The following is a 114338-nucleotide window of genomic DNA, read 5'->3' on the forward strand; positions in this document are numbered from 1 at the left end:
CGGACCGGTCCGGCACGACGTGGGCCTGCTCGGGTCGCCGCCGTTCGAGATCCCGCGCACGGTCCTGCGCGACGCCGCGCCCAAGGAGCAGACGACCCGCGCCGACTTCCGCCGCGACCTCGCGGCCAAGAACCGGCACAACCTGCGTTCGATGGCCCTCTTGATGCTGACCCGCTGGCTCGTCGCCTCGCTGGCGGTGCTGGTCTCGTTTGCCGGCCTCGAGCTGTCCGACCAGTTCGGGTTCCTGGCCCTCAGCGCAGCCTTCGTCGTGATGCTCTTCGTCGGCATCCTGGCCCCCATCGGTATCCAATTCCTCATGCTGGGCTCGGTGCGGCTGAAGCCCCAGCTCTGCTCCATCTACCACCCCTACTTCTGGTGGCACGAGCGGTACTGGAAGCTGCAGGCCCAGAGCCGCTACATGGGGCTGCTGAACGGAACCCCGTTCAAGCCGCTGCTGTGGCGTCTGCTGGGCGTGCGGATGGGATCCCGGGTCTTCGACGACGGCTGCTTCATCCCCGAACGGACCCTGGTCACGATCGGCTCCCGCTGCACACTCAACAGCGGCTCCCTGGTCCAGTCCCACTCCCAGGAGGACGGGATGTTCAAATCCGACTACGACGTCATCGGCGACGACGTCACGCTCGGCGTCGGCGCACTGGTGCACTACGGGGTGACGATCGAAGACGGCGTCGTCGTCGCCGCCGACTCCTTCGTGATGAAGGGCGAAACCCTCACCCAAGGAGCCCTCTGGGGCGGCAACCCGGCCGTCGAAGCCCGCACCGCCACCACACCCACCACCGCTCTGGAAGGGGCCCGCTCATGACCATCACCTCAGCGCTCACCTGCCGAACCGCCGGCCCTCCCACCAATCAGGCTAAGGGTGGATATCCAGCTGCTGGATTTGTTTGGCGGGCTCCTGAGGAGCAGGACGGTGGCGATGCCCGCCAGCGCCCCCAGGAATGTCTCAAGTCCCCGGTTCACAATCAGGGATGCCGTATCGGCGGGAGCAGCCAACTGAGTCATGATCAGGATCAGGGGAGTGAAAAAGACCAAAGCCAGGCCATAATGGCGGGCCATGTAGAGCTCGGTGGGGAACTGGAAGGCGATGACGAGAAGTGCCAGGACAGTCGGGTTCAGGTCCGCGAAGAGGACAAGTGCAGTCACGCCGAGCCCGGCGAAGGTGCCTAGGATCCGGTGGATACCGCGGTAGACCCGGCGCCTGGTCCCTTCGACGGCCAGCGGCACCGCGGCCGCGGCCATCGCCCAGTGCGGGTGACCGATGCCGGCCAGCAGGCCGATACCGCCGGCGGCCGCGACCGCTATCAGGTAGCGGCCGGCTTGGGTTGCAGCCCCCGCCAGGTAGGGGCCGCGCAGGGGTGGAACCTGCCTGACCGCTCCCGGTACCCAGCTACGTGTCCGGGTCCATCCGGCAAATCCGACCAGGACCGAAAATGCTGCCGAGCCGGCAGTGATCAGCAGGGCGGCCCAGGGGGCGATGCTCAGCGGGACCGAGGCGCAGGCGCCGAGGGCGAAAATGCTGAAGAACGGTCCTACCGGTCTGAGTCCCGCGCGGTCCGCCTGCAGCGAGGCCAGTGCGGCGAAGGCGGCCTCCGTTGCCACTAGGGCCCAGGTGTCCACGTGGTGTGCAGACAGCAGGATGCCCGTACCGACCCCGGCCACGAGGAGGCAGGACGCCTGCAGTTGGTGCCTCAGGCGCAGCTGGTGGGATTCGGCCCTGCCGTACATCGCAGTGAACGCACCGAAGACCGCGTAAATGATGAGGTCAGGACGGCCGAGGGCAAGCAGCACGAGTGAGGGCGCGGCCACGCTGAGCGCCACACGCAACGCGGGCAGATGGTCGTTTTGCGCGGGGGCGACGGTAAACACTGCCCGGGCGTGGGCCCTTAAGGTCCGCAAGATATCGCCACCGCCCTCCGGTCTTCCGCGCCGTCCGCGGGGCGGCTGTCCGGGCATCTATCTTACCGGCGGTCCGCTGCCCTGCTGTGGTCCTGTCCTGTCGGCAACGTCACGCCGCGCCGGTGCCTAGCGGGCGCTCAGCCGCGTGGGGCTCCCACCGGTTAGCAGGGCTTTTACCGGTTAAGCATCAGGGCCCCCGCTCAATCGAGCGGGGGCCCTGATGCTTCGGTCCGGCGGACCTTGGAAAAACCGGGATCCTAGAGGGCGTTGACCTTCTTGGAGATTGCCGACTTGCGGTTGGCGGCGTTGTTCTTGTGGATGACACCCTTGCTGACAGCCTTGTCCAGCTTGCGGCTGGCGGAGGTCAGGGCTGCCGAGGCGGCGTCCTTGTCAGCGGAATCGACGGCCGTGTTGACGGCGCGGATTGCGGTCCTCAGCTCGGACCGGACAGCGGCGTTGCGCTGGCGTGCCTTCTCGTTGGTGAGGATGCGCTTCTTCTGGGACTTAATATTGGCCACTTATAAACTCTCTTTGTATTGCGGACTGGTCGGTGAGGGCAGTCAGACCCGGCCATTGACTGAGCGGCGTGGGGATACCGTAATGGCAGCCGGAGCTGAGGTGCCCGTCGACCTGCGCGGACACACAGCTGACAATGTTAGCAGATCAGCGGCTGGCGTGCGCGCTGCAGGACGGTGCGGCGCGGCGATTCCTAGGACCACCCATAGCGGCGCCGCAGTTCCGCCGCCACCTGTTCGAAAGGGGCCCGGTCCAGCACCGCGCCCTCGCGGCGGATGTCTGCGGGATCTACCTGCAGGATGCGGTCGAGCTTGACCTCGCTCGGGCGCCGCTGACGATCCCAGCGTCCCGTCCCTACATCCACATAATCGGAATCGCTGTGTTGGCCGTTGTTGCGGTCCTTGGTGGTCATCATCAGGGCCAGCAGCCTGCCGCCGCTGTGTCCCACCAGCAGTACCGGACGGTCTTTGCCCTGGGTGTGGTCCTCTTCGTAGGGCACCCAAGTCCAGACGATTTCCCCGGGATCCGGCTGCCCGTCGGGCTTCGGCGCGTACATGACGCTGGCGGCGCCGCGGAAGTCGCCGGGGTAAGAGGAGCTGAGATTGGGGGTTTCGGGCCGGGCCCCCTGCCCCTGCCGGCCGCGCCCGCGCGTTGGGGGAGGCGCAGCTGTGCCGCGCTGCAGGTTGCGCAGGACCGTTGCGGCACCGCGCAGAAGACGTCCGAAAGTGTTTGCATCAATGGGCATGGTCCAACGCTAACGTCCGCTTGCCCGGCGCGGAGCCATGCACATCGTGGCGATTCTCGTGGGAGACTATTAACTTGGCGTCTGTTGCAGCCAACCCCCGCACCCCGCTTGACAGTTAGGAACCCGCTGTGTCCCCCAAGGCCCGCACCGCACCGGTGCCCGCCGCCACAGATCCGGCGCTCATCAGGAACTTCTGCATCATCGCGCATATCGACCACGGTAAGTCGACGCTGGCCGACCGCATGCTGCAGCTGACCGGGATCGTCGAGCAGCGTGACATGCGGGCCCAGTATCTCGATCGGATGGACATCGAGCGGGAACGCGGAATCACGATCAAGTCCCAAGCCGTCCGCATGCCGTGGGCCCTGGACGACGTCGATTACGCACTGAACATGATCGACACCCCGGGCCACGTGGACTTCACCTATGAAGTGTCCCGCTCACTGGCGGCTTGCGAAGGCGCAATCCTGCTCGTGGACGCCGCCCAGGGCATCGAGGCCCAGACGCTGGCCAACCTGTATCTGGCCATGGAAAACGACCTGACGATCATTCCGGTGCTGAACAAGATCGACCTCCCGGCGGCGCAGCCGGAGAAGTACGCTGCGGAGCTGGCGACCCTGATCGGCGGGGACCCCAAGGACGTCCTGAAGGTTTCGGGCAAGACCGGCGAAGGCGTCGAGGCCCTGCTCGACAAGATCGTCCGGGATCTGCCGGCACCCGTCGGCGATGCGGACGCCCCGGCCCGCGCGATGATTTTCGACTCCGTGTACGACTCCTACCGGGGCGTGGTGACCTACGTGCGCGTGGTTGACGGGAAGCTCAATCCGCGCGAGCGGATCCAGATGATGTCGACCAAGGCCAGCCACGAGCTGCTGGAGATCGGCGTTAGTTCCCCCGAGCCGACGCCCACCAAGGGCCTCGGGGTGGGCGAGGTCGGCTACCTGATCACCGGCGTGAAGGATGTGCGCCAGTCAAAGGTCGGCGACACGGTGACCAACCTGGCCAAACCCGCCGCTGAGTCGCTCGGCGGCTACGCGGACCCCAAGCCGATGGTCTTCTCCGGGCTGTACCCCATCGACGGCAGCGACTACCCGGTGCTGCGCGACGCCCTGGACAAGCTCAAGCTCAACGATGCCGCGCTGATCTACGAGCCGGAGACCTCGGCGGCGCTCGGCTTCGGCTTCCGCGTAGGTTTCCTGGGCCTGCTGCACCTGGAGATCGTCCGGGAACGGCTGGAGCGTGAATTCAACCTTGACCTGATTTCCACCGCCCCGAACGTGGTGTACGAAGTCACGCTCGAGGACAAGAAGGTCATCACGGTCACCAACCCGAGCGAATATCCGGACGGCAAGGTTTCCGAAGTCCGCGAGCCCATGGTTTCCGCGACCATCCTCGCGCCCAACGAATTCGTCGGCGCCATCATGGAGCTCTGCCAGTCGCGCCGCGGCGACATGAAGGGGATGGACTACCTCTCTGAGGACCGGGTGGAGCTGCGCTACCGCCTGCCGCTGGCGGAGATCGTCTTCGACTTCTTCGACATGCTCAAGTCCAAGACCCGCGGCTACGCGTCGCTGGACTGGAAGGCGGACGGGGACCAGGTCTCGGACCTGGTCAAGGTGGACATCCTGCTGCAGGGCGAACAGGTGGACGCTTTCAGCGCCATCACGCACCGGGACAAGGCCTACGGCTACGGCGTCATGATGACGTCGAAGCTGCGCGAGCTGATTCCGCGCCAGCAGTTCGAGGTCCCCATCCAGGCGGCGATCGGCTCCCGGATCATCGCCCGCGAAAACATCCGCGCCATCCGCAAGGACGTGCTCGCGAAGTGCTACGGCGGCGACATCAGCCGTAAGCGCAAGCTGCTGGAAAAGCAGAAGGAAGGCAAGAAGCGCATGAAGATGGTCGGGCGGGTCGAGGTGCCCCAGGAGGCCTTCATCGCGGCGCTGTCTTCGGACGATTCGAAAGACAAGGCCAAGAAGTAGCCGCATGAGCATTACGACGACGGCGGTCCGCCGCCGTGCCTAGTACCCTTCCGCTGGGCGATCCCGCGCCGGCAGACGGCTTGCTGCCGGCGCAGGCTGCCGAGGGAGCGGCAGGACGCGACTTCTGCCTCTATGTCCACATTCCCTTCTGCGCCGTGCGCTGCGGCTACTGCGACTTCAATACCTACACCGCCAAGGAACTGGGCGGCGGAGCGTCGCAGGACGAGTACGCCGGTACGGCCAGCGCCGAGCTGGACTTCGCCGCCCGCGCGATGTCGGCCTCCGGCCTGCCGGAACGGAAGCTCTCGACCGTCTTCTTCGGCGGGGGCACACCGACTCTCCTGCCGGCGGAAGATTTGGCGTCGATCCTGCGGCGGGCCGACAAGTTGTGGGGCCTCGAAGCCGGTGCCGAAGTCACCACGGAAGCCAACCCGGATTCGGTGACGCCTGAATCGCTGGCACTGCTGGCGGAGGCCGGTTTTACCCGGGTGTCCTTCGGCATGCAGTCGGCCGTCCCGCATGTGCTCAAAGTGCTGGACCGCACCCACGATCCGGAGCGCGTGCCGCTGGCCGTGCAGTGGGCACGGGAGGCAGGCCTAAAGGTAAGCCTCGACCTGATCTACGGAACGCCGGGGGAGTCCATGGCGGACTGGGAGGCCAGCTTACAGTCGGCCATCGCCTGCGAGCCCGACCACATTTCCGCCTACTCGCTCATCGTCGAGGACGGCACGAAGCTCGCCGCCCGGATCCGGCGCGGAGAAATGCCCGGCATCGACGACGACGACCATGCCGCGAAATACCTCCGGGCCGAGGAACTGCTCGGCTCCGCCGGCTACTCCTGGTACGAAGTCAGTAACTGGGCCCGTTCCGAGGCTGACCGGTGCCGCCACAACCTGGCGTACTGGCGCGGGGCGGACTGGTGGGGTGCCGGCCCCGGCGCGCATTCGCATATGGGCGGAGTCCGCTGGTGGAACGTCAAGCACCCGGCGGCCTATGCGCAGCGGCTCGCGACCTCGGTTTCTCCGGCTGCCGGACGGGAGACCCTCGACGCCGAGACCCGCCGGATGGAGCACATCATGCTGCAAACACGGATCATCGACGGGCTTGCCACCGCGGAACTTGATGCCGAGGGGCGCAAGGCCGTTGCCGGGCTGATCGCCGAGGGGCTCCTGGACGGTGCCGCCGCTATCGCCGGAACCGTCAGGCTGACCCTGCAGGGCAGGCTGCTGGCGGACGCCGTCGTGCGCCGGCTGCTCGGTTACTAGACCGGGCAGCCCGACGGTTCTAACAGCCTGAGCGCCGCGCCTAGCGGATGAGGCGCAGGTTCAGCGGGTACCGGTAGGGCCGCCCGCGGTTGACCTCAATGCCCGCCTTGACGGAGAAGACCGTCAGGAAGACCCAAATCGCGGCCGCCACTACGGCGAAGAATCCGCTCACCGCCGGGATCAGGATCAGCAGGTTGGCGACGATGGCCACGACGGTCGGCGGCAGGGTGAAGTTCAGCGCCTCCTTCGATTCCTGCGCCGTGAAGGGCCCGCGGTCCTTGAAGATCAGGTAGATCACCAGTGAGGGGACGCAGCCCAGGATGCCGCCGAAATGCGCCATGGTGGCCCACTGCCGGTCCTCGGACGGCGTCAGCGGCAGGGCCGATGATGCGGCACTTTGGTACTGCGTCCGGCGCGCCGGAGGACGCCCCGAAGGATCGTTGCGCGCGGTGTTGTCTGACACAGGACCTGCCTCGTAATAAGTGCTGTTGCTCGATTTCACTATCTAAGAGGGTAAGTTGAGCGCGCAGTGGCCGCAAATGGCGGATTGGCCGCCGCGAGGTCCTGCCGGCCCTCAGGCGGTGAGGAAATCGATGACTTCCTCGACCCGACCCAGCAGCGACGGTTCGAGGTCCGCATAGGTCCGGACGCTGCCCAGCAGCCGCTTCCAGCCGTCCGCGATGTCCGCCTGCGTGCTGTGCGGCCACCCGAGTCCGGTCAGGATTCCGGTCTTCCAGTCGGTGCCACGAGGCACGGTCGGCCACTTGTCGAGCCCGATGACCGAGGGCTTGATGGCCTGCCACACGTCGACGTAGGGGTGCCCGACGATCAGCACGTTTCCGCGGGCGGCCGGCACGGCCATCGCGGCCTCGGCGATCCGCCACTCCTTGGTGTTGGGAAGCAGGTGGTCCACGAGGATGCCCAGCTTCCGGTCCGGCCCGGGACCGAAACTTTCGACGGCGGCAGCCAGGTCATCGACGCCGTGCAGGGGTTCGACGACGATGCCTTCCACCCGCAGGTCATGCCCCCAGACTTTCTCGACCAGTTCCGCATCGTGCTTGCCTTCGACCCAGATCCGGCTCGCCTTGGCGACCTGGGCGCGCAGCCCCTCCACCCGCACGGAGCCGGAGGCGGTCCGCTGCGGACCCGCGGGGCGCGCCTTCGGCGCCGCGGCGACGACCTTGACCGGCTCGCCCTCGAGCAGGAAACCGAAACCCAGGGGGAAGGACTTGGTCTTGCCGCGGCGGTCCTCGAGCGAGACAAGGTGGATGCCGCCGGACTTCTCCACGCGGACGACGGCGCCGACCCAGCCGGATTGGACGTCCTCCAGGACCAGCCCGGGTTCGGCGGGAACCTCGCGCAGCTGCCTGGCCTTGGGGGCGGCGAGATCCTGCGGGCCCCAACCGTAACTGCTCATAGCGACTTCCTTTGTTCGTGCCGTAGTGAGTGAAGACGGGAGCGGCAGCGCCATGCCAAGGCCACAGCCGGGCTGCCGGCGCCACCGCGGGACGGCCTCGGGCCGCCCGACAATGCTAACAACGGCCGTAACGTATTAGACTTAGCACTTAGGCGTGTTGAGTGCTAATGCTGTGCGCGTGCCGGCCAAGCAGAATCAGGAGGTGTACCGTGAGCGAAGTCCGACGGCTGGAAGTGCTTCGTGCGATCGTTGAAGACTACGTTCATTCGCGCGAGCCTGTCGGTTCGAAGGCCCTCGTGGAGAGGCACCACCTCGGTGTTTCATCGGCCACGATCCGCAACGATATGGCGGCGCTGGAGGAAGAGGGGCTCATCGTGGCCCCGCACACCAGTGCCGGGCGCATCCCGACGGACAAGGGCTACCGCCTGTTCGTGGACCGCATCTCCGACGTCAAACCGCTCTCGCCGGCCGAACGCCGGGCCATCCAGACCCTCCTCGAGGGCGCGGACGACCTGGACGATGTGATGGACCGGACGGTGCGGCTGCTCTCGCAGCTGACGCACCAGGTCGCGGTCATCCAGTACCCGCAGCTGGGCCGCGCCAGGCTGCGGCACATCGAGTTCGTCCTGCTGGCGCCGGCCCGGGCACTGGTCGTGGTGATCGCGGATAACGGCAAGGTGGAGCAGCAGGTCATCGGCCTCCCGGCGGAGGTGACGGACCAGCAGCTGTCCGACCTGCGGACCGCCTTCCTGGCCGAGTTGTCCGGCCACCCGCTGGAAGCGCTGCGGGGACTGGTGGACGGCACGGTGCAGCAAGTCCGGCCCGAGTCGGCCGCGGTGGCGCGGGAGCTCGGAGCGGCGCTGGTGAAACTTGCCGAGGCCACCCACGAGGAGCGGATCCTGCTGGCCGGTACGGCCAACCTCGCCCGTTCCACCATGGACTTCCCGCTGACCATCGGGCCCATCCTCGAGGCCCTCGAAGAGCAAGTGGTCATGCTCCGCCTGCTCTCGGAGATGCAGCAGGATGCGCGAGGCGTCTCCGTACGGATCGGCAGCGAGAACCCGTACGGTTCGCTGGCCGAGACCTCCGTGATTGCCACGGGCTATGGACCGGATGCCTTGGCGAAGGTCGGCATCCTCGGACCGACCCGGATGGACTACCCGACGACGATGGCGGCAGTACGTGCGGTCGCACGCTACCTTTCGAGGATCCTCGCCGGCTAGGCGCCGGCAGCAAGCAGCAGTTGGACAGTCACTGTCCGCCAACCGATTCCAGGAAAGAAGTTAACCAGGTGAGCAACCACTACGACGTTCTCGGTGTCAGCCAGGATGCCACGGCTGAGGAAATCAAGAAGGCCTACCGCAAGCTGGCACGGAAGCTGCATCCGGATGTCAACGACGGACCCCAGGCGGCCGAAGAATTCAAGCGCGTCAGCCACGCCTACGAAGTGCTCTCCGATCCGCAGAAGCGCCGGGTCTACGACACGACGGGCAATGAGAACGGAACGGACAGCGGCTTCGGCAGCGGCTACTCCGGCGCCGGCTTCGCGTTCCAGGACATCTTCGAGACGTTCTTCGGCGGCCCCGGAGGCGGCGGCGGACCGGCCTCGCGCCGCCAGCGCGGACAGGACGCCCTGATCAACGTCAAGATCGACCTCAAGGACGCCGTTTTCGGTGTCAACAAGAAGATCGAGGTGGACACCGCCGTCGTCTGCCCGACCTGCGACGGCAGCTGCTGCCGCCCGGGCACCAGCCCGCGCACCTGCGACATCTGCGGTGGGTCCGGCCAGGTTCAGCGCGCGGTGCGTTCCATCCTGGGCCAGGTCATGACCGCCGCCCCGTGCGGCAGCTGCCAGGGCTACGGCACCGTCATCCCCGATCCGTGCAACGAGTGCAACGGCGAGGGCCGCATCCGCAGCCGCCGTTCGCTGACCATCAAGATTCCGGCTGGCGTGGGCACCGGCACCCGTATCCAGCTGGCGGGGCAGGGGGAGACCGGGCCCGGCGGCGGCCCTCAGGGCGATCTGTACGTGGAAATCCGCGTAGCCCAGGACAAGAACTTCCTGCGGGAAGGCGACGACCTGCACGTCACGATGTCCGTGCCGATGACGGCGGCGGCCCTGGGCACCGAGCTCGAGCTGGACACCTTCGACGGCCCCCAGCAGCTGGACATCAAGCCCGGCACGCAGGCCGGCGAGGTCATCAACCTGCGCGGCCTGGGCGTCACGCACCTGCGCGGCTACGGCCGCGGCGACCTCAAGGTCCATATCCACGTCGAGACGCCGACCAAGCTCGATTCCGAGCAGGAGAACCTGCTGCGGCAGCTGTCCCAGGCCCGCGGCGAGCAGTACACCGAAGGCAAGCTCGCCGGCAGCGGCACCGGCGTCTTCGCCCGTCTCCGCGACAAGCTCGGGCACCTCTAACCCATGACCAACCCGGTCTTTTTCGCTGAGCCCTCAGAGTTCGACGGCGTCGCCCCCGGCGCGCTGTTCGTCCTCACCGGCGCGGAGGCGCGGCATGCCGTCGCGGTCAAACGCCTGGCCGCCGGAGAAGCGGTGGACATCGTGGATGGGACCGGGAAACGCCTCTCCGGCACGGTTACGGCCGTCGCGCCCCAGGAGCTGACCGTCCGGGCCGAGTCCGTCGCCGTCGATCCCGCGCCTCCCTACAGCCTGACGCTGGTCCAGGCGCTGGCGAAGGGCGACCGGGACGAGATGGCCATCGAGGCCGCCACGGAGCTCGGTGTCGACCGCGTGGTGCCGTGGCAGTCCGAGCGAAGCATCGTCCGCTGGCGCGACGCGAAGGCGGCCAAGGGCCAGGCGAAGTGGGAGGCGACGGTCAGGGCAGCGGCGAAGCAGTCGCGCCGCGCGGTCATCCCGGAGGTCGGCACGCTCGTTGGCCTGAAGGACCTGTGCCGGCTGATTGCCTCCAGCCGCCTTGCCTTGATCCTCCATGAAGACGCTGCGCAATCGCTGGCAGACGCCGTGGCGGCGGCCGGACTGCCGGGTGATGGGGACGGCAGCGTCCTCATGATCGTCGGGCCGGAGGGCGGAATGAGCCCGCAGGAGGTGGAGCAGATGCTCGCCGCCGGCGCGGTCGCCGTCCGGCTGGGGCCGCACGTGCTGCGCTCGTCGACCGCGGGACCCGCGGCCGTCACGCTGCTGAGCGTCCAGCTGCGGCGCTGGTAGCCGCGCCGGCCTGCCCGCTACCGCTCGATGAGCGGCTACTTGACGCTGAAGACCTTGCTGTCCGGGTTCAGCTCGGCCGCGGCCGACCCGTCCTGGGCGGCATCGAAGACGCTGAGCCGATACGTCCCCGCGGGGAGATCGAGGCCGAAGCGGAACTCTCCGGACTCGCCGTCGGGGGCGTTGATCGCGACTGTGCCGGACTTGACCTTGCTGCCGCCGGTGTCCTCGGCATCTTCCAGCCGGGAAACCTGCCACGACAGCTGCGCGTCAATGGCTACGGCGCGGCCGTAGACTTCCAGCCGGCCGTCCAAGGCGGCGTCCTGCTGCGGGTCGATGACCCAGATCGGCGCGGTCAGTTCCGGATTTCGGGTCATCAGGGCACCCAGCTCCACGTAGCCGAAGGCCTTGTACCCGCGGTGGCCGTCCACCAGGATTTCCACTTCGAGGGGATTGCCCGGGGTGCTGAGGCCGGCGTTGGCGGCAGCGGCGGTGGCCGTATAGACCAGCTGCTGGATGGCCCGCTCGGCGATGCCCTCGTCGACGTTGGCCTTGAAAGCATCCGAGGAGATGTCCAGCGTGATGACCGAGCCTTTGGTGATCGACGTGCCGACCTTGGAGGCCGGCCGCCACGGATTGAAGTAGTCGGAATCGAGCGGCTGCAGCGACAGAGCGGCGTTGACCGCCGTCGTTATGGGATCTCCGAGGTCCTCCGCCTCACGGAACTCGCGATAGAGGAAGACGCTGTCCGCGTTCTCGCCGAGCCAGTACACGGGCGAAAGCGACGTGCTCTCCGGTGTCTCCAGCGGGGCGCTGGTCACCAGCGGGCTGCTCATGATGGTAGGGCCCCCCGTGCTGGGCGGCATCGACGTCCGCGGCTCGCTGCCGGGACCCGCAGGGGAACAGCCGATCAGCACGACGCTGCCAAGCGTCAGGACGGCCAGCCAGGCGCGGAACTTGCGCGTCGGGGCCGGGTGCCGGGTCTGGTCGGGGGAAATAGCTGCGTTCCTTTATCTTGCGGCTGCGTTCGTCGTCCAAGTCCTCGAAGGACCTGCGGAACCGGCCGGTGCCGGTGTCCGAGAGACTAGCTTGGCACATCCCCGGTCCTTGCCGTGGATGTTTCGTGCCCTCTCAACCGGACTGATGCAGGATCGAAACAGGATCGATACCGAACGGCCGGTGTCCGGACCATGGGTCGACGACGCTTGTGTGCCGTAGCATTGATGTATTGACCGCTCGCCCGTCCGGGCGGGCGGAACCGAGAAGTTGGCCAGCAGCCGAACACTACTGAAGGGGCGATGGAAGGCCGGGTCAGGCCGCACTATGTCGGAAACACAATTGGATGTTGATCCGCTGGGATCCGGTAGTCTCTCTGTGCACTTCGAATCGCCCGAGCATATGGTCAGGGCGCTGGGTGCCCAGGACGAGGTGCTGCGGCTGATCGAATCCGAATTCACCGACGTGGACCTGCATGTGCGCGGCAACGAGCTGTCGATAACGGGCCCGCCCCAGGCCGTGGAGCGCACCGGGCGGCTGCTGGCAGAGATCAGGACTTTGGCCGCCAACGACACACGCGTGACGCCCCAGGTCGTCGAGCAGCTGCTGCGCATGCTGAGCGAACAATCGGTCGCGAGGCCTTCCGAGGTCCTGACGCTGAACATCCTGTCGTCGCGCGGGCGGACCATCCGGCCCAAGACGCTGAACCAGAAGACCTATGTCGAGGCCATCGACAACAACACCATCGTTTTCGGGATCGGCCCCGCGGGCACCGGCAAAACCTACCTGGCCATGGCCAAGGCGGTCCAGGCCCTGCAGCACAAAGAGGTCAACCGGATCATCCTGACCCGTCCCGCGGTCGAGGCGGGGGAGCGGCTCGGCTTCCTGCCGGGGACGCTCAGCGACAAGATCGACCCGTACCTGCGGCCGCTCTACGACGCCCTGCACGACATGATGGACCCGGACTCCATCCCGCGCCTGATGGCCGCGGGCACTATTGAAGTGGCGCCGCTGGCCTACATGCGCGGCCGGACGCTCAATGACGCGTTCATCATCCTCGACGAGGCCCAGAACACGACGCCGGAGCAGATGAAGATGTTCCTGACACGGCTGGGGTTCGGCTCGAAGATGGTGGTCACCGGCGACGTGACGCAAATCGACCTGCCGGGCAGTTCCAGCTCGGGGCTCAAAGTGGTCAGCGAGATCCTGCAGGGTGTCGAGGACGTGAGCTTCTCCATCCTGGATGCCTCCGACGTGGTGCGGCACCGTCTGGTCAGCGACATCGTGAATGCCTACAGCCGCTGGGACGACAACCGGCGGCAGCGGGTACCTGCCAGGAACAGGCCCACGAGGGAAGGACAGCATTGAGCATCGAGGTCAATAACGAGTCAGCCATGGCCGCGGACGAGGCCGAGCTGGCGCGGCTGGGCCGCTTCGTGCTCGACAGCATGTATGTCCATCCCGAGGCCGAGCTCTCCATCATCCTGGTGGATAAGGAGGCCATGGAGCGCCTCCACATTGAGTGGATGGACGAGCCCGGGCCCACCGACGTCCTTTCCTTTCCGATGGACGAGCTCCGCCCGGGTACGCCTTCCCAGAAGACTCCGGCAGGCGTGCTCGGAGACGTCGTGCTTTGCCCCCAGGTCGCGGAGGAGCAGGCCCGGAAGGCCGGGCACAGCATTGGCGAGGAGCTGCTCCTGCTGACGACGCACGGGATGCTGCATCTGCTCGGCTACGACCATGCCGAGCCCGAAGAGGAAAAGGAAATGTTCGGGCTGCAGCGGCGGCTGCTGGCCGACTTCCTCGGCAAGGAAGCGCCCACGGAGACCACCCTTTGATCATTTGGATGCTGACCGGCCTCGCGCTGGTCTTTATTCTGCTGGCCGCCGTCCTTACCGCCGCGGAATCGGCCTTCACCTACCTGCCCCGGCAGGAGGCGGAGCAGCTGCTCTCCAGCGGGCGGGGGCGCCGGCTGGCTACCATCCTGCAGGAGCCGGTGGCGCATATGCACGCCCTGCGCTTCTGGCGGATCTGGTTCGAGACCGCCGGCGCGGTCGCCGTCGCACTCCTGTTCTATGACCTGCTGCGCAACGTGTGGCTGGCCGGGCTGCTGGCTACCGCCGCCATGGCGGCGGTCGGTTTCGTGCTGGTCGGCGTTTCGCCCCGGCAGTTCGGCCGGATGCACGCCACGGGCGTGGTCCTGGCGACCGCCCCCGCGATCAGGCTGCTGTGCGGGATCCTGGGCCCGATCCCGGGCTGGCTCGTCCGGCTGGGCAGCGCCGTCGCCCCTAACGCGCCGAGGGCGGACGCCGCCTTCTTCTCCGAGGAGGAATTCCGCGACTTCGTCGACCGGGCCACCGAGGCGGACATGATCGAAGACGCTGAGGCGGAACTGATCCAGTCCGTGTTCGACCTCGGCGACACGAAGGTACGGGCCGTGATGGTTCCGCGCACGGACATCGTCACCATCGATTCCGGCGCCTCGCTGAAGCAGGCGATGTCGCTCTTCCTGCGCTCGGGCTATTCCCGGATCCCGGTCATCGGAGAGAACACGGACCAGATCAAGGGCATCCTCTACTTGAAGGACGTTGCCGCCCGCCTCCACGCCAGGCCCGAGGCGGCCGCCCGGACCTCGGTGGACGAAGCGTGCCGCGACGTCCGCTATGTCCCCGAGTCGAAGGCCGTCGGCGAGCTGCTCAAGGAACTGCAGCGCGAGTCGACCCACGTGGCGATCGTCATTGACGAATACGGCGGCACCGCGGGCCTGGTGACGCTGGAGGACCTCATCGAGGAGATCGTCGGCGAGATCGTTGACGAGTATGACTCCGAACGGCCGGAGATCGAAGTCCTCGAGGAAGGCCGCTACCGGATCAGCGCGAGGACTTCGATCGACGACGTCGGCGAGCTCTTCGGCATGGACCTCGACGACGAGGAAGTGGATACCGTCGGCGGCCTGCTGGCCAAGTCCCTCGGCCGGGTGCCGATCGTCGGCAGCGAGGTAACGATCGACGGGCTGCACATCCACGCCGAGCGGCTGGAAGGCCGGCGGAACCGGGTGTCGCACGTGCTGGCATGGCGGGACCTCCCCGCGACCGAGGCCGCCGCCGGCGGCCATGAACCAAGACATACCCCTGCCAGAGCAGAACCGGAGCCGGAAAATGACAGCACACGATGACAAAGCCATGGCTATGGCCACCAGCGGATGGCCCGAGGACTACCGTGCCGGTTTCGTCTCCCTGGTGGGGCGGCCCAACGCCGGGAAATCGACCCTGACCAATGCCCTGGTCGGCCAGAAGGTGGCCATCACCTCGGCGAAGCCGCAGACCACCCGGCACACGATCCGCGGCATCGTCCACCGCGCCGATGCCCAGCTGGTGCTCGTGGATACCCCGGGGCTGCACCGGCCCCGGACCCTGCTGGGCCAGCGGCTGAACGATCTGGTGGCTGACACCCTCTCGGAAGTCGACGCCATCGGCTTCTGCCTTCCGGCCAACGAAAAGATCGGGCCCGGGGACCGCTTCATTGCGAACCAGCTGGCGGCGTTGTCACGCAAGCCGGTCGTGGCGCTGGTCACGAAGACGGACCTAGTGGACCGCAGCGCGCTGGCCGAACAGCTGCTGGCCGTTGCCGCGCTGGGCACGGAGGTTTTCGGCGCTGACGGATTTGCCGACGTCGTTCCCGTATCCGCGGCAGATGGCTACCAAGTGGACACGGTCGCCGACGTGCTCGTCTCCAGGATGCCGATGTCGCCTCCCCTCTATCCGGACGGAGAGCTGACGGACGAGCCGGAGGCGGTCATGGTGGCGGAGCTGATCCGTGAAGCCGCACTGGAGGGCGTCCGCGATGAATTGCCGCATTCGCTGGCCGTCGTGGTGGAGGAGATCGTGCCGCGCGAGGGTCGCAGCGAGGACAATCCGCTGCTCGACGTGCGGGTCAACCTCTTTGTGGAGCGGCCCAGCCAGAAGGCCATCATCATTGGCAAGGGCGGGGCGCGGCTGCGCGACGTTGGCACCAAGGCCCGGCGCGGCATCGAAGCCCTGCTGGGCACCCGCGTGTATCTCGACCTGCATGTGAAAATTGCCAAGGACTGGCAGCGGGATCCAAAACAGCTGGTCAGGCTCGGTTTCTGACCTGACAGGGAAGCCGGGAACTTTCGGCGTTACGTGTCCGTGTGCATGAATAGCACTCTCCACGTTTATCCTTTTATCTGGTTCGTTCTGGTATCACCCCCGAAAGGCAGGCATCTGTGGGTCGTCGCGGCAGTTCGAGTGATGATCCGCTGGATCACGAAGGCGGTGTTCATCCTCAGCCGGCAACTCCAAGGCACCCGGCTGTGCACGGGAGCGCCCGGCACATGCGTTCAGGGAAGCGGTTCACCTGGCTGAAGATCGTTTCTGCCGTGCTCGCCTGCGCACTGGTCGCCGGGCTTGGGGTCATCGTCATCAAGGTGGCCGGCCTGCGCGCCAGCCTGACGACGGAGCCGCTGAACCTCGGCACGGAGGCCCAGGGCCTGCCGGTGGACTTGAGCACGGATCCGGTGCAGATCCTGATCCTGGGCACTGACTCCCGGGCCAAGACGGGCGGCTCGTACGGCCATGACCCGTCGTCGGATGGCAAAGGCAATTCCGACGTCATGATGCTGATGAACCTCTCCGCGGACCGGCAGCGGGTCACGGTGGTGAGCCTGCCCCGGGACCTCCTCACCGACATCCCCGCCTGCGAGGATCCGCAGACTGGCGAGATCTACCCGGAGCAGCAGTCCGCCCAGCTCAACATGGCGCTGAGCTACGGCGGTCCCGGCTGCACCGTCGCCGCGATCAACCACTTGACCGGGATGGAGATCGACCACTTCATGATGGCCGACTTCAACGCGGTCAAGGAACTGTCGACCGTCATCGGCGGCGTGCAGGTCTGCGTCAATGAGCCGATCAACGACACCTACTCCAAGCTCACCCTGCCCGCCGGCATCAGCGAGGTGCAGGGCGAGCAGGCGCTGGCGTTCCTCCGGACCCGGCATGCCTTCGGCGACGGCGGCGACCGCGGCCGGATCCGCGCCCAGCAAAGCTTTCTGGCGTCCATGGCACGCAAGATCACCTCGGAGGGGACGCTGACCAATGTTCCGCGCCTCTACAACATCGCCGATGCCATTGCCCGCAACCTGACCGTTGACGAGGGGCTCACCGACGTGTCGAAGCTCCTGGCCCTGGCCGACCGGCTGAAGAACGTGGACCTGGGCAAGGTCGCCTTCGTCTCCCTGCCGACGACGCTTTACGAACCGAACCCCAACCGCCTGGTCATGGATGAGGTCGAGGGGGAGAAGCTGTTCAGCATCCTCCGGGCCGACGGTGATGTCACCGCAACGGCCGAAGAGAAGCCCTCCGCATCGCCGTCACCCGAGGCAGGCGATGGCTCCTCCACTCCGGCGACCCCCGAGCCGGAGGAGCTGCCCTTCGATCCCGCCGCACAGCCGGTCGAGGTCGTCAATTCCTCGGGTGCCAAGGACCGCGGCGCTGAACTCGCCGAGCAGCTCCAGGCACTCGGGTACGTGCTGGCCTCGGGTACCGAGGCGGAGGACACCAATCCGGCGACCCAGATCTTCTACTCAGCCGGGTTCGAAGACGTGGCCAACCAGCTGGCCAAGGAACTCAACGTCCCCAAGGCCAGCGTCCTCTCCTCCGAGAAGAGCTACGGTGTCCGCGTGGCGGTCGGCGCCGACTTCACCACCGGCAAGAAGCTCAAGGCAACCGGGGGAGTCGGGGGCAACCTCCGCGGCCAGACGGCCGACCAGGTCACCTGCCAGGGCTCCGGCGGCTTCTGACCGCAAGCAGGTTCCCCGGCAAAACCAGAGGCCGTGCCTCCCGCGCACCAGGGCGATCGGGAGGCACGGCCTTCCTGCAGGTTGCTACCAGATCCGGACGCGCTCGGCCGGATCGAGCCACAGGCCGTCGCCGGACTCCACCTCGAAGGCGGCGTGGAACTCGTCCATGTTCCTGACCACCTGGTTGCAGCGGAACTCGTTGGGCGAATGCGGATCAATGGATAGCCGCCGCTGGGACTCCTCGCTCCTGATCTTCTGGCGCCAGCATTCGGCCCAGGAGTAGAAGAAGCGCTGCGTCCCCGTAAGTCCGTCGATGACGGGCGGCTCCTGTCCGTCAAGGCTGAGCTGGTAGGCCTTGTAGGCGATGATCAGGCCGCCGAGGTCGCCGATGTTCTCGCCCAGCGTGAGCTCGCCGTTGACCGTCTTGCCGGCCGCTTCCTCGGGGCTGAGCTTCGCGTACTGGTCGACCAGCCGCGCCGTCAGTGCCTCGAAGGCCTTTCGGTCTTCGTCGGTCCACCAGTTGCGCAGTGCGCCGGTCCCGTCATACTGCGAGCCCATGTCGTCGAAGCCATGCCCGATTTCGTGGCCGATGACCGCCCCGATGGCCCCGTAGTTGGCGGCAGGGTCGGCCTCGGCGTCGAAGAAGGGCGGCTGCAGGATCGCGGCCGGAAAGACGATTTCGTTCATGGTCGGCATGTAATAGGCGTTCACCGTCTGGGGTGTCATGTGCCACTCTTCGGTGTCGATCGGCCCGCCCAGCTTGTCCAGGTTGCGGCGGACCTCGAATTCGTTGGCGCCCAGGACGTTCTGCCAGACGTCGCCACTTGGCAGGTACGAGGAGTAGTCGATCCACTTGGTCGGGTAGCCGATCTTTGTCCGGAACGCCTGGAGCTTCTCCAGGGCACGGCCGATGGTCTCGGCGCTTAGCCACTCGAGCGAACCGATGCTTTCGCGGTAGGCGCCGATCAGGTTGGCTACCAGTTCCTCCATCCGCTCCTTGTGGGACGGCGGGAAGTGCCGCGCGACGTATTCCTGGCCGATGGCTTCGCCCAGGGCGCCTTCGACGAGCGCAACGCCGCGTCGCCAGCGTTCCTTGATTTCGGGCGTTCCGCTGAGGATCTTCCCGTAGAAATCGAAGTGCGTCTGGACCGCCTCGGCATGCAGGTACGGTGCCGCCGACGTCAGCAACTGGAGGCGGAGCCAGGACTTCCAGTCCTCGAGCGGCTCCTCTTCGATCAGCTTGGCCAGGAGGGCGACAAAGTCCGGCTGGGACACGACCACCTCGGTGATCTCCGCCCCTTGGCTGCCCAGGCCTCCGAGCCACTGCCGGATGCGGGGAAAGCTGCCGGCCAGCTCGCCGACGGCGCGAAGGTTGTAGGTCTTCTGCGGGTCCCGGCAGGAAACCTTGTCCAGGTGCCCGGCCGCCAGCTTGTGCTCCAGCCCGATCGCTACCGCAGCCTCGGCGGGGTCGAGTCCGGCCTGCTCCATGATGGCCGCGGCGTACTCGGCGTAGCGCGCCCGGATGTCCTTGAACTCGTCTTCGCGGTAGTAGGACTCGTCCGGTAGGCCCAGCCCCGCCTGGTAAAGGTAGACGAGGTACCGGGCGGGGTCGCCGGCGTCGTTGTTGACGTAGAACGCCAGCGGGTAGGCAGCACCCTGGCGGGTGAACTTCGCCAGCAGGTCCAGCAGCGTGTCCCGGTCCGCCACCGCGTCGATCTCCGCCAGTTGTTCGGCAATCGGGGAGAACCTGCGCCCTTCGGCTGCGGCCTCGTCCATGAAGCTGGAATATACGACGCCGACCTTGCCGGCCGGGGTGCGCGGGTCCGGATCCGCCGCGGATTCCTCGATGATCTGCCGGACCGCGGCCTCGGCCTCGTCCCGCAGCGCGGTGAACGATCCCTCCAGAGGGCGGTCAGGGCGGATGGTGGTTTCGGCCAGCCACCTGCCGTTGACGTGGCGGAACAGGTCGTCCTGGGGGCGGACGGCGGAATCAACGTGGTCAAGGACGATGCCGGAACGGGTCATGGCAGCACCTTTCTGAAGTAGCAGCGGTTGACATGTTCTTCCTCATCCTACGCACCGTGCTAGGGTGAAATTGTGCGTGCTGGAATGCTTCTTCTTAGCTGCCGCGGCGAGGCCTAAAGAACTCTTGTTTGACGGCCGAATCCTCGCCGCGGAGTTTGTGTTGCCCGGCCGAAGCCGCCACAGGAATTAGCAGAAAAGGCCAAAGACCATGCGAAACGCGCAGAAACCCTCCGGAATGCCCATCCATAAGTACATTCCGTTCCAGGACCAGATCACCGTCGAGCTGCCGGACCGCACCTGGCCGGACAAGGTCATCACGAAGGCGCCGCGCTGGTGCGCCGTCGATCTGCGGGATGGCAACCAGGCCCTGATCGACCCGATGAGCCCGGAGCGCAAGCACAAGATGTTCGACCTGCTGGTCAGGATGGGCTTCAAGGAAATCGAAGTCGGTTTCCCGTCCGCCTCGCAGACGGACTTCGACTTCGTCCGCCAGCTGATCGAGGGCGATCGCATTCCGGACGACGTGACGATCCAGGTGCTGACCCAGTCACGCGAGCACCTCATCGAGCGCACCTATGACGCGATCGAGGGCGCGGACCGCGCGATCGTCCACCTCTATAACTCGACGTCGGTGCTGCAGCGCCGGGTGGTGTTCAACCAGGACATGGACGGCATCGTCGACATTGCCCTGCAGGGGGCGCGGCTCTGCCGGAAGTACGAGGAGGGCCTGAAGGGAACCGAGGTCACCTACGAGTACTCGCCCGAGTCCTTCACGGGTACCGAGCTGGAGTTCGCCGCGCGCATCTGCAATGCGGTGACCGACGTCTTCGAAATCTCGCCGGACCGCAACGTCATCCTCAACCTGCCGGCCACGGTCGAGATGGCCACCCCCAATGTCTATGCCGACTCCATCGAGTGGATGTCGCGGCACCTGGACAACCGGGAGAATGTCATCCTCTCGCTGCACCCGCACAATGACCGCGGCACCGGGGTGGCGGCCGCCGAGCTGGGCTACCTGGCCGGTGCGGACCGCATCGAGGGCTGCCTGTTCGGCAACGGCGAGCGGACGGGCAACGTCGACCTCGTCACTTTGGGGCTGAACCTGTTCGGCCAGGGCATCGACCCGATGATCGACTTCTCCAACATCGACGAAGTGCGCCGGACCGTTGAGTACTGCAACCAGTTGCCGGTGCCCGAGCGCTCTCCCTACGGAGGCGACCTGGTGTTCACCGCCTTCTCCGGGTCGCACCAGGACGCCATCAAGAAGGGTTTCGAGTCCATGGAGCGCGATGCCGCTGCCGCGGGCAAGACGGTCAACGAAATCCCCTGGGCTGTTCCCTACCTGCCCGTGGATCCCAAGGACCTCGGCCGCAGCTACGAGGCGGTCATCCGCGTCAACTCCCAGTCCGGCAAGGGCGGGGTGGCGTACCTGCTGAAGAACGAGCACAGCCTGGACCTGCCGCGGCGGGCCCAGATCGAGTTCTCCGGCGTCATCCAGCGCCGCACCGACACGGTGGGCGGCGAGGTCAGCGGTGCCCAGCTGTGGGAAATCTTCAACGACGAGTACCTGCCGATTCCCGAGCAGCCGTGGGGACGCTACACCCTCGGCTCGGTCAAGACGGACTCCGCCGAAGACGGGTCGTTCCAGCTGAACGCCTCCCTGATCGTGGACGGCGTGCAGCAGCGCAGGACCGCGGAAGGCAACGGTCCGATCGCCGCACTGCTGGACATCTTCCGCCAGGATGGCGTGGATGTCCGGGTCCTGGACTACAGCGAGCACGCGCTGTCCGAAGGCGGCAATGCGCGCGCCGCGGCCTACGTGGAATGCGCTGTGGCGGAGCGAGTGCTCTGGGGTGTTGGCATCGATACCAACACCACGATGGCGTCGCTCAAGGCGGTCGTGTCCGCGGTGAACCGGGCCATCCGGGACAACGTCGCGCAGTCCGCCGCGGCAAGCGAAGCCTCGGCCCAGTAGCCCACCCGGCCGCGCCCGGCCTGCCGATGTGCGGGCCGGGCGCAGTCAGTGGGACAATGGCCCTGTGTCCAACCGATCCTTCGCCTCCCGAACCTACCGGGATGAAGGCGTCATTCTGCGGACCCACAAGCTCGGCGAGGCGGACCGGATCATCGTCCTGCTGACCAAGCGCCACGGCCAGGTCCGCGCCGTCGCCAAGGGAGTCCGGCGCACCAGCAGCAAGTTCGGCGCGATGCTCGAACCGTTTATGGTGGCGGACCTGCAGCTCATTGCCGGACGCAACCTCGACATCGTCACGCAGGCGCAGACGCTTGGCCCCTACGGACGCGAGATCGTCGCCGACTACGCCAAGTACACCGCCGCCGCAGTCATCTGCGAGACTGCGGAGAAGCTGACCGACATCGACGGCGAATCCGCGGCGGTGCATTACGGCCTTGTCATCGGTGCATTGTCCGCCCTCAGCCGCAGCCGGCACGCACCTGAGCTCGTGCTCGACTCCTACCTGCTGCGGGCCCTGGCGACGGCCGGCTGGGCCCCGAGCTTCACCGACTGCGCGCGCTGCTCGGCACCGGGCCCGCATTCGGCGTTTTCGGCCGCGCTGGGCGGCGCCGTCTGCCACGACTGCCGCCCTCCGGGCTCCGCCTCCCCGGCCCCGGAGACCATGTTGCTTCTGGCCGCGCTGCTCAGCGGTGACTGGCCGGCGGCCGACGGATCGGCGCAGGCATCCCGGCGGGAAGCCGCCGGCCTGGTGGCCAGCTACCTGCAGTGGCACCTGGAACGATCCGTCAGATCCCTCAAACACGTGGAGCGAGTGTGACTACCTTGAACCCGAGCAAACCTGCTCCCCATCCTTCCGGCGCCCGGGCGCCCCGGCTGCCGAACGGCCTGGTCCCGCAGCACGTCGCCATCGTGATGGACGGCAACGGCCGCTGGGCCAACCAGCGCGGGCTGCCAAGGACTGAAGGGCACCGCGCGGGCGAAGCTGCGCTGCTCGACGTCATGGCGGGCGCGATCGAGATAGGCGTGCGCCACGTCAGCGTCTACGCCTTCTCCACCGAGAACTGGAAGCGGTCGCCGGAGGAAGTCCGCTTCCTGATGGGCTTCAGCAAGGACGTGCTGCGCCGACAGAGGGACCAGCTCGACCAGTGGGGTGTGCGCATCCGCTGGTCCGGCCGGCGTCCCCGCCTGTGGCAGTCGGTTATCAAGGAGCTCGAGGTGGCCGAGCGGCAGACCGCCGACAATAACGTCTGCACGCTCAACATGTGCGTCAACTACGGCGGCCGGGCGGAAATCGCCGATGCCGCTGCGGCCATCGCGGCCGACGTGGCCGCCGGCCGGCTCAAGCCTTCCGCCGTGTCCGAGAAGACGATCCAGCGCTATCTTGACGAGCCGGACCTGCCCGACGTCGACCTCTTCCTCCGCACCTCCGGGGAGCAGCGGTTCTCCAACTTCATGCTCTGGCAGTCCGCCTACGCGGAGATGGTCTTCATGGACATCCTGTGGCCGGACGTGGACCGCCGGACCCTCTGGGAAGCCGTGGATATCTACGCACGGCGGGACCGGCGCTACGGCGGCGCCGTGGATGCCGCCTCCGTTTCCGCGGGTTGAACCGGCTGTTCTAGCTGTCCAGGATGTACGCCTTGGCCCAGCGCTCCAGCCTGGCGTAGGCATCGGCGCGGACCCCGGGCGGGGACAGGAAGATGTCGTGCAGCGCCGCCTCGATCCGTTCGACCGTGACGCTGGATCCGAGTTTGACCGCGCTGGCGGCCATCGTCTCCACGTCGAGGACGGCGTCGGCCGCCTTCATGTCCTCGTGCCAGAGCGGCCCGTAGACACTGCGCGCCGAGGTCAGGACCAGGATCGGCACCGCAATGGCGAGCCCCTTGTCCACTTCGGCCTGGCCGTGCCAGATGGCGCTGAGCCACCCGGCGCGGACAGGGAACGCAAACGGCGGGCGGAGATCCGGGTCCAGGTCCCACTCGCCTTCCTCCGTGCTGCTGATGGTCCGCCAGTAGAACCCGCGGGCCGGCAGTTTGATCTCGGCCTCGGGCTTGAGCCGGGACAGCGGGTCGAGGACCTTGGCCGCCGCCCGCCGCACGAGCGAACTGCGGTGCATCTCCAGCCACGGGCTGTTCAGGACCAGCGCCTTGACCGCGCCGGGGTTGCGGTTGGCCCAGAGCGCTGCCACGAGCCCGCCGGTCGAGTGGCCCATCAGGGTGAGGTCGATGTCCGCCTCCGGCAGGCCGAGCCGTGCCGCGCTGTCCTGGCGGACGGCTGCCACCGCGGTGGCGATCTCGTCGTCGTAATCCCTTAGGTCCGAGGCGTAGCCGGCCAGGTCGCCGCCACCGACCGTCCTGGTTCCGGGATCCGCTCCCGAGGCGTCCTCCGCGGCCGCATCGCCGGGGTCCGGCTCGCCGATCCGCAGGTTCCGGCCGTGGTTGTGGACGTCGAGGGCGTAGAACGCCACCCCCAGCTGGTGCCAGAAAGCGGCAAGCTCCGTGTTGAAGAAGTAGTCGCTCCAGCCGTGCAGGTACAGCACCACGTTTCCGCGCTGGGCCGGGCCGCGGTTCGCGGGGAGGTGCCGCACCAGCGTGGCCCGCCGCGTCCTGCCCCCGGCTAGGGGTACCTCCAGCGCCGTCGATTCGAATCCGGCGCCGAGAATGTCCTCGATCCAGACCGTTGGCATTCCGACACTTCCCTTCTTCGCCTTCATGCTAAGCCCGTCCGGTTTGGCCGAAGGATGCCTTTGGCGGAAAACTAGGCTCATGCGTCTGTACCCACTCTTCTTCCGCGCCGCCTTCTCCTGGATGGACCCGGAACGTGCCCACACTATCGGTTTCCGGATGATCCGCCTGGCCCACTCGGCCGGTGCCGGCGCGCTGCTCCGGCGGGTCACGGCGCCCGCGCCTTCCCTGCGGACCGAGGCGCTGGGGCTGACGTTCCCTTCGCCGTTCGGGCTTGCGGCGGGCTTCGACAAGGAGGGCCACGGTATCGAGGCGCTGTTCGATCTGGGCTTCGGGGCCGTCGAGGTCGGAACCATCACCGGATCGGCCCAGCCCGGGAATCCGAAGCCGCGGTTGTTCCGGCTGGTCGAGGATCGTGCGGTCATCAACCGGATGGGATTCAATAACGACGGCGCGGCCTCCGTTGCGCCGAGGCTTTCGGCTGCGCGGCGGTCCCTCCAGCGGCGCTTCGGCGCGAGTCGTCCGGTGATCGGCGTCAACATCGGCAAGACCAAGGCCGTGGAGCTGGCGGACGCCGTCGACGATTACCTCAAGAGCACCCGCCTGCTGGCCCCGCACGCGGACTACCTGGTGGTCAACGTGAGCTCGCCGAACACTCCCGGGCTCCGCCTCCTGCAGAGCGTCGAGACCCTGCGGCCGCTGCTGGCCGCGGTGGGGGAGACGGCCGACTCGGTGGCGCGGCGGCACGTCCCGCTGCTGGTCAAGATTGCGCCGGACCTGAGCGACGAGGATATCGACGACGTGGCCAGGCTGGCATTGGAGCTGAACCTGGACGGCATCATCGCCACGAACACCACGATCGGCAGGGAAGGCCTGGAAACGGACGCGGCCAAGGTCGCTGCCTGCGGCGCCGGCGGCCTGTCGGGAGCGCCATTGAAGCAGCGTTCCCTCGAGGTGCTCCGCCGGCTGCGGGCGGCTGCGGGGGACAGGCTGGTGCTGGTCGCGGTCGGGGGAGTGGAGACGGCGGACGACGTGCGGGAGCGGCTGGACGCCGGCGCGACGCTGGTCCAGGGCTACACGGCGTTCCTCTACGAGGGACCGTTCTGGGCCGCGCGGATCAACCGCTCGTTGGCCCGCAGGCCCTAAGGGCTTAAGACCAGAACGGGCCGGTTCCCACAAGGGGAGCCGGCCCGTTCGCGATGTTGGTCGCTGCGGTGGAGCCCGTCAGGACGGGTACTGGCCGCGCTTGACCTGGGGCTTGGGCAGCCGCATCCGGCGGAGCTGCAGGCCGCGCATGACGCCGTACCAGATGGCGCCGCGCTCGACCTCGCCGAATTTCGCCACGAGCCGCGACTTGAGCTGCCGGCCAAGAATGAAGGCATCCACCGCCACCAGGCCCAGCAGCACCCAGAAACCGACGAGGATGAAGGCCTGGACGTTCAGGTCGCGGATAAAGCTGAGCAGGACGAAAATGAGGGCGAAGATGATGAGGAATTCGCCCAGGACCCAGCGGGCGTCGACAAAGTCGCGCACAAAGCGTTTCTGCGGGCCCTTGTCCCGCAGCGGGAGGTAGCGGTCATCCCCGGTATCCATCGCCTGCCGCATCCGGATCCGCTCTTCCTGGGCGGCCTGGCGGCTCGATTCCTTGGCGGCCTTGCGGTCGTTCGGCACCAGCGGCCGCTTGCGCGCGGCTTCCTGGTCCTTCCGGCGCGGAGTCGGAGTGCCCTTGCCCGGGCCGCGGTCGGCCTCCGGTGCAGGCTGGTCTGTGGTTTCCGGCGCGTTCGCAGCCTCTTTTTTACGTCCAAACACCCATCAAGAATACCCTGCAGGCGCTTGCCTGCCGCGCGTCCGCCGGGAGTAGGGTGGCCGGTATGACGACTCGTGAAGAAACCGGCCGACCTGCACCGCAATCCGACGGAGGGAACGTCGACGTCGCCGCTTTGGCGGCCGCCGTCGACGGCCGGATGGGCCAGACGATTTCGACGCTGGAGCAACTCGTTGCCATTCCCGGCATCGCCTGGGAGGCCTTCGACCCGGCGGACCTGCTGCACAGTGCAGAGACAGTGGCGGACCTGATTCGCGGCGTCGGAATCGAGGACGTGCAGGTGCTGAGTGTTCCCAACGGCGAAAAGCTTGGCGGGCCGGCCGTCGTGGCCCGTCGCCCGGCCGCGCCGGGCAAGCCGACCGTCCTGCTGTATGCGCACCATGACGTCCAGCCGCCGGGGGACCTCGCGCTCTGGCATACCGAGCCGTTCGCCGCCACTGAAATCGACGGCCGGCTCTTCGGCAGGGGTGCCGCGGACGACAAAGCGGGCATCATGGCCCACGTCGGCGCCGTCGAAGCACTGCTGGCTTCGCTGGGCGATGAGTTCGGCCTCGGCCTGACGTTCTTTATCGAGGGCGAGGAAGAGGCAGGCTCACCAACCTTCCGTTCCTTCCTGGAGACCCACCGTGAGCTACTGCAGTCCGACGTCATCATCGTGGCGGATTCGGGCAACTGGCGGGTAGGGGTGCCGGCGCTGACCACGAGCCTGCGGGGACTGGTCGATGGCGTGGTCGAACTGCAGGTCCTTGACCACGCCGTCCATTCCGGCATGTTCGGCGGTCCGATCCTTGATGCGCCGACACTGATGGCCAGGTTGATCGCGACCTTCCATGACGAGACGGGAGCCGTGGCCATCGAGGGGCTGGTAGGTACCGAGTCGGCCGCGGTCGACTACCCGGAGTCCGACTTCCGCCGGGACAGTTCGGTACTCGACTCCGTCCAGCTGGCCGGAACCGGGCCGATCTCGGACCGGCTATGGAACAAGCCGGCCCTCTCCGTCATCGGAATGGACGTCCCCAGCGTCGCCCTCAGCTCCAACACCTTGCTGCCCTCGGCGCGGGCAAAGCTGAGCCTGCGTCTCGCGCCTGGCCAGGACCCGGCGGCGGCCATGGAGGCTTTGGCTGCCCATATTGACGCACATGCTCCTTTCGGCGCAAAAGTCCGGTTCGTTCCGGGAGAACAGGGCAACGCGTTCTCCACGGACACCACCGCGCCGGCCGCGCAGGCCGCGCTGTGGGCTCTGGGCAAGGCGTGGGGGACCGGACCCGTGGAGACTGGCATCGGCGGCTCCATCCCGTTCATCGCGGACCTGACCGAGCTCTACCCGGCCGCCCAGATCCTGATCACCGGTGTGGAGGACCCTGACTCCCGGGCGCATTCCGCGAACGAGTCCCTGCACTTGGGAGATTTCCGCAATGCCATACTCGCCGAGGCCCTGCTGCTCGCCCGCCTCGACAAGGAAGGCCTGTAGCAGGACGGACCAGGCGCCGCCGGCAGGCCGCATGTCACGCCTGCAGGCGGCGGTGCTGGAACCAAGTTCCAAGCGACGTACCATGGAAGCGGAGCCACAGCACCACTGAGTGATAGCAGAAGGTCAACTGATGGCCGCCTCAGAGATAAGGACAAAGCAATGACCGAAACCACCAGCACCGCTACCGAGAACGCAACTGCAACGGAACTGCCTACCCATGAGGTCAAGCTGACCGACGTGGCCGCGGGCAAGGTCCGCAGCCTGCTGGAGCAGGAAGGACGCACGGACCTCCGGCTCCGCGTCGCCGTCCAGCCCGGTGGTTGCTCCGGCCTGATCTACCAGCTGTACTTCGACGAGCGCATGCTGGACGGTGACGCCGTCCGCGACTTTGACGGTGTCGAAGTCATCGTCGACAAGATGAGCGTGCCGTACCTCAGCGGCGCGACCATCGATTTCGAGGACACCATCTCCAAGCAGGGTTTCACCATCGACAACCCCAACGCCGGTGGTTCCTGCGCCTGTGGTGATTCGTTCCACTAAACCTCCTGGAAAGCCAGTCGCACTGGGGATGCAAACGGCGACGCACTGCTCCGATCTGTCACATCCGGGTCATCGGGGCGGGTAAGCTCTACAGTGAGTAGTAAAACTAATATGCAAGCGCGCGCAACGGGGGAATAGCCGTGCCGCGCGGGCATCACTTGCACGAAACAAAAAGGAAGGGCCGTCTGTGAGTTCGCAGGACCGAACCGGCAGTCGGCGCGCCAGGATCCTCAAGGCCACTGGTCTTGGGGCAGCCGGTGCGCTGTTGTTGACGGGTTGTTCAGAAGAAGTCCAATTGGGATGGCTGCCCACTGAGCGGGGCACGACCAACCACACGGACCGGATCATCGATTTGTGGGTGAACTCCTGGATTGCCGCGTTGGCTGTCGGCGTTCTCACGTGGGCCTTGATTATCTGGTGCATCGTTGCCTACCGGCGCCGCAAGAACGAGACGGGTTACCCGCGCCAGCTCAGCTACAACCTGCCGCTGGAAATCTTCTACACCGCAGTTCCGCTGATCATGGTCCTGGTCCTGTTCTACTTCACGGACAAGGACATGACCGCGATCAACGCCCGGGACGACAACCCGGACCAGATCATCGACGTACGCGGCAAGCAGTGGTCCTGGGACTTCAACTACGTCACCGAGGACAAGCACGACATCGGTGTCCAGGCCCACCTGGACGGCAAGACGGGTGCGCCCGAACGCCTGCCCACGCTGTACCTGCCGGTCAACCAGAGCATTGAGCTGCAGATCAACTCCCGCGACGTCATCCACTCGTTCTGGGTTCCGGCATTCCTGCAGAAGATCGACATGATCCCGGGCAAGACGAACTACATCACCGTCACCCCGACCCGCGAGGGCGTCTTCGCCGGCAAGTGCGCCGAACTCTGCGGCGAGTACCACTCCGAGATGCTGTTCAACGTTGCCGTTGTTTCCGAGGCGGAGTACGCCCAGCGGATGTCTGCCCTGGAGGACGGCCAGATCGGCGAAGAATACGACCGTAACCCGTACGCGGAAGCGGCTGAGCAAGGAGCGAGGGAGAACTAGTGTCTACCTACGAGTACACCGCGGAGGAGACGGGCACGACAGTCGCGCCGCGCGTCGTCCCGCGTTCCAAGGGCCGGATCGTGGTCAACTGGATCACGACGACCGACCACAAGACCATCGGGTACATGTACCTGATCTCGTCGTTCATCTTCTTCTGCCTCGGCGGCGTGATGGCACTGGTCATCCGCGCCGAGCTGTTCGAACCCGGTATGCAGATCCTGCAGACCAAGGAGCAGTACAACCAGCTGTTCACCATGCACGGCACGGTCATGCTGCTGATGTTCGCGACGCCGCTGTTCGCCGGCTTCACCAACGTGATGATGCCGCTGCAGATCGGTGCTCCGGACGTTGCCTTCCCGCGCTTGAACGCCCTGGCCTTCTGGTTCTTCCTCTTCGGCAGCTCCATCGCCGTCGCAGGCTTCATCACCCCGCAGGGCGCCGCGTCCTTCGGCTGGTTCGCGTACGCCCCGCTCTCGAGCACCACATTCTCACCGGGGGCGGGCGGTGACCTGTGGGTCTTCGGCCTGGCGCTCTCGGGCTTCGGTACCATCCTGGGTGCGGTCAACTTCATCACGACCATCATCTGCATGCGGGCTCCCGGCCTGACCATGTGGCGCATGCCGATCTTCACCTGGAATGCGCTGATCACCTCCATCCTGGTCCTCATGGCGTTCCCGCCGCTGGCCTCGGCGCTGTTCGGCCTGGGAGCCGACCGCCGCTTCGGTGCGCACATCTTCAACCCGGAGAACGGCGGCGCCATCCTGTGGCAGCACCTGTTCTGGTTCTTCGGCCACCCCGAGGTCTACATCATCGCCCTGCCGTTCTTCGGCATCGTCTCCGAGATCTTCCCGGTCTTCAGCCGCAAGCCGATCTTCGGTTACAAGGGCCTGGTCTACGCCACCATCGCGATCGCGGCTCTGTCTGTGACCGTGTGGGCTCACCACATGTACGTCACCGGCTCGGTCCTGCTGCCGTTCTTCGCCTTCATGACCATGCTGATCGCGGTCCCGACCGGCGTGAAGTTCTTCAACTGGATCGGCACGATGTGGCGGGGTTCCATCACCTTCGAAACGCCGATGCTGTGGAGCCTCGGCTTCCTGGTCACCTTCCTCTTCGGCGGCCTGACCGGCATTATCCTGGCCTCACCGCCGCTGGACTTCCACGTCTCCGACACCTACTTCGTCGTGGCGCACTTCCACTACGTCGTGTTCGGCACGGTTGTGTTCGCCATGTTCGCAGGCTTCTACTTCTGGTGGCCGAAGTGGACCGGCAAGATGCTGAACGAGCGCCTGGGCAAGATCCACTTCTGGCTCCTGTTCCTCGGCTTCCACGGCACCTTCCTGATCCAGCACTGGCTGGGTGTCATCGGTATGCCCCGCCGCTACGCGGATTACATGCCGGAAGACAACTTCACCGCCATGAACCAGTTCTCGACGATCGCATCGTTCGTCCTGGGTGCCTCGCTGATCCCGTTCTTCTGGAACGTGTACATCACCTGGCGCCATGGCAAGAAGGTTCAGGTGGATGACCCCTGGGGCTTTGGTGCCTCGCTTGAGTGGGCCACCTCGTGCCCGCCGCCGCGTCACAACTTCACCTCGCTGCCTCGCATCCGGTCGGAACGCCCGGCCCTGGACCTGCACCACCCGGAACTGGCTCCGAAGCACACGCCCAAGGAACCCGTGCCGGCAGCACAGATCTTCGGCCCGGCCGACCGAGAGGACGCATAACCCATGAAAATCGAATCCTGGTTGTTCTCCGGGGGAGTCATCTTCTTCACTCCCGTGGCCCTCGTCTACGGCTACATGACTAACTGGAGCGAGTGGGTCGGCATCGTCGGCCTGTTCCTGCTGATCGGCCTGTCGCTGATGATCGGCTGGTACCTGAGGACGACGGCGAAGCGCGTCGGTGCGCGCCCCGAGGACCGGCTGGACGCCGAGATCCATGAGGGCGCCGGCGAGCAGGGTCACTTCAGCCCCTGGAGCTGGTGGCCCCTCATGCTCGGCGCAGGCGCCGCGACCGGCTTCCTCGGCATCGCCGTCGGGTTCTGGATCACCTACGTGGCCCTTGGCCTGACTCTCGTGGCACTCATCGGATGGGTTTACGAGTACAGCCGCGGCGACCACGCCCACTAGTTCGACCTTCAGTAAGGGAGAGGCCTGGAGCATCAGCTCCGGGCCTCTCCCTTTTTGCGCCGCAAATCGGTGGTCTAGACCGCCTGGGCTAAGCTGGATGGGAGTAAACAGGCGTACCAAACGAGGAGGCAGAGTTGGTGTTCAAGGGAGCGGCAGCCATCGAGGGCACCATCGACGAAGCCTCGCAGGTAGCCAAACATGTCCAGCTGCGGGAGATCCTGCGGCGGCATGCGAAAGAGAAGTGCGAGCCGGGCGGTCCATTTCCCTCGGAGCGCGAACTGACGCAGCGGTTCGGCCTGGCCAGGATGACTGTCCGGCAGGCGATCGATTCGCTGGTGTCCGAGGAGGTCCTTGAGCGCATCGTCGGGCTGGGAACCTTCGTCAGCCAGCAAAAGCTCGACCTGCAAGTAAAGCTCACCTCCTACAGCGAGGAGATGCAACGCCGCGGCATGGTGCCGGATGCGCGGGTGCTTACGTTCGAGCAGATCGGCGCCGCGCCTTTCGTGGCCCGCGAGCTTCAGTTGGAGGAGGGGCAGCCTGTCATCCGTTTCCGCCGGCTGCTTCTGGCGGACGGGGACCCCATGAGCGTGGACGAAAACTTCATCCCCGCCCAGCGGGTGCCCGGCATCCTCGATGATCCGCCGCCGTCGTCGCTGTACAACGTCCTGAGTGAGCGTTACGGGCTGGTCATCGAGTGGGGCGAGGACACCATCGAAGCTACCGCAGCCCAGCCCTCAATCGCGCGCCTGCTTAACGTGGACATCGGTGCGCCGCTGCTAAAGATCCAGCGGCACGCGTACGCATCAAAGACGATGGTGGACTTCTCGGTTTCGTACTATCGCGCCGATCGCTACAAGCTGTGGGTGCCGCTGCAGCGGCCCGGGGCACGCTCTCCCCGCTCCTATAACGTCAAGCGCTTCTGAGCCGCTCACAGAGGAACTGCGGGGCTCCCGCGGCACACTCGGGAGATGTGCCGCGGTTGCGGATGCCGGGGGAGCGGCGACTCCTACCCGCAGCACCGGCTTTGCTGGCTGGCAGTCGACCCAATGGTGCCGATGACGCAGGCGGCGGGCCCGGCGGTTCCCGGCGCCCGGAGCAGGGTGCCATCGCGCCCGAACGCTGATGGCCTGCGGCCGCATCCGATCCCGCAAACGAAAGTTCGCCAGCGAGCACGCCATGGCCCGTGGAACCGGGTGTGTGCCGTCGCTCTTGGTGCAGACGGGGAAGCGGCGTGATGGCCCGGAGGTTGCTGGCCGGTGCGGCCTGCCGTGCCGCAAAATCCCGGCGTCGGAGACGGCCAGATTGATCCAGGCGGGGGGCAGCCGTGTGCGCTTCGGGACGGAGTGCGGTTAAACGAAGAAGCCGGCCGGGAGACTTTCGTCCCTCGACCGGCTTCCCTGCGCCGAAACTTAGCGGCTCGTAACTTCAGCCTTGGTCTCGGCTGCCTCAACCGGGGCGTGGCCGTGGCTGTGGGCTGCTTCGAGCTCGGCGGGCGTCACCGGGGCGACACGGTCCTCGAAGAAGAAGCGGGATAGGCGTCCGCGCAGCTTCTCGGTCCGCGTGATGCGGCCGTTGGCGTCCGGTGCGGCAGGCTGGACGACCGGCGACTCGAAGTCCACCAGGCGGTGCAGCTTGTACTCGTTGAGCGGCTCGTGAACCTCGATGAACTCACCGTGCGGCAGGCGGACGATGCGACCGGTTTCGCGGCCGTGCAGCACGATCTCCCGGTCCTTGCGCTGCAGCGCGAGGCAGATCCGACGCGTCACCATGAAGCCGATGATCGGGCCGATGAAGAACAGCGCGCGGAGCCAGTAGGTCACGTCGTTGAGCGAGACATGGAAGTGCGTCGCGATCAGGTCGGAGCTGGCAGCTGCCCACATGACGCAGTACCAGACCACGCCTGCGACACCGGTGGCCGTACGGAACGGAGCGTTGCGCGGACGATCCAGGATGTGGTGTTCGCGGTTGTCCTTGGTCACCCAGCGTTCGATCCACGGCCAGGTGAACATCAGGCCGAAGAGGATGCCGGCAGGCACCAGGGCCGGAAGCAGGACGTTCAGCGAGAGCGTGTAGCCGCCGAAAATCACGTACTCGAAGTGGAAGTCTCCGAGCACACCAGGCATGAGTCGGAGCGCGCCGTCCACGAAGCCGATGTACCAGTCAGGCTGGGTACCAGCGGACACGGGGGACGGGTCGTAGGGGCCGTAGTCCCAGATCGGGAGGATCTGGAAGTTGGCTGCGATGATCGCGACGATACCGAACACGATGAAGAAGAAGCCGCCGGCCTTGGCCGCGTAGACCGGTCCAACCGGGAAGCCGACAACGTTGTTCTCGGTGCGGCCCGGGCCGGGGTACTGGGTGTGCTTGTGGACGACGACCATGAACAGGTGGATGGCGATCATCAGCAGGATAAGTGCCGGTACCACCAGGATGTGCATGACGTAGAGGCGGCCCACGATGGCAGTGCCGGGGAATTCCCCTCCGAAGATCAGCATCGACAAGTACGTGCCGATCAGCGGAATCGCCTTGATAACGCCGTCGATGATGCGCAGGCCGTTACCGGACAGCAGATCGTCAGGCAGCGAGTAGCCGGTGAAGCCGGCGGCCAGTGCCAGGATCAGCAGGACGCAGCCGACAAGCCAGTTGAGTTCGCGCGGCCGGCGGAACGCACCGGTAAAGAAGACGCGCAGCATGTGCACGGAGACCGACGCGACAAAGAGCAGCGCGGACCAGTGGTGCAGCTGGCGCATGAACAGGCCGCCGCGGATATCGAAGGAGAGATCCAGCGTCGACGCGTAGGCGACGGACATTTCCACGCCCTTGAGCGGGACGTACGAGCCCGTGTAATGCGTTTCGGCCATTGACGGGTCGAAGAACAGCGTCAGGAAGGTTCCGGACAGCAGCAGAAGGACGAAGGTGTACAGCGCCACTTCACCGAACATGAAGGACCAGTGGTCAGGGAAGACCTTGCGGCCGAACTCCTTGACGATGGACGACGCGCCGACGCGTGTGTCAACGAAGTTGCTGATACGGCCAACGCGGGTTTTCGGCTGGTACGTATCGGGTGATGTCGAAGCACTCATGGTTAGCCACGCTCCCAGTAGCTAGGTCCGACAGGTTCGTGGAAGTCGCTGGTAGCCACGAGGTAGCCTTCGCTGTCCACACTGATGGGCAGCTGCGGCAGCGCGTGCGAGGCCGGACCGAAGATGACTTTGCATTCCTGGGTCAGGTCGAACGTCGACTGGTGGCAGGGGCAGAGCAGATGGTGTGTCTGCTGCTCGTAAAGAGCGACGGGGCATCCCACGTGCGTGCAAATCTTGGAGTAGGCAACGATGCCGTTGTAGTTCCAGTCTTCGCGGCCGGGGGAGACATGCAGATCCTCGGGGTTGAGGCGCATGAGCAGGACGACGGCCTTGGCCTTTTCTTCCAGCTTGTGCTCGGCTTCGTTCAGCCCTTCCGGGATGACGTGGAAGGCCGAGCCAATGGTGACCTCCGAGGCGCGGATGGGAGTTCCCTCCGGGTCGCGCGTCAGGCGGACGCCTGCGTCCCACATGGAGTGGCGCAGCACGTCCGGGTTGAGGTCCTTGGACAGGTCGCGCAGGATTCCAATGGCCGGCAGCGGCGCCAGCAGCATTGCTCCAAGCAGCGTGTTGCGAATCAGCGGACGGCGCTTGATGCCCGATTCCGAGATGATCTCACTGACCATCGTTTCCGCGATCTGGCGGTCCTCTTCGGTACGGACTGCATGCCGTTCCTCAGCGATTTCGTGGTCCGGCATCAGGGTCTTTGCCCAATGCACGATGCCGACGCCGATCCCGAGCATGGCGAATGCGGTGCCCATACCCAGCAGGAAGTTCTGCAGACGCAGCGTGGAAATCGCGGTGGTTTCATCCAACCGGATGGCAAAGTACCCGACGAAGAAAAGCAGGGTACCGATGACGGAGATTGCGAAGAGTATCGCAACCTGGCGTTCGGCACGCTTTTCGGCCCGGGGATCCTTGTCGGCAAGGCGCGGACGATGCGGAGGTAGTCCAGGATCCTGGAACTTCTCCACTTCGCCCTGGCCAGCCGTAGCAACGGTGCCCGAGGATTTCGGACCGCCGTGACTATGGTCGCCCATGATCCCTCTCATCCTTCTCTGTAGCTCTCAAGTTTACTCAGTGCGTGTGATTTCAGTAGTTACCCGGCGGCTGGTTAGCCGCCGGGTTCTCAGCAGTTAGGACGACCGCTGGGTCAGCCAGATGGTGAAGGCGATAACCACGCCCAAACCGGCGGTCCAGATCAGCAGGCCTTCAGACACCGGGCCCAATGAACCGAGTGCGAAGCCGCCTGGGGATCCCTGGGCCTCGATGGTCTTGAGGAACGCGATGATGTCCCGCTTGCCTTCAGGAGAGATGTTGGCGTCGTTGAAGACCGGCATGTTCTGCGGGCCGGTCACCATGGCCTCGTAGATGTGCTCTTCGGTGACACCCGACAGGCTGGGAGCGAACTTGCCTCGGGTCAGCGCGCCACCGGCGGCCGCTGCGTTGTGGCACATGGCGCAGTTGACGCGGAACAGCTCGCCGCCCGCGGCCGGGTCGCCCTTGCTCGTGTCCAGGATTTCTTCGGAAGGAATTGCCGGCCCGGCACCCAGCGAAGCGACGTAGGCTGCCAGCTGCTCGGTCTGTTCTTCGGTGAACTGGGCCGGCTTCTTCTGGGCCTGCGGCCCGGTCATCTGCATGGGCATGCGGCCGGTACCGACTTGGAAGTCAACGGCTGCAGCGCCGACACCGATTAGGGAAGGACCTGCCTGGTTGCCATGGGCGCCTTCAGGCGCACCGACAGCACCGATTCCGTGACAAGTTGCACAGTTGGCTACGAAGAGCTTCTCGCCCTCCTGGATGTCCTGTGCGGAATAGGTGGTGGTTGCGGCTTGGGCTTCGTTGACGGTCCCGGCTACGGCGTACAGGCCGCCGGTGACCAGCAATCCCATGAGCAGTAGGGCAATGGCCGCCAGCGGATGTCTCCGCTTTTGCGAGAGTGCCTTCACTTGGTCGTTCCTAACTTTATGGTGCGTGTGGCGGATGCAGCTTCTTGAATTCTGTCCTCTGTAGAAGAACAGTCAAGTAAGGCTTACTTCAGGAAGTAAATGATGACGAACAGCGCGATCCACACCACATCCACGAAGTGCCAGTAGTAGGACGTCACGATCGCCGAAGTGGCTTCGAAATGGCCGAACTTCTTGGCGACGTAGGCGCGTCCGATGATCAGCAGGAAGGCCACGAGACCGCCGGTCACGTGCAGGCCGTGGAAGCCGGTGGTGATGTAGAAAGCGGAGCCGTAGGCGTTCGAGGAAAGCGACACGCCTTCGGAGACGAGCATGGCGTATTCATACGCCTGCACGGAAACGAAGATGGCACCGAGCAGGAAGGTCAGGAGGAACCACTCCACCATGCCCCACTTGGCGATATTGAAGACTCCGCCGGCGCGGCGGGCCTGGAGGCGCTCAGCGGCGAAGACGCCGAACTGGCAGGTGAATGAGCTGGACACCAGGACGATGGTGTTGGCCAGCGCAAACGGCACGTTCAACTTCGCCGTCTCGTCCGCCCACATTTCGGGGGACGTCGCGCGCAGAGTGAAGTACATGGCGAAAAGACCGGCGAAGAACATCAGCTCGCTGGCCAGCCAGACGACGGTTCCAACGGAAACCATATTCGGGCGGTTGAGCGTAGGATGCGCCGGGGTACTGGGGGCGTGGGTTGCAGTTGTCACCTAGCCATTATGTCTATAAACCTGCTGAGTTCACCAATGCAACGGAACCATCGGCGAGCCGTGATCGTTCGGGTTCCGCGTGTTTCCGCGGAATGCCGAGTGGTTAACAAACGACAGGTTTCTACAAAACGTAGATAACCTAGGGGAGTGACTTCCATTAGCAGCCCCCAGTCCGCACCCACTTGGCCCGTTCTGCTCTCGGCTTTGATAGCCGGGGAGAACCTAGGTCGGGAGCAGACTCAATGGGCGATGGGCGCCATCATGGGCGGGGAGGCGACGGACGCACAGATTGCCGGATTCCTGGTGGCGCTTCGGGCCAAGGGCGAGACCGTGGAGGAGCTGACCGGCCTCGTCGACGCGATGGTCGCGCATGCCCGCCCGATCGATATCTCCGGGGAGAAGCTGGACATCGTCGGAACCGGCGGGGACCGGCAGAACACGGTCAACATCTCCTCGATGGCTGCGCTGGTGTGCGCCGGAGCAGGAGCACGCATCGTCAAGCACGGCAACCGGGCCGCGTCCTCGTCGTCGGGGTCTGCCGATGTTATCGAGGCACTCGGCGTGCGTCTCGACCTGCCGGTGGAGCGCGTCGCCCAGACCGCAGTCGACGCCGGCATCACCTTCTGCTTTGCCCAGGTTTTCCACCCGTCAATGCGCTATGCCGGTGCCGTCCGCGCCGAACTCGGCGTGGCGACGGCCTTCAACTTCATGGGTCCCATGACCAACCCGGCCAACCCCACCGCGTCGGCGATCGGCGTCGCGGACCCGCGCCTGGCCCCGCTGATCGCCGGAGTCCTTGCAGCCCGCGGCCGCCGCGCCCTGGTCTTCCGGGGCGAGGACGGGCTCGATGAGCTCACCACCACCGGGAGGTCGTCGGTGTGGGAGGTTCGTGACGGCAGCGTCACCGAATCGGTGATCGATCCCCTGGACCTCGGCATTCCGCGCGCCACCCTGGATGATCTGCGCGGTGGCGATGCCCAGGCCAATGCCGAAGTAGTCCGGCGCGTGCTGGCCGGTGACCGCGGTCCCGTGCGCGACGCCGTCGTACTTAACGCCGCCGCCGCGCTGGTGGCCCTGGACGATTCCGCGGAAGGCCCGCTCCAGGACCGGCTGGCGAAGGCGCTCGTACGGGCAGGCGAATCCATTGACAGCGGTGCGGCCGCTGCCGCCCTGGACCGCTGGGTACAAGCCACCCGCTAGCGGATACGACAAGGGGGCCGGAAGTTCACCCTTCCGGCCCCCTTGTCCTGTCGTCTGCGGTATTAGTGGTCGAAGCCCAGCGAGAACGCCGCGTCCAGGTCGTGCTTGGAGTACGTGCGGAAGGCGATATGCGTCGTCGTAGCCTCCACACCGCTGACCTTCGAAAGCTTGTCCGCAATGACGTCGGCCAGATCCTCATGCTTGGACACGCGGGCCACCGCGATCAGGTCCCATTCACCGGTCACCGAGTAGACCTCGCTGATGCCCTCGATCTCCGAGATCTCCTGCGCGCACTCCGGGATCCGGGACGAGTCGGTCTGGATGAAGACAAATGCTGTAACCACGCTGGCAGCCTTTCGTTCGCTAATGAATTCCTACTTTCGAGGTTATGCCACCGCGCGGCGATTCCGAATCCGTATGACTGCAGCCGCCACAAGCCGCCAGCCCAGCAGGAAGACCGCCAGCGTCACCGCGGTCACGATCTGGAAGGCGACGGCGAGCCCGCCCCCGGTGAGCCCGCGCAGGGCCAGACCCAGGACCACGGCACAGAGCCAGATTGCCACCCCCGCCGGCCACACGGCGAGCGGCCGCAGCCAGGCCCGTGACAGCGCCCAGCCGATCAGCGCGCCGACGAGGAACGGCGCGGCGGTCAGCAGGACGCCTGCCGGATCGAGGCCGTGTTCGTGGGTGTCCCGGCCAATGGCTGCAAAGAGAACGACGGCGGCGGCATCGGCCGCGAGGGCCAGGACTATGCTGGAGGTGCTTGAGGAGGCGGGGAGGCGGTTCACCTATCCAGCCTATCGCGGGCCGGCAGGCAGTCTCCGCGTGCCGGCTCCTGGTGCCGGCTCGGGGAGGGGGAGGACGAATGGGGATCATCCAGGTCGCCCAGCACGCCGAGGACCTTGAGCGTGCCGTCGGGTTCTACTCCGATTTGCTGCAGCAGGAGCCGGCGGTCCGGTTCGAACCGCCCGGGTTGGTGTTTTTCGTCCTCGATGGCGTGCGGCTGCTGCTGGAGCGGGGCGCGCCGTCGACGCTCCTTTATTTTTCAGTGCCCGATGTGCGGTCTCGTATCGAGGAGCTGCGCGCGGCCGGTGTGGAGATCGTCGGCGAGCCGACGCGGATCTTCCGGCACGAGGACGCGACGCTGGGGCCGGCCGGCACGGACGAGTGGATGGCCTTCATCCGCGACAGCGAGGGGAACACCGTGGGCCTGGTCAGCCGCTACGGCGGCTTGTCAATACGCTGACAAGGTTCCATACTTGTAGTCATGGAAACAAGCGTAGCGGTTTGTGATGTTCGTCCTGACTGTTGACCAGAGGAAGTCCCGGCAGCGCCAGGATCTTGTCGAGGCAGCCATGGACACGCTCAACGGCGACGCGCTGCGTCCGTTGGTGCTGCCCTTCGACCGGACTGCCGGGGATGAAATGCAGGCTGTCGTTGCGGAGCCGGCAGTAGTTCTCAGTATTGCCATGGAGCTCGCCGCCAGCTCGTCATGGAGCGTCGGCATCGGGATCGGGCCGGTTAAGGAGCCATTGCCGGGGAACACCAGGGCGGGCGCGGGGGAAGCATTCGAAAGGGCGCGGACTGCCGTCACGGCGGCCAAGGCCGCGTCGGGCAATATCGCCATCTCGGGAAAGAGCCCGCTGGCGGCCCAAGCCGAGGCCCTGCTGCAGCTGCTGGTGCTGGTGGCGCGGAAGCGCAGCAAAATGTCGGAGGAGGCGGGCATACTCAGTGATCAGGGGCTGACGCAGCAGCAGATCGCCCGGCAGCTGGGGATTAGCCAGCAGGCGGTCTCCAGCCGGTTGCAGAGCGGTCTCTGGCAGGAGTCGCGCCGGGTATTGTCGGTAGCCGAGTCGCTTTTGGAAGGAGCTGATCGTTGAGTTCGGCAGGGCTGATTATTCTGTGCATCGCTGCCTTGGTGTCCGCACCAATGTATTTCCAGCGCATGCGGGGGAGCGGCTACGCAGTCCTGTACACGCTCAGCGCGCTGACCGTCCTCCTGCTGGGGCTGGCCGGGCTGCTGGCCTCACTGGGGGATGCCGGGCTGGGGGCCGGTGTCTACGCATTCGCCGTGGCCGCCGCGGCGATCGGCGGCGGCCCGGTAACCGTTGCAATCCTGCGGCTGTCCTACAATGCCACCCATCCGGAAAACGTCGCAGAATCGGAGGAAGAGCCGGTGCTCCGCGGCGGCGCCTGGATCGGCGTCCTCGAGCGGATTGCGATTGCATCCACCCTGTTGGCCGGCTGGCCCGAGGGCTTGGCGGTTGTCCTGGCGGTGAAAGGTCTTGGGCGCTACTCCGAACTCGGCCAGTCCGGCGCCGCCGAGCGGTTCATTCTCGGGACGTTCTCGAGCGTCCTCTGGGCTGCCGCAGCCGCCGGGATCGCCGTCCTGGTGCGCTGACAATTGTTTCCGATGACGGCTGCGCCGCGTGGGCCGAAGGCCCGCGGCACGAAGGGCGGGGGATTCCGTGGCTGATCCGAGCGGCGGGCGCAGCGCGGCGGCCGCCCTGCTGGAGGATATCGCGCTCGAGTACGGCGGGGAGCCCGGCGTGGACTGGGGAACGATGTTCCGGGGCCCTGGACTGAGCATTGACGGCAAGATCTTCGCATTCCTCGGCCGGGAGGACCGGCTGATCGTCAAGCTGCCGCGAGGCCGGGTCCGTGAGGCACTGGACTCCGGCTCCGCCCACGTGGTCACCTTGGGGCGCCGCACCCTAAAGGAATGGATAGGGTTCCCGTACAACGAGGCCGACGCGGCCGCCACGGCAGCAACGTGGCATCATGTCGCACGCGAGGCTTTCGAATATGTCCGGAGCCTCGCCTCCGAAGGCGGATAGGCGAAGCGGCCCACGCGGCAGCCAGGCAGAGGCACTCCTGCTCGCAGACCCACAGGCGCCGGCCGGTTGGTTCAGGGCTCTAGGCGCTTGCGCAGGAGGCAGAACTCGTTGCCCTCGGGGTCTGCCAGGACGTGCCATTGTTCGTCGCCGGCCTGCCCGACGTCGGCGGTGCGGGCGCCGAGGGCGAGCAAGCGTTCCAGCTCGGCGTCCTGGTCCCGGTCGATCGGATTGACGTCGATGTGCAGGGGCAGCTTTCCGTTTCGGGGATCGCTGCTGGGGCTCAGGATGATGGTGGGTTGCAGCCCGCCGAACCCGGCATCGGCGGGGCCGATCTCGATGGCGCCGTCTTCCCGGTCGAGCTCCACGTAGCCGAGGACCCCGCACCAGAACTTCGCAAGGTGTTCAGGATCGGCGCAGTCGAGGACCAGTTCACTGATGCGGGATGTCATGCACCTCAGTGTAGGAGGAGCTCGGCGTGAACGCAGCCGGTTCTTTGCATTGGTGGCTCAGCGGTCTTGCAGACGCGTGTAATCGGGAAGAACGAACCTATCCGTCGAGTCGCGGCCCCGGCCCAGGCGCGCGGCGACGCCTCGCGCGATCGGGGTGCAGGCGGCGCGGATCGCGGCGTGCAGAATGGCGACGCCCGACCGGGAAATAGGATTGGCGATCCTAGGCACTCCTGGCGGAAGTTTCTGCACCTGCCTGACCCACGGACGCATGATTCGCTCGTACTCGCCCAAGCCTTTGCCCTGGGCCCCATGCGAGGCAAGCTCTCCGGCCAGCACATAGGCGCCGACGACGGCGAGCGTCGTTCCCATGCCGCTCACCGGGGAGGGACAATAGGCGGCGTCGCCGAGAAGGACGGCAGATCCGCATGACCATCGGTCAGCGCGCACTTGTCCCATCACCTCGAAGTACAGGTCCTCGACGTCCTCCAACGCCCGGAGCACGCGGTCGGCTTCCCAGCCCGCGGAGGCAAAGGTCCGGTGCAGCAGCCCCCGCTGTTGCTCCGGGCTCCGCTGGTCCGCGGGGGCGCGGCGCTCTGCCCGGGACAATGTCCGCGTGATCAGCGCACGCATGGTGCCGTATCGGTCCGGGCGCAAGGATATGGTGCCCCCAGGGGCGTTGAACCACCGCCACCAGTTCGTGTCCGAAGCGGTGCGCGGAATGGTCGCCCAAGTCGCTTCCACTCCGAGGGACCGGACAGCCGGTTCGTCGCCGAAGACCAGGCGGCGGGTCCCGGAGCCGATGCCGTCCGCGGCAACTACAAGGTCGAATCTTTCCGGGGGAGCGTGTTCAAACGTGACGAGGGCGGCCTCGTCTTCCTGCCGCACCTCCGTGATCCGATCCCCGAACCGGTACTCGGTGCTCTCGCCGGTGGCCGAGACCAGCAGTCCAGCAAGGTCGCCGCGTAGAATCTCCACCTCGGCGGTCATGCTCATGCCGCTGGAGTCTCCGACCGGAAAGCGGGCCAGGACCTGACCGTGTGACCCGACAAATTCCAGTCCCAGCTCGCCCGTGTGCGCACGGCGGACCTCCTCCGCCAGTCCCATGCGGCCTATGACCTGCAGCCCGGCACCTCTGAGGTCAACGTTCTGTCCGCCGGTACGCAGCTCCGGCGCCCGTTCGACGACCGTCGTACGCCAGCCATAGCGTGCAAGCCAGAACGCGAGAGTCGGTCCGGCAATGCTCGCCCCCGCAATGAGGGCGGAAGGAGTGCCCATTTTCCGAGGATAGCCCAGCAGGAAGGCGGCCTGGGTGGGCGCACACCGAGCAGCGGGAGTTTCAGTATTCTGTGATAGGCCCAAGTGCGGGCAACCGGCTTCTGGCGGGAGCGAGAGGGAAGGGCAGCTATGCGGATCGAACTCGAGGCGCCGATCAGCGAGGACGTGTATGGCCTTCTTGGCGAACATCTGAGGGAAATGCTTGCGATATCTCCCGCGGAGAGCGTGCATGCACTCGACCGGCGTGCCCTGTCGGCGCCGGACGTCACGTTGTGGTCCGTCCGGGATGCCGGCGTCCTGTTGGGGTGCGGCGCCCTCAAGGAGCTGGCTCCCGGTTTGGGCGAGATCAAGTCCATGCGAACCGCCGGCGCTGTTCGAGGCCGGGGTGTTGGTGCGCGAATGCTCATCCACCTGATGGAGACTGCAAGGAAGCGTGGCTACGCGCGGCTGAGCCTCGAAACGGGAACCGAGGAATTCTTTGCGCCCGCCCACAGACTCTACGAACGGCACGGCTTCAGGGAGTGCCCGCCTTTTGGTGATTACCGGGGGATCCGAACAGCCTCTTCATGGCTTTGGACTTGAGGACGGAAGGACAGCCGGGCCCCGATACCGGGCCAATCCTGACAGCATGGCCCTGAAACCATGTGCGGTTTCCCTCACCCGGTTCAGCACGTGCCCGATGAGCTGTGCCTCTCGTGGTTCCGGCGGCTACACTGCGCCACGCCAGGGGCAGCGCCATGCAGCCCTACGCAGCGGCCGGTCACCAGGTCTTTCCGGCGACCGGCCCTGTCGTTTAGCGGGCGAGCGTGCTGCGGCTGTCGTCGCGGATCTGACCGACGAGTTCCTCGAGCATGTCTTCGAGCGTGACGACGCCGTTGGGGCGTCCTTCGCTGTCGGTGACGAGGGCCAGGTGCGCGCCGTCTCGTTGCATCCGGTTCAGCGATGACCGCAGGCCCTGGTGTAGGTCCACGGTCGGCAGTTTCCGGACCAGGTGCCCGGGCACGGGCAGGCGCCGGGCCTGCTCGTCCAGTGACAGGAGGTCCTTCACATGCACGTAGCCCTCCATTCGGCCGTTCGGCTGCTGGAGCGGGAACCGGGAGAAGCTGTTCGCGGCCACCCGTTCGATCTGCTCAGGTGTGCTCCCGTCCGGCAGGGCCAGGACCTTTTCGAGTGGAATGATGATGCTTTCGACCGTGCGTTCCTCGAAGGTCAGCGCGCCGAGCAGTAGCCGTTCGTCCTGTTGGTCCAGCAGTCCGCCGGCGCGGGATTCCTGGACCAGGCCGGCGACTTCATCACGGCTGAAGGCGCTGGCCACCTGGTCCTTGGGCTCGACATTGAACAGGCGCAGGATGGCGTTGCCGATGCCGTTCATCACCCACAGGACCGGCTGGAGGATCCGCACGACGACGACCAGGGCCGGGCCGAGGACCAGCGCCATGCGCTCGGGGCCGGCCAAGGCAATGTTCTTGGGCACCATTTCACCGAGCACCACGTGCAGGTAGGTGACGACACTGAGGGCGATCGCGTAGGCGATCGGGTCGATCCACCCTGCCGGGATGCCCCATGCAGCGAACGGCCCTTCCAATGCGTGCACCACCATCGGCTTGGTGACGTAGCCGAGGGCCAGAGAGCAGACGGTAATACCCAGCTGCGCGCCGGCCATCATCAGGGACACGTGCTCGATCGCCCACAGCGTCATTCTGGCGGCCCTGCCGCCTTGCAACGCCTTGGGTTCGATAATGCTGCGTCGCGCCGCGATCAGGGCGAATTCGGCACCGACAAAGAAGAAGTTTGCCGCCAGCAGGACAATGGTCAGAATGATTCCGGTGGTATCCACTAAAGGGTTCCCTCCTCGGCGCTGCCGGGGTGAACGGTGACCAGGACCTTGGAGATCCTGGCGCCGTCCATATCCTCGACCCGCAGTTCAAGGCTGGCGCCGGGGTGCTCATGAGTTTCCTCGGTAACCAGTTCCACCGCATCTCCGGGTTCGGCGATCCGGCCCAGGCGCAGGGTGACCAGGCCGGCGAGTGTGTCGTAGGCCTCGTCGTCAGGAATGTGGTGTCCGAGGATTTCTGTGGCTTCATCCGGGCGCAGGGAGCCGTCCAGGCGCCAGTGCCCGAAGGGGAGCCGCTCACTGGCCCCGTCGTCCGGGTCGTGTTCGTCCACCACCTCGCCGACGAGCTCCTCGACGAGGTCTTCGAGGGTGATCAGTCCGGCGACGTCACCGGTTTCATCGATCAGGACAGCCATCTGCAGGCCGCCGGTGCGTAGGGTGTCCATCAGGTCATCGAGCTCGACGGTGTCGGGCATCAGCGTCGGCTCGTCCATGACCTCGTCCACCGTGATGTGCGGGCGCTGCCCGTAGGATACGGCCAGTCCGTGCCGGACATGCACAATGCCCTCGACCCGGTGGGATCCGGGCTGCATTACCGGGAACCGGGAGTGTCCGGTCCGGGCCGCGGTGGCCAGCATGTCCTGCACGCTCTGACCCGGCGCCATGGAGACCATTCGGGTCCGGGGTGTCATCGCGTCGTTGGCGCGGCGGGAACCGAATGCGAACGAACGTTGAACGAGGTCGGCCGTTTCTTCGGGCAGCACGCCCTGCCGGGCGGAATGGCGCACAAGCACGGCCAGTTCCTCCGCGGACCGGGCTGAAGCCAGCTCTTCCTGGGGTTCGATGCCGACAGCGCGCACGATCCGGTTCGCCGTGCCGTTGAAAAACAGCAGCAGCGGCTTGGTCGCGGCACTGAATCCGCGCTGGAATCCGGTCACGGCCCGCGCGGTGGACAAGGGCTTGGCGATGGCGAGGTTCTTCGGCACCAGCTCGCCGAACACCATCGTCAGCACGGTCGCGAGCACCAGCGCCAGCGTCACCGACACCGAACGTGCCACCGGGCCCGGCAAACCGGCTTCCGACAGCGGGCCCACGACCAGCTCCGCAATGGCCGGCTCGGCGAGGAACCCGATACCCAGATTGGTCAGCGTGATGCCCAGCTGCGCCCCGGACAACTGGGTGGAGAAGGTGTTCATCCCCTTGAGCACGCCCACCGACTTCCGGTCGCCGGCGTCGGCCGCGGCCCTGACTGTGTTCCGGTTCACCGTGATCAGCGAGAACTCTGCCGCCACAAAGAGCCCGCACGCGGCAATCAGCAGCAGGGCAACCAGGATCGAGACTACTTCCATCGAGTACACCCCCCGCCGACAGAATCAAGCGCATTGACGCGCGGCAGGGGGCAAAATCTATGCCCCGGACTGTCACCGGGAGTAGACATGGTTCCTCTCAAAGAACTGATTCATAAAACAATGGCCCGTGCGGATATGCGCCGGGTCCGCACCATTCTGCCAAGAAGGGGCCGCATCACCCAAGTCAATTTCACCCATGTTCACCGTAGGAAAACAGGCACTTGGCAGGGGACGGACCGCCGAAAAGCGCTCTCCGTCCCGCTCAGGCAAACAGTCTGCGATGTCGATCATCCCCGGCAGGACAGCTGCCCCCAAGCCCGACATCGAAAGATACATTGGCGCCGTTATCGGCACTGCCGGGGCTCGGCTAAGCGGCCGGGCGGGACATGGAAAACGGGGCCCGTCACTCCGGCGGGATGCTGGGTTTTCCTGAGGGCCCCCGAGGGCGCCTCACAACCGTTCTGACAGCCTTTACGATGAGGCAATGCTGCTCGTCATGCTGCTCGGATTGGTGCTCATCGTGGCTTCGGCCACGTACGCGGTCCGGCATGCACGAGCCAAGGACGAGCCTTTTTCATCCCGGCGGAAGTTCTACTTCGCTCTGTCCGTGATTGGGGGAGCATGCGTCCTTATTTATGTCCTCTACATATTCTTGACCTATCCGTCTTTATGACTGAGTAGATGCCGAAATTCCACTGAGGCTCAGCTCGTGATGCGCGGGTCGTTCGGGTGTTTGCCTCGCCCGTGTGATTCTTGAGCAGATCTGAGAGTTTGCAGGGTGGTCTGGTTCACTGCTCGGGCGAGTCATATTGGAGGCCTGTGTAGGGATGAAGCAGAATCGTGTCTTGGGTTCCGATGCGGTGATCGCATTCGGGCCTGTCGTCGTCGGGGGACAAGGACAGTCGTCGGAGGACAAGGACAGTACGGATGAGTACTCGGGGAAATGCTGTTGCGCGCGTTGCTGTGGTCAGCAGTCAAACATTGTTTGCGGAACTGCTCTGCCAGGAGCTGACCCTTCGAGAGGACCTGGCTTCGGCAGGGTTCGCCGGGACAATCAACGAGGCGGCGCTGCTTTGTGCCCGTGTCGGACCGGACGTTGTCGTCGTGGATTGCGTTCTGCCGGACGGTGACGGATTCGACGCAGCCGAGCGGATCCTCGCATCAGCTCCGTTGGCAAGAATCATTCTGCTGACCACTGGCCCTGCCCAGGAAATCCTGTCCCGCGCGACCGAAACCGGGGTCAGCGGCGTGCTGCCCATGAACGCTTCATTGGAAGGCCTGATGGAGGCAATCCGAGATGCCCGGCCGGGAGCGATGACAGTTCACCCGTCACTGCTGGTACCCGCCGTTGTGGCCGGAGCCGCAGCGAAAGCACCTGCGCTCACCCGAAGGGAGATGCAGGTTCTGGTTCTCCTTGCCGAAGGCTGTGATGTCCGCACTACGGCAAGGAACCTCAACATCACCTTGAATACCTGCCGGGGCTACGTGAAATCGATACTGAGCAAGCTGGACTCACGCACGCAGCTGCAGGCAGTAGCATCGGCGAGGAAACTGCAGCTGCTGGCTTAAGGCTGTGCGGCAAACCGCGGGCGGGCAAGTAAGCGAAGACGCCAACGCACCTGCTCACGCTGTTGCATGCTCGGTATGACTGCCGGCCTGGCTGTCGTATGCGTCGTTATCGGCGGCGGCTGACGAAGTCTTTGGAGGGGGAAGTTCCTGCGGATTCGTATGGGCCTGCCGCTAGGGTTCCGGTGACTCGGGAAAGGGGCAGGATGATGTTGGAAACAGCGGCCGGAATCGGTGCTGCTCTGGTAGGCGGGTTCTATCTTGCCTTTGGTATGACGGTCATGCCGGCGCTGCGCCGCAGGCCAGCTGGTGAAGCTGAAGCCGCGATGGTGGCCGTCAATGAGCAGGCCGTCAGGGCGCCGTTCATGGTGCTGTTCTCCGGTACGGCGCTGGCCTGTGCCGGGAGGTTGGTGCAGCAGTTTTTCCTGCCCCGGGCGGCTCGGCGGCCCCTGAGCCTCGGGCCATTTCCATCTCGTATGCGCTCAAGGATGCCGCCCCTGAGGAGCCCGGCGCATGAACCAGTTCGGCACCCCTAGAACCTGGGCCTGCCCGATTGTCCGGAATCCGAAGCGGTCGTAGAACCGGACGTTGGCAGGCTTGTCTGTCTCGAGATAGCTCGCCTGCTGCGTCTCATCGAGCCGGCGGCAGTGTTCCTTCAGGAGGACCGTCCCGATTCCGCTGCCCTGCAAGTGCGCATCCACTGCGACGGGTCCGAGGTGCACGTGGGACTCCGTAGGATCGTACGCGGCCCACGTGTTGGTCCACGCCCGTACCCGGAGAGCGGCCCTCGGACCCAAAAGCGTGAGCTGGGGCAGCATCCGGAGCAGCTGCCGAGGGGTTGGCTGGCATGTCTCCGCCGGGGATACGCCTGCCACCGCGACCAACCTGCCGTCCCGAGTCGCGCCAAGCAGCTGCATCTCCGGTTTCGCCGTCAACAGCGCGCGGATCAGGCGGGCGTGGCAATGCAGTCGCTGCTCCGGGTCGGTGCCATAAGCGGCGAGGTGGATGGGATTGTCCCTCATGCCGCGGGCGATGACTTCGACCGCGGCGGGCAGTTCGGCCCGCCGCAGCTCCCGCACCTCGATCCCTGTGCCACCCCTCGGGACGGAACCATCGTGGCCCCCTTTGTCCATGATCGTCTCCCTCGTCCTGGGCGGTTTCAGCGGCCGGGCTGGATCAGCCCGGTTTCATAGGCGATGACCACCAGCTGTGACCGGTCGCGCGCCCCGACTTTGGTCAGTAACCGGGAGACGTAGGTGCGTGCGGTGGCCGGCGAGAGGAACAGCGCCTCGGCGATCTCGTCATTCGACAGTCCCCATCCGACATGCTGAAGTATTTCCCGCTCCCGCTCGCTCAGGGACCGCAGCGGGGCGTCGTCGAGCACGATGTCCGGCCGTGCTGCGATGCTGGCCAGCACGGTGCGGGTCACTGACGGCGACAGCAGGGACTCCCCGGCGGCTGCAACGCGGATCGCCTGCCGGAGGTCGGCGGGGGAGACGTCCTTGAGGAGGTAGCCCGCGGCGCCTGCGCGGATCGCTTCGAAGACGTGCTCGTCCTCGTCGAAGGTGGTCAGCACCAGGACCCTGACCTCCCGGAGCCCGGGGTCGGCCACGATCTCGCGGGTGGCTTCCAACCCGTCCATCTCCGGCATGCGGATGTCCATGAGCACCACGTCGGGACGCAGCTCGCGCACACGGCGGAGTCCGGCCCGGCCGGTGGCGGCCTCCCCGACGACGGCGATATCCCCTTCGCGCTCGGCGAGGGCCTTCAGCCCCGTGCGCACCAGTTCCTGGTCGTCGACGACGACGACGGTGATCATGGCACCAGCCTCCCTGGCAGCGTCGCGCGGACCTCGAAGCCGCCGCCGGCACGGTTGCCGGCGGTGAAGGTGCCGCCGAGCAGGCCTACACGTTCAGCCATCCCCTGGATGCCGCGGCCACCGCCCTTGGTGCTCGGATCGCGGCCGGGCGCCCCATGTCCGTCGTCGGTGATCCGCAAGTCCAGCGTCCCGTTCCGCAAGCGCGCGACCACCGTGGCGCGCCCGGCCGCTGAGTGGCGGAGGACGTTGGTCAGGGACTCCTGGACGATCCGGTAGGCGGCCGCGTCGACGGCGGCATCGAGCTTGCGGGGGTCAGCGTGCATTTCCAGCGTCACGTTCATCCCGGCCTCCTCGGCCCGGGCGGCGAGCCGGGGAAGCCCGGCCAGTCCGATGCTGCTCGGCTCCACCGATTGTGAGCCGGGTGTGCGCAGCAGCTTCACGGTGGCGCGCAGTTCGCGAAGGGTCGCAGAGGTTGCGGCCCGGATCTGTTCGACTGCGCGGGCCGCGGCCGCCTCGTCGTGCCCGATGGCCTCGGCGGCGACGTTGCTGTGCACGGCGATCACGGACAGCGTATGGCCGATGGTGTCGTGCAGGTCCCGCGCGATACCAACCCGCTCGGCCTGCCGCCGGCGGTCGGCTTCGCGGCGCTCCTCGGCGGCGATAAGCAAGCGCACCTGCTCCTGATGAGCGCGTGCCTCCCGGCGCGAGCGCACGCTCACCCCCAGCGCGATGGCCGCGGCAACCAGGGCGATATCGGTCAGCAGGTCGTAGCTGAACAGGTAGGCTGCGGGCACCCCCTCCTCGACCCGGGCATAGGCGGCCACCGACACCAGCACGGCGCCGGTGGCGATCGCCGCACGGGTCCGGTCTGCCTCGGCTGCCGAGTACAAGGCGGCCACGGCAGGCAGGGCGATGCCGATCGGCGGTAGCTGGACCGCGTAGTAGACGAAGATGCCCAGCACGGTCAGCACCAGCACGAGCCGGGGCCTGTGCCGCCGGGCCAGCATCAGAGCACCGAAACCGGCCGCGAAGAAGTACGACAGTGGGCCGGCGCGGCCAGTGTCCTCAATATCGGCGGTGGCCACAACGGCCACAACAATGCTCATCCCGGCGGCGAGCAATCCGTCGACCAGCCGGGGATCGACGTCGTTAGCGCGCCGGGAGGCTTCGGGAACCACGGTGGCGGGCATGGTTCCAGCGTAGCCGGACAGGCCGGATCCCACCCTCCGCCTCGGGCGACACATCACGTCGCCGCAAGGCGATTGGACCGCCGTCAGACGCCGACTGCACAGACGCCTCCCGGCAGATGTCCGGCCCGGGAATGGACTCGTAGCGTCAAAGTCATGGAGAACCCATCACCGGAAATAGACCACTCAAGGAAGGAGCGCCCCGTGCACATCCTGAGCCGCCAGACCATCCCCGTCCTGACAGCCTACCTGTGGGTCATGATGACCCTGTTCGGCGCCATCATCCTCGAGACGTTCATGGTCTACCCCAACGTCTTCCACAATCCGCCGCAGTCCCTAGAGCTGGCCATGGACTTTCTGTCCGTGAGCGGCCCCTCCGACTTCTTCCCGCCGTTGGGCTTTGCCTCCTGGGTCCTGGGCGCCGCCTCGCTGCTGCTCAGCTGGCGCATTCCGGCGGTCCGATGGTGGCTCCTGCTCAGCCTGGGGATGATCGTTGCCGAGGGCGTGGTCTCGATGCTGTACTTCTGGCCGCGCAACGACATCATGTTCGTCGAAGGACCGGCCGTCCACTCTGAGGAGCACCTCCGGCAGGTCGCCCACGAGTTCGTGACCTGGCACGCGCGCTCCCGGACGGGCTTCAACACGATCGCCGCGGTCGCCGCCTTCATCGCCTTCCTGAAGGCCTACCGCCACCATCTCATCCACCGCGCGGCCATGCACAAGTCTCTACGGGCTGCGATGTTGCCTGGCGACCCCGCTGCTCCCCGCCGGCGCGATGGATAGGGGAGTCAATTTGCACCAGGCGGCCACGGCTTTGAACGGACTTGGGAACCGACGGGCAGCTTTGCTCATTGGGGATCCCAGCGACGGCGCTGGAGACAGATGCATGAACGGTTGCCTGCGCAAATGGCTTTATGCTGACGACTTGGGAGGTTTGGCTTCGGGCCGTTTTGCATGTCGAGCAGTCCCGCGTCATTTCTCGCTCGAGTTCCGTCAGAAGTGACACGCATGGGCCGACGCACGGCGGCGGCTTTCAACTGGTGCGACTGGTTGGGCAATCCTGGCTGCTGTCCGGCGTCGACGGGGCAGAAAGCCGGCGAGCACGGCGGTGGTCAGCGCTGCGCGGGCCGCGATACAGAAGATGCGTCCAAAGGCCGTGAAGGAGGGGTATTCGGCTCCACCGAGGGTCAAAGTGGTTGAGGCCAGAAGCACGGCGACGGCGGCGCTGCCGGCGGTGACGGCGATGGGAACCGATTCCGATGATGAGGGTGGCGATGGCCGCGTATGCGATTGCAGCCGGTTCCAATCACGGCCGCGCCGAGCGTGATCATCCAGAGTTCATCGGCTAGGAACAGACGGCAACGTAGTCCGCGGCGGAGATGAGTGACCGCGACGTCGAGGCACCCGTCGCCATGATCCCCGGGGGGGGGGGGGGGGCGGTCAGGCCGTCGGCGTACTATGCCGTCAGAACACCGCCCTGCTCCCGCGAGTGGGTCACGTTTACCCCGAGAACTTTCCTTTGGGGCCAGGCAGCTCCATGCCCTCAGTGATCCCGAACGAGCTTCATCGACACGAGTTCGGTGAATCCGGCGCGCCGGGCAAAGCGTACCTTGCGGCGGTGGTACACGGTAAAGCCGAGCTTGGTGTACAGGCCGAGAGCGGGGACATTGCTGTCCTTGATGTCTTCGAGCACGTACTCTCGATACCCCGGTAGCGCCAGCAAGTGGCGCAGCAGGGCGGTCCCGATGCCGCGGCCTTGGTGGGCCGGTTCAGTGGAGACGAAACCGATCTCGGCGCGCCCGGGCCGGGCTCCGTCCGAGGTGGTCATGAACCATTTGCGGATGACAACGTAGGCGAGCAGCCCGCGCGCCGGTCCAAGGTGGCGCCGGATCTCCCGCCACTGTGGTGCGAACAGCGTCTGGTCGCCCTCGGTGAGCGAGGCAAGGCCTGCTGGTTCCCCATCCACGAGCGCGACGTGGAACCGCTCGAGCAGCAGCATATGTTCGAACGCGGCGGCCAGCCTGCCCGTGTCGCGTGAGAACGCGACAAAGTCGTCTGCGAAGCTGCGCACGTAGACCTCAGTGATGCGGCGCCGGTATGCCTCGCCGAGCTCGTCTCCCCGCTTGACCATAACCATGCTTTCGACCATCCTTCCAGGCCTCGGCAGCCGTTTTCGCAGGCAGGGGAGCGCGGGCCAGCAACGCCTCGTGCCCGACCCGCGCGTCCGGGTCCGCTTCGGGCCGCCGTCGGCTGTAGCGTCAGGACCGTTATTGTTGCGGCGGGGAAGGCCGCGATGATCCTCTTCAAGTTGCCCCCACCAACGGGCACCGCTCGGGTGCGATCACAAGGCTCGAGAGTACCGAATCCCGGCAAATTGCGCAGCAACGATCTACCAGCCGATGCCTGCCCCGCCTCCCGTGGATCCATTGCCTCCCGCGAAGCGCCGGGCGTAGAGTCGAACCCGCCCCGGCACCCCACCGCGACCCCGGACATGAGAGCGCATTGAACCGTTCCCGTGACGATATTGAAAAGAGTGACCCCCGTGGCCAAGACCAGCCAGCAGCCTGTGAGGGACCAGGCGAGCGACCACCTGCTGACCCCGCAGAACTGCCTCCTGACGCTCATCGATTTACAGAAGACGCAGTACGCCACCATTACCTCCACGAATCGTCAGCGGATCAACCTTAACGTGGAGGCAGTCGCGCGCATCGCCGATGCCTACGACATCCCGGTCGTGCTCTCCACTGTCGGCGTTGATATGGGCGTGAACCCGGGAACAGCGCCCGACCTCAAAGCAGTCCTTGGCGACATCCCGGAGATCGACCGCACCGGTGTCAATGCCTGGGAGGACAAGGACTACCGCTCCGCCATCGAGGCAACCGGCCGCAGGAAGGTCGTCGTTGCCGGACTCTGGACCGAGGCTTGCCTGGCCGAGCCCACGCTGGACATGCTCGAGGAAGGCTACGAGGTGTACCCGCTGGTCGACGGCATCGGCGGCATCAGCACCACAACATCCCACGAGGCCGCCCTGCGGCGCGTGGAAGCCGCCGGCGCCCGGCCCATCACCGCCATCGCCTTCGCATCGGAGATCATGCGGGACTGGGCCCGCCCCGTCTCCGACAAGCTGCGCGAACTGTTCGGCTGGTACTTCCCGAAGAAGGCCGAACTGGACAAGGCCGAAGGAATTATCTGACCCGAGGCCCCGCGGCCGTTCCCTGCCCACCGTCCGCGTTGGCGGGAACGAGAACCTCGAGGGCGCCGATGTCGTCATCGTCTCCGCCGGAGCCAGCGAGAAGAACGGGGCGCGGCCATCAACCGCAACAATCCTTAGGCCCCGTGGTTTCATTCCCCGCGTGGAACCTAACAGCCTTCCAGAGTCTGTTAGCTGGTATGTGGTGGCTCCAGTTGCCCCTGACCGCCGGCGCGCGGATCAGCCCTTCGCGTCGCGGACGTCCGCGGCCTGCTCGGCGAACGCCTTGAAGTCCTGCATGTGCTGTTGCGACTGCTTGCGGAAGGCACCGCGCATGAAAGGCGCGGCCAGTCGCATGGGCAAGCCATTGAACCGGTATTCGTTCTCGCTCGCCCAGAGCGTCGTCTCCGGACCGGCATCGGTCAGTCGGTCGCGCACAGCGCTCCACATGCCCGGGGAGGCGATTTCGCGGTCGAAGTGAACGACGCTCTCTCTCGGGATGCCGTGCAGGTTCTCCGGTTCGCGGCGCGTGATGGTCTCGGTGCACTCCACCGTCTGCTGCCCCATCTGCAGCACGACGCGCGACTTCGTACCGACCTGCCCGTGCATCCCGTTCAGCGGCTTATGCAGCACCAGGCCCCGCAGCCACTTCGGCAAGTGTGCGGGGTCGGCGAGCAGCTGGACCACCCTCTCCCGCGGCAGGGCGATCTCGATCGAGACGGTGTACTTCATGGCGGGATGCTCCCATCTTCCCAATGAAAGGATGCACGCTAGCGATCTCGCCCATACTAGCCCAGCCTTAAACCGACAGGTCTTAGGGAGCGCCGCAGTTCCGTCGTAGATGCCGTTATCGCTCGGGGCCGTGGCCGGCCGGCATATTCCTGTGTCGTCCGGAACACCGGCCAGGGCGGCCTTCTTATCAGCTTGCTCGGGCTACGAAAAAGGTAATCGGACAGCCGGCTCCATTGGGCCCCCTGATTCCCGAGTGAATGAAAAATCTTTAACCAAAGCCAATCCGGACCCGGCAGGGTTCCGAAGTACTCGTGTCCGATGCACGAAACCGAAGTGAAATCTGGAGCGAAACCAATGCGTAATTTCTGGACCAAGTCGCTGGCCGTCACTACCGTTACCGGTGCCATGCTGGCCGGAGGCGCCGGCATGGCGAGCGCCGAGGATGGGGTCGAAAACCGGTGGGATGAGACCACTACCAACGTCACCGGAAACGGCATCGACGATGCCGGGAACATCTGGCTGGGGGACTTCCTCAACGACCTGACCGATATCGGCCATGTCGCCAGCGGGAACAACATCCTCAACGGCAACGACACGACTATCACTGACAATCTGAACGGCAACACGGCAGATGCCGACGTCAACCCGGATGTGGACGCCGACGTCGACACCTCGACCGACAGCACCAGGGACGGCGGAGAAGGCAACGAGGGCCTGCTCGGCGAACTGTTCTAAACATCCGAACGCCGCCGGTTGTGGCGCCCTTCCCGACCAGGGAGGGCGCCACACCCTTGTCGAAGCCGGGCCGACGAGGAGCAGCGGGGAGGGGCCGCCTTTTTGCGCGTGGGCGGAAGATGGCAGGACCATCATTTTCACCGTTGCCGCGAGGTCCGGGGCATCCGGCCGGGCGATCCTCCGCGCCAATCTGGAGAACTCGTCGCCTATGCCGCCGGTGGCGCGGTTTTCCATGTCATTAGGATCGATGTAAGAGGAGGTCAGCGGCTTCTTCGTCCGTGAGCGCGAGCTCACGCGGGGCGTCGATGGGGCGGCAAAGCCGTCTTCGGGTGCACAAGCATTGACACATTTCTGAAAGCTTTGTGGGTGACCTTGCTTGCGCATGCCCCGGGGGAGCATATTCTTGATTCATCGCCCGGGCATGAGGGCTTGGGCCTGGATCGAAGGATGAGCACCATGACTTCTGCCGTGCGCTCCTGCGCCGCCACTTCCTGCTCCTTCAACAACAATCATGACTGCAACGCGCTGGCCATCACGATCGCCGGTGCCGAGTCCCAGGCCTCCTGTGGCACCTTCGTGCAGCTGGATGCCCGCCGGCCTGTTACTGCCGATGCTGGCCGCGTGGGTGCGTGTCACCGTCTTGAATGCTCCTACAACAGCGACCTGATGTGCACCGCGGAAGGCATCGAGGTCACCGACACCGCCACCTGCGCCACTTACACGGTCGCCTGACCCTCCGCTGCACACCGGGCGCGCCTTGAATCGGCGCAGCCGGCTGCCTGCCGTGGGCCTGTGCTCAGGGCCGTGGAGCAGTGGTGCGGCGGGTGGGCAGAGAGTCGAGGAGATGGCGCCAGGCGGTGACGTCGTCCTGCGCTGATGGGACATGGACATGGGGCGGCGAGGGGAGCGGTACTTGAACCACCCAGCCCTGGTCTCCGGTGAAGCGTGCCAGAGTTACGCAGTGCCGGTCCACGTCCACACAGTGCGCCGGATCGGCGGTGACGCCTGTGTCCTCCGGCAGGTCGAGCCGTTCCGTCCAGCCGGGGAGTGCGTCGTCCAGCACGGCATCGGCGACGTCCGCCAGGGTCCCGGCGGCGGTGGACATGACGGCGTCATTCAGGGCGTCAGTGGGCGCGGCCGCCGTGGCGGCGTCGGCCAGGATGGCAGCGCCGTAGGCGGTGACGCCGGAGCAGTCGTGCAGCAGGATCCGTTCGGTGGTGACCACGCCCACTCGCACGCGCGGTCCGACGTCGTTGACGAGGTCAGCCAGCTGCCCGTGAAGGCCCAGCGCGCCCACCTCCTCCGTATCCCGGCACCAGCGCAGCGTGCCCAACATGTGCAGTGACGCCAGACGTAGGGCGAGCCTATGGTCGGCGGAGTCCTTGACGATATCCGCGCGTACCTCGATGTCATCGGCCGTGTGGAACCCGCCGAGCGAATGGAAGAGGTTGGGGATATCCGCGACCACCAACTGCCCGGAGCGGGAGACGCCGTGAACCGCGGAGGAGAGCGTTTCGCCGGCCCGGTACGCCGTGAGTTCGATGGCGCCCTCGCCCGCCAGGATGCGGCGCGTTACCGACCCGGCGTGGGCGGCTCGCAGATTGGCGACCAACGACGCAGGTGCCGGAGAAGTGTGCGGGGTCGAACTCATGGGTAATCCTTCCGGGACGGTCGCAGTCCAGTAAGGCACACCTAACCCGAGTTAAGCAAAGGATATGTACGCTTATTACGTCCTGTAGTGCTTGCGTAGGGTGACATACGCGCCGTTATCGACGTTTCGATTAGCTAAGGACAGAGTTTTTCCAGCGGTGGTCTGGTCGGGGGAGCGGTTGGACTTCACCGCCCTCCAGCAGCGCATCGTCGGACGATCCGCCATGCTCAAACCCGCGGCCGCGAAACAGTTCGGCACTCAGCTCCGGCCGTCGGTCGGGGAGCACCCATGGCCCGAACGGATCAAATCCACCACCCTCGACAGGTTCAACCCCGGGCAGGAAGAAACTGTGCTCACCCTCATCGAGCCGGTCGTTGTGGAGGTTTCGGCTGACACGGCGTGGTCCGGGCAGTCGTTTCGCCATGCACTTCGGTTTATCAGGGCGCGCCCGGAGCTCGAACCGGCAGACAGCCGGCCCCCGGGTAATACCAATCGGGAGAGTAGCTGTGCTCAGGCATCTCCCGGAGAACGTGTCGGTCTTGTACACGCAGGAATTTTCGGATTTTGCCCCTCCGGCACAGGGGTACTCTGCCGTGCATACGCCGGAAGGAAGCGGAGGGAGGGGGCTTGCCGTGTCGAAACAAGGTGCAGCGGACCGGGAAGGGCGGTGCAGGCCGGGTCCGGGAAGCCGCGGCTGGACCGCCGTCGGATCCTGGAAGCAGGTGTGGATTTCGTGGAGGAGTTCGGTGTCGGACGGCTCACGATGCGAAGGCTGGGGAGCGAGCTCGGTTTCGAGGCAAAGTCGCTCTACCGCGGCATCAAGCGGGACAGGCCGCCCTGCCTGACCCTAGATGGACCGGTTTCTTCGTCCCGTGCCGAGCGCGGCGCCAACGGAACCGACGCCAAGTCCGAGGCCCGCCCACCACCAGTCGCCGGTGAGAATTCAGAGGGCCGCACCTGCCAGCGTTCCAATGCCCAACGATGTGAACAGCGCCAAGTACCCGAAAGCACGCGCGGCCCGATCAGCGGTCATCGTTCCACACCACCGATGCGCCCAACAGCGCAACACAAGTACGGGATGCATGCGCCGCGATCGTGCCACGGCAACGACATCGCCCCGGGCACGGGGCAATCCCGGGGCGACGCTCTTCCCCTCCGTCGGGAGGGACCGGCGGCGCTGCCTCAGATGGTGCAGCCGCCAACGGGAACGGTAACGGGTCTGACCTGGAAAAACGCCGGATACCGGGTGCCGGAACCGGTCGTCCCATGCTTTGTCAGCGTTAAACTGGCTGGAGTACTGGAGTAGCAGTAGACGGTGCGCGGGTACGGCGGCAATCAATGACCGCGCCGGCCTCGTGAATCCAAACCGGCAACCAGGACGTGTCCCATGTTTACTCTGCAGATAGAACACCAGGTGAGGGACTTCGGAACGTGGCGGAAGGCTTTCGACGCCGATCCCCTCAACCGGGCAGGATCCGGAGTCAGTTCCTACCGGATTTATCGTCCGATCGGCCGGAATGACTACGTGATGCTCGAGCTCGACTTCGAGACCCAAGAAGCGGCCGTGATGTTCCTGGCCAGGCTTAAGGAAGAAGTCTGGCCCGTGGACGCCACAGCCACGGCTCTGGTGGGCATCCCTGAAACCAGAATCGTGGAAACGGTGGCGAGTCAGACTGTGGTCTGGTGAGCATTCGACAGGCATATCGTCCGTATACCGGCACGGCCCGATGACGGACTCCGCCAACTCCTCTCCGAATCCACCACCCGGTCGATCAGAGTCGTTTATTGCACGCCTCGGCGCTTCTAGACGCCTCCACCTTCGTCCGACGGGGGATGAGCCATCGAAATCGCCCACATCATCTGCGATCGGCACCAGCGGGAATGGTCCGCCGGCGGTCCTCCACATGTTTCCGTGGCCGCAGCCAGCGCTTTTCCTCCGGTTGCCGGATCAGCTTGCGGACCCAGTCGCTGGCATCCGCGACGATCCGCTCCAGAGGGCCCCTGCCCATCGAGCTGCGCCAAACGAGGGCGAACAGTAGGAAGGAAAGGATCATGATGCACAGGGAGACCAGCGGCTGTTCGCTGTCGAGGACGTCGAGCCACAGGACGATGAGGTGCGCCGAATAGAGCGTGAGCGTCATAGCGCCCATCGCTGCCAGCGGTGAGAAAATCGTGCCGCCGGAACGCGTCAGTAGCAGCGCCACTCCGGTCACGGCCATTGCTGCCCCCAGATTGTGCACCACGTTCAGCGGGGTATTCGAATAGGGGCCGATGGCGGCCTGCCACCACCACGTGGTATCCGGCATCAGCGGCGCTCCCGGAGGACCGTAGGCCAGCAGGTCGTTGATTTGCGCGCTGGTCATCGTCGGCGTCGCCTCCACCAGGCGCTGGAGGCCGCCGGCCTGGCCCAGCAGGAAGTAAGACAGGAACCATGTGCTTAGGGCCAGTCCGGCTCCCCAGGCCGCGATGGTGAGCGCGACCGTCTTTGACGTCAGGACCTGGCGGCCGATGACGATGCCGACGCAGATGTAGGCCATCCAGAGCAGCGTCGGGTAGTAGCCGGTCAGAAGAAGGTCTGCCAGGAACGGTACCGGGTGCTGGAACACTGTCGTCAAGGTGTAGTTCGCGGTTGGATCAGGCTGTGCCGGGAGATTATGGCCGACCAGGAACAGCAGGACGGGCCCAAGGGTCGCGAACAGCACCCCGGAGATCAGCAGCAGACCGTTCGAGCGGCCATAGAACGGGATGACCAGCAGGAACAGGAAGCCGAAGTAGGGAAGGATGATATCCACATCAGTGTCCAAATAGGCCAGCAGGAGGCCCGCCAGCATAATCAGCAGGCCGCGGGAAACGAGTGCGCCCCGGTCGGCCCACAGGTTCCGTCCGTACAGTTTCCCCCGCGACCGCCTCTCCACGAACGCGATGGAGACCCCGGCCAGCAGCGCGAAAAGGGCCGCCGCGCGACCGCCGAACACTTCAAACGCCCAGGTCTTGACATTGTTGGCGTCAGCTAGCGGATAGATGTGGACCGCCACCATGCCGATCAGGGCGACGGCCCGGGCAACGTCGATGCCGATGGCCCTTTTGGTCCGCGTCGGTTCGTTGAAACCCGGCACCAGCGGCGGTCGGACCAATGTTGGTGGCGGGTAGATGGACATTGCCTTGGGTATCCAAGCAGTCATGGCATTCCTCATTGACTTCGCGTAGGGCTGGACAGGCCGACAGCGCCTAGGGTCTTTGCCCCGGCTCGCGCACCCTCGTGTGCAACCAGTCACTTGATTCCGTAATGATGAGTTCGAGCGGACTCACTTCAAGCGCCCGTTTCGTTTTCCTGCGCTTTTTTTGCCCGCTGGATTGGGGCTGGTCGGGATGTGCGCAGTGGCCGCTGCGCGCCAACGATCATGGGGGACCTCGATAATGCTCTAGTTGCCGCTGTGACCTCCCCCTTGGGAGCCATTCTTTTAGCGCGGCGTGACGACTTCGTCACGGCTGCGTCATCGACCCAAGCATGCGTCTGTTATCTGTCTTAGTGAGAACCTTTCATGACAGCCGGCAGATCTTTTGACGACAGCCAAGGTTTTTCCAACCTCTGCCTGCTATGTCAGCGTCCGACCCCGGGCCGCAACCCACAGCGAGTACCACTCGTGCCGGCCATGCCAATTCGGGAGGACTGCGTCGTTATCGGGGTTGCAGCCGCCTAGTGCAGATAGGGTGCAGCGCCCGACGTGTCTGTGCAGGTCTCCCTCTGCTTCGGTCACTCGGCCCTTTCAAAGCAATGGTCCCGACCGCCGGAAACGGGCAGAAACCACCGCTTTGGGTTGTTATATCCATTAGCTCCAATAGGACGTTTAGGGTCTATCCCGTCGAAATGGAGGCGGAAGGCAGGCAACGCCGGAGGTGCCTGCAGATCCGCTCAGCCGAACCCGTACAATCCGGGCGGCGGGCTGATAAGTGGGACTCACTCCGGGACGCCTGCCTGCGGCAGGTGCCTGCACCATGTCGGGGCGGATGCCTATCCCAACCCACTGGGAACCAGGAGGCCCCGATGGCGTTGTCGGAAGAAGAACGCAGGCTCCTTGAAGATCTGGAGCGGCACATGAGAGCGGATGATCCCGCTCTGGTGCGCGAACTCGAAACCGGCAAGGCCGGCACCCCTCCATTCCGCATCGCAGTGCTAAGCATTGGTTCCGCTGTAGTCGGACTGGTGCTTCTCCTCATCGGTCTAACGAGTCAGCTCCTTGTTATCAGCGTCCCGGGACTTCTGCTGCTGGCGGGAGGCCTCTACTGGCTTATGACTATCCCGCCCCTTCCGGACCAGGATTGAGACGACCTGAAAGGCGCTCCCTTGACTACGTTCAAAAGCGCCGTTATCGGCTGGTGTCAGCGGCGCATCAGTGGCCTTGAACGGACACTCCCTTCGCCCTCTACGTCCAGCAGCAGGCTGTGCGGCTTGAGGGCATTGGTTTTGCGGGAGCGCAGTGTCGTTGATGCCGGCAGGCGGGGGAGTCCGAGCTGGATCCAGACCCAGTCATCGGAGGGTCAGCAATTACCTTCGGCCATACCAGGAGGATGGCGGATCAATCTTGCAAAAATGTCGGTCCCCCAGCTCAGGGAAAAGTCAAGCTCCTAGTACGGGGAGTCTGCGTGCGTCGCACCAGGCTGCGGCGCGGGCATGACCTTCTGATATGTAGGTTGAAGCTGTCAAGTGTCATAGGTGAGCGGCTCCGGTTCTTTGGTTCCGGGGCCGCTCACTGTGCCGGGCCGGTGGTGGTGGCAGGTGGAGGCGAGTCATTGTTCGACAGGCATGGTCAGACTGAGATTCGCGGGTGTTAGCGCATGACAATTGTTCGGCCGGAGCGTCCTCGGTGTCTAAGGTCGAGCGTCGACGGGGTGATCCGCCTGCTCATAGAAGCGGTCCCTTGTCAGCTCCGTGTGCTTGCCCGTCACTTGCCGCCGGCCGCCGGAGGCACGACTTTAGGGGGTCAGACCGGAGTCACGGGCCCTCCCTGTTGCAGCGGTGCGGCCAGTGACCAGCACCAGCCGGCCAGTTCGCGGGCGATGGCTGTGTTGGCTTTGACCGGGATCTTTGCCCTGGCATCGAAGTGTTCCCACTTGCCGTGCAGCCGGTGGTTGCCTTCCAGGGCGCGAATCCTGGTGGCAGGTTCCACCAGGATGAATTGGCGCTGTAGCCGGATTCCGGGGCGGGAGTAGGGGCGGCGGTGTTGCCAGGCCGCCTCGACCAAGAGCTTGCGGGCGTAGGTGCTGCCGGCCTTGGTGATCGCTCCTTGGTGCCGGGTTTCGCCGGAGGAGTGCTCGCTGGGGACCAGTCCTAGGTAGGAGCCGATGGAGGAGCCGGTGAACCGGGTCCAGTCACCGATTTCGACCGCGAGTCCGAACCCGGTGGTGATTGAGATGCCGCGCAGGCACATCAGCGCGTTGATGACGTTCGTGTATGGGCAAGCGGCCGCGGCGGCCGTGACTTGTTTATCGACGCGTTTGAGCCGCGCGGCTAGGAGCTCGGCCTGCTCGATGTCGTTTTCGTAGGTGAACTGGAGTAGCGGGTCCTGGAAGTGCTGCCGGTGCAGCCACCTGTGGTGCTCCTGCGTCCATTTCGTGTCTTTCGGGTACCGCAGTCCGTGGCGCAGGAGGATGGCGTTCACGTGCTGGCGGGCGTGGGCGAGGTCGCGGGCGGCGCCGGCGCGCAGCCGGGAAAGATCCCGCAGCGCCTCGGTTTCCTCGTCCGGGACCCGCACTTCGGTGACGGAGCCGAGCGCGAGCATCTCGACCAGCAGCCGGGAATCCCGGCGGTCATTTTTCACCCGGTCGCCGGGGGCCCGCAGCAGCTTTGAGGAGGCCGCGACGACGCAGTCCACCCCGCCGGCCCGCAACGATCTGGCCAACACGTAACCGGTCGGCCCGGATTCGTAGACGGCTTTGACCGGCGGCGTGAAGCGGCGTGTCCATTCCAGGACCGCGACGGGATCCGATGCCATGGTCTCGCGCACGATCTCCCCCGTCTCCGGGATCAGGGCGCAGGCGACGATATTGGTGGCGTGAACATCCAGCCCGATGAAAGTATGCTCGATCATAGCCGGCACCTCCCAAGCCTCACGTGTGGCACTACCATTGCAGCCCCGACAGGCCCCCGAGGCCAAGGGGCCGGCCATGACTGCCCTCTGATACCGGACGCTGCCGGACCCAACCTGGCGCCGCAGAACCGACCCCGCGACAATGGCCGAACGATTGGGGCCGGGGAAGGACTCCGAAACGAGCTTCAGCTCATATTGTCTAATCAGGCGCCGATCCTGTTGCACTCCCGGTGCGCATTGAATCGTCGGACCTGCGCGCTGCATGGACGGGGAAGCATGTCAGGCCAGGAAGCGCAGGGGACGGGGCGTGAGGGTTGCCGCGAGGCGGGCGAGGCCCCAGGTGTGTCCGGCGCCGGTGGCGGCCAGGACCCACAGGGCTGCTGCGTAGATGACGTGTTCGTCGATGAGGGGGTTGTTGGCCAAGGGGAGGGAGGTGAGCCACATCAGGGCCATGATGCTAGTTCCGCCGGCCGCGGCCGCGTACAGGGCAACGCCCAAAACGAGGGCAGAACCAACGGCGAGCATGCCGAGCATGAATGCCACGTCGACCCAGCCTTGGCCGGCCAGGGCGGTGAAGGCCGGCGCGAGGACTCCGTCGAGGCTTCCCAGGTACCCGGCGGTCGGTGAGCCCCCGGTGATCCAGGCGCGTTCCGGCGCTGTCGCGAAGCCCAGGCCGAAGGTTTTGTCGGCGAACGCCCACAGGAACACCAGGCCGAGCAGGAGCCGCAGGACGGCCAGCGCCCGGCGGGCCGGAATGGGCGCGGGGCCAGGGGCCGGAGTCGTGCGCGGTTCCGGACGGATATCGAGAGCAGTCATGGGGGAAGGGTTCCTTTCGGGATGGGGTCAGGACTGTTTGCCCGCCCTTGGGAGAGAAGCGCGCGTCCTAGGAAGTCAGCGGGGAGTGCGGCCGGTGTGCCGGGTTGCCGGGCAGCTCCGCAAAAGGCACCTCACGCAGATCCAGTTACACAGTCACCCGGAAAAATAGATAGCTAAGCTGACCTAACTAAATACATTACGGCGCTCGTTTGCGTCCTCCAGCCAACGGAAAGCGGCCGGGCAGTGCGTGCACACGCTCAGGTTCCTGCTGATAGGTGGACAGCGGCCTGTCTGAGTCGGTCTTCGCTCGGGCTGGCGAGGCCGGCCGAGACGAGCTGCCTGCTGTGTTCGTGTCGGGGTCGGCCGAAGAAGGAGTCGGTGCCGGCGAGTTCAACCAGCGCGCCTTGGTAGAGCACGGCGACTCTGGTGCTCATGTACCGAATGACATTCATGTCGTGGGAGATCACGACCAGGGACAGCCCGCGGTCCTTGTGCAGGCGCAGCAGCAGGTCGAGGACGTTGCGTTGCGCCACTGAGTCCAGGGCGGACGTGGCCTCGTCACAGATCAGGACTTCGGGATCCATTAGGAGCGCACGGGCGATCGTAAGCCGCTGCAGCTGGCCGCCGGAGCATTGGCCCGGGTACTTCTCCAGCAGGATCGGGTCCAGGCCGACATCGTGCAGCGACTGCCGGATGCGTTCAGCGCGTTCCGATGATGTGTCGTCTTTGCGCTGCAGAAGCGGGGCTTCAAGGCTAGAGCGGATGGTCATGCGAGGGTCGAAAGCGTCGTACGGCTCTTGGAACACGATCTGCACCTTGGTACCCGGCGGCCGCGTGACGCTTCCGGTGTCCGGGGTTTCGAGGCCGACGGCGAGCCGGGCGAGGGTGCTCTTCCCGGAGCCGGATTGGCCGAGGACGCCGAGGATTTCGCCCTTGTGGACGGTGAGCGATGTGCGCTCGAGGGCGGGGCGGCTGCCGTGCTTCGCTTCCGCGTAGCGCTTTGTGACGCTGTCCAGCGCGAGGGCGGGGCGCCCCTGCGCCGTTGGGCGAAGCTTCGGAGTGGAAACCAGTGCCGAAGCAGTCAGAAGCTTCTTCGTGCAGGCCTTCTGGGGATTGCCGAGGACGTCTGCGGTAGGGCCCGCTTCCTCGATCCGTCCCGACTCCATAACGACGATTCGGTCGGCGTATGCGGCGACGGTGGCCAGATCGTGGGTGATATACAGGACGCCGAGTGCGTCCTGCCGCCGGCGCCGGTCTATCATGTCCAGAATCTGCCGCTCGAGGACCTTGTCCAGCGATGAGGTGGGCTCGTCGGCCAGCAGGAGCTCGGGCTGTCCGGCCAGGGCGGTGGCGATCATGGCACGCTGTGCCATGCCGCCCGAAAGCTGGTGCGGATAGGCCTTGGCCCGGCGGTCCGGTTCGTCCAGACCTGCCTCGGCGAGCAGTTCGATTGCGTGTTTCCTGGCTTCCTCGCCGCGTAGGCCGCGATGGATCCGCAGCGTTTCCTCCAGGTGGCTGGCAACCCGCCGGCGCGGGTTGAACATGCGTTTGGGCTGCTGGAAGAGCATGCCGATTCTGCCGCCGCGCACGCGGTTGAGCTCGGCTTCGCTGGCCCTGTCGAGGTCCATTCCGCCCAGCCGGATCGATCCTGATGCCATCCGGACGTCCGGCGGAAGCAGCCCGAGCACGGACATCGCCGTCAATGTCTTACCGCTTCCGGACGCGCCCACCAGGGCGACAAATTCCCCCGGTGCGACGGACAGGTTGACACCGGAGAGGATGGGCCGGCCTTTCGGCCCGTTTGTCGGCCGCATCCTTCCGCGTCCCGTGGTGGACGGAGGCATGTGCGTTAGGCGCAGTTCGTCTATGACCAGGCCGTTAGGCATTCCGGACCTTCCCTGCACGAGCGTTGAGGACGAGCGGGCTTCCGGTCCTGCGGGCGACGTGCTGGCCGATGAGAGTGACGCAGAGCGCGACGACGAAGATGGCCAGTCCCGGGGCCAGGATCGTCACCGGGGAACGCAGGGCGAAGGGCTGCGCGGCTGCCAGCATCGACCCCCAGTCCGACTGTGGGGGCTGCACACCGAGCCCGAGGTACGAGAGGGCCCCGACGTTGATCAGCAACTGCCCGAACCTGAGGGTGGCCTGGCCTAACAGGGGCCCGGCCAGATGCGGCAGGATATGGCGGCGGACAACGAACGCGGGCGGGCAGCCGGTCACTCGTGCCGCTTCAATGAACCCTCGCGTGGAGATGTCGTAAGTCAGGGCCCGGGCCAGGCGCGCGAACGGTGTCCACCCGACCAGGGTCAGGGCCAGCAGCAGCGCCGGGTAGCCGCTGCCCAGCAGAGCGACCAGGAACAGCGCCACCACCATTTCCGGCAGTGACAGGACGACGTCGTTGGTACGGGTCAGGAATTCGTCGAGCCAGCCCTTGCGGCGCGCACTGACGACGCCGATGAAGGTGCCGACCACCCCGGTCAGCACTGTAGCCAGCGCCGCTATGGTCAGGGAAAACGCGCCGCCCTCCAGCAGGCGGCTCAGCGTGTCCCGGCCCAAGTGGTCCGTGCCCAGCCAGTGGTCCGCGCCGGGGGCGGCCAGCCGGGCGGCAAGGTCCTGTTCCGCAGGAGGATAGGGGCTGATCCAGGGGGAGAGGACGACCGCCACGACGACTAAGGAGACGATTGATGCGGCGGCGACGACGTGGGCGGGGCGGTTACGCATGATGGCCCCTGAGCCGCGGGTTGAGGATCCTGTGCACGAGGTCGGCCGCCGTGGTCAGGGCGACGGCGAGGCCCACCACGACGACGACTCCTCCCTGTGCCAGGGGGATGTCGCTGTTGAGCACGGAGTCGTAGAGCAGGCGGCCCATGCCCGGGATCGCGAAGATGACTTCCACGATGACCGATCCGCCGAGCAGGCCGGCGAACCACACGGCCACCATGGTGGTCAGTGGCAGCAACCCGTTCGGGACGACGTGTTTCAGCACTGTCTGCCGCAGGTCCAGGCCGCGGCTTCGGGCAGCGATGACGTGCTGGGATCCGAGGGCATCGAGCACTCCTTCCCGGACTGCCGAGGTGAAGTGGCTGGTTGGGCGCAGGGCAAGCACGGCGGCGGGGAGGACGGCGGAAGCAGGCCCGGTCCATCCGGCGGACGGCAGCACGGAGAGCTTCAGGGCGAAGACCAGCACGAGCATGGGCGCGAGCCAGTATTCGGGGATAGCAATGAACCCCTGGGTCACGGTAGTGATGACCCGGTCGGCGGCCTGTCCTTCCTGCAGGGCGGCGATGGTGCCGAGCAGGATGGAGAGGAGGATGGCGCTGCCCAGGGCAACGATGACGAGGCTTAGTGTGACCCACAATGCAGGGAGGACCTGCTCCGCTACCGGTGTCCGGCTGGTGTAGGACAGTCCCATGTCGCCTCCGGCGAACCTGGTCAGCCAGCGCAGGTACTGTACCCACAGCGGGTCGCCGATCCCCAGCTGAACGGTCAGTGCCTGGACCGCCGACTCGTCCACAACCTCCCCGGCAACGCGGGAACGGATGATTTTCCGGGCAGCGTCACCGGGGGTGACGTAGGGGATCAGGAAGACCAGGAAAGATGCCAGCAGCACGGAGGCCCCCAGTGCCAAGGTCCTCCGGGCCAGGAAAGCCGTCATCTCGGATACGGCTTCGAGCCGCAGCCAGCGGGGGCAGTCACGAACCGCTCTTCGCCGTCTCGGCCCGGAGCACGTACCTGGCCAGTGGATCCTGGGTGTGGGCCTGCAGGTCGGTGCGGACGGCGTCGATGGCCTGCTCGTTCACCAGCCAGATGTTCACAGCCTGCTCCTGCAGGATCTTCCCGGCCTCGGCGTACAGCCGGTAGCGTTCCTGGGCATCGGCGGTCTGTGCCGCCTTCGCGATGATCCTGTCGTAGTCCTTGTCGCAGAAGTGGCTGAGGTTGTAGCCGCCGGCGCAGGTGTAGTCGGCGGTGAGGAACCCGACCGGGTCGGCGATGTCGATCAGGCGGTTGCGCTGGCTGAGCACCATGTCGTAGTTGCCCTCGAGCAGGTCCGGTTCCACCGCGGCGTACTCCGCGGTCCGGATTTTCACCGGGACGCCGACGGCCTTGAGGTTCTCCTGGATGACGGTGGCAACGTCGGCGAACTCGGCGCGCTCGACGATCGCGATGATCTCCAGCGGCCGCTCCGCGGTGTACCCGGCAGCGGAGAGCAGCTTGCGGGCCGCGTCCAGGTTCTGCTGCGGGGCTGCTGCGTCCGCGATGGCCCAGGGTTCGGAGGGGGCGAAGGGGCCGCTGGACGGAACGGCAGCGCCTTCGTAGACGCTGCCGGCCAGGGCGTCGAGGTCGAGCGCGGAGCGTATGGCCTGGCGGAAGTTCACGTCGTCGAAAGGTTTCCTGCCGTTGTTCATGTACAGGGTCGCCGTTCTGGGCGAATCAGCCTTCAGGACCTTGACGCTCTTGTCTGCTTCGAGTGTGGAGAGACTGGAGACCGGGATGGAGAGGGAGACATCGGCTTCGCCCGTCTGGACCTGGGCGGCGCGCGCGGCCCCGTCCGTGATGAAGCGGACTTCCGCGCCGGCAAGCTGTACTTCTCCGCCCCAGTAGTCCTCGTTCCGCTCCAGCGTCAGGGACTGCTTCGCCTTCTCGGAGACCGGCGTAAAGGGCCCGGTGCAGTGCCCGAAGGGGTCCACTGTTGCGCCCTCGAACGCCGCCGGAGCGAGCACCCCGGTGTTCACGCTCGCGAGGCGGTAGGGAACCAGCGGGCTCGGGGACGGAGTGGTGACGCGGACGGTGTCTTCGTCGACCACCTTCACGCCACTGACGACGTCAGGGTTGAACGCCCGGGCCGGAACCTCGGCATCGAGGACCTGCTGTAGGGATGTCACGACCGCCTTCGGGGTGAGCTCGGTGCCGTCCTGGAACGTCACGCCGTCGCGGAGGGTGAAGTCCCACTCGAGGTCGGACACCTGCTTCCACTCGGTGGCCAGCGAGGGGACAACCTTGCCTTCGGCCTCGTCGTACCGGGTGAGCGTCTCGAGACATCCGGACAGCGAAAGGATGTAGGCGGCATCGCTCTCCAGCGCCCAGTCGGCGACCGGGGCGCGGAAATTGTCCACGACGATCGTCTGGTTGAGGTCGGCACCCTGAGCGTCCCCTCCTTCCGACCCGCTGAAACCACAGCCCGAAAGTGCCAGGAGTGCCGCGAGTCCCAGGGACACGGACGATGGGAGCGAAACGCGCACGAAACCACCTAGATGCGAGGCCTGCAGGGAGCCTGCAAGCGAGGGGAGGGCCGGACGGCCTTGCAGAAGCTTAGGGAAGCCTTACCTCAACGGTCCAGTCGTCGCAGCCCGACACGTCACAATTGGCAGTTTCGATGCGACGGTGGCTGTCCCGGGCTGGCGGCGAAAGCGTCTTGACCTCGGACTTCCCCGTTCAGGGCGGCGCGCCTTCCGGAACCGGCAGGGTCGGCGGCGCGTCATATTGCGCATGCCGCCGCTTCGCGCGATGTTCGTTCAGATTCCCAAGGCCGCGTTGACGTCGTCGAGTGTCCGGGCGGACAGGTACTCGTAGTGCGGTATCTCCGGGTCGTAGCCACGGTTCAGGAACACTTTGTCGTGAATGCCCAGGTCGAAAGCCGGCATGATGTCGTAGCGCTGATGCGCGGAGATATGCAGGAAATCGGCGGGTGAGGCGTCGAGGGTATCGAACATGTACTCGAAGGCCTGCGCCCGGGGTTTGTAGGCGCCCGCCTGCTCTGCGCTGAGTACGGCGTGGAAGCGGCCGCCGAGCTTTGGCACACTGGCGGCCAGATGGCGGTCGTCGGCATTGGACAGAATAACCAGCGGGAAGTGCTCTGCCATCTTCGCCAGCGGAGCCGGGACGTCGGCGTGCGGACCCCAGCCAAGCACCGCGCTCGTAATGGCTTTGATCGCTGCCGTTTCGGCTTCCAGCCCAAACTTCCCGCAGGTCCTGCGGTAGGAGGCCTCGAGGACCTCGTCGTAGGGCGCATACTGCAGGATCTCGTCGAACCGGTACATGCGGAACAGCGCAAAGAACCGGTCCAGTTCCGCGGGGGAGAGACGGTCGATAAGGAAAGGCTCAACAGCCTCCCGCATTTGGAAATGGATCAAGGTGCCGTAGCAATCGAACGAGATGTACTTCGGCCTGAAACGAACCTCTGGCATGCTTCCTCCCTTTCCCTCGGCCCTGTGGAAGACCGCTGAAGCCAAGGATCCATTCAACCCCGCACTTCAGCCGTTCCACTACGGACGCGCCGGATCACCGTTTTGAGGCAGCATCTGGAGGCGGTTGCCGAACGCGGCATCGATCGTGTGCTTGCAGTGTTCGATGCGGGTGCCGCGTGGTACGGGATCAACGGTTCTAAGGGCTGCAGCGCGGTCAACGCAGGCGCCGAGGCCGAGCCTGAGGCGGGTGGCCACCTCGTTTTTCCCGAAGTTACGAGCCAGAAAGCCTGGATGCTGGACCTGTTCACCCGGCTCTGCACGGAAGCAGGTAGTGCAGATCCGGCGGCGGGTCGAACAATGATGCTGCTCCTCGAGGGGGCGCTCGTTACTCTCGGCATGAGTACCTTCGCCGACCCAATAGAAGAAGCCAGGGCCGCGGCACAAGCGATGCTCGCCGCCAGCCTAAAGAACAGCCGCTTAAGACACCGCCAGAGGCGACGTAAGCGCCGATATCGGCGAACAACGGCTAGCAACCTGCCGCCCGCGCCAGCGGCTACAGTGCGACGGCGCCGTGAGCCTGTGTATACAGTCCGTTAGCGGTGCGTTGACCACAAGCCGCTCGGGGGACACAATCGCAGTGTGGAGGCTGACGCGATGCAGCAGGCGGTTCGGGCCGCGGTGCTCAGAGGTCGGGCCAGGCGAACCCCGCATGTTTCCCGCAGGAACTTTGATGGGTCGGCCGGCGTGGAGCAAGAGGCCCTCGATGGTCTCCCGCCACGCACCAGTTCTGAATGAACACGGAACCGGTGCGCGGTTGCCGCTCACCGGCACTGGCCCCGACAACTAGTGCCGGTGGCGGTTCCGGACGTGGAAGGGGAGGTCGTCCATCATGGCGGAGACCAAAGTCAGTCACCTTAGCGTTGAAAAGCGTGCTGCGGAAGGCAAGGAATGCCGGAAGAAGACGCCTGTGAACAGCCACGGGGGCTGGGTTCCTGCTCCCGATCGCCCGGACCCAGTCGCGCTCCTGGAGGAACAGAACCTCACCCGGGAACCGGACCTCGTACCGGTGCGCCATGGACGGATGCTGGTCTCGCCATTCACGTTTTATCGCGGCGCGGCCAAAGTCATGGCCGCTGACTTGAAGGATACGCCGCGGGCCGGCCTGGTTTCCCAGCTGTGCGGTGACGCCCACCTGTCCAACTTTGGGAGTTTCGCTTCCCCGGAGCGAACATTATTGTTCGACCTGAATGACTTCGATGAGACACTCCCGGGCCCGTTCGAGTACGACGTCAAACGCATGTGCGCCAGTTTCACCGTCGCCGCACGGAACAACGCGTTCAGCAAGGAAGACACGCGGGATGTCACAGTGACCGCGGTTCGGTCCTACCGTGAAGCGATGGCCCGCTTCGCGGAAATGGGAACCCTGGACGTCTGGTACGCCCGGATGTCCGAAGCCCAGATGCTGCAAGCCATCGGACTGGACGTGGCAAGCCAAAAGGGCGAAGCCCTCAAGAAGACGGCACGGGGAATGGAAAAGACGGCGCGCCAAGCGGTCGCCAAGGCCCACACCCGCGACAACCTGCAGGCACTCTCCAAGCTCGCCGAGCTCGACGGCGGACGGTACAGGATCGTCAGCCAGCCGCCAATCGTCATCCCCGCCCGGGAGCTGGTCGAAACCTTCGCCATGTCTGCCGACGAGCTTCAGCACGTGATCCGGGGACTACTTCGTTCCTACCGGGCCACGCTGTCGGACGACCGGCGCCACCTGCTCGAGCGCTTCGAAGTCATCGACGTCGCCCGTAAGGTAGTTGGCGTCGGAAGTGTCGGCACCCGGGCGTTCATCGCCTTGCTCCAAGGGCGCGATCAAAACGATCCGTTGTTCCTGCAGGTCAAGGAGGCCACGAGATCAGTGCTCGAGGACCACTTGCCGAAGAGCCGGTTCAAGCAGCCCGGTGAGCGCGTGGTGCAGGGACAGCGGATGATGCAGGCCTCAAGCGACATCTTCCTCGGGTGGACCAAGGGCCTAGAAGAAAACCGGTACATGTACTGGCGGCAACTGCGCGACATGAAGGGCTCAGCCGTCCTGGAAGAGATGAAACCGCTCGGCATGAACTTCTATGCACAGATGTGCGGATGGACACTGGCACGAGCACACGCCAGGTCGGGCGACCCGATCGGGATCGCCGCCTATCTCGGCAAGAGCGACAAATTCGACTTGTCGATCACCGACTTTTCCGAGCGCTACGCCGATCAGAACGAACAGGACTACCAGGCCTTCGCCAGCGCCGTTCGTTCCGGCCGGCTAGAAGCAACCGACGCCGTGTAGCCCCTTCAATCATGGGGTTCCGCGAACCAACACGATGCGATTAGGCCGGAAAAGCCCTTGCACAGTAGGGGACGTAGGGTCGGATTCCTTCCTCAGTACGTTCAGGGACTTCCCAGCAGACATGGCGGTCCTGCACATGTACCGCTTCTACCGTTGAAACACCTCTAAGGTGCGAGTGATGACGGCACCGGCCGGCAGGAGAACTCCCTCGTCTCCTGGACCGGCCGGTGCCACCTCGTTTAAGCAGTTGCCGCACGGACGGTGAGTTCTCCAGTGCGCGGTAGACATCGCCGTGCTCGTCGATGGTGGTGCCGGCCATGTCGCAGACTACGAGTTGGATCATGGTTCCTCCTATGCGGTGAGGGAAGTAATGCTGGCTGGCAGGCGCACGAGAGCGGCGCGCTGTTCGTTGATGATTTCGATCGTGAAGGTGGCCAGTGCCGGCAGATAGCGGTTGCGAGCGTCAGTGGTCGACGGGATCACGAACGATGGGGCAGGTCATGCAGTGGCCGCCGCCGCGGCCGCGGCCGAGTTCGGCGCCGACGATGGTGATGACTTCTACGCCGGCCTTGCGCAGCAGTGCGTTGGTCTGCGTGTTGCGGTCGTAGGTGAAGACGACGCCGGGTTCGGCGGCTACAGCGTTGTTGCCGCTGTCCCATTGCTGGCGTTCGGAGGCGTAGACGTCGCCGCCGGTCTCCACGATCCTCAGGTGCCGGAAGTTCAGCGCCCGGGCAACGACGTCGACAAAGGCGTCCGTCTCGTCGGTCACCTCGATGCCGGGGGCCTTGTCGCCCGGCCGCAGCGTGAAGGCGTGGATGCCGTTGACGATGTTGGGGAAGATCGTGACCAGGTCCCGGTCGGCGAAGGTGAAGACGGTGTCCAGGTGCATCGCGGCGCGCAGCTTGGGCATGCCGGCGACGATGACCTGTTCCGCCCCGCCGGCGCCGAACAGGGCCGACGCCAGCTGGGTGATGCCCTGCCGCGAGGTGCGTTCGCTCATGCCGATCAGGACTGCGCCGTTGCCGATGGGCATCACGTCGCCGCCTTCGATGGTGGCCTGGCCCCAGTGGTGTTCCGGGTCGCCCCACCACACCTTGGCGCCGGCGAAGACGGGATGGAAGGTGTAGATGGCCTTCATCAGCAGCGTTTCGTCGTGCCGGGCCGGCCAGTAGAGCGGGTTGAGCGTGACGCCGCCGTAGATCCAGCAGGTGGTGTCCCGGGTGTAGAGGGTGTTGGGCAGCGGGGGCAGCAGGTACTCGCGGATGCCGGTCTGTTCCCGGGCGAGGGCGAGGTAGCCGGAGCGGAACTCCTCGGGGAGGTCCGCCGTCGACAGTCCGCCGATCAGGTACTCTGCCAGCTCGCGCGGCTGCAGGGTTTCCAGGTACGCGCGAGTGTCCTCGACCAGGCCGAGCCCGACCTCGTTCGGCACGATGACGCGGTCCAGCAGCCAGCCGCGTGCCTCGGGCTGGCCCATGGTCTCGGCGAGGACGTTGTGCAGTTCGAGCACCTCGGTCCCGCGTTCGCGCATCTTGGCGATGAAGTCGAAGTGGTCGCGCTGGGCGTTCTGCACCCACAGGACGTCATCGAAGAGCAGGTCGTCGCTGTTGCTGGGGGTGAGCCGCTTGTGGGCCAGGCCCGGTGCACAGACCAGCACCTTGCGCAGCTTGCCGACCTCCGAGTGCACGCCGAAGGCGTCAGATGAGGCGTTCATGGGTGGACCTTCCGCTAGATGCTGACGAAACCGGTGACGAGTCCGACGACGCAGAGCACGGCGCCGATGAGGACGATGATGAACACGGCCAGGCCGGGCGCGGTGAACAAGCGCTGCCGCTGTTCCCGGCGGGCGACGAGGTACAGCAGCGTGGCGGGGGCGAGCAGCAGACAGGCCAGCAGGAGGAACTGCGGCCCGGCCGCGAAGATCAGGAAGAGCGTGTAGGCCACGGCCAGTGCCGCGACGATCAGTTCGCGGGTGTGCGTGGAGCGTGCGACGCCGGTGTAGCCGTCCCGGGTAAGCGCAATCTTCAGGGCGTAGCCGGCCGCCAGGGCGAACGGCATGAGGGCCAGCGCGGCGGTGAGGTCGAGCATGAAGTCGAGTGCCCCCTCGGCGATGAACACCACGACCAGCAGCAGCTGGATGAACAGGGTCGAGGTGAGCAGTGCGTTGCCCGGGACGCCCTTCGCCGTCCACTTGGAGAGGAAGGCCGGCATGTCCTTGTCGCTGGCCGCCGCGTAGAGCACCTCCGCGGCCATCAGGCTCCAGGCCAGGAAGGCGCCGAGGACAGAGACGATGAGTCCGGCGCTGATGAACCAGGCGCCCCAGGGGCCGACGGCGGCCTCCAGGACGCTGCCCACCGAGGGCTGCCGGAGGTTCGCCAGCTCCGCCTGCGGCAGGATGCCGTAGGAAATGATGGAGACCGTTGCGAACAGGGCGAGCACCGAGAGGAAGCCGAGTACGGTGGCCCGGCCGACATCCTCGCGCTTCTTGGCGTACCGCGAGTACACGCTGGCGCCCTCGATGCCGAGGAACACGAAGACCGTGACGAGCATCGTGCCCTGGACCTGCCCGAACAGGCTCTCGCCGCCGATGTCGTAGCCGCCGGTCAGGTTGGCGATGAACACGTCCGGGTTGAGCGCGAAGATGGTCACGACGACGAAGAGCAGGAGCGGCAGGATCTTCGCGGCGGTGACGATCGCGTTGATGCCCGCAGCCTCCTTCACCCCGCGCATGATGAGCAGGTAGAACCCCCAGACGAACACCGAGGAGACGAGCACGGCCCAGATGGTGTCGCCGTCGCCGAAGGCCGGGACCAGCGGCTTGAGCGTAGAGGTGATCAGCACCCAGTAGAAGGTGTTGCCCGCGCAGGCGCTCGCCCAGAAGCCCACCGCCGAGAGGAAGCCGGGGTAGATGCCGAACCCGGTCCGCGCGTAGACGTACACCCCGTTATCGAGGTTCGGCTTGCGCACGGCGAGGCTCTGGAAGACGAAGGCGAGCATGAGCATCCCGGTCCCCGCGATGGCCCAGGCGATCAGCGCCCCGTAGACGCCGGTCTGGCTGGCGAACCGCTGGGGGAGGGTGAACACGCCTGCCCCCACCATCGAGCCGACGACCATCGCGGTCAGTGCCGGAACGCTGAGCTTGGCCGGGGCGTTCTGGGCCACTTCCGTAGACATTGCTGGTTCACTCCTTCTCTGCGCCGCGGGGTTGTTCTGGATCCGTACTACGGTGCGGCTGCAGTACGGCAATGGGTGATCTGCTGCGCCATCCTGAAAGGCGTTCATGCATTTGCGAGGGGACGGGTTTAGGTTCAGGCATACCTCCGGCCCGGAAAGCAGGCATCACACGGAAAGGGTTATTTTCTGCCCGGCCCGCCCATGCGCCGGCTGGTGGAATGCGGAGGACGCCGAAAGGCAGCATTCGGGTGAAACTGGAGCTGAACCTGGCGCGTTGCAATTGTGACTTCGGTTTTCGCAGCCGTGCCTGGATGCTGTCGACATGGGCAGCCGTTTTGCGGACGGGCGGGTTTGGCGTTCCTGGAGTCCACGGGATTTTCCTGCTGAGCAGCGGTCGTGAGATGTCGCGGTGGGGACCGGCTACTGCGACAGCATGCCCGTAGAGGATCACGAACGATTCCATGAGCGGACCATGGGAATGGAAACTACGTGCCTGACTCAGACAAACGCTTAGGGACGTTGGCCTTAATGCTCGCGTGGGACAGACTGGGGACCGTGGACCCGACCATTCATCTCGGACAGTTACCTGTCTCCGACGTTTACCGCCGCTTCGCGGAGGGTGAGGCGCGCGGTGTTTCGGTCGTTTATGAGGCCTGGGCCCGGGAGGTCAGCAAAGATGAGCCGGTCCAGGCCCTGTTGGAAGTCCTGCCGGCCCGCAAGCGACAGCCGAATCTGGTCTTCGCGGCGGCCCGCTGGCACGGCGCGGGCACCTCCTATGAATCTCTCCGCACCACACTGCTGGAGCGGTGGCCACAGGTCTGCCACACAATTCTCACCCGGGCAACCCAGACTAATGAGGCGGGAAGATGCGCTGTCATCCTGCCTCTCCTGGCCACGCTGCCCCAGCCGCTGGCACTAATCGAGGTCGGAGCATCCGCCGGTCTATGTCTGCTGCCGGATCGCTACTCCTACCGCTACGACAACGGCACCTCTCTCGACCCTGCCGACGGCCCCTCGCCGGTCGTTATCCCCTGTCACCTCGGGGTCGGCCTCCCAACCCCGGCCATGCCAGAGATCGCCTGGCGGGCCGGCATCGATCTGGCCCCGGTGGACGTTTCCAACCCGGACGCGTGCCGATGGCTGGAAACCCTGGTGTGGCCAGGGCAGGAAGACCGGCGTGCACGCCTGGAGGCTGCTCTAAGGCTGGCCCGTCAAAATCCGCCGCAGGTAGTGAAGGGTGACTTGAACGAAGTGCTGCCCGAGCTGGCGGCTCAAGCCCCCTCCGAGGCGACTCTCGTCGTATTCCATACCGCAGTCCTGGCCTACCTCGAACGGGAGGCGCGGTCCCGCTTCATCGAACTCGTCACCGGGCTGCCCGGTCACTGGATTAGCAATGAAGGGCAGACTGTCGTTGACCTGCCCCGGCCATTCTCCCTGTCAGCGCCTGACGACGGACGTTTCCTGATGGCCCTCGACGGCGTTCCCCGCGCCCTGACAGACCCGCACGGACGCTCGGTGATCAGTCTCAGCACTTCCCAAGACCAGACGCAATCCGATGATCAATTGGCATCCCCTCAACGGCCGCCAGCTGGTGGTCGCCGATGAGGTCTTGCTTGATGTGGGCGGGGACCTTTCCCTGTCGTGGCAGTGATTCAGGCGGGGTAAATAGAGACGGCCGCGGCCTTGATGACGAAGTAGACGGTCATACCGGGGGTGAGCCCGAGGTCGGCGGAGGCTGCGGGGGTGATGTCTGCGGACAGGCCGCCGGCGCGGACACGGATCTGGTCACCGTGCGGTTCCAGGTCGGTGATGGTGACAGGAAAGGAATTGCGGGGGCTGCCGTGTTCCTCGGCGGGGAAGACGGAGACCGCCGACGGCGGGAAGACAGCGACGCCGTTGTGGCCGGGTCCGGCGGTTTCGTCGAGGCTGCCGGTGATGTTCAAACCGTCTCGGGTGGTGAGGCCGTGGTCTGTGATGGTGCCCGGAAGGAGGTTCAGACCGGCCAGTCCTGCGGCGAACCGGCTGCGGGGTGTTTCCAGGACCTCGCGGGTGGGGCCTTGCTCGGTGATCCGGCCTGCTTCCAGGATAAGTACGCGGTCGGCCAGCATCAGGGCGTCGAGAACGTCGTGGGTGATGATGACGGCCCTGCGGCCGTTGAGCACGCGTTTGAGGAGTCGGCGCAGCATGGGAGCGGCGTGGATGTCGAGGGCCGCCATGGGTTCGTCCAGGAGCAGCAGGTCGGGATCGGTGGCAAGTGCGCGGGCAATGGCGATGCGTTGGGCCTGGCCGCCGGAGAGTTGGCCGGGCCGGCGGCCGGCAAGTTCCGTGGCGTCGACTTCGGTCAGCCAATGTCGCGCCGTTCGGAGTGCTTCGGCCCGGGTGGCGCCGGCGGCGCGGGGTCCGAAGGCAACGTTTTCGAGCACGCTCATGTGCGGAAACAGCAGTGGTTCCTGCGCGAGCAGGGCGGTTCCTCTGGCGTGCGGGGGGACGAAGTGGCCGTTGCCGCCGGTCAGGTCGAACAGCGTTGTCTGTTCGAGTGTGGCGTGCCCGGAATCGGGGCGAATGAGTCCGGCGATGATGGCCAGCAGTGTGGATTTGCCCGCGCCGTTGGGGCCGAGCACGGCGACGGTCTCGCCGGGTCCGAGATTGAGGCAGACCTCGAAGTTCCGGGCGTGCAGAGCGGCGTCGAGGGCGAAGGTCACGGGGCCGATCCTGCCGTGACGCCGGGCGCGCGGGGGCCGCGGTAGGCGAGTCCGACGACGGCGACGGCCACTGCGACCAGGAGCAGGGAGAGGGCGACGGCGGCGTCGGCGTCGGTTTCCCGCTGCAGGTAGATCTCCAGCGGCAGTGTTCGGGTGACGCCCTGGAGGCTGCCGGCGAAGGTCAGGGTCGCGCCGAACTCGCCGAGGCAGCGTGCGAAGGACAGTACGGCGCCGGAGGCGAGGCCTGGCAGGACGAGCGGGATGCTGACCCGGCGCAGCACGGTGGTCGGGCGGGCGCCGAGGGTCGCGGCGACAGCTTCGTATTTGGTGCCGGCGGTGCGCAGGGCGCCTTCGAGGCTGACCACGAGGAACGGCAGAGCGACGAAGGTCTGGGCCAGGATGACGGCGGTGGTGGAGAAGGCGATCTGGATTCCCGCGACTTCGAGGCTGCGTCCGAGCAGGCCCTGCCGTCCGAAGGTATAGAGCAGGGCGATGCCGCCGACCACGGGAGGCAGGACCAGGGGCAGGAGCACGAAGGCCCGCAGATGGCGCTGGCCCGGGAAACTGGCGCGGGCCAGGACGAGGGCAAGGGGCACGCCGATCACGATGCAAAGCGCGGTGCTGGCTGCCGAGGTGCGCAGGCTCAGGCCCAATGCGGTGAGGGATGATTCAGAGGTGATGAGCGGGATGAACTGGGCCCAGTTGACCTTGGCCATCATGGCTGCCAGCGGCAGCAGGACGAACAATGCTCCTGCTGCCGCGATGGCGTAGATCCATGACGGGATGCCGGTGTATCCGGTATCCGGCCGTGCGGTCATCCTGCTACGGAGTGCCGAACCCGGCGTCACTGAGTACCTTCCTGCCTTCGCTGCCGGTGACCATGGTGATGAAGTCCTGCGCCAGTTCCTTGTTCGCGCTGTCGGCCACGGTGGCGATCGGGTAGGTGTTCACGGCCTGGTCGGACTCCTCGAACGGTATGCCTTTGACTTTGTCGCCTGCGGTCTTGACGTCGGTGACGTAGACCAGGCCGGCGTCGGCTTCCCCGGAGGTGACTTTGCCGAGCACGTCCGTGACGGAGGATTCTTCGCTGACCGGCGTCAGGGTAGTGCCGGTGGCTTTTTCCACGGTTTCGGTCGCCGAGCCGCAGGGCACCTGGGGTGCGCAGACAACGACCTTGATGCCCGGGTTGGCGAGATCCGCGAAGGAGGTGATCGAGGCAGGGTTGGAGGGCGGGACGGCGATCTCCAGGACGTTGGTGGCGAAGTTGCTCGGTTCTCCGTCGATGAGATCGGCGTCGGAGAGCTTTGCCATGTTCTGGGTGTCGGCGGAGGCAAAGACATCGGCCGGGGCGCCCTGGGTGATCTGGGTGACCAGGTCCGAGGACCCGGCGAAGTTCAGGGTGACCGTGGTGCCGGGGTGGGCGGCTTCGAACTTGGAAGCGATCTTCATGAAGGTGTCCTTCAGGGAGGCCGCCGCGTATACGGTCAGGGTCCCGGACTGCGCCGGAGAACCGGCGGCGCCCGAACTGGCCGCCGGGCTGGTGGTGCCGGAGGCGCAGCCGGTCAGTCCTGCGGCGAGGGCACCGGCGGCCAGCAATGCGGTGAAGCTCGTGCGGATGATCCTCATACGATGCTCTTTCCCTGCGGCGTTTCGATGATGACGGTGGTGGCCTTGACGACGGCGGTGGCCACGGATCCGAGTTCCAGTCCCAGTTCCTGGACGGCTTCGCTGCTCATCAGCGAGACCACACGGAAACGGCCGCACTGCAGCTCGACCTGGGCCATGACCTTGTCCGAAGTGATAGCCGTAACCAGCCCGACAAACCGGTTGCGGGCCGAGGACCCGACTCCGGTTGGGTCCTCAGGCAGTTGCGACTGGTCCCGGGCGAGCCGGGCGAGTTCCAGCCCGTCGACGGCCAGACGTCCGGAACCGTCCTTGACCGGAGTCAAGGTGCCGTTTTCAGTCCAGCGGCGGACGGTATCGTCACTGACGCCCAGAAAGCGCGCGGCTTCTGAAATCCGGATCTTTGCCATGACACCACAATCGCATATTTGCGGATCCAACTGGCCGTTTACTCCGCATATTCGAATATGTGACGGACTCATGGCAATGAGCGTCGTGCGCGGAAGACACGGGCGCCGGCCCATGCGCAAGGCACGGGCCGGCGCCGTGAAAAGGAGGTGTGCCTAGCTGCGGAGGGCAAGCGGTTGCGGCAGGTGTTGGAAGGTCTCCACGATCAGTTCGATGCTGAGCGCTTCGGGGACGTCGGGGTCGCCGGCTTCGAATTCGGCCAGTTCGACCCCGCGGATGCTCTTGGCCGGGAGGGCGGCGAAGATCGCCGCTACCTGGCGGGGCAGCAGGCCTGCGGGAATCTTGTAGGCGGCGGGGATGTATCCGGGCTCGAGCACGTCCCAGTCCACATGGATCCAGACTTGGCGGCCGGCCACGAATTCCAGCACGGTCTCGGCGGTGGCACGTTCCGGGGGCAGGATGGTGACTCCGGCGTCCCGGAGCAGCGCCTGTTCCGCGGCGTCGACGTCCCGGGCGCCGACCAGAAGCACGTTCCGAGGGTCCACCGCGCCGCCGTGGCCGGTGTCCCAGAGGCCGCAGGCCCCGGCCAGCGCCATGCCGCCCAGATACCCGGATTCGGTGGTGTCCGGGGTGTTGAAGTCCCCGTGCGCGTCGATCCACAGGACCACCGCGTCCGGATACTTTGCCGCAGCCACGGGCAGGGTGGCTATGCTGGCCGCGCAGGTGTTGGCGACCATCAGCGGGACCCGGCCAGCAGCCAGTGCGGAGCCGACCTCGGCGGCAAGCCCGCGCAGGGTATCGGCCGCCTGGTCCAAGGCATCCCGCCAGCCATCCTGTGCGGAGGGTGACGGCTCTCCAATAATGCTCGCTTCGACCGAAAGGTGTTCGGCCAGAGCCCGTCCGGCTTTCCTGGCCCCGACGAGGGCACCGTCGGTGCGGTCAGCGACCCTGCCTTGGTTGATGATCAGGCGGTAGTCCAAGCTATGTCCTTCTTTCCACGCGACGGCATCGGGAGCAAGCCCTGCCGGGAGCCCCTTCCCATTCTTGCCCACCGGGGGAGCGCCATCGAAACAAGCGACGCCCAGACATGGCCACCGAACCGGCCCAGGCAACAGCCCCGGCGCGCTACCGACCTCTGAGGCCCGGTCGAGTCTCAGGCCGCCCGAGGAGCATGAGATCCGGTGCTACATGGAAGTTTCGTCAACAGGGGAGCGGTGATGAGGTACCGCCGTGAGCGGTTCACCTTCCACAGGCACACGCCCGCGAAATCAGTCCCCGGAACGACGAGCTCAGGAGTCGCCGGGCCGGCGATGGGCATCGAGCTCGGGCAGCATGAATTTCTGCGCCCGGTTGACCCGCAGCTGATCGTGCCGTTGGACGCGACGACCCGGATCAGGTGGGAGCTACACGGATGCGCCAAGTGCAAAGTGCCGTTAATGTCCAGCCGGCGGGCATCGGAGAAGATGTATCCGGTGAGCGGGGGTGTACTTCAAGCTGACGCTTCAGTTCATTGAAAAGTTGAGGCCGGATTTCATATCGAATCGCGAAAGGGAGAGGGCTCCCGAAACACTAGTTGACATAATGTAGATTATCGGCGAAACGGAGAAGGGCCTGGAAGCGGGATTTCTGGGGGCTGCTGTGTTGCCGCGTTGGCTCGCTATGGATGGCCGTATTCGGTTCAACTGCCCGCAACTGATGCGACGCTGTCGGCCCGGGATCCGCCTTTCGGATTGGCGTCCCGCAGCCAATCCCGGTGTCCTGCGCCGGAATGGCTGGCGATGATCGGTCATGTTCATGCATGGATGCACGTTGGCGTCAGGAGGAACGGCCCGACCGCGGGCAACCTCAGCTGGTCGATTCCGGCTTTTGTCATCGGGAACCGGCAGCACCCGAACAGCACGCCGCACAGCCATGCCAGTGCCTGGTGCAGGGCCTTGCCTGGTGGCCGTCAGCCTCTCCGCCGAGTGTGGCGGGGCCTCGCCTTTTGGTGCCGCCCACGGGTGCACGATGACGGTTTACTTGACATAACTACAGTCGGGAAGTCTCGACTTCCCTCCGCCTGACCAGCAAGCTCGAGCAACATGGACCAGTGATGCCCTGCAGGCTCGTCCGTCATGCCCGGTTCCCGCCAGTTGCCGCCCGGCTTGCCATGCCCGGGTTGTCTCCGGCTTGGGAAGCCGGGCGGTGATCGAAACCGCCGCACCGTCCAGGGTCTTCGAGCCGGTGCCGGAGCGTTTGGCAACACGCCTCGAGGCCCGCGAGTGCCGTGATCGGCACCACCCCCCTCCAATACCCCGGCTGCTGTTATCACCGAAGTGAAGGGGCGGCCGGGAGAGGCCTCGTCCGCCCCTCCCGGCGGGGCCTCAGCGGCCGACGTACGCGGCGAGGTGCTCGCCGGTGAGCGTGGACCGGTCTTGGACGAGTTCACCGGGCGTGCCCTCGAAGACGACCCTGCCGCCGTCGTGGCCGGCTCCGGGACCGAGGTCAATGATCCAATCCGCGTGCGCCATGACCGCCTGGTGGTGCTCGATGACGATCACCGACTTGCCGGAATCGACGAGGCGGTCGAGCAGGCCGAGCAACTGCTCCACGTCGGCGAGGTGCAGGCCGGTGGTCGGTTCATCCAAGACGTAGACGTCGCCCTTCTCCGCCATCTGGGCGGCCAGCTTGAGCCGCTGCCGTTCGCCGCCGGACAGTGTGGTCAGGGGCTGGCCAAGGGTCAGGTAGCCGAGTCCCACATCCTTGAGGCGGTCAAGAATCTTGTGGGCGGCGGGTGTGCGCGCCTCACCGGCACTGAAGAACTCCTCAGCCTCTGCCACCGGCATCGCGAGCACTTCGGCGATGTTCCGGCCACCCAGGGTAAATTCGAGCACCGCGGCCTGGAACCGCTTGCCGTCGCAATCCTCGCAAGTGGACTCGACCGTCGCCATCACGCCCAGGTCGGTGTAGATCACGCCGGCCCCGTTGCATGTGGGGCAGGCGCCCTCGGAATTGGAGCTGAAGAGCGCCGGCTTGACCCCGTTCGCTTTGGCGAAGGCCTTGCGGATCGGCTCCAGCAGGCCGCTGTACGTGGCCGGGTTGCTGCGCCGGGATCCCTTGATGGCGCTTTGGTCGATCACGACGACGCCCTCCCTGCGGGTAACCGACCCGTGGATGAGGGAACTCTTGCCCGAACCGGCCACGCCCGTGACGACGCAGAGCACTCCGAGGGGGACGTCGACGTCCACGCCCTTGAGGTTGTGGGTCGACGCGCCGCGGATTTCGAGAGCACCCGTGGACTGACGCACGGACTCCTTCAACCTCGTTGTGTCGCCGAGATGGCGGCCGGTGATCGTGTCGCTTGCGCGCAGCCCTTCGACGCTGCCCTCGAAGCAGATGGTGCCTCCACCCGTGCCGGCCGCGGGGCCGAGGTCGACGACATGGTCGGCGATCGCGATGGTCTCCGGCTTGTGCTCCACGACGAGGACGGTATTGCCCTTGTCCCGCAGCTGCAGGAGCAGGTTGTTCATTCGCTGGATGTCATGCGGATGCAGACCGATCGTGGGCTCGTCGAAGACGTAGGTGACATCGGTGAGCGAGGAGCCGAGGTGGCGGATCATCTTGGTCCGCTGCGCCTCTCCCCCGGACAGCGTGCCCGCGGGCCGGTCCAGGGACAGGTAGCCAAGCCCAATCTCGGCGAAGGAATCGAGCAGGTGCTGCAGTCCCTTCAGCAGCGGCGCCACCGAGGGCTCGTCGAGGTCCCGCACCCAGCCGGCCAGGTCGTTGATCTGCATGGCGCAGACGTCGGCGATGTTCTTGCCGCGGATCTTCGACGACAGCGCCTCCGGTGCGAGGCGGGTGCCGCCGCAGTCAGGGCAGGTAGTGAACGTGATCGCGCGGTCGACGAAGGCCCGCACATGCGGCTGCATCGCCTCGCGGTCCTTCGAAAGCATGGACTTCTGGATCTTGGGGATGAGTCCCTCGTACGTCAGGTTGACGCCCTCGACCTTGATCTTCTCTGGCTCGCTGTAGAGCAGCTTGTGCAGGTCCTTCTTCGAGAACTTCGCGATCGGCTTGTCCATCGGCAGGCCGGCGCCGCTGAAGATCCTGCCGTACCAGCCGTCCATGCTGTAGCCGGGGACGGTCAGGGCACCCTCCGCGAGGGACTTCGTGTCGTCGTATAGCGCGGACAGGTCGAAGTCGCTGACCGAGCCCATGCCTTCGCACCGCGGGCACATGCCGCCGAGCCGGTTGAAGGTCGCTTTCTCGGCCTTCGTTTTGGCGCCGCGCTCCACCGTGATGGCACCGCTGGCCTTCACCGTGGGGATGTTGAACGAGTAGGCGTTGGGCGACCCGATGTGCGGGTCGCCCAGCCTGCTGAAGAGGATGCGCAGCAGGGCGTTGGCGTCCGTGGCCGTGCCGACGGTCGAACGGGGGTTGGCACCCATCCGCTCCTGGTCCACGATGATCGCCGTCGTTAATCCTTCGAGCAGGTCCACCTCGGGCCGCGCCAGCGTCGGCATGAAGCCCTGGACGAAGGCGCTGTAGGTCTCGTTGATCATCCGCTGCGACTCCGCGGCGATAGTACCGAAGACCAGCGAGCTCTTGCCCGAGCCCGAAACGCCGGTGAACAACGTCAGGCGGCGCTTGGGAATCTCGACGCTGACGTCTTTGAGGTTGTTCACCCGCGCACCTTCGACCCGGATCAGGTCGTGGCTGTCCGCGACGGGCGCCGCCTGCGGTTCGGCGGTCGTCCCCGTGGGCATACTCATCGTGTCTCCATCTCTAGTCGGATTGCCGGCGGCGGCCTGCGGGCAGGCCAAGGTCCGCTGTCTACCTTAATCGACCGGGCCTCCCGCAGGCGCGGCGGTGCCCGCATCCCCGGGGCGCCGGATCAGCCGCGCCTGCGGAGCGGTTCAGCGCAATTCCTGGAGGCGGATCAGGTTGCCCGCCGGGTCCCGGAACGCGCAGTCGCGGACCCCGTAAGGCTGGTCGATGGGCTCCTGGACCACCTCGGCACCGGCGGCCTGGAGCCGGGCAAAGGCGCCGTCGAGGTCGGCGGTCGCCAGCAGGACGCGGGCGAACGTCCCCTTGGCCATCATCTCCGCAACGGTGCGGCGCTCGTCGTCGGTCACACCCGGATCGGCCATCGGCGGTTCCAGCACGATGGACGTAGCGGGCTGACCGGCGGGGCCCACGGTGATCCAGCGCATGCCGCCGTAGCCGACGTCGTTGCGGACCTCGAAGCCAAGGGTGTCGCGGTAGAACGCGAGCGAGGCGTCCGGGTCGTTGTGCGGCAGGAAACTTGAGTGAATAGTGATGTCCATGGCTGTCATGCTAGTTGCGCCTCGATGGCCTGCGCTTCTCGATTCCTGACCGGTCTGGCGACCTGTTTTGCCACGCAGGACGGCAAGCCGGCGTTCCCGTGCGCGCGGCGGCGGTACACGCTGGGCGGCACCCCGACCAGTTCCGTGAACCGCGTGCTGAAAGTTCCCAGCGACGAACAACCCACGGCAAAGCAGACGTCCGTGACGCCCAGGTCGCCCGTGCGCAGCAGGGCCATCGCGCGTTCGATGCGCCGCGTCATCAGGTAGGCGTAAGGGGATTCGCCGTAGGCGCGCCGGAACTGGCGGCTGAGATGCCCGGCGGACATGTTCACTCCGCGGGCGAGTGCCTCGACGTCCAGCGGCTGCGCGTACTCCCGGTCCATCCGGTCACGCACGCGGCGCAGTCGTGCGAGGTCACGCAGGTGATCCGTTTCGGGTTTGGCGGGCACGTGCGCGATCGTGCCACGTCGCGGGGCAGTTGTCCAGCGTCCCGCCGCCGGTGCCGAAGACCGGCGCGTCCCCTCGCGGGAGGGTGCCAAGGCGTACGACGACGGCGCGTGCCTGCGTGCCGGTCGTTCCGCCGGGTGTCGTTCCTCGGGCAAGATGGGAGGAGACCCGCACCTCGCACCCCCGAAAGGCCGGACCTGCGCGCATGAGTGAGCCCTCGCCGTCGTCAATCCGCTCCGCGGTGGAAAGCATCCTCGCGGAGCCGCTTCCGGCGATCGTCCAGGTCGGCCATCCGGTGCTGCGGCGGCCGGCCGTGCCCTACGACGGCCAACTGGATGATACGGTCCTGGACGCCCTGCTCAAGCTGATGCGCCGGGTCATGCATGCCGCGCCGGGCGTGGGATTGGCCGCTCCGCAACTGGGCATCCCGCTCCGGATCGCCGTGCTCGAGGACCGGTATGAGGTGTCGCCGGAGGTTGCGAGCATGCGCCAGCGGGAGCACCTCGATTTCCTGGCGGTGATCAACCCGGCCTACCGTCCGCTGGATGGTGGAACCGCGGCCTTTTACGAGGGTTGTCTCTCTTTCGCCGGCTACCAGGCCGTGGTGGAGCGGCACCGCCGGGTCGAACTGAGCTACCAGCGGGCGGACGGGGTCCGTGCCGACACCGAGCTCGGCGGCTGGCAGGCGCGGATCGCCCAGCACGAGACCGACCATCTGGACGGGACGATCTACATCGACAAGGCGCTGAGCCGGTCGCTCTGCAGCAACCTTGAATACGCCCACCGCTGGGCCCAGCCGGACATCACGCGCGCCCGCGCCGAATTGGGCTTCTGAATCCGCCATCCCGCCGGCAGCTAGGATCGGTTTATGCCGCCGCTCCCCCGACCGCTCGACGCCGTCGCTTTGCTCCGCTGCCCTGTCTGCTCCGCCGCAATGGCCCCGGCATCGGACACCGTGGCCGGCGGCCTCCGCTGTACCGGCGGGCACGCCTTCGACGGCGCCAGGCAGGGGTACGTCAATCTGCTGACCGGTAAGGGCACTTCCTTCATCCCGGACACCGCGGACATGGTGGCAGCCCGCGCGGCGTTCCTCGACGCCGGCCACTACCGGCCGCTGATGGACGCCGTCCGAGCTGCGGCGGCACGGCTGCTGGCCGGCTCCGCCGAGCCGGTCGTGGTGGACGCGGGCGCCGGCACCGGGCACTACCTCGCCCCGGTTCTGGAGGCCGTGCCACGGAGCCGCGCGGTGGCGCTTGACCTGTCGAAGTATGCCCTGCGCCGCGCCGCACGCACGTGTCCGCAGGCGCTCTGCGTGGTCTGGGATCTGTGGCGGGCCCTCCCCCTGGCGGACAGCGCGGCAGACCTCGTACTGAACATCTTCGCACCGCGGAATCCCGAGGAGTACGCACGGATCCTGCGCCCCGGCGGCCGCCTCCTGGTGGTCACGCCCGCCCCCGGCCATCTGGAGACGCTGCGGAGTATTGTCCCACTGCTGGCCATCGACACCGATAAGGCCGAACGGCTGGCCGCCTCCCTTGGCAGCGGTTTTGAACCCGCGGGCGCCGAGGAGCTGGCGGTGCCCCTGGAGCTGGCCCCGGAGGATCTGCGCAACCTCGTCATGATGGGCCCGAATGCGCACCACGTCGATCCGGCCGCCCTGGAAGAGGCCGCGGGGGCGCCGCTGGCGGGCGTCGAGGCCCGCTTCACGATCAGCATCTTCGGCAAGCGCCACTGACCTCTCTCCGCCGCCGGCCTCTCCGCCTCCGATACCGGGTCACGAATCCACAACAGTTCCGCCCGCGTGGACGTATCTGCGCCCGCGGTCCCGCACCGGCCGCGATTATCCTGCATGATGGTGATGTCGGTAACATTCGGGGCTGGCTGCCGGCGGCCGGCCACTGACCCGGGAGGCAGCTGTGCTGGATTGGCTCATCACCAACAGTTGGCTCGTGTGGCTGGTGCTCTTCCTGCTCCTGGCCATCATCGAGATGATGACGCTCGACCTGCTGTTCATCATGATGTCCTCCGGGGCCCTGGTCGCCCTGTTTACCGCGCTGCTGGGCTGGCCCTTCTGGCTGCAGGTCGTCGTCTTCTGTGTCGTCGCGCTCATGATGGTGCTCTTTGTCCGCCCGGTCGCGCTCCGCCACCTGCGGCGAGGTCCGCGGGAACAGGCGACCAACGTGGAACGCCTGATCGGCGAACAGGCCTTGGCTTTGGAGACGGTGACGGACCACTCGGGAATCGTCAAGATCGGCGGCGATACGTGGACGGCCCGCTCGAGTGACGGCTCGGCGATCCCTGCCGGCGCGCGCGTGGCGGTCGAACGCATCGAAGGTGCCACCGCCGTCGTCTATCCCGCCGCCGGCCCGGGTCCGTACCCGGCCCAATAGGCGGAACTGAACTAGCGAAGGGGAAGCATGGACAACAGCCTCGGCCTCTGGATCGTCCTGGCGGTACTGATCGTCTTTGTGGTGATCGTCCTGGCCCGCGCGATCAGGATCATCCCGCAGGCCCGCGCGGGTGTCGTCGAACGCCTCGGCAAGTACCAGCGGACGCTGAATCCCGGGCTGACGCTGCTGATCCCGTTCGTTGACAGGCTGCTGCCCCTGCTGGACCTCCGGGAACAGGTCGTGTCCTTCCCTCCTCAGCCGGTCATCACCGAGGACAACCTCGTCGTGTCCATCGACACAGTGGTCTATTTCCAGGTCACGGATCCGCGAGCGGCCACGTACGAAATCGCCAACTACATCCAGGCGGTCGAGCAATTAACGACGACGACGCTGCGCAACGTCGTGGGCGGCCTGAATCTCGAAGAGGCGCTGACCTCGCGCGACCAGATCAACGGCCAGCTGCGCGGAGTCCTGGACGAGGCCACCGGGCGGTGGGGCATCCGGGTCTCCAGGGTGGAGCTGAAGGCCATTGATCCCCCGCTGTCCATCCAGGACTCGATGGAGAAGCAGATGCGCGCCGAGCGTGACAGGCGGGCCGCGATCCTCACCGCCGAGGGCACCAAGCAGTCCCAGATCCTCACTGCCGAGGGCCAGCGGCAGGCCGCCATCCTCGCCGCGGAGGGCGATGCCAAAGCGGCCATCCTCCGCGCCGACGGCGAGTCCCAGGCCATCCAGAAGGTCTTCGACGCGATCCACAAGGGCAACCCGACCCAGCGGCTGCTGGCCTACCAGTACCTCCAGACGCTGCCTAAACTTGCCGAAGGCAACTCCAACAAGCTCTGGATCATCCCCAGCGAGGTCGGCGAGGCACTCAAGGGGATCGGCGATGTCCTGGGCCGGACCGATTTACGGGAGGCGGAGGCATCGGAGCCGCCCGCTCCCCTGGCCCAGGGGCAGGGAGAGGCCGGTACGACGGAGTAGCGACGCAGCCGTCCGGCCCGTGCCTTTGCCGGGTGGGGCCGCAATGGACTACTATTGGTTATTTGCCGGGATGCTGGTGCCCGCCTGCCCGGAACCGGGAACAGTTCCGGCGGCGTACGCGTTGAATACTGTGCGGGCCACACCGGGACGGTGCCTTGCGCCGCCCCAGACAAGACAAGAGGGAGAAACCATGAGCGATCGTAGCCTTCGGGGCATGCGCCTTGGAGCGCAGAGCATGGAGACGGAAGCCGGTGTCGAACCGGCGCCGCGCCAGCGTGTCGAGTACCGCTGCGAGGACGGCGAGCAGGTTTTCGTGACTTTCGCCGCCGAGGCCGAGATCCCCTCGACATGGGTATCGAAGACCGGCAAGGAAGCCGTGCTGGTTAACGGCGCCAAGCCCGATGACAGCAACGAGAAGCCGGTCCGCACGCACTGGGACATGCTGCTTGAGCGCCGCTCCGTGGAGGAGTTGGAGCAGATCCTCGAGGACCGCCTCAACAAGCTGCGGGAGCGCCGCGGGGAACGCCGCTCCGCCTAGTAGCCGACAAAAAGGAGGGCACCGCTGGTGCCCTCCTTTTTCGTGCCCGTTTTCATGCCGGTTAATGTCCGCCCGGGCCGGGACAGGCCGGACCACTGGCGCGGGCCGGCTGGGTGTTCGTCAGGCCCGGCTGGCGGCCTTCCTGCCGCGCAGCGACTGCCACCGTGAACGCAGCCCCCACTTGGTGACCAGAATGATGGATTCGAGCACGATGTTGCCGCTCATCTTGGAGTCGCCGAACTCGCGCTCCACGAAGGTGATGGGCACTTCGCGTACGGTGAGCCCGGCCTTGAGGGTCTTCCAGGTCAGGTCGATCTGGAAGCAGTAGCCCACGGACTCGACGGATTCGAGGTCGATCCGCCGCAGGGTCGTGGATTTGAAAGCGTTGTAGCCTCCGGTGATGTCTTTGATGCCCACGCCCAGCAGGATGCGGGAGTACAGGCTGCCGCCCAGCGAGAGCAGCTTGCGGTGCAGCGGCCAGTTGACGACCTTGCCGCCCTTGATCCAGCGGGAGCCCTTGGCCATGTCGGCGCCGGCCTCGAGGGCGTCGAGCAGTCGCTGCAGCTCTTCGGGCTGGTGGGACCCGTCCGCGTCCATCTCGACTAGTACGTCGTAGCCCGCGTCCAGTCCCCACTTGAAGCCCGCGATATAGGCGGCGCCCAGGCCTTCCTTCCCGCGGCGGTGGAGGACGTGGATGGCGCTGTCTCCCGCGGCCAGCGAATCCGCCAGCTTCCCGGTCCCGTCCGGCGAGTTGTCGTCGACCACCAGCACATCGGAGCCTGGGACGGCGGCGCGGAGCCGTGCGACGGTCCTGGGCAGCGAATCGATCTCATTAAACGTCGGAATGATGGTGACGACCCGCAATCAGCTGCCTTTCAGTTCTGTCTACTGCTCGCGCAGATTCCACAGCGAAGCCGGTCGATGACCTGGGAACGACGCCGGCTGTCCAGTATATGCGACGGAGCCGGCCGCCCTCGGGAGTGCTTGCGGTAGGTCCGTCCGCCTTCGGGCCAAGAATCCGGACCGGAATCCGGCAGGGGACTTGTTTTCTACTGACGGGCGGACCTACCCATTGGAAGCTCCGGACTGTGGTTGGCACTTCCGCGGGTCCGTGGAGACGCACCCGCAGGATGTCCGGCACCTGGACCGCTTCGTCAGTTCGAAGTGATCCATTGAGCCAAAAGTTTACGGACTGAGAATCTTCTGTCAACGTCGAGCTGAGCTGGAGCTACAAGCAAAACCGCAGGTCGGAAGCGTTTAAGCTCAGATGTCGATCGGGACATTTAACCATTCGTTCACTCTTGGCGGACAGTCGCGGGCCGAATCCGCGGGGCCCCTTGAACTAGGAACCGGCGTCGAATATGGTCGAGCCTTCCACGACGGTCCGGACGCATTCGGGCAGCCGGCCGGTATCCAGCGATGGCAGCAGCGGCGTGCCTGCGCGTGCGTCCGTGCTCCATGCCGAGACCCGGGAATCCGCGGTCTGGACGGACAGCTCGTCCACGTCCCAGACGGCGAATGTCGCCGGGGTCCCGGGAGCCAGCTGGCCCTGCATGGGATTCGGCTCGTTGGCTGCCCTCCAACCGGCCCGTGTGTGGGCCAGGAAGGCCGCGCGGGCCGAGATCCTCTGCTCCGGATTGTTGTGCTCGAGGCAGGCCTTCACCGCGGCCCAGGGGCTCTGCTCGGTGACGGGCGCGTCGGAGCCGAGGCAGACCGGGACGCCCGCGGTTTGCAATGTGCCGACGGCGTTCATCGCCAGGGCGCGTTCCTCCCCCACCCGCGCGGCGTACATGCCCCGCGGCCCGCCCCAGTAGGCGTCGAAGAGCGGCTGCATGCTGGCGGTCACTCCGAAGTGCAGCAGCTGGTCCACGGCGCCCGGCGAGAGCATCTCGACGTGTTCCAGCCTGTGCCGCGCGCGCCGCACGGTCTCCAGACCCACACTGCCGGCGGCGGAGGCCAGGGCGTCCAGCGCGCGGTCGAGCCCGGCGTCGCCGATGACATGGAAACCTCCCTGGACCCCGGCTTCGGAGCACACCGCCAGATGCTTCGCGGCCTGCTCGATGCTAAGGAAGGGGTCGTTGGCCTCCGTCGCGGTGTCGGCGTAGCCGCCGTGGACACAGGCGGTATGCGAACCGAGGGAACCGTCGACGTTCAGGTCCCCCGCCAAGCCGCGCAGCCTGCCTCCGAACCGGTCGAGGACGGCCGCGAGTTCATCGGAGGAAGACACCAGCTCTCCCCAGTAGGGCAGGATTCTCGGGAAGGCTCCCGGCTCGCCATCCGCCAGCTCCAACAGTGCGAGCAGGTCCTCGGCCGGCACGATCTGCGGGGCGGCCATCTCGGCCAAAGCGACATAGCCACGGGATGCGGCGTGGTCCAGAGCGCGGCGCTGGACCGCCTGCCGCTGCCCGTCTGTCATTCGGTGGGCGAAGCGCCGGGCGGCGGCATGGGCCTCGGTCCGGACGACGCCGGCGCCGTCCCAGCCTGGCAGCCCGGCCAGTTCGGCCCGGGCGGCGAGGGAGGATGACACCGCGGCGGAATGAACGTCGACGCGGCTCAGGTACACGCTCTTCCCGCCGCCGGCGCGCTCCAGCTCCTCCGCCGTCGGCGGACGCTTTTCGGGCCATCGGGTTTCGTCCCAGCCATGGCCCAGGACCACTTCGCCGGCCGCGGCCGAACGCGCCACCTGGTCGAGAAGCTCGGTCACGGAGGCGGTGCCGGACAGGTCCAGGCTGGCCAGCGCCAAACCGCTGTCCGTGGTGTGCATGTGCGAATCAACGAATCCCGGCGCGACCAGGCGTCCGTCCAGGTCGACGATCTCCATCGAGCTGTCCGCGATCGACGTCGCCGCCTGTTCAGACCCGATCCAGGCGACAGTACCGCCCTCGACCAGCATCGCAGTCGCGTACGGATCGGCCGGGCTGTACACCGAACCGTTGCGGTACAGCGTGACCTGGGCCCGCTGCTGTCCGGCTGTGCTCAACGCACTCATAGATCTCCCATCGCATTCACTTCCATCAAAAAGTCTTCGCCGGCCGGTCCGGCCGGCCGCACGCCGAGTGCTATTCGCTGACCACGGAGTAGGCGACGACACCGCGGCGGACCAGCGGAATTGCCTGCCGGCACAACGTGACCAGTTTCGGATCCATGTCCGGGACCTTGACGAGCTGGTCCAGCAGGTCGATCACCTGCTTGGCCCACCGGACGAAGTCGCCCGCCGCCAGTTCGGTGCCTTGGAGCGCCGCCAGCAGGGATCGTCCCTGTGCCCACTTGTACATGGGCCAGACCAGCCCGAGTTCGGGTTCGCCGCTGAGCGGCAGCTTGTGCTGCTCTTCCCGGTCGGTGAGGACGGACCACTCCCGCACGGCGATGTCCACGGCCGATTCGAGCGACACACTGGGCATCTTGGGGCGGATGCCGGTTTCCTCCCGCTTGGCCTGGAACACGAGGCAGGACACGAACGCTGCGACTTCGGCCGCGCTGAGGTCGTCGAAGGCGCCGGCCTGGAGGCATAGTGCCACCAGGAGATCCCGGTCTCCGTAGATACGCCTGAGCCGGTTGCCTGATTCGCTGATGGTGACGCGGCCGTCCTCGTGCGTCTGGAGGTAGCCGTAGGTGTCCAGCAGGTCGCAGACGCGGTCGAAGGTCTTGGCGATCGTGTTGGTGCGTCCCTGGATCTGGCCCATCAGCTGGTCGGTTTCCTTCCGCAGCTTCCACCAGCGCTCGGACCAGCGCGCATGGTCCTCGCGGTCGCTGCAGCCGTGGCACGGATGGGACTTGAGCTTGCGCCGCAGCTCCACGATCCGACGTTCCTGCTGCTCGGCCCCGGGTGCCTCGAACTCCTGGCGCTCGGTGCCCCGGCGCGGCGGCCGGTTCTCGTGGAGGGCGTTGCGAAGCGACGACGCCAGATCGCGCCTTTCCTTGGGGCTGCGGCCGTTGAAGCTCTTCGGGATCCGGATGGTGGACAGGACCTGCACCGGCCCGTCGAGGTCCTGGACGGAGATCCGCCTGATCTGCTTGTCGACGGTCAGGACCGTCGGCCGCGGCTCATAGCTCGAGGCGTCCACGGCGAGAATCACCGCGTAGCCTTCGTTCCGCCCGCCAGGCACGTCGATGATGTCTCCCCGCCGCAGGCGTTCCAGCGAGGCGGCGGCGGCCGAGCGCAGCTGCCGGCTGCGCGACTTCGCCGATTGGTTCTCCGCGTCCTTCAGCTCGCGCCGCAGGCGCGCGTACTCGGTGAAGTCCCCGAGATGGCAGGTCATGGCCTTCGCGTAGCCCGCGAGGGACTCCTCGCGGCTGCGGACCTGCTTTGCCAGGCCGACGACGGAACGGTCCGCCTGGAACTGGGCGAAGGAGGTCTCCAGGATTTCGCGCGCCCTGGCGCGGCCGAACTGGGCGATCAGATTGACCGACATGTTGTAAGTCGGCCGGAAGCTGGAGTTCAGCGGGTAGGTACGGCGGGACGCCAGGCCGGCGACCGCCGCCGGATCCGTGCCCGGCTGCCAAAGGACCACGGCGTGGCCTTCGACGTCGATCCCGCGCCGGCCGGCGCGGCCGGTCAGCTGGGTGTACTCCCCCGCTGTGATGTTCACATGGCTTTCGCCGTTGAACTTGTCCAGCTTCTCCAGCACGACGGTGCGCGCCGGCATGTTCACGCCGAGCGCGAGCGTTTCGGTGGCAAAGACCGCCCGCACCAGGCCGTCGGCGAAGAGCTTCTCGACCACTTCCTTGAAGGTGGGCAGCATGCCCGCATGGTGGGCGGCGATCCCGCGGATCAGCCCCTCGCGCCAGAGCCAGAATCCGAGGACGGCCAGGTCTTCCTCGGGAATCTCCTGAGCGGCCTCGTCGACGCGCCGGGCGATGATATCCCGTTCCCTTTCCGTGGTCAGCCAGAGACCTGCATCCAGGCACTGCCGGACGGCGGCGTCGCAGCCATTGCGGGAAAAGATGAAGGTAATCGCCGGGAGCAGGGCTTCTTTGTCCAGTCGGACAATGACTTCCGGGCGCGAAGCCCGGCGGATCCGGGTGACGGGCTGCTGGGGCCGCGGAGGCTGGCGTCTGCCGCGCCTGCCGCCGGCCCGGCCCCAGCCGGCGGACCTGTTGAGCTTCTGCTCCGAATAGGCCAGTTCCAAAAGTTCGGGATTGACCTCGAACCGTCCGGCCGCCTGGCCGGACGAGCTCGGCACCGCCTCGTCAAAGGCTACGTCGGAGGCGAACAGGTCCAGGATCTCCGGACCCACCATGACGTGCTGCCAGAGCGGGACGGGGCGGTGCTCGGAGACGACGACGTCCGTGTCTCCGCGGACCGTGTCGAGCCAGGCGCCGAACTCCTCGGCGTTGGAAACCGTGGCCGAGAGGGAGACCAGCTGGACCTCGTCCGGCAGATGGATGATGACTTCTTCCCACACCGCGCCACGGAACCGGTCCGCCAGGTAGTGGACCTCGTCCATGACGACGTAGCCCAGGTCCAGGAGCGTGTCGGAGTTGGCGTACAGCATGTTCCGGAGCACCTCGGTGGTCATCACCACGACCTCGGCGGCCGGATTGACCGAGACGTCGCCGGTGAGTAGCCCGACGCGGTCCGGCCCGTACACCTGGACCAGTTCCGTGTACTTCTGGTTGCTCAGCGCCTTGATCGGCGTCGTGTAGAAGGCCTTAAGACTCCGTTGCAGCGCCATGTAGATGGCGAACTCCCCCACCACGGTTTTTCCTGCCCCCGTGGGCGCCGCAACAAGGACGCCGCGGCCCCGCTCGAGGGCCTCGCAGGCTTCCCGCTGGAAGGGGTCCATCTCGAAGCTGAGCGTCTGCGAAAACGCGTGGAGCCGGGTCTTTCGGTGTTCCGCCCTGGCCTTGGCTTCGCGGTACCGCTCGGATGGGGAACTCATAATAAGAGCCTAGTGGCTGGCGGGACCGGTGGCTGCCGGTCCCGCGCCATCACGCCTCGGCCGGACCCTCGAGGTCCGTCAGCGGAGTCGCCTTGTCCGCCGAGGCCTCGATTTCCTCCTCCTGCTCCTTCCGCCTGCGGGCGCGGCGCTTGTCATTGAGCAGGCACACGCCGACGGCGATGAAGAAGAGAGCCAGGAGCGGCCCGGCGAGCAGGAACATCGACGTCGCGTCCGGTCCGGGTGCGGCCATCGCGGCGACGACGCAGACCACGAAGACGACGATGCGCCAGCTCTTGATCACCTGCCGGCCGGAGACCAGCCCGGCGAAGTTGATTCCGACCAGCACCACCGGCAGCAGGAAGGCAGCGCCGAGCGACAGGAACATCCGCATCACGAATGTCAGGTAGTCGGTTGCCAGGATCTGGTTGACGCCGCCCTGCGGGGTGAACATCGTCAGGACCTTCACGATCTCGGGCAGCACAATCCAGCCGAAGTAGATCCCCAGCAGGAACAGCGGCACCGCGGCAAACATGAAGCCGAGCGTGTACCGCCGTTCCTTCTGTTTCAGCCCGGGCGTGATGAACGCCCAGATCTGGTAGATCCAGACCGGGGAGCTGATCAGCAGGCCGAGGAAGATCGACACCTGGATCTTCAGGTCGAACGGAGAGCCCACGCTGCCGTAGTTGATTTCCGCACGCCGGCCCTGCTGAGCCGAAATCTCCATCAGCGGCTGCTGGACGGCGACCATCACCGGGTCGTACAGGAACCATCCGCCGACGGCGCCCAGCAGGATTGCTATGCCTGAAATGATCAGGCGGTTGCGGAGCTCCCTAACGTGGTCTTTGAGGGCCATCCGGCCTTCGGGATTGGCCTTGCGGCCCTTGGTCCGCGCCATTTGCCTCTACTGCTGCTGGCTGGGCGGCGTGGTTCCGCCATTTGCATTCGGCGTCTGGTCCCGGTTGCCGGTGTTCCGCGGCGGATTCACCACACGGCCTTCTACCGGCTCGTCCCGTCCATCGGCATCGGAGGGGTTCTCATCCCTCATCTGCTTCACTTCGGACTTGAAGATACGCATTGACTGACCCACGCTGCGGGCTAGACCAGGCAGTTTCGGCGCCCCGAAGAGCAGAAGGACAATGATGATGAGGATGATGATTGTCCACGGGTTGTCGAAGAGTCGTCCCATTACGCGGTTCCTTTCATAACAAACCAATCCTACGTCAAGAGAGCCTGACGTCGTGCAGCGATTGCCGCTGCCCGCGGGCGAACCTGCGGGCGACCCGTCGTGCCCTGCGGGCTTCGCGCCGCGCTGCCTTTCCATCGGCGTACTGCTCCCTGGCCACGGCGGGATCGAGGAAAACGGCCGGCTGGAAGGCGGTGCTGTTTTCGCCTTCAGCCGACGGGGCGGGACCAAACGCAGGACTCAACTTTGCCGCAGCCGTCTCAAATTCTTCCAAAGTCTTCATGAACGCACGGAAAATCCGGTATGCGAGAAAGCCCACAAAAACCACGGCGAGTGCGGCCAGCGCGACCCAGAGAACTATCCAGAACCACCATTCCATGGTTAGGAGTCTAGTGCCCGCGCCTTGGGGTTTTCCGAATACACCGCCGCCGCGGCCCGCAGCCACTCGACGGTGGCGGCCGCCAGCTCCCGGGGTTCCAGCACCCGCACCTCGCCGCCGTACCGGGCAACCAGCGGGGCGATGATGGCCGTGGTGCCCAGCCGCAGCTCGACCGCCACCCCGCCGCCGGACAGGTCGCTTTGCCGTTCGGCGTTGTACTGGTCCCCCAGATCGGCCAGGCGCGGCGAGAGCTGCAGCACGGCGCGCTGGTCGGACTCGCGCGGAGTGAAGAGGGACTGCGGGAATTCGGAGCTGGGCTGCGCATGCGGCCGGAAGCTCCGCCCGGTCCGCTGCAGGGTGCGGATCTTGTCCGCGCGGAACTGCCGCACGGCCTGCCTGTCATGGCACCACGCCTCCGTATACCAGTGTCCGTTGACGGCAAAAACCTGCAGCGGATCGATCTCGCGCTCGGTCACCTCGTCACGGGACGAGACCAGGTACTCGATCCGCAGCGTTTCGCGGGCGGCCACCGCGTCCTGGAGCGCCTGGACCTCGGCCGTCGTCGCCTCCGCATCGAAGTCGGCGGCCAGCGACCGGTGCAGTCCGTGCTCGCCCCCGGTCGCCTCCAGGAGCTTACTCAGGGCGCTCCGCACGCCCGGCCGCTCCCCTACGCCCGGGACGGTTTCCAGCGCCTGCAGCCCAACCACCAGGGAGAGCGCCTCGTCGATGCTCAGCCGGACGGCCGGGGATATTTCTTCGGCATTCTCGATGAAGATGGTGTCGTTGTCCCAATGCACTTCGATCAGCTGGTCCGGGCCATAGCCCGGCGTACCGCACACGAAGAGCAGGTTCAGGTCATTGATCAGCTGGGAGCGGCTGATGCCGAACTTCCTGGCGGTGGCCTCCAGCTCGACGCCCGGGTTGCCGGTGACATAGGAAACCAGGTCCAGCAGGCGCGGCAGGCGGTCCAGCGAGGAGGACTTTTTGTGGCCGGCCGTTCCTGCGGTTGCGGTGAACGCGTACGACGGCGGGGGCGCGGCGGCCGCTTCGAGGGCACCGTGGAAGCGGCGCATCACGGCGTCGACGAGCTCCTGCGGCGCCAGCGCGATGGCGTTTGCGCCGTGCGAGGCGATTTCTTCGGCGATGATTTCGACGTCGGTGTAGGGGCACTCGATCTCGTCCCAGCCGCCGGTATCCCCTCCGTCGCCTGCATTCGCGGCAGCTAACGGCGCGGGATGTGACGCCGCGGCCCGGAGGGACTGCGCGCGGCCCGGCTTCAGCAGGAGCCTGGCCGTCCCCTGCTCCCGCGCAGGGTCCAAGGCGTCCAGGGCGGAGCGCATCGTGAAGTCCGCGGGAACCTCCACGTTGCCGCTGAGCTTCCTGACGCCGGAGCTGATCCGGGACAGCCTGAAGGTCCGCTGTCCCTGGCGGTCGATGTCGAAGCCGGAGAGATACCAGTGGCCAAACCGGTTCCCGAGGCCCCAGGGCTCCACCCGGCGCAGGCTGGTTTCGGTGCTCTTGGCCGCCCTGTACTCGAACGAGACGGGATGGTGGCCCAGGACCGCCTTCAGCAGCTCGTCGAAGGCGGGCTCGGCGGTCCGCAGCCGCGGCTCGATCCCGATGGGCGAATCTCCCTCGGCCAGCGCTCCGTGGACGTCCAGCCGCCGCACGGCCCGGGCCGCCGCCGACCCCAAAGAAGCCTGCTGCCAGATCCTCGAGGCTAGGGACAGGACGGCGGTCTCCTCGGCGGTGAACTTCAGCTCCGGGAGACGGTAGGCCTTCCGGTCGATGCGGTACCGGGCGACCGCGTGGTCGGAGTCGAAGAACGTGTCTTCGCTGAAGGTCTCGACGGGGACGCCCATTTCGCGCAGGTCGTCCTTGTCCCGCTCGAAGAGGCGGTTAAAGGCTTCCTCGCTGGTCGCCTCGCGGTAGGGCTGGATCAGGGAACGCAGTTCCTCCTTGCTGTACCCCCGCTGGCGTTCCAGCAGGGCGATCAGCAGGTTGAGCAGACGTTCGGTCTTGGACGCGGACATGCTTCCAACTTACTGTGCGGCGCGGTCGCGCATGGTTAAACGGACCAGGGCGCAGTAACGATGAACCAACGTTACTGCGCCCCGGTCCTCGTGCGGAGCGGCGGTCAGCGGACGCCGAGCAGGTCCACGACGAAGATGAGGGATTCGCCCGGTGCGATGGCGGAGCCGGCGCCGCGCTGGCCGTAGGCGAGCTCCGACGGGATCTCCAGGCGGCGGCGGCCGCCGACCTTCATGCCCAGCAGGCCCTGGTCCCAGCCCTGGATGACCTGTCCGACGCCCACGCGGAAGTCGAGCGGCGCGCCGCGGTTCCAGGAAGCGTCGAACTCTTCGCCCGTGGACCAGGCGACGCCTACGTAGTGCGTCGACACGGTGTCGCCCGGCTTGGCCTCCGCGCCGTCACCGACGATGATGTCCTCGATGTTCAGCTCGGTGGGAGCTTCGGTGCCCGGGAAATCGATCTCGGGCTTCTGCCGGTCGTATTCGCGCTTTCCGAAAGACATGGATGGTTACCTTCCTGAAGGGGTGTGGGAACTAGCTACTTTACTTCGGTCAGCTCGACGTAGAAGACCAGGTCGCCGGAGGCATCGCCCTGCCCCTGGACGTACGCGAGCTCCGTCGGGATGGTCAGCACGACCTTTGCGCCTTCCTTGAGCCCGGTCAGGCCCTGGGTCCAGCCGGCGATCACGCCGCTGAGCGGGAACTCGGTCGGCTCGCCGCGGCTGAAGCTCGAATCGAATTCCTTGCCTTCCGACCAGTTCCACCCGGCGTAATTCGCCTTGACGGTGCTCTCGGCCGTGGCTTCCTTGCCGTCGCCCTCGTCCAGCACCTGGACAATGAGGTTGTCGGGGGCCTCGGTTCCTTCCGGGATCTTGACCGAGGGAACGCCCTTGCTGTCCAGGGTGACCTTGGGCAGCTTGCCGGCCTTCTCCAGTTCCGCGACCTCTTTGGCATCCGCCTTGGTCGCCTGGTCCTTGACCCGCTCGACGCTCAGGACCAGCAGCTGCGGATGGTCTGCCGGGCTGCTCGCGCCGGCCGCGGCCTGCGGCTTGAGGTAGTAGGCCACCTGGTCGCCCGCCTTGGCCCCCTCCAGCGCGTCGTAGAGACCCGCGTCGGCCTTCTTCATCTCCTCGTTGATCTGCAGGGTCTGCTCGGCCGTGGAATAGGTGTCGCCCTGGACTTCGCCGGTGACGGCGTCGTAGGCCACGTAATGGAAACGCAGCCACTGGCCGTCAACCGCACCGGCGCCTTCACCCGAGCCGGACTCGAGCACCTGCGCGGTGGTTTCCGGCAGCTCCAGCGGAGCTTCGAACTCCACGGCAGGCGCGGCGCCGGCTTTTCCCGGAGTAACGGTGATGTCGTCCAGGCTGTCGGAGCCTTGTCCTGCGGAGCCGCAGGCAGTCAGCAGCAGGGCGGCCGGCAGAAGCATGGTGAGAATTTTGCGCACGTTACTACTTTCGTCAGGTGCATCGGCAGGACAGCGGAACGGCCGGCTCCGCTGTGGGTCATTGTCGCAGAGAAATCTGAACCGCGGTCACAAGGTTGCCAGCAGGGCCTCCACCCGCTCGTCCACGTTCTTGAACGGATCCTTGCACAGGATGGTCTGCTGGGACCGGTCATTGAGCTTCAGATGGACCCAGTCCACGGTGAAATCACGGCCGTGCTCCCGGGCAGCCCGCACAAAATCGCCGCGGAGCTTGGCGCGTGTCGTCTGCGGCGGATTGTCTACGGCGGACTTCACCTCCGGTTCCTGCACCACGCGGGCGGCTTCACCGCGCGCCTGCAGCAGGAAGAACAGCCCGCGGCGCCGCGAAATATCGTGGTAGGCCAGGTCCAGCTGCGCGATCCGTGCCGAATCCAGGTCCAGCCCGTGCCGCTGGCTGAACCTGTCGATCAGCTTCTTCTTGATGGCCCAGTCGATCTCCGTGTCGATTCCCGAGTAGTCCTGGGTCTCGACCGCCGTCAGGGTCCGGTTCCACAGGTCGAGGATCCTTCCGACGTGCGGATTATGGGCCCCGTTCGCGCGGACGAAGTCCTCCGCCTTGGCCAGGTACTCGCGCTGCATCTGCAGGGCGTTCATGTCCCTGCCGTTGGCCAGGCGCAGCGGCCGGGCCCCGGTGAGGTCGTGGGAGATGTCCCGGATACTGCGGATCGGGTTCTCCAGGCGCAGGTCCCGCATGATGACGCCGGCCTCGATCATCCGCAGCAGGAGGTCGACCGTGCCGACCTTCAGCAGGGTGGTCGTCTCCGACATATTCGAGTCCCCGTTGATGACGTGCAGCCGGCGGTAGAACTCCGCGTCGGCGTGGGGCTCGTCCCTGGTGTTGATGATGGGCCGGGAGCGCGTGGTCGCCGAAGATACGCCCTCCCAGATGTGGTCCGCCCGCTGCGAGAAGGCGAAGAGCGAGCCGTTCTGGGTCCGCAGGACCTTGCCGGCACCCACCAGCACCTGCCGGGTCACGAGGAACGGGATCAGGATGTCGGCGAGCCGGGAGAACTCGAGCTTGCGCGGAATCAGGTAGTTCTCGTGGCTGCCGTAGGAGTTGCCGGCCGAATCCGTGTTGTTCTTGAAGAGGTAGACATTGCCGTCGAACCCCTCGTGGCGGAGCCGGTCCTGCGCCTCGTTCATTAGGTCTTCGAGGATCAGCTCCCCGGCGCGGTCCTGCGCGATGAGCTGTGCGACGTCGTCGCACTCCGCCGTCGCATATTCCGGGTGGGACCCGACGTCCAGGTACAGGCGGGAGCCATTGGTGAGGAACACGTTGGAGGACCGGCCCCAGGTCACCACCTTGCGGAAGAGGTATCGTGCCACTTCCTCGGGAGAAAGCGGCCGCGAATCAGGAGCCGAGTAGGAAATTCCGAATTCGGTCTCTATGCCGAAGATGCGCCTGTCCATGTCATTTCCCCAATATCTCCGTCACTTCTGCCGCAGAAAGCCTGCGGAAGGCCCTCCGGCTGCCCCGGCTGGACTCCGGATCACGCTCCAGGACCGCCACTTCGAGCTGGTCGGGCCCCAGGCGGCGGGGCGTGGAGCCGTTCTCGCCTCCGTTGGCCGCGCTCCCCTCGAGCGACGACACGGCAGCGCGGATGACTCCGGCGAAATCATGGCCGGCGTCCCAGCCCGAGCGCAGCGATTCCGTCAGGGCCTCGGTGTGGCCGCCCATGACCACGAAATCCGGTTCGTCCGCGATGGAGCCGTCGAAAGTCAGGCGGTAGAGATGGTCATCGGACTGGCGGAGGCCGACCTCGGCCACGGCCAGCTCGACTTCGAAGGGCTTGCTGTCCGCCGTGAAGACCGTGCCCAGGCTCTGGGCGTAGACGCTGGCCAGGCCGCGGGCGGTGACATCGTCGCGGTCGTACGAGTAGCCGCGCACATCGGCGTAGCGCACGCCGGCCTGGCGCAGGCTCTCGAACTCGTTGTACTTGCCGACCGCGGCGAAGGCGATCCGGTCGTAAATCTCGCCGATCTTGTGGAGCGAGGGCGAGGGATTCTCGGCGACGAGCGCGATGCCGTCGCTGCAGCTGAGCACCATCACAGACCGCCCCCGGGCAATCCCCTTCCGGGCGAAATCCGCCCGGTCCTTCATCAGCTGTTCGGGAGACACATAGAACTGCTGCGTCATGGCTACGCCTCCCTTCCGGCGACGGCGCGCGAGGCAATCACGGCTTCGGCGGCGGCGGCTAGGTCCCGTTCGGGGATGCGGCGGGCGCCGGCGGAATTGACGGTATAGACGACGGGCCACAGCTGGCGGACCACGTCGGGGCCGCCGGTGGCAGAGTCGTCGTCCGCTGCATCATAGAGCGCTTCGACGGAGACCAGTACCGCCTGCGCCTCGTCCAGGTTCGGCTTCCACAGCTTCTTCAAGGCGCCGCGGGCAAAAACCGAGCCGGAGCCGACCGAGTGGTGCTCCTGCTCCTCGTAGCGGCCGCCCGTGACATCGTAGGAGAACAGCCGTCCGACCCGCCGGTCCAGGTCGAACCCGGCGAACAGCGGGATCACGGCGAGCCCCTGCAGCGCCATCGGAAGGTTGCCGCGGATCATGGCTCCCAGCCGGTTGGCCTTGCCCTCAAGGCTCAGCAGCGTGCCCTCGATCTTCTCGTAGTGTTCCAGCTCGACCTGGAACAGCCGGGTGACGTCCAGCGCGATGCCGGCCGTGCCGGCAACGCCCAGCACGGAGTACATGTCCGCGGGGAAGACCTTCTCGATATGCCGGCTGGCGATCATGTTCCCCATCGTTGCCCGCCGGTCCCCTGCCATGAGCACGCCACCGGCGTAAGTCATGGCGACGATCGTCGTCGCATGCGGCGCCAAGGTCTCAGCGGCCATGCCGGACGGCATTCCGGCCGTCCGGGCACCGGGCAGCATGTCCGGTGCGCTCCGGGCCAGGTACTCGCTGAACGAAGACGTGGCCGCGTGCGAAATCTGGGAAAAGATGGAGTTGTGTCCGCCCGCCGGCAAGTTCATGGGTTACTGACCGCCCTTCTGGACAAACCCGCGAACGAATTCCTCCGCGTTCTGTTCCAGTACCCCATCGATTTCGTCGAGCAGATCGTCCGTTCCCTCCGTCTCGGTCCGGGCCCCGGCCTCAGGTGCGGGTTCGGGCGACTCGGGCACGTCGTCGTACTCTTCCTCCGGTACGCGGCCTTCCACGTTCTTGCGGTCCTGGGTTGCCATCACGGCCTCCTCTTCGTGCGGTTCGACACACTTGCTTACTGCTTATCGTGCCACGTCCGGCACGCTTTCCGGGCCGAGCAACGCTGAAATAAATTCCTCGGCCGACGCCGCCTGATCGAACAGCGGACCGGTCAGTTCGCGGGTCCCCCGCAGTGGCTCCCGGGTGGGTATGCGCTGCAGCTTCCGGCGGCTGGGCAGGTCGAAAATCACCGAATCCCAGCTGGCTCCAACCACCTCGGCCGGGAAGCGCTCGATGCACTTGCCGCGGAAGTACGCCCTGGTGTCGTGCGGCGGTTCCGTCACGGCGGCGGCAATCTGCTCGTCGGTGAAGAGCCGCTCCATCTTGCCGCGCGCGGCGAGGCGATGATAGAGCCCCTTCTCCGGCCGGACGTCGGCGTACTGCAGGTCGATCAGGCCCAGCCTGGCGTCGGACCACTCGAGCGAGTCGCGGTCCCGGTAGGCCTGCAGCAGCTTGAGCTTGGCCACCCAGTCGACCTGTGCGGCGGCATCCATCGGTTCCCGCCGCAGGGTGTCCAGCAGCGCTCCCCAGCGGCGCAGGACGTCCGCCGTCTGGCCGTGGTCCTGGCCATGCTGGCGGCAATGTTCCCGGGCCGCCTCCAAGTACATTTCCTGCAGGTCGAGGCCGGTCACCATCGAGCCGTCCTTGAGCGCGACCTTCTGCTGCAGCGACGGGTCGTGGCTGATGGCCTGCAGCGACTGCACCGGCTCCTGCAGCTCGATCCGCGGGGCCTCGCCGTGCTCGATCATCGACAAAACGAGCGCCGTCGTTCCCAGCCGCAGGTAGGTGGAGATTTCGCTGAGGTTGGCGTCGCCGATGATGACGTGCAGGCGCCGGTACTTCTCGGCCACGGCATGCGGCTCGTCCCGGGTGTTGACGATGGGGCGCCGAATGGTCGTCTCCAGCCCCACTTCCGCCTCGAAGAAGTCGGCACGCTGGCTGATCTGGTAGCCCCCGTGCTTGCCCATGGCCCCGAGCCCCACGCGCCCGGAACCGCAGATGACCTGGCGGGAGACGAAGAAGGGGATAAGCCCCGTGACGATGTTCCCGAACGGCACGCTGCGGGGCATCAAATAGTTCTCGTGGGCGCCGTAGGAGACGGATTTGTTGTCCGTATTGTTCTTGTACACATTGACCGGAGCGAAGCCCGGCATCCGCGCTATGCGGCGCAGTGCGTGGAGTACGACGACGTCACCGGCCTTGTCCCACAGCACGCCGTCGCGGGGGCTGGTCACTTCGGGGCTGGAGTATTCGGGATGGGCGTGGTCTACGTAGAGGCGTGCCCCGTTGCTGAGCACCATGTTCATCAGGACGCCGCCGGAGCCGGGATCCTCGGAGTAGAACTCGCTGGACGGGGGCCGGCCGCCGGCCAGGGCGATCTGCTCGGCGTCCAGCACCGGCGGCAGGTCCGTCAGCTGGGAGGGATCGGCGTTCTCGCGGGACACGGACCAGCCGCGGGCGTCATGCAGGGGCTCCTCGTCCGTGTAGTCCCACTTGGTGCCGGCCAGGTTCCCCATGCCGCCGCGCACCGTGGACGCGTAGGCATTGATGATCTGGGACGAGAGCACCGTGGAGTTGGCCAGCGGATCGCTCGGAGCATGGATGCCATACTCCGTCTCGGTTCCCATCACCCGGATAACGCTCACAGGTACTGCCCCGTATTCGCCGTCGTTTCGATGGCCTTGCCGGCCTCCTGGCCTTCCTTGCCCTGGATGATCGTGCGGATGTAGGTGATCCGCTCGCCCTTCTTGCCCGAGATGCGTGCCCAGTCGTCCGGGTTGGTCGTGTTGGGCATGTCCTCGTGCTCGCGGAACTCGTCCACGACGCCGTGCAGCAGATGCTCGATCCGCAGTCCTTTTTGCTGGTTGGTCAGCAGGTCCTTGATGGCGTTCTTCTTGGCCCGGTCCACCACGTTCTGGATGACCGCGCCGGAGTTGAAGTCCTTGAAGTAGAGCATCTCCGTGTCGCCGCTGGCGTAGGTGACCTCCAGGTATTCCGTGGACTTCTCCTTGGCGTACATGGCCTCGACGGTCCGCTGGATCATGGCGTCCACCGTCGCCTGGCGGTCGTTGCCGTGCTCGGCCAGGTCGTCCACGTGGATCGGCAGGTCCGTCGTGATGTACTTCCCGAAGATTTCAGCGGCCGCTTCGGCATCCGGCCGCTGGATCTTGATTTTGACGTCCAGCCGGCCCGGCCGCAGGATGGCCGGATCGATCATGTCCTCCCGGTTGGACGCGCCGATGACAATCACGTTCTCCAGCTTCTCCACGCCGTCGATCTCGCTCAGCAGCTGCGGGACGATGGTCGTCTCGACGTCGGACGAGACGCCGGTTCCGCGGGTGCGGAAGAGGGAGTCCATCTCGTCGAAGAAGACGACGACCGGGCTGCCATCCGAGGCCTTCTCGCGGGCACGGGCGAAGATCAGCCGGATGTGCCGTTCCGTCTCGCCGACATACTTGTCCAGCAGTTCGGGGCCCTTGATGTTCAGGAAGTAGCTGCGCGTTCCCTCCGGACCGCCGCGTTCCAGCGCCCGGGCGGCCAGCGAATTCGCCACGGCCTTGGCGATCAGCGTCTTGCCGCAGCCGGGAGGGCCGTAGAGCAGGATGCCTTTCGGAGCCTTCAGCCCGTGCTCGCGGTAGAGGTCAGGATGGAGGAACGGCAGCTCGACGGCGTCCCGGATCTCGTCGATCTGGGGGCCGAGGCCGCCGATGTCCTGGTAGGAAATGTCCGGCACTTCCTCCAGGATCAGGTTCTCCACCTCGCTGCGCGGGATCTTCTCCAACGCGTAGCCGGTCCGGGAATCGATCGACACCGCGTCGCCGACGCGGATCCGTTCCTTCAGCAGTTCGCCGGAGAGCTTCACGACGCGCTCCTCGTCCGCCCGCCCGATCACCAGGATCCGGTCGGCACCCAGCAGCTCCTTGATCGTGACCAGCTCGCCGGCGCGTTCGAAGCCGAGGGCGGCGATGATCGTCAGCGACTCGTTCAGCAGCACCTCCTGGCCCGGGGCAAGCTGGGCCAGGTTGATCAGCGGGCTGGCGGCGACGCGCAGCTTGCGCCCCGACTGGATGATGTCCACGCTCTCCTGCGTGGTCGCCGTCGTCGTAACGCCCGCGCGCGGCTGCTGCCGCTGGTTGACCTGCAGGATGGTCGCGAAGCTGAACGGCGTTTCGCCGTCCCGCTCCAGGGCGGCCTTGAGCCGGATGATCTCCGCCTTGGCCGACTCCAGCATCGCGACCATGCGTGAGTTGTTGGCGGTCGCCGCGGCCAGCTGCTTGTCGAGGTTGCGGATCTTGTCGCGCAGGACGTTGATCTGCCGCTGGGCGATGGTCAACTCGTTGGCATGAGCCGCAGCCGGCACCGGATCGTTGCCCTGGTTCTGCTGTTCGTTCATCACCGCAACCTTCTCTCTCGAGTCGGGACCCTTCCTAGAACCCTAACCGCCGATGTCCCGGCGTGACACCTATTTGAGAAGGAAACGCTGAAGTACTTTGGGTAATTCCATCCGGCATAAAACAGGCTAAAATGCCCAGCCCAGCGGCGGTTTATCCGTCCTTTTGGTCGGCCTCTGATCCGGTGCCCTTGAAGGCGCCCCGCTGCACGGTGGAGGCGGCGTCCTTGGCGGCGCGGCGGAGCTTGCGGTCGGAGACCACGCGTTCGCCGAGGGTCTCCGGGCTCCAGTCGCCGTCGCGCGGGGTCCACGTCTGCAGGTCCTCGTCGGTGAATTCCGTCTTGGACGGCCGGCGCTTGGGCGTGATGCCCGTGACTCCTTCGGCGAGCCGGCGCGCGGTGAGCAGGAAGCCGGTGTGGGCCACCATCCGGTGGTCCGGGCGAACGGCCAGTCCCTCCAGGTGCCAGCCGCGGACCATGGACTCCCAGGCGTCGGGTTCGGTGAACCGGCCGTCGGCCCTGATGGCCTCCGCCGTGCGGGAAAGCTGGGTCACCGTCGCCACATAGCTGATCCAGACCCCGCCCGGCGCCAGGACGGTGGCCACCGCGTCCAGGCACTCCCACGGGGCGAGCATGTCCAGCACGACACGGTCGACGCTGCCGGCCGCCTCCTGCTTCACGACCTCTTCCTGGAAATCGCCGATGCTGACCTTCCACGCCGGGTGCGGCCCGCCGAAGATGGTTTCCACGTTCCCGCGGGCCACGTCGGCGAATTCTTCGCGGCGCTCGAACGAGTGCAGGTAGCCCTGGTCCCCCACCGCCCGCAGCAGCGAGATGCTCAGCGCGCCGGAGCCGACGCCCGCCTCGACCACGCGAGCACCGGGGAAGATATCGGCCATGGTGATGATCTGGCCGGCGTCCTTCGGATACACCACGGCGGCGCCGCGCGGCATCGAGAGCACGAAGTCCGAGAGCAGGGGCCGCAGCACCTGGTACCGGTGGCCGGTGTCGTTAGTGACGACGCTGCCCTCCGGCCGGCCGATCACGGCGTCGTGGGCCAGCAGCCCCTTGTGCGTGTGGAAGGCTCCGCCCGGGGTCAGCGTAACGGTGTTCATCCGGCCCTTTTCGTCCGTCAGCTGAACGCGTTCGCCGGGGCGGAAGGGGCCGCGGCGCTGTTCGGCTCCGGTCGGGCTGGTGGCAGGGCTCATGGTTCGCTACTTCCGGTTGGTGGCAGAATCCCGTACGAACGGGCCTGATGATTCTATGCTGGCGGCGGCGTATTCTTCAGCCGCCTGTCCGGCCGCTTCTTTGGCCGCGGCCGGCCTCAGGAGTCCTTGCCGGTGATGGCGCGGACCACGGCGGCCTGGTTGAGCAGCCCGGTGACGTACCCCTGCTGGTCCACCACGGCGTACTCGGTACCGCCGAGTCCGGCCAGGTACTGGACCAGTTCCTGGCCGGATGCCCACTCCGGGACATACGCCCCGGGCGCGAGGGGCCGGGCTGCGGCGGTGGCCGGCGTGGCCGCGGCGCTGGCTTCGGGAACCTGCTGCAGCGCGACGGAATCCATGACCGCCTCCGGCTGGCCGGTTGCGGCCGTCAGGACGACGGCGGTGCCCGGGTTCCGCTGCAGGGCGTCCCTGACCTGGGCAACAGTCGCCGTCGCGGGAACGCCCACCGCCGGCCTCTTCAGTGCCCCGGCGAAGACCTGCGGCAGGCGAAGCCGCAGCTTGGCATTGGCGATCGAGGCGCTGGCGCCCATCCACAAAAAGCTTCCGACGAGCACCATGATCACGACGACCTGGAGGCTTGGCTCACGGCCCATCAGCAGCGGCCAGCCGATGACCGCCAGCACGGTCAGCACCACAATGACGCGGCCTGCCCAGCCTGCCGCGAGAGTGCCTTTTTCCTGGCTCCCGGTCACCCGCCACACGGCGGATTCCACCAGCCGGCCGCCGTCGAGCGGCAGCCCGGGCAGGATGTTGAACAGCCCCACCAGGAAGTTGGCCCAGACGAAGATGTCCGTCAGCAGGTACCCCACGGCGCTGGCGTGCATGAGCGGCAGCACCAGTATCCCGGCTCCGGCCAGCGCGAAGTTCGCGGCCGGCCCGGAGAGGGCGACGATCAGGGACTTGCCCGGCGTGGCCTTGAAACTCTCGAACTGGGTGTGGCCGCCCCAGAGGTTCAACACGATCCGCGCCGTCGGCCAGCCGAAGATGCGGGCACTGACCGCGTGCGCCAGTTCGTGCACGAGCACCGAGAAGAGCAGCAGGAGCGCATAGCCGAGCGCCACGACGTAGGCGCCGGCTCCGATCCCGGGGATGCCTTGCTGGACCTGCGGCCCGAAGGCGATCACGATAAAGGCCGCGATGATGAACCAGGAGTAGGCCAGCACGACGGGGACGCCGGCGATCCGGCCCAGCGGGATGCCTTCGCTGCGTTTGGGCTTCGGCTCCGGGCTCGAATTACCGGTGTCCGGCGAGCCCCCGGTATGCGGAGCCGTGCTCATGCGGTGGCTTCCGCCGGCACGGCTTCGGTAGCGTCGAGCAGCCTTTCAAGGTCGGCGATTCCCTTGTGCGCAAGGGTGGACCACAGGATCCGTCCCGCCGCTGCCGGTACCGGTACGACGTGCGGTATGGCCACGGTCACGAGCCCCGCCGCCTGGGCAGAGGTGGCGCCGGGCACGGAGTCCTCCAGGGCGACGGCACGGTCCTTGCGGAGCTCCGGACACTCGGCCGACAGCGCATCGAAGGCTCGCTGGTAGGGCTCGGGATGCGGCTTGCCGTGCACCACCATGTCCCCGGTGACCAGCAGCCGGAAGCTGTCCTGCGGTAGGGCGGCAACTATTTCCTCGGCCAGCGTCTTCTCGGACATCGTGACCAGGGCCGTGGGAATGCCGGCCTCGCGCAGTTCGGCGAGCAGCTCGCGCGCCCCCGGCCGCCACGGGATCCGGTGCCGCACCCGCTCGACCACGGCCGTGATCAGGCGGTCGATGATGTCGCGGATGGGCAGTTCCACTCCGGCCTGCTGGAGGACCGCCGCGGAGGACGGCAGTGCGTTGCCAACCAGAGTGCGGCCGAGCTCGTACGACCAGGTGCCGCCGAAGCTCTCGACGAGCTCCGTTTCGGCTTCGATCCAGTACGGCTCGGTGTCCACCAAGGTGCCGTCCATGTCCCACAGGACGGCGTGCAGGCGGGGCTCATCGGCGGGCACCTCGACGGGGCGGGAAGCATCAGGCATGGTCCCAGTCTACGGTGGCTCACCGCAGCGCAGGACGCAGCGGGGAGGCAGCAGGAGCGCCCCGGCGATCACGGGGCGGAGAGGCGCGGACGCCGGTATGCCGGCACGGGAATTGAAACCCGACTTCCCTGACAACCGAAGAGCCTTCGGTTTAGGGTGAAGAGGTGAGCACACAGGACAACAACGAGGCTCGGGGGCTGCGTTCCCTCTTCCCGCGCCAGCACGAAGAAGGCCAGCCGCAGCGGAAGCTGACGGTGATGGTGGCCGCCTTCGAGGGCTGGAACGATGCCGGGGAGGCCGCCACGGACGCGGTGAAGTACCTGAGCCGGACCTGGGACGGGCGGAAGGTCGCCAGCATCGACCCGGACCTCTACTACGACTTCCAGTTCACCCGCCCGATGGTGCGCCGCACGGCGTCGGGTGAACGCCGGATCAAGTGGCCCACGACCAAGCTCACCCGCTGCAGCGTTCCCGGGACGGACGTCGACGTCGTCTTCGTCCATGGCGTCGAGCCCTCCTACCGGTGGCGGGCCTACACGGCGGAACTGCTGGCCCACGCCACGGAACAGGACGTGGACTGCCTGATCCTGGTGGGTGCCCTGCTGGCGGATGTGCCGCATAGCCGCCCCATCCCGGTGACCGCCACCAGCGAGGACGACGGCATCCGCGAGGCGCTGAACACCGAGCCGAGCCAGTACGAGGGGCCGACGGGGATCGTCGGTGTGCTTTCGGAGCTGGCTTCCCTGGCCGGCATTCCCACGGTTTCGCTGTGGGCCGCCGTGCCGCATTACGTCGGACAGGCGCCCTCCCCCAAGGCCGAGCTCGCGCTGCTGCATCGCTTGGAGGACATCCTCCAGCTCCCGCTGGACACCAGCATGCTGACGGAGGAAGCGGAGGCCTGGGAACGCGGCGTCAACGAGCTGGCCGTCGAGGATCCGGAGGTTGCCGCCTACGTGCACCAGCTCGAGGAGGCCAAGGACACCGCCGAGCTGCCCGAGGCCACGGGCGAGTCGATTGCCCGGGAATTCGAGCGCTACCTGAAGAAGCGCCGCAAGGACTGAGGCACCGCTTCGGGTTTCCGGCCCGGCGGGCACACGGCCCTTGGCGCCGGAATCGTCACCGGCCCGGCGCCAAAGGGGCCTGCGGCCGCAGGAGCCTAGAGGCGGATGCCGAGCAGCGCGTCCAGTACTTCGGCCACAGGAACCGCCACGGCCCCGCCGGACACCCCGGCGCCCTGGTCGGCTTGACCGGCTTGACCGGCTTGGCCGGCGGCGGTAACGGCACGCGCCCAGCGGTCCACGGCGTCCAGCGCGGCGGGGGCGTCCAGGTCGTTGGACATGGCGGCGCGGATATCCTCCGCCAGCCCTGAAGCATCGGCGCCGGCGCTGGCGGCCTCGCGCCACAGTTCCAGCCGGGCCCGTCCCTGGACCAGGAGCTCGTCGGTCCAGAACCAGTCGCTGCGGTAATGCTGGCCGAGGAGCACGGTGCGGATCGCTGCCGGGTCTTCGCCCGCCGCGCGCAGCTTCGAGACGAGCACGAGGTTGCCCTTGGACTTGCTCATCTTCTCGCCGTCGAGGCCCACCATGCCGGCGTGCACGAAGTGCTTCGCCAGCGGCGTGCGGGTCAGGGCATAGGCGTGCCCGGCGCTCATCTCGTGATGCGGGAAGCTCAGGTCGGAGCCGCCGCCCTGGACATCGAACGTCTCCGGCAGGAAGCGGCGGGCGATGATGGAGCACTCGATGTGCCAGCCCGGGCGTCCCTCGCCCAGGGAATTGCCCGGCCATTTGGGCTCGCCTTCGCGGGCCACCCGCCACAGCAGGGCGTCCAGCGGGTGCCGCTTGCCGGGCCGGTCGGGGTCCCCGCCGCGTTCGTCAAAGAGCGGCAGCATCTCCTGCTCGCTCAGCCGCGAGGTCAGGCCCAGGTGCCAGCCCTCCCCCGCGGCGGCCGCGGAGTCGAAGTACACGTCCCCGTCGGGCTCACCGTCCGTCCCGGGCACCCGGTACGCCAGGCCGGCCTCCAGCAGCTGTTCCACCGCGGGAACGATCCATGAGATGGACTCGACCGCCCCGATGTAGTGGTCCGGGGGCAGGACGTTGAGGGCCTCCATGTCCTCGCGGAACAGGTCGGTCTGGTCCTTGGCCAGCGCTTCCCAGTCCACACCGGTCGTCTTGGCCCGCTCCAGCAGCGGGTCGTCGACGTCCGTCACGTTCTGCACGTAGCGGACAGTGCGTCCGGCGTCGCGCCAGTAGCGGTTCAGCAGGTCGAAGGCGACGTAGGTAGACGCGTGCCCCATATGGGTCGCATCGTAGGGGGTGATGCCGCAGACGTAGAGCGATCCGATATCGGAGCGCTCCAGCTCGACCAGGTTTCCGGCGGCCGTGTCGAAGAGCGTCAGCCCATCGTTACCGCCGGGGATCTCCGGCACGGGGCGCGCATTCCAACCGAACAATTGACGTTCCTTCCGGTGAGTGTCGCGGACCCGGTGGGACCGCCGTCGTACTTTAGGCGCTGATGACGCCGAGGCCCAAGAGAATGTAGAGCAACAAACCCAGCCCGATCCGGTACCAGACGAAGGGCTTGTAGCTGTGGGTGGACACGAACTTCAGGAACCACCCGATGATGACGAAACCGACCACGAACGCCACCAGGGTGGCCAGCGCCGTCGGGCCGGGTCCGTACGGACCCGGCTCGTCCAGCCCGGTGAAGAGCTGGTAGAGACCGCTCGCGAACACCGCCGGAACGGCCAGCAGGAAGGCGTAGCGTGCGGCTGCCTCGCGGGTGTAGCCCATCAGCAGCCCCGCAGTGATCGTACCGCCGGAACGGGAGACACCGGGAATCAGCGCCAGCGCCTGGGCAAGACCGAACAGGATGCCGTGCTTGTAGGTGAGCTTGTCCAGCGCCCGCACCTGCTTGCCGATGGAGTCCGCCACCGCCAGGATCAGGCCAAACACGATCAGCATGGTGGCGACGATCCAGAGGCTCCGGAAGGTGCCCTCGATCTGGTCCTGGAAGAGCAGGCCGAGCACGCCGATAGGGAGGGAGCCGATGATGACCAGCCAGCCCATCCGGGCGTCCGGGTCGTTCCGCGGGACCTTGCCGGTCAGCGAGCCGAACCAGGCCTTGACGATATTGAGGATGTCCTTCCAGAAATAGATGAGCACGGCGGTCTCGGTGCCCAGCTGCGTGATCGCGGTGAAGGCCGCGCCCGGGTCGGCGGCACCGGGAAGGAACTCGCCCACCACGCGCAGATGGGCGCTGGAGGAAATCGGAAGGAATTCGGTCAGGCCCTGGATCAGTCCCAAGAAGGCCGCTTCAAGCCAAGTCACAAGTTAGACCTTAAAGCACGGGCAGGGCGCCGGCAGAACCGGCGCACCCCGGCGCGTGGAAAGATCAGCCCGCGGGATGAGATGCCGCAGGCGGCGTTTGCGGGCCGTCCCGGCAGG

The 114338-nt window shown here is 66.3% G+C and carries 106 protein-coding genes (1 of these 106 cut by a window edge); 42 read left to right on the forward strand and 64 right to left on the reverse strand.

Features of this window, described 5'->3' with window-relative positions; translation table 11 throughout:
• Positions 1–823, forward strand: partial view of a Pls/PosA family non-ribosomal peptide synthetase gene (locus tag WFH44_RS07815; RefSeq protein ID WP_336713077.1) — the end only. 2036 nt of this gene lie to the left of the window's left edge; only the last 823 of its 2859 coding nucleotides appear in the window; its start codon lies off the left edge, out of view; its stop codon occupies positions 821–823.
• 8 nt (positions 824–831) lie between these two features.
• Here WFH44_RS07815 and WFH44_RS07820 read toward each other — a convergent pair whose 3' ends face one another.
• The 3 genes from WFH44_RS07820 to WFH44_RS07830 form a co-directional block, all read right to left on the reverse strand.
• Positions 832–1887 (reverse strand): FUSC family protein, encoded by a 1056-nt coding sequence (locus tag WFH44_RS07820; RefSeq protein WP_336713079.1) that lies wholly within the window; start codon positions 1885–1887, stop codon positions 832–834.
• 287 nt (positions 1888–2174) lie between these two features.
• Complete coding sequence (gene rpsT, locus WFH44_RS07825) at positions 2175–2435, reverse strand: 30S ribosomal protein S20 (protein ID WP_264795513.1); 261 nt, start codon at positions 2433–2435, stop codon at positions 2175–2177.
• A gap of 191 nt (positions 2436–2626) precedes the next feature.
• A complete protein-coding gene (locus tag WFH44_RS07830; RefSeq protein ID WP_336713081.1) occupies positions 2627–3178 on the reverse strand; it encodes a type II toxin-antitoxin system PemK/MazF family toxin in 552 nt (183 codons plus the stop codon).
• Between the two features lie 128 nt (positions 3179–3306).
• On the opposite strand from WFH44_RS07830, the gene lepA reads away from it, so the two are divergent.
• Together lepA and hemW are read left to right on the forward strand one after the other, a co-directional pair.
• On the forward strand, positions 3307–5160 hold the full coding sequence (gene lepA / locus WFH44_RS07835) for a translation elongation factor 4 (RefSeq protein WP_336713083.1): 1854 nt from the start codon (positions 3307–3309) through the stop codon (positions 5158–5160).
• 35 nt (positions 5161–5195) lie between these two features.
• Positions 5196–6425: a radical SAM family heme chaperone HemW gene (hemW, locus tag WFH44_RS07840; RefSeq protein ID WP_336713084.1), complete on the forward strand. Its 1230-nt coding sequence runs from the start codon at positions 5196–5198 to the stop codon at positions 6423–6425.
• 40 nt (positions 6426–6465) lie between these two features.
• Here hemW and WFH44_RS07845 read toward each other — a convergent pair whose 3' ends face one another.
• Positions 6466–6888, reverse strand: a complete 423-nt coding sequence (locus WFH44_RS07845) for a DUF4870 domain-containing protein (RefSeq protein ID WP_336713086.1) — start codon at positions 6886–6888, stop codon at positions 6466–6468.
• Between the two features lie 111 nt (positions 6889–6999).
• Positions 7000–7842 carry a DUF3097 domain-containing protein gene (locus WFH44_RS07850; RefSeq protein ID WP_336713087.1) on the reverse strand — a complete coding sequence of 281 codons (843 nt, stop codon included), beginning with the start codon at positions 7840–7842 and terminating at the stop codon, positions 7000–7002.
• Positions 7843–8051: 209 nt separating this feature from the next.
• On the opposite strand from WFH44_RS07850, the gene hrcA reads away from it, so the two are divergent.
• The 3 genes from hrcA (at position 8052) to WFH44_RS07865 (ending at position 11029) form a co-directional block, all read left to right on the forward strand.
• Positions 8052–9065: a heat-inducible transcriptional repressor HrcA gene (hrcA, locus tag WFH44_RS07855; RefSeq protein WP_336713089.1), complete on the forward strand. Its 1014-nt coding sequence runs from the start codon at positions 8052–8054 to the stop codon at positions 9063–9065.
• Positions 9066–9133: 68 nt separating this feature from the next.
• On the forward strand, positions 9134–10264 hold the full coding sequence (dnaJ, locus tag WFH44_RS07860; protein ID WP_336713091.1) for a molecular chaperone DnaJ: 1131 nt from the start codon (positions 9134–9136) through the stop codon (positions 10262–10264).
• Between the two features lie 3 nt (positions 10265–10267).
• Entirely contained in the window at positions 10268–11029 is a 762-nt protein-coding gene (locus WFH44_RS07865) for a 16S rRNA (uracil(1498)-N(3))-methyltransferase (RefSeq protein ID WP_336713093.1), read from the forward strand.
• Between the two features lie 35 nt (positions 11030–11064).
• Here WFH44_RS07865 and WFH44_RS07870 read toward each other — a convergent pair whose 3' ends face one another.
• On the reverse strand, positions 11065–11862 hold the full coding sequence (locus WFH44_RS07870; protein WP_336713094.1) for a GerMN domain-containing protein: 798 nt from the start codon (positions 11860–11862) through the stop codon (positions 11065–11067).
• 487 nt (positions 11863–12349) lie between these two features.
• On the opposite strand from WFH44_RS07870, the gene WFH44_RS07875 reads away from it, so the two are divergent.
• From WFH44_RS07875 to WFH44_RS07895, 5 genes are all read left to right on the forward strand, one after another.
• Positions 12350–13390, forward strand: a complete 1041-nt coding sequence (locus WFH44_RS07875) for a PhoH family protein (RefSeq protein WP_336713096.1) — start codon at positions 12350–12352, stop codon at positions 13388–13390.
• Positions 13387–13860, forward strand: coding sequence for an rRNA maturation RNase YbeY (gene ybeY, locus WFH44_RS07880; protein ID WP_264795501.1), 474 nt, complete (start codon positions 13387–13389; stop codon positions 13858–13860). The genes WFH44_RS07875 and ybeY overlap by 4 nt, the downstream gene beginning before the upstream one ends.
• Before the next feature lie 8 nt (positions 13861–13868).
• The gene (locus WFH44_RS07885; protein WP_442892894.1) at positions 13869–15197 is read left to right on the forward strand and encodes a hemolysin family protein; all 1329 of its coding nucleotides are present in this window, start codon (positions 13869–13871) and stop codon (positions 15195–15197) included.
• Between the two features lie 7 nt (positions 15198–15204).
• On the forward strand, positions 15205–16152 hold the full coding sequence (era, locus tag WFH44_RS07890) for a GTPase Era (protein WP_336713642.1): 948 nt from the start codon (positions 15205–15207) through the stop codon (positions 16150–16152).
• 224 nt (positions 16153–16376) lie between these two features.
• A complete protein-coding gene (locus tag WFH44_RS07895; RefSeq protein ID WP_336713099.1) occupies positions 16377–17840 on the forward strand; it encodes an LCP family protein in 1464 nt (487 codons plus the stop codon).
• 84 nt (positions 17841–17924) lie between these two features.
• Here the strand turns inward: WFH44_RS07895 and WFH44_RS07900 are convergent, their stop codons facing one another.
• Positions 17925–19865 (reverse strand): M13 family metallopeptidase, encoded by a 1941-nt coding sequence (locus WFH44_RS07900; protein WP_336713102.1) that lies wholly within the window; start codon positions 19863–19865, stop codon positions 17925–17927.
• Between the two features lie 208 nt (positions 19866–20073).
• Here WFH44_RS07900 and leuA point away from each other — a divergent pair, with 208 nt between their 5' ends.
• The 3 genes from leuA (at position 20074) to WFH44_RS07915 (ending at position 23448) form a co-directional block, all read left to right on the forward strand.
• Positions 20074–21840 (forward strand): 2-isopropylmalate synthase, encoded by a 1767-nt coding sequence (gene leuA, locus WFH44_RS07905; protein ID WP_336713103.1) that lies wholly within the window; start codon positions 20074–20076, stop codon positions 21838–21840.
• A 64-nt stretch (positions 21841–21904) separates the two neighbouring features.
• The gene (recO, locus tag WFH44_RS07910; RefSeq protein WP_336713104.1) at positions 21905–22657 is read left to right on the forward strand and encodes a DNA repair protein RecO; all 753 of its coding nucleotides are present in this window, start codon (positions 21905–21907) and stop codon (positions 22655–22657) included.
• Positions 22654–23448: an isoprenyl transferase gene (locus WFH44_RS07915; RefSeq protein WP_336713106.1), complete on the forward strand. Its 795-nt coding sequence runs from the start codon at positions 22654–22656 to the stop codon at positions 23446–23448. The genes recO and WFH44_RS07915 overlap by 4 nt, the downstream gene beginning before the upstream one ends.
• 10 nt (positions 23449–23458) lie before the next feature.
• Here WFH44_RS07915 and WFH44_RS07920 read toward each other — a convergent pair whose 3' ends face one another.
• Positions 23459–24526, reverse strand: coding sequence for an alpha/beta hydrolase (locus WFH44_RS07920; RefSeq protein WP_336713108.1), 1068 nt, complete (start codon positions 24524–24526; stop codon positions 23459–23461).
• Positions 24527–24605: 79 nt separating this feature from the next.
• Here WFH44_RS07920 and WFH44_RS07925 point away from each other — a divergent pair, with 79 nt between their 5' ends.
• Positions 24606–25670, forward strand: coding sequence for a quinone-dependent dihydroorotate dehydrogenase (locus WFH44_RS07925; RefSeq protein WP_336713110.1), 1065 nt, complete (start codon positions 24606–24608; stop codon positions 25668–25670).
• A gap of 78 nt (positions 25671–25748) precedes the next feature.
• Here the strand turns inward: WFH44_RS07925 and WFH44_RS07930 are convergent, their stop codons facing one another.
• Positions 25749–26333, reverse strand: coding sequence for a DUF3043 domain-containing protein (locus tag WFH44_RS07930; protein WP_336713111.1), 585 nt, complete (start codon positions 26331–26333; stop codon positions 25749–25751).
• A 62-nt stretch (positions 26334–26395) separates the two neighbouring features.
• Here WFH44_RS07930 and WFH44_RS07935 point away from each other — a divergent pair, with 62 nt between their 5' ends.
• The 6 genes from WFH44_RS07935 (at position 26396) to WFH44_RS07960 (ending at position 32466) form a co-directional block, all read left to right on the forward strand.
• Entirely contained in the window at positions 26396–27820 is a 1425-nt protein-coding gene (locus WFH44_RS07935; protein ID WP_336713113.1) for a dipeptidase, read from the forward strand.
• A 159-nt stretch (positions 27821–27979) separates the two neighbouring features.
• Positions 27980–28360, forward strand: coding sequence for a HesB/IscA family protein (locus tag WFH44_RS07940; RefSeq protein ID WP_264795489.1), 381 nt, complete (start codon positions 27980–27982; stop codon positions 28358–28360).
• Positions 28361–28547: 187 nt separating this feature from the next.
• The gene (gene ctaC, locus WFH44_RS07945; protein WP_336713114.1) at positions 28548–29411 is read left to right on the forward strand and encodes an aa3-type cytochrome oxidase subunit II; all 864 of its coding nucleotides are present in this window, start codon (positions 28548–28550) and stop codon (positions 29409–29411) included.
• Complete coding sequence (gene ctaD / locus WFH44_RS07950; RefSeq protein WP_336713115.1) at positions 29411–31138, forward strand: aa3-type cytochrome oxidase subunit I; 1728 nt, start codon at positions 29411–29413, stop codon at positions 31136–31138. Before ctaC ends, ctaD begins: the two co-directional genes overlap by 1 nt.
• Positions 31139–31141: 3 nt before the next feature.
• Entirely contained in the window at positions 31142–31543 is a 402-nt protein-coding gene (locus tag WFH44_RS07955; protein ID WP_336713116.1) for a cytochrome c oxidase subunit 4, read from the forward strand.
• Positions 31544–31680: 137 nt separating this feature from the next.
• The gene (locus tag WFH44_RS07960) at positions 31681–32466 is read left to right on the forward strand and encodes a GntR family transcriptional regulator (RefSeq protein WP_336713643.1); all 786 of its coding nucleotides are present in this window, start codon (positions 31681–31683) and stop codon (positions 32464–32466) included.
• 486 nt (positions 32467–32952) lie between these two features.
• Here WFH44_RS07960 and qcrB read toward each other — a convergent pair whose 3' ends face one another.
• The 4 genes from qcrB to ctaE form a co-directional block, all read right to left on the reverse strand.
• Positions 32953–34626 carry a cytochrome bc1 complex cytochrome b subunit gene (qcrB, locus tag WFH44_RS07965; RefSeq protein WP_336713117.1) on the reverse strand — a complete coding sequence of 558 codons (1674 nt, stop codon included), beginning with the start codon at positions 34624–34626 and terminating at the stop codon, positions 32953–32955.
• A 2-nt stretch (positions 34627–34628) separates the two neighbouring features.
• Positions 34629–35663: a cytochrome bc1 complex Rieske iron-sulfur subunit gene (gene qcrA, locus WFH44_RS07970; RefSeq protein WP_336713118.1), complete on the reverse strand. Its 1035-nt coding sequence runs from the start codon at positions 35661–35663 to the stop codon at positions 34629–34631.
• 96 nt (positions 35664–35759) lie between these two features.
• The gene (qcrC, locus tag WFH44_RS07975; RefSeq protein ID WP_336713120.1) at positions 35760–36572 is read right to left on the reverse strand and encodes a cytochrome bc1 complex diheme cytochrome c subunit; all 813 of its coding nucleotides are present in this window, start codon (positions 36570–36572) and stop codon (positions 35760–35762) included.
• A gap of 83 nt (positions 36573–36655) precedes the next feature.
• Positions 36656–37294, reverse strand: coding sequence for an aa3-type cytochrome oxidase subunit III (gene ctaE / locus WFH44_RS07980; RefSeq protein ID WP_336713121.1), 639 nt, complete (start codon positions 37292–37294; stop codon positions 36656–36658).
• A gap of 156 nt (positions 37295–37450) precedes the next feature.
• Between ctaE and trpD the strand changes: the two genes are divergently transcribed.
• Positions 37451–38494 carry an anthranilate phosphoribosyltransferase gene (gene trpD, locus WFH44_RS07985; protein WP_336713645.1) on the forward strand — a complete coding sequence of 348 codons (1044 nt, stop codon included), beginning with the start codon at positions 37451–37453 and terminating at the stop codon, positions 38492–38494.
• Between the two features lie 62 nt (positions 38495–38556).
• Here the strand turns inward: trpD and WFH44_RS07990 are convergent, their stop codons facing one another.
• Together WFH44_RS07990 and WFH44_RS07995 are read right to left on the reverse strand one after the other, a co-directional pair.
• A complete protein-coding gene (locus WFH44_RS07990; protein WP_262104541.1) occupies positions 38557–38838 on the reverse strand; it encodes an Lrp/AsnC family transcriptional regulator in 282 nt (93 codons plus the stop codon).
• Positions 38839–38880: 42 nt separating this feature from the next.
• A complete protein-coding gene (locus tag WFH44_RS07995) occupies positions 38881–39282 on the reverse strand; it encodes a DUF3054 domain-containing protein (RefSeq protein WP_336713123.1) in 402 nt (133 codons plus the stop codon).
• A 77-nt stretch (positions 39283–39359) separates the two neighbouring features.
• On the opposite strand from WFH44_RS07995, the gene WFH44_RS08000 reads away from it, so the two are divergent.
• The 4 genes from WFH44_RS08000 to WFH44_RS08015 all read left to right on the forward strand — a co-directional run bounded on the left by WFH44_RS08000 (position 39360) and on the right by WFH44_RS08015 (position 41331).
• Positions 39360–39740, forward strand: coding sequence for a VOC family protein (locus WFH44_RS08000; RefSeq protein WP_336713125.1), 381 nt, complete (start codon positions 39360–39362; stop codon positions 39738–39740).
• A gap of 46 nt (positions 39741–39786) precedes the next feature.
• On the forward strand, positions 39787–40374 hold the full coding sequence (locus WFH44_RS08005; protein WP_336713128.1) for a sigma factor-like helix-turn-helix DNA-binding protein: 588 nt from the start codon (positions 39787–39789) through the stop codon (positions 40372–40374).
• Complete coding sequence (locus WFH44_RS08010) at positions 40371–40895, forward strand: hypothetical protein (protein WP_336713131.1); 525 nt, start codon at positions 40371–40373, stop codon at positions 40893–40895. Before WFH44_RS08005 ends, WFH44_RS08010 begins: the two co-directional genes overlap by 4 nt.
• Before the next feature lie 67 nt (positions 40896–40962).
• Complete coding sequence (locus tag WFH44_RS08015; RefSeq protein ID WP_336713133.1) at positions 40963–41331, forward strand: hypothetical protein; 369 nt, start codon at positions 40963–40965, stop codon at positions 41329–41331.
• A 71-nt stretch (positions 41332–41402) separates the two neighbouring features.
• Here WFH44_RS08015 and WFH44_RS08020 read toward each other — a convergent pair whose 3' ends face one another.
• Together WFH44_RS08020 and WFH44_RS08025 are read right to left on the reverse strand one after the other, a co-directional pair.
• The gene (locus WFH44_RS08020; RefSeq protein WP_336713134.1) at positions 41403–41780 is read right to left on the reverse strand and encodes a VOC family protein; all 378 of its coding nucleotides are present in this window, start codon (positions 41778–41780) and stop codon (positions 41403–41405) included.
• A gap of 57 nt (positions 41781–41837) precedes the next feature.
• Positions 41838–43055 carry an FAD-dependent monooxygenase gene (locus WFH44_RS08025; protein WP_336713135.1) on the reverse strand — a complete coding sequence of 406 codons (1218 nt, stop codon included), beginning with the start codon at positions 43053–43055 and terminating at the stop codon, positions 41838–41840.
• 129 nt (positions 43056–43184) lie between these two features.
• Here WFH44_RS08025 and WFH44_RS08030 point away from each other — a divergent pair, with 129 nt between their 5' ends.
• The gene (locus WFH44_RS08030) at positions 43185–43637 is read left to right on the forward strand and encodes a GNAT family N-acetyltransferase (RefSeq protein ID WP_336713136.1); all 453 of its coding nucleotides are present in this window, start codon (positions 43185–43187) and stop codon (positions 43635–43637) included.
• A gap of 211 nt (positions 43638–43848) precedes the next feature.
• On the opposite strand, the gene WFH44_RS08035 is transcribed toward WFH44_RS08030, so the two are convergent.
• Together WFH44_RS08035 and WFH44_RS08040 are read right to left on the reverse strand one after the other, a co-directional pair.
• The gene (locus WFH44_RS08035; protein ID WP_336713138.1) at positions 43849–44892 is read right to left on the reverse strand and encodes a hemolysin family protein; all 1044 of its coding nucleotides are present in this window, start codon (positions 44890–44892) and stop codon (positions 43849–43851) included.
• A complete protein-coding gene (locus tag WFH44_RS08040) occupies positions 44892–46238 on the reverse strand; it encodes a hemolysin family protein (RefSeq protein ID WP_336713140.1) in 1347 nt (448 codons plus the stop codon). The genes WFH44_RS08035 and WFH44_RS08040 overlap by 1 nt, the downstream gene beginning before the upstream one ends.
• A gap of 927 nt (positions 46239–47165) precedes the next feature.
• Between WFH44_RS08040 and WFH44_RS08045 the strand changes: the two genes are divergently transcribed.
• Complete coding sequence (locus tag WFH44_RS08045; protein ID WP_336713141.1) at positions 47166–47807, forward strand: response regulator transcription factor; 642 nt, start codon at positions 47166–47168, stop codon at positions 47805–47807.
• A gap of 479 nt (positions 47808–48286) precedes the next feature.
• Here the strand turns inward: WFH44_RS08045 and WFH44_RS08050 are convergent, their stop codons facing one another.
• The 3 genes from WFH44_RS08050 to WFH44_RS08060 are packed head-to-tail and all read right to left on the reverse strand — an operon-like array spanning position 48287 to position 50813.
• Positions 48287–48937: a GNAT family N-acetyltransferase gene (locus WFH44_RS08050; RefSeq protein ID WP_336713142.1), complete on the reverse strand. Its 651-nt coding sequence runs from the start codon at positions 48935–48937 to the stop codon at positions 48287–48289.
• Positions 48938–48963: 26 nt separating this feature from the next.
• Positions 48964–49623, reverse strand: a complete 660-nt coding sequence (locus tag WFH44_RS08055) for a response regulator transcription factor (RefSeq protein ID WP_336713145.1) — start codon at positions 49621–49623, stop codon at positions 48964–48966.
• Complete coding sequence (locus WFH44_RS08060) at positions 49620–50813, reverse strand: sensor histidine kinase (RefSeq protein ID WP_336713146.1); 1194 nt, start codon at positions 50811–50813, stop codon at positions 49620–49622. The genes WFH44_RS08055 and WFH44_RS08060 overlap by 4 nt, the downstream gene beginning before the upstream one ends.
• Positions 50814–51014: 201 nt before the next feature.
• On the opposite strand from WFH44_RS08060, the gene WFH44_RS08065 reads away from it, so the two are divergent.
• A complete protein-coding gene (locus WFH44_RS08065; protein ID WP_336713147.1) occupies positions 51015–51593 on the forward strand; it encodes a hypothetical protein in 579 nt (192 codons plus the stop codon).
• Between the two features lie 760 nt (positions 51594–52353).
• On the opposite strand, the gene WFH44_RS08070 is transcribed toward WFH44_RS08065, so the two are convergent.
• Positions 52354–52947, reverse strand: coding sequence for a GNAT family N-acetyltransferase (locus tag WFH44_RS08070; protein ID WP_336713148.1), 594 nt, complete (start codon positions 52945–52947; stop codon positions 52354–52356).
• 405 nt (positions 52948–53352) lie between these two features.
• Here WFH44_RS08070 and WFH44_RS08075 point away from each other — a divergent pair, with 405 nt between their 5' ends.
• The gene (locus WFH44_RS08075) at positions 53353–54003 is read left to right on the forward strand and encodes an isochorismatase family protein (RefSeq protein ID WP_336713149.1); all 651 of its coding nucleotides are present in this window, start codon (positions 53353–53355) and stop codon (positions 54001–54003) included.
• A gap of 237 nt (positions 54004–54240) precedes the next feature.
• Here WFH44_RS08075 and WFH44_RS08080 read toward each other — a convergent pair whose 3' ends face one another.
• Positions 54241–54732, reverse strand: a complete 492-nt coding sequence (locus WFH44_RS08080; protein ID WP_336713150.1) for an SRPBCC family protein — start codon at positions 54730–54732, stop codon at positions 54241–54243.
• 354 nt (positions 54733–55086) lie between these two features.
• On the opposite strand from WFH44_RS08080, the gene WFH44_RS08085 reads away from it, so the two are divergent.
• Complete coding sequence (locus tag WFH44_RS08085; RefSeq protein WP_336713152.1) at positions 55087–55467, forward strand: hypothetical protein; 381 nt, start codon at positions 55087–55089, stop codon at positions 55465–55467.
• A gap of 456 nt (positions 55468–55923) precedes the next feature.
• The gene (locus tag WFH44_RS08090; RefSeq protein WP_336713154.1) at positions 55924–56199 is read left to right on the forward strand and encodes a DUF1540 domain-containing protein; all 276 of its coding nucleotides are present in this window, start codon (positions 55924–55926) and stop codon (positions 56197–56199) included.
• 64 nt (positions 56200–56263) lie between these two features.
• On the opposite strand, the gene WFH44_RS08095 is transcribed toward WFH44_RS08090, so the two are convergent.
• Together WFH44_RS08095 and WFH44_RS08100 are read right to left on the reverse strand one after the other, a co-directional pair.
• Positions 56264–57118 (reverse strand): hypothetical protein, encoded by an 855-nt coding sequence (locus WFH44_RS08095; protein ID WP_336713155.1) that lies wholly within the window; start codon positions 57116–57118, stop codon positions 56264–56266.
• Between the two features lie 130 nt (positions 57119–57248).
• The gene (locus WFH44_RS08100) at positions 57249–57542 is read right to left on the reverse strand and encodes a hypothetical protein (protein ID WP_336713156.1); all 294 of its coding nucleotides are present in this window, start codon (positions 57540–57542) and stop codon (positions 57249–57251) included.
• Between the two features lie 963 nt (positions 57543–58505).
• On the opposite strand from WFH44_RS08100, the gene WFH44_RS08105 reads away from it, so the two are divergent.
• The gene (locus tag WFH44_RS08105; RefSeq protein ID WP_336713158.1) at positions 58506–58805 is read left to right on the forward strand and encodes a hypothetical protein; all 300 of its coding nucleotides are present in this window, start codon (positions 58506–58508) and stop codon (positions 58803–58805) included.
• Between the two features lie 169 nt (positions 58806–58974).
• Here WFH44_RS08105 and WFH44_RS08110 read toward each other — a convergent pair whose 3' ends face one another.
• A complete protein-coding gene (locus WFH44_RS08110; RefSeq protein ID WP_336713159.1) occupies positions 58975–60300 on the reverse strand; it encodes a heparan-alpha-glucosaminide N-acetyltransferase domain-containing protein in 1326 nt (441 codons plus the stop codon).
• A gap of 863 nt (positions 60301–61163) precedes the next feature.
• Here WFH44_RS08110 and WFH44_RS08115 point away from each other — a divergent pair.
• Positions 61164–61442 carry a DUF3040 domain-containing protein gene (locus tag WFH44_RS08115; RefSeq protein ID WP_336713160.1) on the forward strand — a complete coding sequence of 93 codons (279 nt, stop codon included), beginning with the start codon at positions 61164–61166 and terminating at the stop codon, positions 61440–61442.
• A gap of 658 nt (positions 61443–62100) precedes the next feature.
• Here WFH44_RS08115 and WFH44_RS08120 read toward each other — a convergent pair.
• The 7 genes from WFH44_RS08120 to WFH44_RS08150 form a co-directional block, all read right to left on the reverse strand.
• On the reverse strand, positions 62101–63207 hold the full coding sequence (locus WFH44_RS08120; RefSeq protein WP_336713162.1) for an IS110 family transposase: 1107 nt from the start codon (positions 63205–63207) through the stop codon (positions 62101–62103).
• Between the two features lie 279 nt (positions 63208–63486).
• On the reverse strand, positions 63487–64023 hold the full coding sequence (locus WFH44_RS08125) for a hypothetical protein (protein ID WP_336713164.1): 537 nt from the start codon (positions 64021–64023) through the stop codon (positions 63487–63489).
• A gap of 257 nt (positions 64024–64280) precedes the next feature.
• Entirely contained in the window at positions 64281–65837 is a 1557-nt protein-coding gene (locus WFH44_RS08130; RefSeq protein ID WP_336713166.1) for an ABC transporter ATP-binding protein, read from the reverse strand.
• A gap of 64 nt (positions 65838–65901) precedes the next feature.
• Positions 65902–66744, reverse strand: coding sequence for an ABC transporter permease (locus tag WFH44_RS08135; protein ID WP_336713168.1), 843 nt, complete (start codon positions 66742–66744; stop codon positions 65902–65904).
• Positions 66737–67678 carry an ABC transporter permease gene (locus WFH44_RS08140; protein WP_336713170.1) on the reverse strand — a complete coding sequence of 314 codons (942 nt, stop codon included), beginning with the start codon at positions 67676–67678 and terminating at the stop codon, positions 66737–66739. The genes WFH44_RS08135 and WFH44_RS08140 overlap by 8 nt, the downstream gene beginning before the upstream one ends.
• Positions 67679–67715: 37 nt before the next feature.
• A complete protein-coding gene (locus WFH44_RS08145; protein ID WP_336713172.1) occupies positions 67716–69263 on the reverse strand; it encodes an ABC transporter substrate-binding protein in 1548 nt (515 codons plus the stop codon).
• A 273-nt stretch (positions 69264–69536) separates the two neighbouring features.
• Positions 69537–70208, reverse strand: coding sequence for a haloacid dehalogenase type II (locus tag WFH44_RS08150; RefSeq protein ID WP_336713174.1), 672 nt, complete (start codon positions 70206–70208; stop codon positions 69537–69539).
• An 889-nt stretch (positions 70209–71097) separates the two neighbouring features.
• On the opposite strand from WFH44_RS08150, the gene WFH44_RS08155 reads away from it, so the two are divergent.
• Positions 71098–72534, forward strand: a complete 1437-nt coding sequence (locus WFH44_RS08155) for a DUF2252 domain-containing protein (RefSeq protein ID WP_336713176.1) — start codon at positions 71098–71100, stop codon at positions 72532–72534.
• Positions 72535–72997: 463 nt separating this feature from the next.
• Here the strand turns inward: WFH44_RS08155 and WFH44_RS08160 are convergent, their stop codons facing one another.
• Positions 72998–74245, reverse strand: a complete 1248-nt coding sequence (locus WFH44_RS08160; RefSeq protein ID WP_336713178.1) for an arginine deiminase — start codon at positions 74243–74245, stop codon at positions 72998–73000.
• A gap of 14 nt (positions 74246–74259) precedes the next feature.
• Positions 74260–75705: a basic amino acid/polyamine antiporter gene (locus WFH44_RS08165; protein ID WP_336713181.1), complete on the reverse strand. Its 1446-nt coding sequence runs from the start codon at positions 75703–75705 to the stop codon at positions 74260–74262.
• A 555-nt stretch (positions 75706–76260) separates the two neighbouring features.
• Between WFH44_RS08165 and WFH44_RS08170 the strand changes: the two genes are divergently transcribed.
• Positions 76261–77310, forward strand: a complete 1050-nt coding sequence (locus WFH44_RS08170) for a DUF2332 domain-containing protein (protein WP_336713183.1) — start codon at positions 76261–76263, stop codon at positions 77308–77310.
• 47 nt (positions 77311–77357) lie between these two features.
• Here the strand turns inward: WFH44_RS08170 and WFH44_RS08175 are convergent, their stop codons facing one another.
• From WFH44_RS08175 to WFH44_RS08210, 8 genes are all read right to left on the reverse strand, one after another.
• Positions 77358–78407, reverse strand: coding sequence for a sulfate/molybdate ABC transporter ATP-binding protein (locus tag WFH44_RS08175; RefSeq protein WP_336713184.1), 1050 nt, complete (start codon positions 78405–78407; stop codon positions 77358–77360).
• The gene (locus WFH44_RS08180) at positions 78404–79225 is read right to left on the reverse strand and encodes an ABC transporter permease (RefSeq protein WP_336713188.1); all 822 of its coding nucleotides are present in this window, start codon (positions 79223–79225) and stop codon (positions 78404–78406) included. The genes WFH44_RS08175 and WFH44_RS08180 overlap by 4 nt, the downstream gene beginning before the upstream one ends.
• Before the next feature lie 4 nt (positions 79226–79229).
• Positions 79230–80033, reverse strand: coding sequence for a molybdate ABC transporter substrate-binding protein (gene modA / locus WFH44_RS08185; protein WP_336713190.1), 804 nt, complete (start codon positions 80031–80033; stop codon positions 79230–79232).
• A complete protein-coding gene (locus WFH44_RS08190) occupies positions 80030–80440 on the reverse strand; it encodes a TOBE domain-containing protein (RefSeq protein WP_336713192.1) in 411 nt (136 codons plus the stop codon). Before WFH44_RS08190 ends, modA begins: the two co-directional genes overlap by 4 nt.
• Positions 80441–80593: 153 nt before the next feature.
• Positions 80594–81418 carry an arginase family protein gene (locus tag WFH44_RS08195; protein ID WP_336713194.1) on the reverse strand — a complete coding sequence of 275 codons (825 nt, stop codon included), beginning with the start codon at positions 81416–81418 and terminating at the stop codon, positions 80594–80596.
• Between the two features lie 1383 nt (positions 81419–82801).
• Positions 82802–85189 carry an excinuclease ABC subunit UvrA gene (locus WFH44_RS08200; RefSeq protein WP_336713196.1) on the reverse strand — a complete coding sequence of 796 codons (2388 nt, stop codon included), beginning with the start codon at positions 85187–85189 and terminating at the stop codon, positions 82802–82804.
• 144 nt (positions 85190–85333) lie between these two features.
• Positions 85334–85753 carry a VOC family protein gene (locus WFH44_RS08205; RefSeq protein ID WP_336713197.1) on the reverse strand — a complete coding sequence of 140 codons (420 nt, stop codon included), beginning with the start codon at positions 85751–85753 and terminating at the stop codon, positions 85334–85336.
• Complete coding sequence (locus WFH44_RS08210) at positions 85750–86193, reverse strand: helix-turn-helix transcriptional regulator (protein ID WP_336713198.1); 444 nt, start codon at positions 86191–86193, stop codon at positions 85750–85752. The genes WFH44_RS08205 and WFH44_RS08210 overlap by 4 nt, the downstream gene beginning before the upstream one ends.
• Before the next feature lie 203 nt (positions 86194–86396).
• Between WFH44_RS08210 and WFH44_RS08215 the strand changes: the two genes are divergently transcribed.
• The 5 genes from WFH44_RS08215 (at position 86397) to WFH44_RS08235 (ending at position 90100) form a co-directional block, all read left to right on the forward strand.
• A complete protein-coding gene (locus WFH44_RS08215) occupies positions 86397–87026 on the forward strand; it encodes a peptide deformylase (protein ID WP_336713200.1) in 630 nt (209 codons plus the stop codon).
• A gap of 33 nt (positions 87027–87059) precedes the next feature.
• Positions 87060–87926 (forward strand): methyltransferase domain-containing protein, encoded by an 867-nt coding sequence (locus tag WFH44_RS08220; RefSeq protein WP_336713202.1) that lies wholly within the window; start codon positions 87060–87062, stop codon positions 87924–87926.
• 181 nt (positions 87927–88107) lie between these two features.
• Complete coding sequence (locus WFH44_RS08225; protein WP_336713204.1) at positions 88108–88581, forward strand: NfeD family protein; 474 nt, start codon at positions 88108–88110, stop codon at positions 88579–88581.
• Positions 88582–88608: 27 nt separating this feature from the next.
• Positions 88609–89562, forward strand: coding sequence for an SPFH domain-containing protein (locus WFH44_RS08230; protein ID WP_336713206.1), 954 nt, complete (start codon positions 88609–88611; stop codon positions 89560–89562).
• 190 nt (positions 89563–89752) lie between these two features.
• A complete protein-coding gene (locus tag WFH44_RS08235; protein ID WP_262104512.1) occupies positions 89753–90100 on the forward strand; it encodes an RNA polymerase-binding protein RbpA in 348 nt (115 codons plus the stop codon).
• Positions 90101–90220: 120 nt separating this feature from the next.
• Here the strand turns inward: WFH44_RS08235 and WFH44_RS08240 are convergent, their stop codons facing one another.
• The 18 genes from WFH44_RS08240 to WFH44_RS08325 form a co-directional block, all read right to left on the reverse strand.
• Entirely contained in the window at positions 90221–90964 is a 744-nt protein-coding gene (locus WFH44_RS08240) for a polyprenol monophosphomannose synthase (RefSeq protein ID WP_336713208.1), read from the reverse strand.
• Positions 90965–91442: 478 nt separating this feature from the next.
• Complete coding sequence (locus tag WFH44_RS08245) at positions 91443–93089, reverse strand: amidohydrolase (protein WP_336713210.1); 1647 nt, start codon at positions 93087–93089, stop codon at positions 91443–91445.
• A gap of 70 nt (positions 93090–93159) precedes the next feature.
• Positions 93160–95982, reverse strand: a complete 2823-nt coding sequence (locus WFH44_RS08250; RefSeq protein WP_336713213.1) for a DEAD/DEAH box helicase — start codon at positions 95980–95982, stop codon at positions 93160–93162.
• 49 nt (positions 95983–96031) lie between these two features.
• Positions 96032–96877: a twin-arginine translocase subunit TatC gene (tatC, locus tag WFH44_RS08255; RefSeq protein ID WP_336713215.1), complete on the reverse strand. Its 846-nt coding sequence runs from the start codon at positions 96875–96877 to the stop codon at positions 96032–96034.
• A gap of 6 nt (positions 96878–96883) precedes the next feature.
• The gene (gene tatA, locus WFH44_RS08260; RefSeq protein ID WP_336713217.1) at positions 96884–97168 is read right to left on the reverse strand and encodes a Sec-independent protein translocase subunit TatA; all 285 of its coding nucleotides are present in this window, start codon (positions 97166–97168) and stop codon (positions 96884–96886) included.
• A gap of 34 nt (positions 97169–97202) precedes the next feature.
• Positions 97203–97544: a hypothetical protein gene (locus tag WFH44_RS08265; protein ID WP_336713218.1), complete on the reverse strand. Its 342-nt coding sequence runs from the start codon at positions 97542–97544 to the stop codon at positions 97203–97205.
• Positions 97545–97546: 2 nt separating this feature from the next.
• Positions 97547–99577, reverse strand: coding sequence for a helix-turn-helix transcriptional regulator (locus tag WFH44_RS08270; protein ID WP_336713220.1), 2031 nt, complete (start codon positions 99575–99577; stop codon positions 97547–97549).
• Positions 99578–99681: 104 nt separating this feature from the next.
• Positions 99682–100077 carry an FKBP-type peptidyl-prolyl cis-trans isomerase gene (locus tag WFH44_RS08275; RefSeq protein ID WP_262104499.1) on the reverse strand — a complete coding sequence of 132 codons (396 nt, stop codon included), beginning with the start codon at positions 100075–100077 and terminating at the stop codon, positions 99682–99684.
• Between the two features lie 35 nt (positions 100078–100112).
• Positions 100113–101021 carry an FKBP-type peptidyl-prolyl cis-trans isomerase gene (locus WFH44_RS08280; protein WP_336713222.1) on the reverse strand — a complete coding sequence of 303 codons (909 nt, stop codon included), beginning with the start codon at positions 101019–101021 and terminating at the stop codon, positions 100113–100115.
• A gap of 87 nt (positions 101022–101108) precedes the next feature.
• The gene (pafA, locus tag WFH44_RS08285; protein WP_336713224.1) at positions 101109–102470 is read right to left on the reverse strand and encodes a Pup--protein ligase; all 1362 of its coding nucleotides are present in this window, start codon (positions 102468–102470) and stop codon (positions 101109–101111) included.
• 1 nt (position 102471) lies between these two features.
• Entirely contained in the window at positions 102472–103197 is a 726-nt protein-coding gene (gene prcA, locus WFH44_RS08290) for a proteasome subunit alpha (RefSeq protein WP_336713226.1), read from the reverse strand.
• 2 nt (positions 103198–103199) lie between these two features.
• The gene (gene prcB / locus WFH44_RS08295; RefSeq protein ID WP_336713228.1) at positions 103200–104039 is read right to left on the reverse strand and encodes a proteasome subunit beta; all 840 of its coding nucleotides are present in this window, start codon (positions 104037–104039) and stop codon (positions 103200–103202) included.
• A gap of 3 nt (positions 104040–104042) precedes the next feature.
• The gene (locus WFH44_RS08300) at positions 104043–104249 is read right to left on the reverse strand and encodes a ubiquitin-like protein Pup (RefSeq protein WP_264795454.1); all 207 of its coding nucleotides are present in this window, start codon (positions 104247–104249) and stop codon (positions 104043–104045) included.
• 42 nt (positions 104250–104291) lie between these two features.
• Positions 104292–105896: a depupylase/deamidase Dop gene (gene dop, locus WFH44_RS08305; RefSeq protein ID WP_336713230.1), complete on the reverse strand. Its 1605-nt coding sequence runs from the start codon at positions 105894–105896 to the stop codon at positions 104292–104294.
• A gap of 14 nt (positions 105897–105910) precedes the next feature.
• Complete coding sequence (gene arc / locus WFH44_RS08310; protein ID WP_336713233.1) at positions 105911–107662, reverse strand: proteasome ATPase; 1752 nt, start codon at positions 107660–107662, stop codon at positions 105911–105913.
• Positions 107663–107813: 151 nt separating this feature from the next.
• A complete protein-coding gene (locus WFH44_RS08315; protein WP_336713235.1) occupies positions 107814–108866 on the reverse strand; it encodes a tRNA (adenine-N1)-methyltransferase in 1053 nt (350 codons plus the stop codon).
• Positions 108867–108982: 116 nt separating this feature from the next.
• Complete coding sequence (locus tag WFH44_RS08320; RefSeq protein ID WP_336713237.1) at positions 108983–110164, reverse strand: site-2 protease family protein; 1182 nt, start codon at positions 110162–110164, stop codon at positions 108983–108985.
• On the reverse strand, positions 110161–110895 hold the full coding sequence (locus tag WFH44_RS08325; protein ID WP_336713239.1) for an HAD family hydrolase: 735 nt from the start codon (positions 110893–110895) through the stop codon (positions 110161–110163). The genes WFH44_RS08320 and WFH44_RS08325 overlap by 4 nt, the downstream gene beginning before the upstream one ends.
• Before the next feature lie 197 nt (positions 110896–111092).
• Between WFH44_RS08325 and WFH44_RS08330 the strand changes: the two genes are divergently transcribed.
• Positions 111093–111956, forward strand: coding sequence for a PAC2 family protein (locus WFH44_RS08330; protein WP_336713646.1), 864 nt, complete (start codon positions 111093–111095; stop codon positions 111954–111956).
• Positions 111957–112051: 95 nt separating this feature from the next.
• Here WFH44_RS08330 and mshC read toward each other — a convergent pair whose 3' ends face one another.
• Both mshC and WFH44_RS08340 read right to left on the reverse strand, forming a co-directional pair.
• Entirely contained in the window at positions 112052–113344 is a 1293-nt protein-coding gene (gene mshC / locus WFH44_RS08335; protein WP_336713241.1) for a cysteine--1-D-myo-inosityl 2-amino-2-deoxy-alpha-D-glucopyranoside ligase, read from the reverse strand.
• Between the two features lie 52 nt (positions 113345–113396).
• The gene (locus tag WFH44_RS08340) at positions 113397–114221 is read right to left on the reverse strand and encodes an undecaprenyl-diphosphate phosphatase (protein ID WP_336713243.1); all 825 of its coding nucleotides are present in this window, start codon (positions 114219–114221) and stop codon (positions 113397–113399) included.
• Between the last annotated feature and the right edge of the window lie 117 nt (positions 114222–114338).

It is taken from the genome of Arthrobacter sp. USHLN218 (assembly GCF_037144715.1).
Classification (GTDB): domain Bacteria; phylum Actinomycetota; class Actinomycetes; order Actinomycetales; family Micrococcaceae; genus Crystallibacter.

Excerpts from the sequence above, each read along its gene's own strand:
- tatA (WP_336713217.1), bottom strand. The coding sequence starts at position 97,168 with ATGGGACGACTCTTCGACAACCCGTGGACAATCATCATCCTCATCATC.
- WFH44_RS07920 (WP_336713108.1), bottom strand. The coding sequence starts at position 24,526 with ATGCCAACGGTCTGGATCGAGGACATTCTCGGCGCCGGATTCGAATCG.
- WFH44_RS07865 (WP_336713093.1), top strand. The coding sequence starts at position 10,268 with ATGACCAACCCGGTCTTTTTCGCTGAGCCCTCAGAGTTCGACGGCGTC.
- WFH44_RS08120 (WP_336713162.1), bottom strand. The coding sequence starts at position 63,207 with ATGATCGAGCATACTTTCATCGGGCTGGATGTTCACGCCACCAATATC.
- WFH44_RS08325 (WP_336713239.1), bottom strand. The coding sequence starts at position 110,895 with ATGCCTGATGCTTCCCGCCCCGTCGAGGTGCCCGCCGATGAGCCCCGC.
- WFH44_RS08135 (WP_336713168.1), bottom strand. The coding sequence starts at position 66,744 with ATGCGTAACCGCCCCGCCCACGTCGTCGCCGCCGCATCAATCGTCTCC.
- era (WP_336713642.1), top strand. The coding sequence starts at position 15,205 with ATGGCTATGGCCACCAGCGGATGGCCCGAGGACTACCGTGCCGGTTTC.
- WFH44_RS08085 (WP_336713152.1), top strand. The coding sequence starts at position 55,087 with ATGCGTAATTTCTGGACCAAGTCGCTGGCCGTCACTACCGTTACCGGT.
- WFH44_RS08080 (WP_336713150.1), bottom strand. The coding sequence starts at position 54,732 with ATGAAGTACACCGTCTCGATCGAGATCGCCCTGCCGCGGGAGAGGGTG.
- WFH44_RS08270 (WP_336713220.1), bottom strand. The coding sequence starts at position 99,577 with ATGTCCGCGTCCAAGACCGAACGTCTGCTCAACCTGCTGATCGCCCTG.
- WFH44_RS07940 (WP_264795489.1), top strand. The coding sequence starts at position 27,980 with ATGACCGAAACCACCAGCACCGCTACCGAGAACGCAACTGCAACGGAA.
- WFH44_RS08110 (WP_336713159.1), bottom strand. The coding sequence starts at position 60,300 with ATGACTGCTTGGATACCCAAGGCAATGTCCATCTACCCGCCACCAACA.
- WFH44_RS08320 (WP_336713237.1), bottom strand. The coding sequence starts at position 110,164 with ATGAGCACGGCTCCGCATACCGGGGGCTCGCCGGACACCGGTAATTCG.
- WFH44_RS08000 (WP_336713125.1), top strand. The coding sequence starts at position 39,360 with ATGGGGATCATCCAGGTCGCCCAGCACGCCGAGGACCTTGAGCGTGCC.
- WFH44_RS07900 (WP_336713102.1), bottom strand. The coding sequence starts at position 19,865 with ATGACCCGTTCCGGCATCGTCCTTGACCACGTTGATTCCGCCGTCCGC.
- WFH44_RS07875 (WP_336713096.1), top strand. The coding sequence starts at position 12,350 with ATGTCGGAAACACAATTGGATGTTGATCCGCTGGGATCCGGTAGTCTC.
- WFH44_RS08025 (WP_336713135.1), bottom strand. The coding sequence starts at position 43,055 with ATGGGCACTCCTTCCGCCCTCATTGCGGGGGCGAGCATTGCCGGACCG.
- WFH44_RS08155 (WP_336713176.1), top strand. The coding sequence starts at position 71,098 with ATGGCGGAGACCAAAGTCAGTCACCTTAGCGTTGAAAAGCGTGCTGCG.
- WFH44_RS08315 (WP_336713235.1), bottom strand. The coding sequence starts at position 108,866 with ATGAGCCCTGCCACCAGCCCGACCGGAGCCGAACAGCGCCGCGGCCCC.
- WFH44_RS08070 (WP_336713148.1), bottom strand. The coding sequence starts at position 52,947 with ATGGTTATGGTCAAGCGGGGAGACGAGCTCGGCGAGGCATACCGGCGC.
- WFH44_RS08115 (WP_336713160.1), top strand. The coding sequence starts at position 61,164 with ATGGCGTTGTCGGAAGAAGAACGCAGGCTCCTTGAAGATCTGGAGCGG.
- WFH44_RS08250 (WP_336713213.1), bottom strand. The coding sequence starts at position 95,982 with ATGAGTTCCCCATCCGAGCGGTACCGCGAAGCCAAGGCCAGGGCGGAA.
- WFH44_RS08150 (WP_336713174.1), bottom strand. The coding sequence starts at position 70,208 with ATGCCAGAGGTTCGTTTCAGGCCGAAGTACATCTCGTTCGATTGCTAC.
- WFH44_RS08055 (WP_336713145.1), bottom strand. The coding sequence starts at position 49,623 with ATGATCACCGTCGTCGTCGTCGACGACCAGGAACTGGTGCGCACGGGG.
- dop (WP_336713230.1), bottom strand. The coding sequence starts at position 105,896 with ATGGGAACCGAGACGGAGTATGGCATCCATGCTCCGAGCGATCCGCTG.
- WFH44_RS08125 (WP_336713164.1), bottom strand. The coding sequence starts at position 64,023 with ATGACTGCTCTCGATATCCGTCCGGAACCGCGCACGACTCCGGCCCCT.
- WFH44_RS08140 (WP_336713170.1), bottom strand. The coding sequence starts at position 67,678 with ATGACGGCTTTCCTGGCCCGGAGGACCTTGGCACTGGGGGCCTCCGTG.
- WFH44_RS07935 (WP_336713113.1), top strand. The coding sequence starts at position 26,396 with ATGACGACTCGTGAAGAAACCGGCCGACCTGCACCGCAATCCGACGGA.
- WFH44_RS08200 (WP_336713196.1), bottom strand. The coding sequence starts at position 85,189 with ATGAGTATGCCCACGGGGACGACCGCCGAACCGCAGGCGGCGCCCGTC.
- WFH44_RS08020 (WP_336713134.1), bottom strand. The coding sequence starts at position 41,780 with ATGACATCCCGCATCAGTGAACTGGTCCTCGACTGCGCCGATCCTGAA.
- WFH44_RS08060 (WP_336713146.1), bottom strand. The coding sequence starts at position 50,813 with ATGCCCGCCACCGTGGTTCCCGAAGCCTCCCGGCGCGCTAACGACGTC.
- WFH44_RS08095 (WP_336713155.1), bottom strand. The coding sequence starts at position 57,118 with ATGAGTTCGACCCCGCACACTTCTCCGGCACCTGCGTCGTTGGTCGCC.
- WFH44_RS08275 (WP_262104499.1), bottom strand. The coding sequence starts at position 100,077 with ATGTCTTTCGGAAAGCGCGAATACGACCGGCAGAAGCCCGAGATCGAT.
- WFH44_RS08005 (WP_336713128.1), top strand. The coding sequence starts at position 39,787 with ATGTTCGTCCTGACTGTTGACCAGAGGAAGTCCCGGCAGCGCCAGGAT.
- WFH44_RS08235 (WP_262104512.1), top strand. The coding sequence starts at position 89,753 with ATGAGCGATCGTAGCCTTCGGGGCATGCGCCTTGGAGCGCAGAGCATG.
- WFH44_RS08040 (WP_336713140.1), bottom strand. The coding sequence starts at position 46,238 with ATGGAAGTAGTCTCGATCCTGGTTGCCCTGCTGCTGATTGCCGCGTGC.
- WFH44_RS08265 (WP_336713218.1), bottom strand. The coding sequence starts at position 97,544 with ATGGAATGGTGGTTCTGGATAGTTCTCTGGGTCGCGCTGGCCGCACTC.
- WFH44_RS08220 (WP_336713202.1), top strand. The coding sequence starts at position 87,060 with ATGCCGCCGCTCCCCCGACCGCTCGACGCCGTCGCTTTGCTCCGCTGC.
- WFH44_RS07885 (WP_442892894.1), top strand. The coding sequence starts at position 13,869 with ATGCTGACCGGCCTCGCGCTGGTCTTTATTCTGCTGGCCGCCGTCCTT.
- qcrA (WP_336713118.1), bottom strand. The coding sequence starts at position 35,663 with ATGGGCGACCATAGTCACGGCGGTCCGAAATCCTCGGGCACCGTTGCT.
- WFH44_RS08165 (WP_336713181.1), bottom strand. The coding sequence starts at position 75,705 with ATGTCTACGGAAGTGGCCCAGAACGCCCCGGCCAAGCTCAGCGTTCCG.
- pafA (WP_336713224.1), bottom strand. The coding sequence starts at position 102,470 with ATGGACAGGCGCATCTTCGGCATAGAGACCGAATTCGGAATTTCCTAC.
- modA (WP_336713190.1), bottom strand. The coding sequence starts at position 80,033 with ATGAGGATCATCCGCACGAGCTTCACCGCATTGCTGGCCGCCGGTGCC.
- WFH44_RS07895 (WP_336713099.1), top strand. The coding sequence starts at position 16,377 with ATGCGTTCAGGGAAGCGGTTCACCTGGCTGAAGATCGTTTCTGCCGTG.
- WFH44_RS08215 (WP_336713200.1), top strand. The coding sequence starts at position 86,397 with ATGAGTGAGCCCTCGCCGTCGTCAATCCGCTCCGCGGTGGAAAGCATC.
- WFH44_RS08190 (WP_336713192.1), bottom strand. The coding sequence starts at position 80,440 with ATGGCAAAGATCCGGATTTCAGAAGCCGCGCGCTTTCTGGGCGTCAGT.
- prcA (WP_336713226.1), bottom strand. The coding sequence starts at position 103,197 with ATGACGCAGCAGTTCTATGTGTCTCCCGAACAGCTGATGAAGGACCGG.
- WFH44_RS08100 (WP_336713156.1), bottom strand. The coding sequence starts at position 57,542 with ATGGCGAAACGACTGCCCGGACCACGCCGTGTCAGCCGAAACCTCCAC.
- WFH44_RS08105 (WP_336713158.1), top strand. The coding sequence starts at position 58,506 with ATGTTTACTCTGCAGATAGAACACCAGGTGAGGGACTTCGGAACGTGG.
- WFH44_RS08180 (WP_336713188.1), bottom strand. The coding sequence starts at position 79,225 with ATGACCGCACGGCCGGATACCGGATACACCGGCATCCCGTCATGGATC.
- qcrB (WP_336713117.1), bottom strand. The coding sequence starts at position 34,626 with ATGAGTGCTTCGACATCACCCGATACGTACCAGCCGAAAACCCGCGTT.
- WFH44_RS08300 (WP_264795454.1), bottom strand. The coding sequence starts at position 104,249 with ATGGCAACCCAGGACCGCAAGAACGTGGAAGGCCGCGTACCGGAGGAA.
- arc (WP_336713233.1), bottom strand. The coding sequence starts at position 107,662 with ATGAACGAACAGCAGAACCAGGGCAACGATCCGGTGCCGGCTGCGGCT.
- leuA (WP_336713103.1), top strand. The coding sequence starts at position 20,074 with ATGCGAAACGCGCAGAAACCCTCCGGAATGCCCATCCATAAGTACATT.
- WFH44_RS08245 (WP_336713210.1), bottom strand. The coding sequence starts at position 93,089 with ATGAGTGCGTTGAGCACAGCCGGACAGCAGCGGGCCCAGGTCACGCTG.
- WFH44_RS08130 (WP_336713166.1), bottom strand. The coding sequence starts at position 65,837 with ATGCGGCCGACAAACGGGCCGAAAGGCCGGCCCATCCTCTCCGGTGTC.
- WFH44_RS08045 (WP_336713141.1), top strand. The coding sequence starts at position 47,166 with ATGAGTACTCGGGGAAATGCTGTTGCGCGCGTTGCTGTGGTCAGCAGT.
- WFH44_RS07850 (WP_336713087.1), bottom strand. The coding sequence starts at position 7,842 with ATGAGCAGTTACGGTTGGGGCCCGCAGGATCTCGCCGCCCCCAAGGCC.
- WFH44_RS08230 (WP_336713206.1), top strand. The coding sequence starts at position 88,609 with ATGGACAACAGCCTCGGCCTCTGGATCGTCCTGGCGGTACTGATCGTC.
- WFH44_RS08050 (WP_336713142.1), bottom strand. The coding sequence starts at position 48,937 with ATGGACAAAGGGGGCCACGATGGTTCCGTCCCGAGGGGTGGCACAGGG.
- WFH44_RS08090 (WP_336713154.1), top strand. The coding sequence starts at position 55,924 with ATGACTTCTGCCGTGCGCTCCTGCGCCGCCACTTCCTGCTCCTTCAAC.
- WFH44_RS08205 (WP_336713197.1), bottom strand. The coding sequence starts at position 85,753 with ATGACAGCCATGGACATCACTATTCACTCAAGTTTCCTGCCGCACAAC.
- WFH44_RS07870 (WP_336713094.1), bottom strand. The coding sequence starts at position 11,862 with ATGAGCAGCCCGCTGGTGACCAGCGCCCCGCTGGAGACACCGGAGAGC.
- tatC (WP_336713215.1), bottom strand. The coding sequence starts at position 96,877 with ATGGCGCGGACCAAGGGCCGCAAGGCCAATCCCGAAGGCCGGATGGCC.
- prcB (WP_336713228.1), bottom strand. The coding sequence starts at position 104,039 with ATGAACTTGCCGGCGGGCGGACACAACTCCATCTTTTCCCAGATTTCG.
- WFH44_RS08160 (WP_336713178.1), bottom strand. The coding sequence starts at position 74,245 with ATGAACGCCTCATCTGACGCCTTCGGCGTGCACTCGGAGGTCGGCAAG.
- WFH44_RS08030 (WP_336713136.1), top strand. The coding sequence starts at position 43,185 with ATGCGGATCGAACTCGAGGCGCCGATCAGCGAGGACGTGTATGGCCTT.
- WFH44_RS07925 (WP_336713110.1), top strand. The coding sequence starts at position 24,606 with ATGCGTCTGTACCCACTCTTCTTCCGCGCCGCCTTCTCCTGGATGGAC.
- WFH44_RS07955 (WP_336713116.1), top strand. The coding sequence starts at position 31,142 with ATGAAAATCGAATCCTGGTTGTTCTCCGGGGGAGTCATCTTCTTCACT.
- WFH44_RS07830 (WP_336713081.1), bottom strand. The coding sequence starts at position 3,178 with ATGCCCATTGATGCAAACACTTTCGGACGTCTTCTGCGCGGTGCCGCA.